Raw genomic sequence first — 115,343 nt, forward strand, 5'->3', positions numbered from 1 at the left:
TCGACCTGCTGATCCAGTCGGGACGCACTATCGACGCCATCGGTCTGGACGGCTGGCGTATCGACGTCGGCTACCCCGAGGACCGCGACGAGGCCGAACGGCGCCTCGAGGAGAAAGTACCGGCCGAAGCCAGCTCCGACTGACCGCCCGGGACTGGCCGCGGCAGGTTCCGACGAGATTATACGATTCCGACGGCGATGCGTTACTACCTCCGAGATGTCTACTGACGATGCCGAACATATCTCTCGGCGCGACAAAATCGACGCACTGTTGGACGTCGCCCGATTCAGCCCGAAGTTCACGACGCTGATCGTCGGCCTCGGGCTGCTCGCCGCGGTTCTCGAAGGGATCGGACTGAGTTTCATCCTGCCGATCATCGAGATCGTCCAGGCCGACGATCCCGTCGCCGAGGCCGACGGGCTGATGGAAGCGTTCGTCGTCGCCTACGACGCCCTCGGCGTCCCGTTTACCCTCGGGTTCGTGGTGGCCGGTGTCGCCGTCGTAATGACGGTGCGGTACACGGCGAGTTTCCTCGTCGGCTGGTTCCGCGAGGCGCTGCGGACCTACTACATTCGTGATCTGCAGGTGCGGGCGTTCGACAACGCCCTCGACGCCGAAGTGAAGTACTTCGACGAAGAGGGCTCCGACGACATCCTCAACGCGATCGTCACCCAGACCTACTACGCGGGGCGGGTGATCCGGCGCGTAATCAAGGTCCTCGAGCAACTCTTTCTCTCGCTCGCGTATCTGACGATCGCGCTGGTGATGGCGCCGACGCTGACGCTGATCGCGATCGCCATCCTCGGCGGACTGACGGTCCTGCTTCGGGGCGTCCTCGAGGGCGGATACGACCTCGGTGACGAGGTCGCCGACGCCAACGAACGCCGACAGGAGGCCGCCCAGGCCGGCACGCAGGGGATCCGCGACGTGCGGATCTTCGGGCTCGCCGGGGAGCTGCGCGGGAACTTCCTCGACGCCGTCGACCAGTACACGACCGCGCGAATCAAACTCCGGCGCAACGAGGCCGCGATCGACAACTTCTACAACCTCGGCGTCGCGGTCTCCGTGTTCTTGCTCATCTACCTCGCGCTCACGTTCGCCGATCTGTCGATCGGCGCGCTCGGCGTCTTCCTCTTTGCGATGATGCAACTCGGTCCCAAGGTCAGCGCACTCAACGAGTACTACTACAAGGTCGAGAACGACCTTCCCCACCTCGTCCGCACCCAGAAGTTTATCCAAGACCTCGAGGACCGCGAGGAGGTCAACGAGCCGACCCGCGAGGTGCCCGACACGGTCAACCACGTCGAGTTCGACGACGTCGAGTTCTCCTACGACGGCGACGAACGGGTGCTCAAGGGGATCGACTTCGAGGTCGAGAAAGGCGAGTTCGTCGCGTTCGTCGGCCAGTCGGGCGCCGGGAAGTCGACGATCGTCTCGCTGCTGGCTCGGCTGTACGAGGTCGACCGCGGCGAGATCCGCGCCAACGGCGTTCCCATCGGTGAGATGGACGTCGACGAGTGGCGCGATCGGATCTCGATCGTCCGCCAGGATCCGTTCATCTTCAACGACACGCTGCGGTACAACCTCACGATCGGCAACCGGGACGTGACCCAGGCCGAGATCGAGCGGGCGTGTTCGATCGCGAAGATCGACGAGTTCCTCGACGATCTCCCGAACGGGTACGACACCGTCCTCGGCGACGACGGCACGCGGCTGTCGGGCGGCCAGAAACAGCGCGTCTCGCTGGCCCGAGCGCTGCTCGAGGACACCGAGCTGTTGATCTTGGACGAGGCGACGAGTGATCTTGACTCGAGTCTCGAACAAGAGGTTCAGGCAGCGATCGAGGGGATGGACCGGGACTACGCGATGCTCGCGATCGCCCACCGACTCTCGACCGTCGAGAACGCGGATCGCATCTACACGGTTTCGGACGGCAAGGTCGTCGAGGCCGGCCAGCACGGGGACCTGATCGACCGGGGCGGACAGTACGCCGACCTGTACGCGATCCAGTCGCGCAAGTGACTCGAATGCGTGCGACCGATCGTTCACACGTCGAGTTCATCGGCCCGCCGGGAGCGGGTAAGTCGGCGGTACACGGACGGCTCACATCGGATTCGCGGTACTACGGCGGGATCTACGAGGACGGGCTCGAGCGGCTGGTTCTGGATCGCTACGACGGCCCGACTCGGCTGGCGTACCGACTGTTGCCGTCGCGTCCCCGCTCGTACGCGGAGACGCTCGTTCTGCAGCACCCGATTCGGAAACGGCTGTTCTCGTCGTTCTTGCTCGAGCAGCCGTCGTTTCCGGACGCGATGGTCGGCGCCCGACGAGCGGTCTCTCGGGAACCCGACCAGGCTGCGTCGCTGCTCAGGGACGCCGCGGAGCGCTACCAGCTCGGCGTCGAGACGGTCCGGTCCGACGAGCGGTTCTGTATGGACGAGGGGTTCGCGATGGGGGCCGTCTCGGTCCGCTGGCGGGGCGGAGACCGGTTCTCCCTCGAGGCGTACTTCGATCGCGTGCCGACGCCGGAGATGCTCGTCTACGTCACCGCGCCGACGGCGGTCTGCCTCCGGCGCCAGCGCAGCCGGGAGAAGTCTCTCTCGGAGCGACACGGCGTCGCGAGGCTGGACGACGCACAGGAGCGACACGAGCGAGCCTGTTCGGAAGTCGTCGAGGCAGCCGAGGCCGACGACTCCATCACCGTCATCAGAGTCTCGAACGAAGGGAGCCTCGAGGATGCCGTCGCAACCATCGATCGGGCACTGCGAAGCGACGGGAGCGGTTGATCGCTCGCTCGCAACCGATACCGACACCGATCGAGTGAGGACCGGCGCTCGAGGGTGAGGGACGTCGGATCCGACGCCGATCGTTCCCAGATCCCCGCGTCCGACGACTCGATAGCCTTTTGACGCAGAGCTAGCAGGTATGCTATAACGTGCGTGCCGAGAACCGATGATGGGCTGTGTATCGACGCGGGGCGGTCTCCGCGTCCCGGTCTCGAGGGGTGAGCGGACGACCGATCGCGGCGTCCGCGGGTCGCCGTGAGCCGTAGCCTCGGCGTGATGGAGGCACTCCGAGCGATCCTTCCGGAGTGGTCTCTCGAGGCGTTCGCCGCGGCGACGCTGTTCGGGGACCTCCTGTTCGTCGCCCCCGCGCTGGTGCTGTTTTACCTCGTCGACGTCGGCTCGTCGATTCGGCGCGGCCGACGGGAGGAGCCGCTGTGTTCCGACCGAACGGCGTCTCTCATCGCGACCGTCTTCGGCGGCCTCGCGCTCGTCGTCCTGCTCGAGTCGGTGTTCGCGCTTCCGCGTCCGCCCGCGGAGTACCACGTGATCGAGCCCAGTGAGTTCGGCTTTCCGAGCGGACACACGATGGCTGCCACGGTCTTCTGGGGCGCGCTGGCGCTGTGGCTCCCGCGCGGCCGGCGGTCGGTTCGAATCGGTATCGCCGGAGCGATCGTTGCCCTCGTCGCCGTCTCCCGGCTCGCACTAGGTGTGCACTACCTCGTCGACGTCGTCGCGTCCGTGGCGTTCGGCGCCGTCTACCTCGCCACGGTCGGCCGGCTCGCGCTGGACCGACCGCTGCGGGCGTTCCTCACGGCGCTCGGAATCGCGCTCGCGGCTGCGGTCGCCACCGGGGTTAACGATCGGGCGCTCCTCGCGCTCGTCGGGACCGCCGTCGGACTGGTCGGCTGGTGGCTCGTCGAACGCCCGGCGATCCGACGACGGGTGTACGGCATATACGACCGTCTCGTCACGGGTTCGACCTGAGAGCTGCCGGAACCGTTCGGTCACCGATGCGCTCGAGGAGTCGTCCGTGCGCTCGGCTTCGGTCTCTTCAGTCGCCAAAGAGCAGGTAGCCGATCGCCATCGACGCCAGCACGCCGCCGATCGACCACTCGAACAGGGTGTAGGACTCGAAGAACAGGTGGATCGCCCAGCCGACGACGAACGCGAGCATCGCGACGTCGACGTCGCGGTAGGCGGCCAGCCCGCGAGCGACGCTGCCGGCGATCAACCCGCCGTAGGCGAGGGCGCCGACGAAGCCGGTCTGGATCATCACTTCGAGGTAGGAGTTGTGCGGCAACGGCGCCGTCTCCCCCTCGAGATAGGGTTCGATGACGAGGTTCGCGGGGCCGCTGCCGTGGCCGAACAGGAGAGGGCCGTCACGGATCGCCCGCAGACTCGCGGTCCAGAGTTCGAATCGACCCGACGTGGAGATGTCGACCACGTCCGCGTACATCGCAGCGAGCAGTCCGAAGACGCCGACGGTGCTCGCCACGGCGGCGACGGGGACGGCGACGCGGCCGCCGGCGACGTAGGCGGCGTAGATCACGAGGACCACCGCCGAGGCGAGCATCGCCGCCCGGGCGTTCGAGAGGAAGACGCCGGCCGCACAGAGGCCGGTGAGCGCCACCGCCAGTGCGGCTCCCAGCGGTCGACGGGCGACGACCGAGCGGTGGAGTTCGACGACCGCGGCGACGAGACCGGCGAACGAGACCAGTCCGAAGGAGTTGGGGTTCGGGAAGAACGACTGGATCGTCGAGCGCTCGGTCTCGATCAGCGGCACCGACGGGGTTCCCGACCACTGGCGGACCTCGAACGCCCACAGGCTGTACTCGCCGACGGCGTACGTTCCCAGGCCGAGTACCACCGCGACCGCCGCCAGCCGGGGGAGAAACCAGAGGAACACCCGTTTCGGAACGAGCCGCGGGACGACGAAAAGGCTCGTTCCCATTACGACCGCCGCCCACAGCGGCCACCGCGACTGCGTGCTCGAGGGATCGTACGCGAGGGTGTGGGCGAGGTAGATCCCGGTCAGTACCGTAAAGCAGCCGACGGCGGCCCACTGGCCCGCCGTGTACCGTCTGGCGTCGGTGACGACGAGGAAAAAGGAGACGGAGAGGACGAACACGATCGCGATCGCGAGCGGGCGACTCGGCCCGAGACCGAACCCCGGCGAGGAGCTCTGGTAGATTACGCCGAGGACGACGAAGGAGACGCCGAGTACCGAGAGCAGTCCCGCCTGGAGCTGGTCGAACTCCTGGTACGCGTTCGTGACGAGCCGACAGCCACAGACCGCGCCGAGCAGGACGGCGAAGGCCGCCAGCTGCCACGCCGCGACGGCGTCCGTCGAGTACGCGAGAATCACCAGAATCAGATGCAGGCCGAACAAACCGTAAATGAACAGGTTCACGAGGTGCTGGGGGTCCCATCCCTGGGCGAACAACGTCCCCGGCTCCCGTTCGACAGCACTCACGTCTCGAGTAATTATCGGCGACAAATAAATAACTGAGCCAGTAACTATATCCCGGCGGTTCGTTCCCCGCGCGGGGCTGCCAAACATTGGACCGCGAACCGTGCCGTTCGCTCGTCGCTTCCGCTCGAGGACCGACGAATCGGCGTACCCGGCTAACCGGTCGGCGGATCCGCACCCACACATAAAAAGTCCGATGTGTTTTTGGGAGTCGGCGGTCTGTTGGCGAACGATGCGCGTTCTCGTTACCGGCGGCGCCGGATTCATCGGAGGGCACCTCGCCGAGTCGTTCGCGAAAGCGGGACACGACGTGACGGTGCTCGACAACCTGGATCCCTACTACGACACCGGGATCAAGGAACGAACCATCGAGCTCGGCCGAGCGGCTGCAGCGGAGGGTGAAGGCGTCTACGCGCTCGTGGAGGGCGACGTTCGGGACGCGACCCTCGTCGACGAACTGGTCGGCGACGCGGACGTCGTCTACCACCAGGCGGCCCAGGCGGGCGTTCGAACGAGCGTCGACAACCCGCGCAAGCCCAACTCGATCAACGTCGACGGTACGTTGAACGTCCTCGATGCGGCCCGCGAGACCGACCTCGAGCGGGTCGTCCTCGCGAGTTCGTCGTCGGTGTACGGCAAACCGGAGTCCCTCCCCTACGACGAGGACCAGTCGACGAGGCCGGTCAGCCCGTACGGCGTCTCGAAGCTGGCCGCCGAACAGTACGCCCGGGTCTACGGCGAGGTGTACGGCCTCCCTACAGTTTCGCTGCGGTACTTCACCGTCTACGGCCCGCGGATGCGCCCCAACATGGCGATCTCGAACTTCGTCTCGCGCTGTCTGAACGGTGAGCCACCCGTCATCTACGGCGACGGCGCCCAGACGCGGGATTTCACGTACATCGACGACGTCGTCGGCGTCAACCGGCAGCTGCTGGACGACGATTCGGCCGACGGCGAGGTCGTAAACGTCGGCAGCACCGACACCGTCGACGTCCGGACGCTCGCGGAACTGGTTCGCGACGAGATCGATCCCTCGCTCGGTCTCGAGTACGGCGAGCGACGGACGGGCGACGCCGAGCACACCCACGCCGACGTCTCGAAGGCCCGCGAGCTGCTGGGGTACGAGCCGTCGACGTCGATCCGGGAGGGCGTCTCGCAGTTCATCGACTGGTACCGCCGGAACCGGGACTGGTACGAGCCGCTGGTGTTGGACTCCTGATCGGGCAGCGAAGCGGGTCGCGCCGCGTGGCCGGGATCGCTCCACGAGACGAAGGCGCACACGTTTTCGAGGAAAAGGTAAAGGGACGGACCGTCCCTTCCTGAGCCATGGCGAAGACGGCCGCAGCGTCCGTCGGCGCTGCACTCATCGTCGCGGGACTCGCCCCGACCACGTGGCTCGTCGATCCCGCCGTGGGTTACGTCATCTCCGGAGCCATCCTGCTGTCGATTTTCGCGCTCGGCGTCCTGTACGGACTCGAGGACGGCCGGCTGACCGGCGCCTCGCTCGAGCGGCCGATCGTCGCGCTCTTCGGCCTCTACTGGGTCGGACTGATCGTTCAGCTCGTTCTCACGGGTTCGACGTCGTTCGTCCCCTACATCCTTCTCATGCCCGTGGTCTGCGTTACGCTATGGTACGTTTGCCCTCCGTTGCTTCTCGCACACCCGAGGCAGTTCGTGGGCGGGCTCGTCGGCGCCGTCACCGCGCTCACCCTGCTCGGAATCGGCCTTCTCGGCCTCGAGACGGTCACCGCGGCGAACTTTCCGTGGACGGGCAACAGCGTCCTCGGTCGGCCAGGCTTTCGCGTCGCGTCGGTGTACGGTAACTCCAACGCCTTCGGGTTCGCGGCCGCGGTCGCGAGCCTCGGCGCGCTGTGGGCGTTCCTCGAGTCGCGGCGCCAACCCTGGGGCGCGGCGTTGCTCGTGACGCTGACGGGGCTCGTCCTGAGCGACGCGACGATGGCGCTGCTGTCGTTCGGGACGGGAACGGCCGTCCTGCTGTTCCTTCGCGCTCCGATAGCCGGACTCGCGTTCGCCGCCGTCGGGGCGGTCGCCGCGTCGGCGTTTCTCCTGACCGATCTCGGTGCGTCCTACCTCGCGCTCGTAATCGAACGCGGCGGCAGCGAACGCCTCGTGTTCTGGGGAGTCGCCCTTTCGCAGGCCGCCGAGAGTCCCCTCATCGGCGCCGGATTCGACGCCGGAGTTCCGACTCACAACTCGTTCGTCGCGATCGTGTTGAACGCGGGATACCCCGTGGGCGGCGTGTACGTCCTCGCGCTCGCCGGCGCGGTCGCATCGGCCCTGGGGAAGGTGCGGGCGCGGAACGATCCGTCGTGGAACGGGTTCGTTCTCGCCGCGTTGACGCTGCTCGCGTTGCAGATGCTGACCGAGTCGTTCACGCTCGGCGGGCTGTCCACGCCGTCGCTGATGCTCGCGACGTTCGTCGGGTTCGCGCTGATCGATCCGTCCGGGGAGACGACGATACCGCTCTCCCGGACGTTCGGCGGGACGCCCGACTCCGGCGGCGTCGATCAGTAGCCTTATTCCGCCCTGCTCGGAACGAACGCCGAGATGGCGCTCGCAGGGAAGATCGCGTCCGGACTCAAGGCCGACTTCGCCTCGCAGATCGTTCGGAACCTCTCGAGCGGCCTCCTGGTCGTCGTCCTCGCCCGTCTGCTGGAGCCCAACGAGTACGGGCTGTTGTACCTCGCGATCTCCGTCTTCGCGATCGCCACGGTGATCGGCCGGCTCGGACTCGGCAAGTCCGCCGCCCGCTACCTCACCGAGTACGAGGAGCGCGACGCCGGCCAGATCCCTCACATCGTCGAGACCGTCGCGCTCGCGCTCGCAGTTACCCTCGGGACCGTGACCGTCGCCCTGATCGCCGCTCGCGAACCGCTCGCGGCGCTTTTAGGCGAGCCCGGACTCGAGGAGCTGTTGCTGGTCGGCGCGCTGTACGTCGCGGGCCACGGGCTCGTCAACTCCGGGCGAAACCTCTGTCAGGGGTTCAAGGAGATCGAGTGGGCCGCGTACATCACGCTCGTCGAGGCGGTCGTCCGTCCTATCGTCGCGATCGGGCTCGTACTCGCCGGCCTCGGGGCGGTCGGCGCGCTCGTCGGCTACGTCGTCAGCTCGCTGCTCGCTGCCGCGCTGTTCGCGGCGGTCGTCTACAGGCTCTACGAGCGCGCGGAGCGGGGCGAGCTCGAGGCGGGGCTTCGCCGCCGAATCGCCGAGTACGCGCTCCCGATCACGCTGACCGAGAACGGAAGCACGATCATCAAGCGCGTCGACGTCGTCCTCATCGGGGCGTTCCTGACGCCGCTTGCGGTCAGCTACTACGTCGTCGCCAAACAGCTCCTGACGTTCGTCAAATCGCCCGCGAACTCGCTCGGCTTCGCGATCTCGCCGCGCTACAGCGAACAGCTCCAGCGGGGGAACCTCGAGACCGCCTCGCGGCTCTACGGCGAGGCGCTGACGGCCACGCTCGTGTTCTACGTCCCCGCGGCCGCCGGGCTGGCGATCGTCGCCGAGCCGACGCTCGCGCTCGTCTTCGGCCCCGAGTACGCCGGGGGTGCGATCGTCCTGCAGCTCCTGACGATCTACCTCGTCGCGCAGGCGGTCTCCTACGTCACCAGCGGCGGGCTCGACTACCTCGGCCGGGCGAAACACCGCGCGTACGCGAAGGGCGCGGCGGCGGTCGCGAACCTCCTGTTGAACCTCGCGCTCATCCCGACGATCGGGATCGCCGGCGCGGCGATCTCGACGGCGGGGACGTACGCGGCCTACGTCGCGGTGAACGTCTACCTCATCCACCTCGAGCTGGACCTCGACTGGCGGGCGATCGGCCGTCGCTGCGCCAAGGTCGGAGCCGTCACGGCCGTCATGTCGGCGGTCGTCCTGCCGTTCGCCACCGTGATCGACGGCGTCGTCTCGCTCGCGGCGGTCGTCGCGCTCGGGACGGCCGTCTGGCTCGGAGCGACGGTCTCGATCGGCCTGGTCGAACGACAGCAGCTCCGTTCGGCGGCGCCGTTCTGACCGCCTCGAGGGCGTCAGGTTCGCGCCAGGACGTCCCGCCACCGGATCGGGATTCGACCGACGTAGGTTAGCTCGGGGTGTTCGTCGAACGGGTTCGCCGCGTCACGGTGGGTCCGCCACCAGCGGTCGTGGACGGCGTTGATCCGGACCGGAATCGCCTCGAGTCCGACCAGTTGCGACGCCACGAGCCGGTGGAACCCACAGGAGTTGAAGATCAGCGCCCCGTCGCGGCCGACGTTGACGGCCACCTGGTCGTACCGGTCGGCGGTTCGTTCCGCCTGAGGGGCGTCACGCTCGAGTTCGATCCCCCGCTCCCGGATCGAGGCGAACAGCTCGTCGAGGTAGGCGCCGTACCCGGACGCCGCGTAGGAGCGGGCCTCGCGCTCGGGGTAGCCGGCCTCGCGCAGCGTCTCGACCGTGAGGTCCGCTCCGGCCAGGCGTCCGTCGTAGTACCCTCGCAGCAGCCGGTACTTCGGGCTCTCGGCCAGCGGCTTCGCCCGCAGGTCCCACTCCCCGGGCTCGATCCGGCCGGCCGAGCGGTACTTTCGCAACACGGTGTACTCGAGGTACGTCCGGATCTCGCGGGGATCGGCCCGACAGATCACGAACGGCGGGACGGTCGGTCCCGTAACCCGTCGCGGGAGGGCGTCTCGCAGCTTCAGCCGTAGCAGGGTCCTGTCGATCATGGGGCGAGCCACGTCGCACGCGGCGGTCACGGCTCGAGTAGCGATCCCAGCCGTATAGCTCTCGGTGGTCGAAACCGGCTCGAGCCCGCATCGAACGCCTCGCGGAAGCGACACGCTGAAGACGCCGAGGGAAATTTCACCGGTATGGCATCCGTCAGTGTAGTGATCCCGACCTACGAACGCCCCGCCTTCCTCGAGGGCGCCGTCGAAACTGCACTGGCCCAGACGTACGACGATCTCGAGGTGATCGTCGTCGACGACGGCTCCGAGACCGCCTACGCCGGGGCTATCGTCGACGACAACCCCGATCGAGTGATCGGAATCGAACACGAGGAAAACCGAGGACTCTCCGCGGCGCGGAACACGGGGATCGAGCAATCCTCAGGGGAGTACGTCGCCTTTCTGGACGACGACGACCGGTGGGACGAGACGAAGATCGAACGGCAGGTCCGACGCCTCGAGGCCGACGACCGGGTCGGCCTCGTCACCTGCCTCTCCGTGTCGGTAACCCCCGACGGGGAGGTTATCCACGTCGAACGCGACGCACCCACCGGCGACCTCTCGGAATCCATGTTGCGGAAGAACCTGCTCGGCTCGCCCTCCCGCGTACTCGTCCGTCGAACTGCACTCGAAGAGATCGACGGATTCGACGAGGACCTGCCGACGAAACAGGACTGGGACCTCTACATCCGGCTCTGTCAGCGCTGGCTCGTCGATGCCGTCGACGACCACCTCTGCTTTCGGACGTCCCACGAGAGCATGTCCAGTTCGCCCGAAGCCGTGACCCGCGATTATCGGGCCGTGCTCGAGAAACACGAGTCGCTGATCCGCGAGCGCGGCTACTGGGAGCCGGCGACGGCGGCGATCGCCGAGCGAGCGGGGCGGGCGTACCTGGATCACGACGAGCTCCGAAGCGCCCGTAGCGCTCTCAAGGCGGCACTCTCCGCGGAGCCGACGAAACGAAGGACGGCCCTATTAGCGCTTTCCTACACCCATCCCACGGTCGTTCGGTCGGCGATCGCCGCGACGCGATACCTGCGCTCGAGGCGCGACCCCAGCGGGTTCGAGTACGGGGAAGCCGTCGGGTCCGGGCCCGCGTAGCGCCGTTCGCACCGAAGCCTTTACCCGTCCGATCGGAAATCCCTCGAGCAATGGTTCGCGTCCTCGCCGTCCTCACGCACGTCAGACCGACGACCTTCTCCTACGAGCTCTCCGAGGCGCTGGCGGCGATCGACGGGATCGAGGTGACGATCGTCGCCTACTACGACGCCGCCGTCGAGGAGACGGCGATGGCGCCGGATTCGGCCGTCGGGTTCGTGCCGCTGAACGCGAGTTCGCGCCTCGATCCGGCCGCAATAGCCCACCTTCGATGGGTCCTGCGGACGAGGTCCTACGATGTCCTCCACACCCACCACAACTTCGTCGGCTCGCTGGCCCGACTGCTCGCCCCTCGCGGAACGAAGATCGTCGATACCGAACACGCCGACCACGAGCGTCACTACTCGCTCCCGCAGGTGCTGGTCAACGCCGCGACGCTCCCGCGCGCCGACCGGGTCGTTGCAAACTCGAGACGGACGCTCGAGTCGCTGTACTGGTTCGAACGACTCGGGCTCGACGGCGAGCAGTGCTCGGTGATCTACAACGGGATCGACGTCGATCGAATCGACCGCGTGCTCGCGGAGCCCCGCAGCTCTCGAGGGACCGAGGGGACGCGGATCACGACGGTCGGCCGGCTGAGCGAGACGAAGAACCAGTCGACGCTGCTCCGGGCGTTCGCGTCGCTCGCCGACGAGCACCCCGACAGCCGGCTGACGATCGTCGGCGACGGCCCCCTTCGCGAGGACCTCGAATCGCTCGCCGAGTCGCTGGGGGTCCGAGCGCGCGTCGAGTTCACGGGGTTCGTCGACCGCGAGGAGGTATACCGGATTCTCGCCGCGAGCGACCTCTACGTCCAGCCCTCGCTGTCGGAGGGCTTCTGCGTCGCCCTCGTCGAGGCGATGGCCTGTCGGCTTCCGGTCGTCGTCAGCGACGTTCCCGTCCTGCACGAGGTCGTCGGCGAGGCGGGCGCCTACGCGACCCCGACCGAACCCGCCGCATTCGCCGACCGCCTGCGACGGCTGCTCGCGGACGACGAGCTGCGGACGGAGTTCGCCGAGCGGGCGTCCGACCGCGCGCGAACCGAGTTCCCGCTCGAGCGAACCGCCGACGCCTACGCCGAGCTGTACCGGGAGCTGCTCGAGTCGTCGTAGGGATCGAACCGGAACCGCTTTTGGTCGAACGCGGGACGATCAGACCGTGACGGGGACGGCAGACGGCACGGCGACGGTGGAGTTCTTCGGCGTCCCGGGAGCGGGAAAGTCGACGATCGCCCGCCGACTGGCCGAGCGGCTGACGGCGACGGGGCGACCGGTCTCGGAGCCGACGTACGAGCTCGCCCACGAGGTCTCGAGCGCGCGACGGTACCTCGCCAAGAGCGGATACGCCGCGACCGGAACGCTCCGCCGACCCCGACGGGCGCTCGCGGCCGCTCGAGCGATCGCCGAAAGCGGCCAGCCCTCCCCTCGAGCGCTGGTGAAGACGGCGTTCAACTGGCTGTACGTGACCGGCGTGCTCGAGTCGCGGACGCCCGGAGAGCTGCAGGTGCTCGATCAGGGACTGGCACAGGCCGCGTGGTCGGTCGGCCTCGGCGCCGAACGGGATCGAACGGCCCCGCTGTGCGAGTTGGCCGTCGACGCGCTCTCGCGGTCGGGACCGGCGCTGGTCGTTATCGTCGACGTCGCGCCCGAGACGATCCGCGAACGGCTCGCGAGTCGCGCGGACGGCGACACGCGGGTCAGTCCGACGGGCGACGGTCACGGCGTCAGCGAGGCGTTCGAGCGAACGGAGCGAATCGAACGCTCGCTCGCGGACGCGGTCGCCGGCAGGCCGTCGGTCGACCTCCTCCGCGTCGACAACGAGTCGCGGGCCGACCTCGAGGACGCCGTCGCGACGGTTCTCGAGCGCCTCGAGAGCGAACGGCACGGAGCCGGAAGTCGTTAGTGAATCGATTTTTTAGCACACTGCGTGAAACTCGCGCTACGTCCCGCTCGAGCGACTTCTCCCGCGACTGAAATCGTGGGATTTCTCCTGTTATCCGCGTAATCCGGTCGGCTGTGGCTGCTCGAAAATAGGCTGTCCAGTATCTGTCGCTCCGAACGGCGGTTACGGGCCGGCAGTCGGCAGGAGTATCGCCAGCAGAAGGCTAGCACCGGCAATAACCCCGAGTCCGAGGAAGGCGCCGTCGAAGTACCCCCACTCCGCGACCGTCCCGACGATCAGCGGTCCCGTTGCCCCGAGTGCGATGTACCCCGTTCGGAGAAGACCGAGGCCGGTCCCCTTGACGCTCGCGGGCAGTTCGTTGACGAGGTACGTCTGGGTGAGCGGTGTCGCCCCGAGGAGCACGCTGGCGACCGTAGTGACCAGGAGGAGTGAGCCGAGGGTCTCGGCGAACGGAAGCGCGAGCAACACGACCGTCGAAACGGCAGCGACGATCAGTAGCATGGGCCGGTAGCCGAACCGATCACCGCCGGCCCCGGCGGCCGGTTGGACCGCGATGCCGACGACGAAGAACCAGCCGAAAAGCGCCGCGGCGGCGGTCGGCGATAGCCCCTTCATTTCGACGAGGTAGATCGGATAGAACCCGGTGAACCCCTGGTAGACGAAAAAAAGCACGAGGTGGACGCTCGTGATCAGCAGGATCAGTCGATCCGCGATCCCGTCGATCACGTCCCGGAACGTCGCCACCGACAGCGAATAGCCGTCCGTTGCCGCCGAGACTCGGCCGGGGACCGCCCAGAAGATCAGCACCGCAACGAGGAAAAACAGCGGAACTGTGATACCGAAGCCTACCCGCCAGGACAGCACCCCCGCGAGGACGCCGGCGACGACGGGGAGGGTAGCGTTGCCGGCCTCGCCGGCTGAAAGCGTCAGGCCGATGGCAGTGCCGTCCCGCCGCTCGTAGATCGCGGAGAGAATCGTGAACCGCGCGGGACCGAACAGCGCGGTCGAAAATCCAAAGATCCCGGTGGCCACGAACAGCATCGTCGGCGTCGTCGCGCCGGCAACGGCGGCGATCGCGATCCCCGAGCAGACGGTACTGATGACCAGCGCGTTCCCCTCGCCTAACAGGTCACCGACGATCCCACCGGGGAACTGTCCGAGCGCGTAGGCCGTCCAGAGCACCGTGACGAGCAACCCGAGAAGTGCCAGGTTGACCTCGAACGTCTCTCGAATAGACGGGAGGAGTGCGGGAAAGATCAATCGGACGCCCAGGGACAGAAACCATCCGCTGGCGACGCCGATCAGAATCCAGCCGCGGCCGCCGCTCCAGAGTTCGTCCGCGACGTCCCGAACGCTTCCGAGCCGGGTTCCGTGCACGCCTTACTACTCGACAATCGTCCGCTCTCTTAGTTGTTTGCTCGTGGACGGGATCGGGCGCTCTCACCCTCGAGGAGCGAACCGCGCCAGCGGTGAGCGAGTGAGGGTGGGAAGGACGTCACTGGTGGCTGATCTCCCGGAGCACGCTCGTCGTCCGTTCGACGGTCGACCGCCAGTCGTACGCCGATCCGAGCCCGCCGTCGCTTCGCGCGCTCGAGCGCGAGAGCTGCGTCTCGATCTCGTCGGCGAACGCCTCGACGTCGCCGACGGGGGCGACCGACCCGCCCTTGCCGATAACCGCCGCGACCTGCTCGAGGTCCGAGCAGACGACGCGAACGTCCGAGGCCATCGCCTCGAGGACGGTTCTGGGGACGCCCTCCGTCCGACTCGGGAGGACGAGCACGTCCGCCGACCGGTAGACGCGGGGCATCTCCTCGTAGGGGAGATGGCCCAGAAACTCGACGCCGTTGCCCAGCCAGTCGCCGGCTCGCTCCTCGAGCCGGTCGCGGAGCGGTCCCTCGCCGCAGAAGTACAGCGTCACGTCAGGGTAGGCCTCGCGCACGCGCTCGACGGCCGCCAGGGCGTCCTGGGGTCGCTTCCCCTCGACCAGCCGGCCGACGAACAGTACGACGGGACCCGACGACTCGAGCAGGTCGCTTTCGGGACCCTCAGGCCGGAACCGTTCGGTGTCGATCCCGTTCGGGACGACCTCGATCGGCGTTCGGACGCCGAACTCGCGGAGCTGGCGCTCGCCGACGTCGGTGTAACAGAACGCGACGTCGGCCTGCTCGAACGTCCACCGGCCGACGGTCTTCAGGTACCACTCGAACACCCGTTCGGGTGCCGTCTGGGAGTACAGCCCGTGGTTCGTGATCGCCAGCGGCGTCTCCCCGAGCCGACGCTTCAGCGCCGCCAGGTTCGTCGAGAAGTACAGGTGCGAGTGGGCGTGGACGACGTCGAACCCGCGGGCGTCGCGCAGGTACCGTGCGACGCCGACCGAGAGGTCGTTGCCCAGCGGGCTGACCGTCGGATCGTAGCGAACGACGGTGTACCCGTCTCGCTCCTCTAAGTGGGGGCGTTCGGGGTCGCGTCGCACCGTCAGGACCGTAACGTCGTGGCCCATCGCGGCCTGATCCCGGCTCATCGCGTGGACGTGGTAGGCGCCGCCGCCGTTGACGTCGGGATAGCTCTTCTGTGCCACTCGAAGGATCCGCATCGGCCGATCCGCGTCGGGTAGTTCGAGCGACATTCCTGAATCCACTCAGTCGTTCTCCGCGAGCCGCGAGAGCCCCTCCTCGAGGCCTACCGTGGGTTCGTAGCCGAGTTCGGTTCGGATCTTCGAAATCGCTGCCTGACTGTGTTCGATGTCGCCGGGTCGAGGATCCCCGTGAACGATCTCCGAGTTCGAGCCGACGACCTCGCGGATCGTCTCGGCGAGTTCCCGAATCGTCACCGACGAGCCGGTGCCGACGTTGAACGACTCGCCGACGGCGTCGGTCGTCGCCGCGAGCAGGTTTGCCTGCACGACGTCCGAGATGTGGACGAAGTCCCGCGTCTGGGCGCCGTCGCCGTCGATCGTGATGGGTTCGTCGGCCCGGGCCTGCTCGAGAAAGATGCTGATGACGGCGCTGTAGTCGCCGCCGACCTGTCTCGGGCCGTAGACGTTGAAGTATCGCAGGCTGACGGTCTCGAGGCCGTATAGCTCGTGGTAGAGCCGCGCGTACTCGTCGGCGGTCGCCTTCTCCAGCCCGTACGGCGAACTCGGTTCCGTCGGGTGGTCCTCGTCGATCGGCGTGTACTCGGGGTGGCCGTAGATCGCCGCACTCGAGGCCAGGACGAGCCGGGCGTCCTCGGCGCGAGCCCGCTCGAGCAGCGTCAGCGTCCCGTCGACGTTGACCGCGTGGCTCTCCACGGGGTCGTCGACCGACCGCTCGACGCTGACGAGGGCCGCCTCGTGGAAGACGAGATCGATCCCGTCGGTCGCCCGCGCCACGGCGTCGTCGTCTCGGAGGTCGCCCTCGACGAGGGTCACGCCCTCCGGAACGCGGTCACGGCGGCCACTCGAGAGGCTATCGAGCACGCGAACGTCGTTCTCGTCGGCGAGCGCGTCGACGAGATGGCTGCCGATAAACCCCGCCCCGCCCGTTACCAGAATCGTCTCTCCCGTCGGCGGCTCCGGTCGTTGACCTGACATCAGCTGCTACTCGACTCTTCGTCACCGCCCTTAGTTAAGCGTTCAGACAACAGCTCGACGACGTCCACCGCGACCGACCAGATCTGGTAGGCGACGAGTTTGATATCCAGCCACAGCGACTGCTGGCGCACGTACTCGAGGTCGTACTCGAGTTTCTTCGCGGGTTCGAACCCCGTCACGTCGTTGATCTGTGCAATACCGGTGAGTCCCGGTTTGACGAACCAGCGCTTCGACCAGTCGATGCCGTCGGCTTCGATCTCCCGGTCGATCTCGGGGCGCTCGGGTCGCGGACCGACGACGCTCATCTCGCCGCTGAGAATCGAAAACAGCTGTGGGATCTCGTCGAGGTGAGTCTTCCGGAGGACTCGACCGACCCCGGTGACGCGGGGATCGACGCCGCCGGCGTCCTCGTCGCTCAACTTGGCACCGTCGCTTTCGGCGTCGGTGACCATACTCCGGAACTTCGAGAGGGTGAACGTCCGCCCCAGCGTCGACGTTCTGACCTGGTTGTAGAGGACGGGACCGGGAGAGTCGAGCTTGACCGCCACCGCGACGAGCAGAATTATCGGCGCCAGTACGAGCAGTCCCACCGTTGCGAAGGTCAGATCGAACGCTCGCTTCGTTAGCCGTCCGTACCACGGCCACGGCTGGGTGTCGACGCGCACCAACGCGTCGCCGACGGATTCGTCCTCGAGGACACGGTCGGCGAGCGAGTCGTGGACGAGCGCGTCGACACCCTGTTCCCGGCACGTCCGCAGGACGCCGAAACACTCCTCGCGGTCGCCGTGAGCGAACGCGAGCACGACGGTGTCGACGTCGCGCTCCCGGACGACTCGCTCGAGTCGCGAAAGCCCGCCGAGGCGCTTGGTTCCGGCGATCAGCTCGAGTCGGTTGAGCTGGGCATCCGTCCGGAGGCCGCCGTCGGTTCTAAGAACCTGTTCGTCGTCGGGACGTCGATCCGGTACCGAGTCGCCGGGATACGACATCTCGATCGACTGCTCGGTCAGTACCGGTGAGAGGAAGCCGAGGGGCGAAACGGGAAGCGAGAGGACCGAGGATTTGATCAGCGTGGGCTCGTCGCCGACGATCAGGACGCGCTCGGGGCGGTCACGACGACGACAGTGTGCGTACCAGGCAGGAAGCGCGAGTGCGAGGATGGTACCGGAGACGAGCGTCGTCGAAACCGCGGGAGCGAGAGGAACGCCAGTGACCGCGAGGGCGATGAGAACGAGGCAGGCGATACCGATCTGTCGCCAGCTCTCAGAAAGCACCGTCGTTACCGAGCGTGGTCGGGAGACGTACAGCGGGGTCAACGCGACGCTGACGACCCCACCGACGAGTGCCGCGGCGAGAAGGCTCTCCCCGAGCGTCGTCGGCACACCGGTGAGGATACCCGCGACGAACCCCGCCGCGAGTGCGAGCAGCAGCGTCCCTGTGGCTGCGGCGCCGCGATATCCCCAGCGTAGTAACATTCAACATATTCTCTCCCTCAGACGCCGTATTAAAGCTTGTGAGACGGTGTAAGGTTAGTATACGACTATTTCAGGATAATCGACTAATAGTAATCCGTTGCTACCTATCAGACGGTTATGACAGATCTAACGGTCGATCGTCGCCGGCTGACGGGACGGCAAGCGATCCAGAATTTTCGGGATCCGGTCGCGGACAGCGGAACGGATAACTAACCGACGGCTATCGCCCTCCCATCAAAGTTCGCCACAACGAACGCGACCTGAGCCGGCGGGTCACGGACAGTTTCGGCGTCCACAACGTCCCGTTTCTCGGTTATGTGACTATTACTAACCAGCTCCTCGAACGAAGGGGACACCATGAATCGACGGAAAATTCTTCTCGGAGCCGGCGCCGCACTCACGACGACGATAGCCGGGTGCGGAAGCGCGGACGGAGAGGAGCCGGACGAACCGGACGACGCCGACGAGATGGACGACACACTCGAGGACGAGAACGACGACGCCGACGACACACCGGCCGACGAGCTTCCCGGGGAGGACGGCGAAGACGATGAGGATGAGGACGAGAACGACGACCCAGTCGAGGACCGGATTCCCGGATTCGAAGGCGACTCGTTTACCGTCGACAGTGACGAGGTCTCGCTCGAGGAGGTGACCCGCGACGGCGAGACGGTTACCGTTCGGATGGAGGCACACACCCTCGACCAGGAGGCGCTCGAGGACGACCTCGAGGACGCCGGTCGGGCGTTCGTCGGGGCCATCGACGACGTCGACGAGTTTACCGGCACCGTCTCGACCGTCGAGTGGGACGTCGAGCACGGCGGGACGGGCCTCGCCGACTTCTACATCGAATCCGAGTGGCTCGAAGCCTACGAAGCGGACGAACTCTCGGAGGACGAACTCCTCGATCGTATCATCGAGACTGGATCGATGGACTAAGCTTCCGAGGAAGCAGAAGCTGAGACTGCGTCGTCCAATGCATACGATATGCATCTCTCTCGCCGCTTCGTTTCAGAGGCCCTCACTGGAATAGCCGGCACGGAGAAGTGCTCACTCCACACTGTGGCACGAGTCGCCGAGACGATACGCTCGGCACACAGCAATTGACCTCCTCCCGAGCCTGAAGACGTCCCCAGAACGCTTCGCGTTCTGGTGTGCGAACGAGACGCGTCGCGTCTCGTTACCGCGGGAATCCCGCCACGGGATTTCAGGCCGGTCGTGACCCTGTAGTTTCAAGACGCATACGTTCCAAGCGGCTTTTGCTGGGGAGCATCGTCCCCAGGAATCGAAAATTTCTGGTGTGCGAAGGACTCGCTGCACGATTCGTTGACGGCTTGGGGTGGTAATTGACGTTGACGGCTTGGAGTGGTAATTGAGGTTGTAGGTCGCGTGCGTGTGGTCTTCATCCGTGTTGTACACTATGGTTCGTCGGCGTCATAGTACTCCGATGAAGCATGGGAAATCCAGTAATGGTGGGACTCGTAGATTGGCTTACTATGCCTACCGCTTGACCTCCGCCTAAAAACGAGGTATGCACTATGGTTTGTAACAGGGGAAGATTTCCTAACTCCGATCGACGAAGTTTGACAGTAGATGAGCTCCGTTATCACTCCCAAAAATGCGCCGGCGAGCGCCGACGGAGCTGTCCCCGAACGAAGGGTTTGAGTGGCGGAACACCGATTCCTACCTCTTCAATTTCGACGGCATCAAACGCGTCGTGACCAGCAAACGCCGCGACCGTGTCTCTCGTCAGTTGACACCCACCGATCGCTCGCTTCCAGGCGGGATTGATTGCGCTCTGAACCTTCCCCTGGAGACCATCGTCGTGGACGTGTTCGAGAAACCGAAACTCACCGCCCGGTCGAAGGACTCGAGCAACTTCGTCGAGGGCAGCACCGACGTCCTGAATCGTACAGAACACGATCCCTGCGATGACAGTGTCGAACGAGTCATCCTCGTAGGGAAGCGACTCAGCTCTGGCTTTTTCGAGCTTGATGTCTAGATCGAGAGGTTCAGCCTTCTTTTTGGCCTGTTTCAGCATGTGCGGATCCGGCTCGATCGCACAAAAGGTCGCATTGGAACGATCTGTTGCGTCCTCGAAATAGGAAAACATGGTTCCAGTGCCCGCTCCAAGATCGAGGACGTCGCCACTAAGATTGCGAACGAGATATCGGCGATGTGGCTCGAGCATCGTCTCCTCGGGCATCGCCGTATCATACACTGCAGCGAAAAGTGGGTGCGTTATCTCATTATCTGACATATGAAGAACATTCACCCGTTGGTGGATATCCGTGGCCGTTGAATGAGCAAGTTCGATACTCGATTCGTGAGATGTGTCATGGGGCGTACAGCGGCTCATTGATCGAGTATCGGAGACGGATGCGTTCGACCGGGCTGGACTCGTTGCGATCGATACGACAGAGGCAGAGCCGTTCACAGGCGATCGGACTGGTCACGAGGAGGAAATTCTCGGCACGAAAGACGGCGAGTACGAACAGACACCACTCTTGAGCTACCCACGACTAAAGTCGTGGGATTCAGCGTGGACTCCCGTTCTGGCCGATTTGGTTCGAGAGACCGAAGGCCTCTCGTCATCACGAGGCGGCTTCGCCGTCTCGAACGACCTCGGCAGGAGAATAGCCTCCATTCACGTTCATCATCCCGCTGTTCAAGCGCACGCCCAAGGGTGCGCCTCCGCCAGACCCAGTTTGGTTCCGACGGAGATGCCGTAAGCCGATGTTTTTCGCGGCGTTGTAATCCGCGTGATTCTCGTACCCGCACTTCAGACATTCGAACTTCTCGCCGTTGCGGTTGTCAGGGTGCGTGAAACCACAGTGAGAGCAACGGCGCGACGTGTTCTCGGGGTCAACCTGCTCCACGTCGATGTCGTATTCTTCGGCTTTGTACTCGACGTACTCGTACAAGCGGTCGAAGGCCCACTTGTGACCCCACGACGCGCCAGTCCGTTTACGAATGTCGGTCAAATCCTCGAACGCGATGACTGTACACTCGTTCTTACGAGCTTCCGAAACGAGGTCATTGGCTATTCGGTGCATCATCAATTTGAACCGACCTTCTTCCTTCCGACCGACGGACTGTATGTTCTCGTGCGCCCAGCGCGTCCCGCATTGTTGGAGCGAGCCACGACGCTTCTCGTACTCGCGCCGCCAGTGGTCGAACTCATCACCCGTCCAGAACGTGCCCGTCGAGGCGACGGCAAGGTTGTTCACGCCGAGGTCAACCCCGAGAACCGTTCTGTTCTCGGTAGCTGCCTGTTCCGACGTGTCAGACTCCACTTCCTTCTTGCAGTGGACGTGAAGAATCCAGTTGCCGTCACTGTAGTGTAGTTCCGCACCCGTCGTTTCATACTCGTCTGAAAACAGGTACTCCGAATGCGGTGTGTCACTATCCTCGTCGGGTAGGAGGTAGTCGGTTTCGATTCGACCGTCTGTGGTAGCGAGGCTTACGTAGTCGTCGTGGAATGTGGCGGTGCGATGATCGTAGACGACGTGTGGGCTGGTGAACTCGGGTTTGGACGCTTTCTTGCCCTGTTTCCATCGTGCGACGACACTTTTGCAGGCTTCCGCTGCTTTGTTCCGAGCGGCTTGCACCAGCCCACCGTTGAAATCGTCGGTTTTCTCTCGCACATTGTCATAGGTTTCGTCGTCCAGCGTGGTTTTGCTGGTGGTAACGTACTCACCTTTGAAAGCGTAGTCTACGACGTACTGGGCGCACCACAGGAAGGTGTCTACGGTATCTTCGAGGAGTACGGCGTCGGCGCTGTCCACGTCGAGTACAACGGGGACGGTACGCCGCACCTCCATATGTTATATGTAGGGAGTGAGATACTTATTGGTTGGGAGTCGGGCTGCTGCTGGAGCGTGGTTTGATTCAGCAGTGACGGATTCATCCCACGGCTAAAGCCGTGGGTTTTCTCCTGTATATCGTATAACGGCGGAGAATACGCTCACGCTGTTGAAGAAGGAGACTGGAATCGGGTGAAGAGCCGCTCTACCCGCGCGGAGGAGTCGTTTACTAAGTGACGACACTGAAGAAAGTATCGGAGATCGCCGAACCTGTTTCTGGTTAATATGATTAGCGGCTGCGGAGGAATCTAACGTATCGTCGCTATACTGGTGTGTCCGAACTCGCGCTACAGGCCTGCCAAACGGCTCGTAGTCTCATCTTTCGGAGGAATCGAGCAGTAAATGGTATACCGCAATACAAAACCGCGGCGAACGCCGATCCCCGTGGATCGATCCCGATGTGCCCCGGCTCGAGGTGGTCTTCGGCTTCGCGGTGCTGATTACGCTGGCGTTCGCGACGATCAGCCTCGTCGCCGCTATCGACGGATGTGTCGTGGGTCTCGCGGTACGACTCGTCGTCGACCACGTTCGCCGGAGACGCGCCGGGCGCACCGAGTCCGAAGGCAAGTAGACGCGACGAATGTCGGCCGATAGAGTCCCGCGAGCGGAACGAGTCGACCGATTCGTCCAGGCGGCGGTCGGCCGCGACGCCCGTTTCGCGTCGGGGCCGTCTCGACGAGCGGACCGCGGTTGCCGTCGAGTGTCACTCGCCGACAGCTACCGATGCCTCACTCCTCCCACGCGCTGGGAGCGATACCGAGGACCTGAACGACGGGCCGGTACAGAAAGACGAGGACGAAGATGATCGCGAGATCGACCCAGAAGCCGACGTCACCGACGAGAGTTCGCACGACCCCGAGCACGAGAAACACCAGCAGGAGCATCGCGAGGTAGTGCGGGACGAGCTCGAGCAACCGGTCCGTGTCCATAGCAGGCGTTCGACGACGGCGACTATAGGCGTACTGGGTGGCCGGCTCCGTCTCGAGACCGCTGGCGGGTCCAGGGCGCTCGGTGCGCGAACGCGGTTGGCTCGAAGTCGATCATTCCGCGTGGCCGATCACAAGTTTATAAAACTTAACTACTATTGTTGTATCTTTCCTTTGAGATAGGCTATTCAGCCTAATAGCGCTATCTTATTTAATAAATATCTAAAGGTTTATTATTTGGTTCAGTACTGTTCTCGAGAACGGAGGAGGCGGCCGCAGTCGGTACCGAAACCCTGCCGATCCTGCTCGATGACTCCCATCGGTTCACAAACTATCAGATACCGGAAACGACGAGCGTTCCGAACCACATCCTCTCTCGGTGATTTCAGGAGAGCCAACGTTCATTATCGGCGAACCGGAACTACGTCAGTAGATGTCACACTACAGGCAGGCCCCTCGAAGCGAGGAGCGACTGCAGCGCCAGCAACGAGTAAATGCCGGCGGCGGAGGGAACCGGCAGCGATGACCCGCGAGAGCACCGAAATCGCCCTTATCGGGACGGACGAGTCGGGAGTACTCGCGGAGCTGACCACCGCGCTCTACGATCGCGACGTCGAACTGCTCGAGCTGGATCAGGCCGTCCGCGACGGCACCTTCCGGGTGAACGCCCGGGTCGATACCGACGGAATGACCGTTTCGCAGTCGGTCCTGCGATCGGAGCTGCAGGCACTCGGCGACGAGTTCGACGCCGACGTTCGGGTACGCTTTCCCTCGAGTTGCGACGACCAGTCGATCGCCGTTCTGGTCACGAAGGAGAGCCACTGCCTGGAGGCGTTACTCGAGGCCTGGGACGACGGCGAACTCGATGCGGATATCGGCGTCGTCATCGGGAACCACGACGATCTGCGTCCCCTCGCCGCGGAGTACGACGTCCCGTTCCACGACGTCGGCGACGAGAACGGCTCGCCCGACGAGGACGAGCTCCTGGAGCTGCTCGCGGAGTACGACACCGACCTCGTCGCGCTGGCCAGGTACATCCAGATCCTCTCCCCGGAGGTCGTCTTCCGGTACGAGGATCGGATCATCAACGTCCACCCGAGTCTCCTGCCGGCGTTTCCAGGCGCTGCGGCCTACCGCCAGGCCCTCGAGAAGGGGGTCCGGATCGCCGGCGTCACCGCCCACTACGTGACCACGGATCTCGATCAGGGACCGATCATCACCCAGCGCGCGTTCAACGTTCCCGCCGACGCGGCCGAGGCCGACCTCAAGGCGCTCGGCCAGCCCCTCGAGGCCGAGGCCCTGCTCGAGGCGATCGAGCTCCACCTTGAGGACGAACTCGTCATCGGTGACGGTCGGGCCATGGTCGAGAAACCGGACCGGGATGCGACTCAGCTCGGCGCACCCGCAGCGCTGGATCGGGCCAACCCCGAGGCCCCGGTCGACGAGCGCGAGTCGCTCGTCGCCGACGACCGCGAGGGGACGGCCGTTGCCGACGACTGACGTCGATTACGTTCTTTCGTTCCGCGATCTGCGTTCGTCGACCTCACTCGAGAGTCGTCCACTTTCGTCCTCGTTCGTACCACGCACGATCATCTATCTTACGTATTGTGTTTGAACACTCACGCTCGCAAGATACTTACTCCGGGTTCTCGCTACTCGTAGTATGGCGTTCGACCAGCCACTCGACAGCATCTCGCCGAGCGTAGCGACGGCCATCGATCGCGAACGCGACCGACAGGAGTCGACGCTCGGCATGATCGCCTCGGAAAATCACGTCTCGGAGGCCGTCCTCGAGGCCCAGGGCAGCGCGCTGACGAACAAGTACGCCGAGGGCTACCCCGGCGGCCGGTACTACGGCGGCTGCCAGCACGTCGACACGGTCGAGGAGGACGCGATCGAGTCGGCGAAAGCACTCTTCGGCGCGGACCACGTCAACGTCCAGCCCCACAGCGGGACCCAGGCGAACATGAGCGTCTACTTCGCCGTCCTCGAGCCCGGCGACAGCATCCTCTCGCTGTCGCTGTCCCACGGCGGCCACCTGAGCCACGGCCACAGCGTCAACTTCTCCGGGCAGCTCTACGACGTCGACCAGTACGAGGTCGATCCCGACACCGGCTACATCGACTACGACGACCTCGAGCGACGGGCCCGGGAGACCGATCCGGAGCTGATCGTCAGCGGCTCGTCGGCCTACCCCCGCGAGTTCGACTACGAGCGAATCGCGGAGATCGCCGACGCCGTCGACGCCCTCCACTTAGCGGACATCGCTCACGTAACCGGACTCGTCGCGGCCGGCGTCCACGCCTCGCCCGTCGAGCACGCGGAGTTCGTCACCGGGAGCACGCACAAGACGATCCGCGCGGGTCGGGGCGGGATCGTCATGTGCGACGAGGAGTTCGCCGAGGACATCGATTCGGCGGTGTTCCCCGGTGCGCAGGGCGGCCCGTTGATGCACAACGTGGCCGGGAAGGCCGTCGGCTTCGCCGAAGCTCGAACCGACGCGTTCGACGAGTACGCCGAACAGGTCGTCGCGAACGCGATGCGATTCGCCGACGTCTTCGTCGAGCGAGGGCTCTCGCTGGTCAGCGACGGCACCGACAAACACCTCCTGTTGGTCGACCTCCGCGAGTCCCATCCCGATCTCACGGGGAAGCAAGCCGAGTCGCTGCTGAGCGACGCCGGCATCATCGTCAACAAGAACACCGTTCCCGGCGAGACCAGATCGCCGATGGTCACCAGCGGGATCCGCGTCGGCACGCCGGCGCTCACCACGCGCGGACTCGAGGAAGCGGAGATGGAGACCGTGGCCGACTGCATCGTCGACGTGCTCGACGTGCCCGACGACGAGGCCGTTACCGACCGCGTCGCCTCGCAGGTCGACGAACTCTGTGCGGCGTATCCGATCTACGAGTAGCACAACGGCCCGCTTTCTCTCCCGAGGATACGGTTCGAGTTCGGACTGTCACGGCGAGGACCGACTCGAGCAGCGTCGGTAGCGTGACCGACGACAGGTCGGTGCGGTCGGTCTGGAGATACCCCTCAAGAACACTCACCGCACGTCGTTCGATTTCTTCCAATCGAAAAGAGGCCGAGCAACCGGAAGAGCGCAGCGAGTCCCCTCAGTCGTCGGATGGATCGGCTGTCTCGGGCTCCGAGCGACCTCCCTCGAGGTCGGTCGAGCCGAGCGAGACGTCGTCCTCCTCGCGGAGGAACAGCGGTCTGCGGGCCCCGAACGCGGACATCATCGAGATCACGGCGAGCAGAGCGATGATCGAGAACGGCCCGCCGGTGATGATCGCGGCCTGCTGGAGCGCGTCGACGCCGCCAGTGACCATCAGCAGGGAGGCCAGCGCCCCGATGAGGAAGCCCCAGATGACGCGGTTGATCGTCGAGGGCTCCTCGACGCCGCCGGTGGTCAGCATGCCGAGTGCGAGCGTCGAGGAGTCGGCCGACGTGATCAGGAACGTCGTCACGAGCACCAGAAAGAGGACGGTCAACACGCCACCCAGCGGGAGCGCCTCGAACAGCGGGTAGCCCGACCCCGCCTCGCCGAGTTCGCTGACGACAGCGAGGATGTCGGCCCGGTCGTTCCCCTGGAGGAAGATCGCCGTTCCGCCCATCGTTGCGAACCAGGGAACCGTGATGCCGGTCGAGGCGATCACGCCCGTCACGGCGACCTGCCGAACCGTTCGGCCTCGTGAGATCCGCGCGATGAAGAGGCCGACGAACGGCGTCCAGGAGAACCACCAGGCCCAGTAGAAGATCGTCCAGTCGCCGACCCACTCGGCGACGCCCGCACCTCCCGTGGCGCCGGATCCGGTGTAGAAGCTCATCGTGATGAACTGGTTGATGTAGGCGCCGAGCGCCTGGGTCCCCATCGACATGATCTGGGTCGTGGGTCCGAGCAGGAACGTCGCGACGGTCACGAGCGCGAACAGCCCCATGTTGAAGTAGGAGAGCCGTCGGATCCCCTTTCGGACCCCGAGCGCGACGGAGATCGTGAACGCGACCGTGAGACTGGTTATCACCACCACGGTACCCGCGTCGCCGACGCTGGCGCCGGTGGTCCACTCGATGCCGACGAGGAACTGGCTTCCGACCAGCCCGAGCGTCGTCGCGACGCCGCCGATCGTGGCGAACACCGCGAGGATGTCGATCGACTTCGCGAACGGGCTGTCGAGGTTCTCGAGGCCGACCCACGGTGCGATCACCGTCGAGATCCGAAGCGGCGCGTCGTACCGATACGCGAAGTACGCGATCGGCAGCGCCATGACGACGTAGGCGGTCCACGCGGAGACGCCCCAGTGGAAGAAGGTGTACTGGATCGCGCTGACCGCGGCGCCGGAGGACTGGGACTCGGCGTCGACGAACGGCGACACTGCGTCGTAGTGGAAGATCGCCTCGGCGGGCCCCCAGAATACGATTCCGGCAGCGATTCCGGCGGAGTACAGCATCGCGAAGTACGCCGGGAAGGCAAACTCCGGCCGTTCGTCGTCGTCGCCGAGTTTGATGTTCCCCCACGGCCCGAAGATGAGGAAGCCGACGAACGCGACGAGGATAAACATCGCGACCAGGTACCACCAGCCGGCGGCGGTCCACAGAACGTCGTTCGCGTCGGCCATCAGGCTCGACGCGGCCTCGGGCCGAATCACGAACGCCAACACCGATACGGCCGCGATGACGAAGCCGACGGTGAAGACGGCGACGTCGAGCTCCTCGGCGAATCGCGCCAGCGGCCCGGTCGACTCAGAGCCGGCCACGCGCTCTCACCCTTCTGTCCCCGGGTCGATCCGGGTTTCGGCCCGCTCGCTCGGTTCGTCGTTCGATGCGTCGTCTCGTTCGCTCGGTACGTTGGCGTATCATGCTTGTTATTACCTCACTCTCACTTGGTTCGACGGGCGCCCGCTACCGTCGCCCGTAGCGTTCGCAAATCGCGGTCGGTGTGAGGGCGTCTCCGCTTACTCGCGGTTGACGTCCTCAACGTCGTACCCCTCCGCTTCGATGCTGTCGATGATCGCGGCGGCGTGTTCGATCCCGCTCGTCTCGATCTGGAAGACGAGGTAGGCCTCGCCCACGTTCAGCGATTCGACCGCGCGGTCGTGGCGGACCGTCTGGATGTTCGCCCCATGGTGGGCGATGATCCCCGAGAGCTCGGTCATCTTCCCCGGCATGTCGTCGATCTTCACGCGCAGGCGCAGGATCTGGCCCCGGCCGGTGAGCGCGTGGATCAACACCGTCTGCAGCATCGTCATGTCGAGATTGCCGCCACACAGCAGCGGCATGACGGTCTCGCCCGCAACGTCAAGGTCGTCGCCCAGCAGCGCCGCGACCGACGCCGCGGCCGCGCCCTCGACGACCTGCTTCGCTCGCTCGAGCAGGAGGAGGATCGCCCGCGCGATCTGGGAGTCGGTGACGGTGACGACCTCGTCGACGTGTTCCTCGATGAGCCCCAGCGTCAGCTCCGATATTCCGCCGGTGGCGATCCCGTCGGCGATCGTGTCGACGTCGTCGAGCGTTACCGGGACGCCCTTGTCGAGGCTCTCGTGGACGGTCTCGGCACCCGTCGCCTGGACGCCGACGACCCGTGTCTCGGGGGAGAGGTGGTCGAACGCCGTGGAGATGCCGCTTATCAACCCGCCGCCGCCGATCGGGACGACGACGGTGTCGACCTCGGGAAGGTCCTCGTGCATCTCGATTCCCAGCGTTCCCTGTCCCGCGACGATCGCGGGATCGTCGTAGGCGTGGACGAACTCGACCTCGTCGTCCTCGCTGGCGTACTCCTTCGCGTGGGCCATCGCCTCCTGGAAGTCCTGGCCGACGAGTTCGACCGTCGCGCCGTAGCTCCGAGTCGCGTCGATCTTCGCCTGGGGCGCGTGTCTCGGCATGACGATCGTCGAGTCCGCGTCACACCTGGTCGCGGCCAGCGCGACGCCCTGTGCGTGGTTGCCGGCGCTCGCGGCGACGAACTCGTCGGCGCCGTCGGCGACGGCCTGGCTGATCCGGTTGTACGCCCCGCGAGTCTTGAACGAGCCGGTCCACTGGAGGTGTTCCATCTTCAGGTAGACCTCCGCGTCGACCAGCTCCTCGAGGGACGTGGAGCGCTCGATCGGCGTGCGCTTGACGACCGTTTCGTCGGTCAGTCGCTCGCGTGCTCGCTCGATGTCCTCGTACTGGATTTCGGGTTCGCGTTTTCGTGATTCGTTCATGGTCTGCTCTCGACGGCCTATCGGATTATTTTATCGCGGCCGGGGTCGAACAGCGGCTCGTCCCGAACCGTCGCGTCGTAGCTCCGTCCCTCGCACTCGATTCGGACCGACGTGCCCGTCTCGGCGTACTCGCTCGGCAGGTAGGTGTACGCGATCGACTCGCCGATGCTGTAGCCGTAGTCGCCGGCCTGGACGTAGCCGACGGCGGTACCGTCTTTGTAGACCGGACGGCCGCTCAACATCACGTCGCTCGAGTCGTCGAGAGTGAGGGGGGCGACCCGGTTGTCGATCCCCTCGTCTTTCGCCTCGACGAGCGCCTCCTTGCCGACGAACTCGGTGTCGAGGTCGACCGCGAACGGGAGCCCGGCCTCGTAGGGGTTGACGTCGGTATCGACGTCGGTCCCCCACAGCCGGAACCCCTTCTCGAGGCGCATCGACTCGACCGCCCCGGCGCCCATCGGTCGGACGCCCAGATCCTGGCCGGCTTCCCAGAGGGTGTCCCACAGCTTCCCCGCGTACTCCGTCGGCGCCCACAGCTCCCAGCCGAGTTCGCCGACGTAGGAGAGCCGCAGGGCGATGACGGGGACGTCGCCGACGTAGATTCGCTTCCCGCTGAAGTAGGAAAAGTCGTCGTTCGAGAGGTCCGCGTCGGTCGCCCGCTGGAGGAGGAGTCGCGCGTTCGGCCCCCAGAGACCGATCGTGCTCCTCGCGGACTCCTCGACCGTGACCGAGACCGACTCGGGGGCGTGGCTCTCGAGCCAGGAGCCGTGGATCCCCGGCGAGTTCCCCCCGCCGGTGGTCACCACGTACTCCTCGTCGTCGAGGCGAGCGACGGTGAGGTCCGCGAGGACGGTCCCGCCCTCGTTCAGCATCGTGGTGTAACGGACCTGGCCGATCGAGAGGTCCATATCGTTGCTACAGACCCGCTGGAGGAACGCGCCGGCGCCGCTGCCCTCGACCACGATCGAGCTGAACGTCGTCATATCGAACATCGACACCTTCTCGCGGGTGTGGAGGTGCTCGGCGCCCTCGATCGGGGAGCGGTTGACCCCCTGCCAGCCGTCCTGGTCGGGGATGCGGTCCTCGTACTTCGAGACGAGGTCGGTGTTGGATTCGTACCACTGGGGAACTTCCCAGCCGCCGCTCTGGTAGAACTCCGCGTCCAGCTCCTGCTGGCGGTGATAGAACGGACTCGTCCGGAGCCCGCGGCGGTCGGCCGGTTGCCAGCGGGGTTCGACGATGCTGTAGACCTGCTGGTAGCGCATCCCGCCCCGGTCCATGAAGTACTGCTTGTTACCCGCGTGGGGCTCGAACCGGTTGACGTGGATCCCGCTCGTGTCGACGGGGCCGGAGGGGAGTCGTGGAACGCCGTTCTCCATCCATTCGGCAAGGATCTTGCCGTAGCCGCCCGAGTGGGTCCACCAGATCGCGAGCCCGGTCCAGAGGTCGTCGACCTGGGCGGTCTCCCCCAGGACGGGCATCCCGTCCGGCGTGTAGACGAAGATTCCGTTCTCGGTGGCGTCGAACTCTCTACCTTTGGTCGCGGGCAGCAGCTCGTCGAACGCCTGCTTCGGCGACTTCTCGCGGTCGGGGTGGGTCGCCTTCGTCCAGTGTTTCTCCGTGAAGCTGTGGACCGACGCCTGGCTCTCCTCGGAGTTCGACCCCATCTCGTCGGGGTCGACCACGAGCTGCTCGTGGTTGTACGAGCCGAGCCCGTACCCCTCGCCGTGGGTCCGGAAGTACAGCGAGTTGTCCTGGTCCCGGCCGACCGGGCGGTCCGGCGGCTGGGCCATCGACTCGGTGATCTCTCGATCGCCCGGGATCTCGAGCCCGGTGACGGCGTCGTCGGCCCGTTCGTTGCCTCGCAGCTCCTCGAGGGGTTCGGTGACGACGTACTGGTGTTCGACCGGGGCGATCGGTAGGTCGACGCCGGCGAGTTGTCCGGTCTGGTAGGCCCAGTTGTTCGTCGCCAGCACGCAACGGTCACACTCGATGCGCCCGCGGTCGGTGACGACCGCCTGTACCTCCCCGCTGTCGACCTCGATGTCGGTCACCTCGGTGTGGCCGAAAAACGACGCCGGCGTCGTCTCGAGGTACCACTGGAGCGCGTCGGTGCCGGCGACCTGGCCGTCGGTCGGCGAGTAGTAGCCGCCGAGGATCTCCTCCTCGTCGACCAGCGGCAGGTAGTCGGTTACCTCCGCGGGCTCGAGCAGCTCCGGCTCGGGGAGCCCGTACGATTTCGCCCACTCGACGCGGCGCTGCAGGAAGTCCATGCGCTCCTCGGAGCGGGCGAGCTCGATTCCACCGGTCTCGTTGTAGACGCCGGCTTCCTTCAGCAGTCGAGTCGTGTAGTGGGCCGTCTTCGTCTGGAGTTTCGACGGGGAGGTCTGGAACATGATCCCCGGCGCGTGGGTCGAGGAGCCGCCGGTCACCGGCAGCGGTCCCTTGTCGAGGACGACGACGTCGTCGGCGCCGAGTTCGGTCAGGTGGTACGCCACGCTGCACCCGACCGCCCCGGCACCGATGATCACCGTCCCGGCGCTCGAGGGCGGGCTGTCTGTGCTCATATACCACACCGTGGTACAGTGGGTATCATAAGTGCATCGGTGAGAGGGCGGACGCGGTCTGCAATCCGGGTACTGCGGGCCCACTCCGTCGACGAAGGGACAGTGTTGATCGACAGTCCACAAACAGTCATCATCCAGACACGTATTGCGTCCCGAGGTTAGTCGCTCGAGGACGCCGTTCGACGACCGTGACTACGGTAGCGAAACCGGAACGTCCGTCTGGATACTCGCGGCCTTCACTGGGTTATAGGGCAACAGTGCGATCGTCACTGGGCCGACGCCGTCGAGAACGGGGGTATGGCGTCTGCTCTCGCCTTCGCGCTCGAACTCGACGTCCCGACGAGTTCGTACCCTTCTTCGTATCTGCATCGACGCGGTTGACGCCGACCTCGATCACGACCGTGCCGTCGCCAATTGTCGAGCCGTCGATCAGCTTGGAGTAGCCGGCGGCTGCGATCACGATCCCGAGGGCGATGTTCGAGGTTTCATGGTCGAGACGGGTTCTGGACCGCAATTCCCGAACTTTCGCTCGCGGTATAAACACCACCAGTATTCCACCTGCACCTACTTTGAGATCGGAGGTCACCGTCGAGGTGACACCTGTTGAGGGGTGTCGCTGCCATACGAAGGGAGGCGTGTCGTTCTTCCACGCCTCCACTCCCATAGCATCGGTCCGAACGAGTGCGGTTCCGGGCCGTTTCGGACCTCGTACCGTATCGAACGGTCCGCTCGAGAGCCGGGAGACGTCACTACGCGTCGATAGCGAGTCGAAAAACCGCTCGAGGCCGAACTACAGCAGCGGTCCGTCCTGAACCGTCGCCGCGTAGCGCTCGCCCTCGTGGAGAATCTCGACCTCGGTCCCGGGCTCGGCGTACTCCGGCGGGAGGTAGGCGTAGGCGACGCAGGCGCCGACGGTGTAGCCGTACTCGGCGCTGTGAACGTACCCTAACGATTCGTCGCCGTCGAGGACGGGCCGATTCTTGAAGACGACCGCGTCCTCGTCTTCGAGGGTCAGGCAGGCCACCTTGTGATCGATCCGTTCGCCCTCGGCGGCCTCGACGACGGCCTCCTTCCCGATGAAGTCCGTCTCGAGGTCGACGGCGAAACTCAGTCCGGCCTCGTAGGGGTTGTGCTCGGTGTGGAGGTCCTCCCCCCACAGCCGGAACCCCTTCTCGATGCGCAGGGAGTCGAGCGCGCCGTTGCCGTACGGCCGGAGGTCGTGGTCCTGGCCGGCCTCCCAGAGGTGTTCCCAGAGCCGTCCGCCGTACTCGCTTGGCGTGTACAGCTCCCAGCCGAGTTCCCCGGCGTAGGAGACTCGAAGCGCCCTCACCGGGACGTTCTTGACGAACAGTTCCTGGGAGGTGAAGTACGGGAAGGCGTCGTCCGAGAGATCGGCTCGGGTTACCTCGCTCAGCACGTCGCGGGCGTTCGGCCCCGTGAGGACGAACGAGGTGAGTTCGGAGGTGACCTCCCGGACCGTGACGCCCTCGGGAGCGTGTTTCTTGACCCAGGCGACGTGGTTCTGCCCGACCTCCCGGCCCGTGGTGAGTACGAGGTAACGGTCCTCGTCGGTCCGGGTGACGGTGATGTCGGCGCGGACGCCGCCCTCCTCGTTGCACATGAGGGTGTAGCGCACCTGTCCGACGTCGATGTCCATATCGTTGGTACAGAGGTACTGGACGAACTCGTCGGCACCCTGGCCGCTGACCTCCATCTTGTTGAACGAGGTCATATCGTGGATGCCGACCTCGTTGCGGACGTGTCGGGACTCGGCGCCCTCGATCGGCGACCAGTACTTCGCCTCCCAGCCGTCCCGCTCGGGGACGTCCTCGCCGTAGCGCGCGAGCAGGTCGGCGTTCGAATCGAACCACTGGGCCTCCTCCCAGCCGGCCTCGGCCCACAGCTCGGCGTCGAGCTCCTGCAGTTTGTGGTAGACCGAGCTGCGGCGGATGTCGCGCTGGTAGTCCGTCCAGGTCCACTTGGGGTGGACGATGTTGTAGACGATCCGGTACTCCTCGCCGCCGATGTCGCGGGCGAAGTCCCAGCTGCCCTCGTGGGGCTGGAACCGGTTGACGTTGCAGTGCGAGAGGTCGATCCGGCCGTCGGAGAGTTTGGGCGCGCCGGTTTCCATCCACTCGGCCAGCGCACGCCCCGCGCCGCCGGCGTGGGTGACCCAGATGGCCGCCGCCGTCCAGAGCCCGTCGTACTTCTGGACGGGCCCCATCACGGGGAGGCCGTTGGGCGACTCCGCGAACATTCCGTTGTACTTGTGCTCGAGTTCCTTCCCCGCGGTCGCGGGCAACAGCTCGTCGCTGGCCTGGCGGGGCGCCTTGTCCGGGCGATCGGGGTGGGTCGCGTTGTTCAGGTGGTAGTCGGAGAACTCGTGGATCGAGCCCTGCTCGCCGCCCTCCTCGTTGCCGCCCAGCTCCTGGGGGTCGGGGACCAGGGGTTCGTGGTTGTACGAGCCGATCCCGTAGGCGTCGCCGTGGGTCCGGAAGTACAGGGCGTTGTCCTGGTCCCGGAGGATCGGCCGATCGGGGTTCGCGAGCAGGCGGTCGGCCTTCTCGCCGGAGACCTCGCGGTAGTTCTCGTAGACCGGGTCCTGGGTAACGTCCTGGTCACCCGAGAGCTCCTCGAGGGACTCGGTGATCGTGTACTGGTGTTCGACCGGCGTCACGGGCAGGTGGACGCCGAGCTGCTCGCCCAGCTGGCGCGCCCAGATGTTCGTCGCGATCACGACCTCGTTGCACTCGATCTCGCCGTGTTCGGTGACGACGGCCTGTACCTCGCCGTCCTCGACCGCGACGTCCTCGGTCCGCGTGTGAGGGACGAACTTCGCGCCCCGATCCATCGACGCCCGCGCCAGCGCGGCGCAGGCCTTGACGCCCGACACCTGGCCGTCGGTCGGCGAGTAGTAGCCGCCCTGGATGACGTCGCTGTCGACCAGCGGCAGCTTCTCCTCGACCTCCTCCGGAGAGAGCAGCTGCGGATCGGGGACCCCCCAGGCCGTCCCGTACTCGACCCGGCGCTGAAGGAAGTCCATCCGCTCGTCGCTCCGGGCGACTTCGATCCCACCCGTCTCGCTGTAGAGCTGGTTCCCGTCCTCGTCCTCGAGCTGAGAGTACAGCTTGCGGCTGTAGTTCGCGAACTTGGTCAACACCTTGTCCTCGGCGGTCTGGAACATGATCCCCGGCGCGTGGCTCGAGGAGCCGCCCGTGGTCGGGAGCGGGCCCTGGTCGACGACGACGACGTCCTCGCGCCCGAACTCGGTCAGGTGGTAGGCCGTGCTGCAGCCGACGATTCCGGCCCCGACGACGACGGTGTCGGCCTCGGCCGGCAGACTGTCGTGTGTATTCATTACTCACCTCGATATGCTGGTGGGGGTCAAATATAGCTGTCGCCGTCCCGGATCGTCCAACGAACGATACGAAAACTGAGAGATAGTGTTTCGGCCGACCGGGCAGTCCCGACGACCGCGCGATGCCGTCGTTCCGTCAAAGACGACCGAGGGCCCGACCGACCGGCCCGTCGGATCCGATTCGCTCGCTCGCGGATTCTCGACTCTCACGTCCGCTTCCCGGGACTCAGCCTCGAGCTATATGAAGGGACGGAGTATTCCCCACTCAGTATTACCCCGACCCGAGTCCAATCGTAGACAAATCATGAGAATCGGGGACTCGGTTGACACTCTCTCGCAAATAGTAGACCGGTACGAGGCGGACGGCGGCGTGATCCGGCAGGTCGACGCGACGATCTCCGGACGGGCGGACGCGACCGGGCCGAGCGTCTCGGTCGACGTCGTCGCTCCGCTGTGTAACGGGACGGCGGCCGAATCGAACTCCGACACGACTCCCGAAACGGCACGCCTGGACGACGACGGGGGGCTCTCCCTCGAGTTCTCCCGCTCGGCGCTGCCCGCGATAGCGGAGTACGCGCCCGACGGCGTCGTCGTGACGAGGGACGACGCCCGCGTGACCGCCGACGGCGACGTCGTCGTGACGTTCGCGATCGGCTTCGAGGATGAGGCGGAGTCGGCTTCAGCCGAGCCGCCAGCGGGTTCGGCGGCCGAATCGGACGCCGGGACGGTACCGACCGAAACCGACGGCTCGCTCGAGACGGGCGACACCCTCGACGAGGAGGGAGTCGACCCGGTATCGACGGACGCTCGACTCGGGGGTGAATCCGAAGCGGAGCCCGCGATCGATCCCGAACTCTCGCGGGCTCTCGAGGACGCGCGCAACGAGGAGCTACCGCCGTACGACGACGCCGAGTACCTGCAGTGTCTGTACGAGTCGTTCGAGACGTTCGCGGCGATGGCCGACGTCCTCGAGATGGACGTCGCCGCCGAGACCGTTCGTCGGTACATGATCGACGCCAGCGTCCACGACCCCGTCTCCTACGACGTGGCCGACGCCGAGGAGACCGGGGAGCGAACGGAACCGGTCGACGAGCCGGACGAGCAGTCCGTTGCGGAGGGATCGGACGCTACCGCGAGCGACGCGGAGCCGGCCCCCGCTCGTCCCGACGGGACCGCGGATCCGGTCGACGAGGTTCCGGAGCGGCCCCTCGTTGCGGACGGAATCGGGCTCCCCGACGACGTCGAAGTCGAGGGGCTGATCGACGCGGTCGAGTCGTCGATGACGCTGTACGACGTCTCTCGAGCGCTCGGCCTCGAGCGCGATCGGACCCGGGAGCTGCTCGAGGGACTCGACCTGATCGATCTCGTGGTTAGACGCGTCTACGCCTCGAGAACGCCGGAGGAGGGACCGTCGCGGGAGGAGATCGCCGAGCGGATCCGCGGCAGCGACCAGCACCGATCCGAGCGGCGCGCCGGGGACACCCGCTCCGGCGATCGCCAGTCGGCCGTCCCGTAGCGTCGCTCGCCGATCGACAGCGATCCGCGACCGTCGACCGAGTTCCTCTCTCGTTCTCACGTACTCCGTTCTCTCCCGGCTCGTGCGCTACGAGCCGGTTTCGACTCCCCCGAGAACCGGGTCGGTTCGAGGCGTCACCCCCACGGGGGTATATATTGGTGTTCAATAGCACGGGTGAACGACTTTCAGTATATCCTGTGTTGGTGGTGCCATATGACACAGTGGGACGACTCACGAGCCGCCGCGGTGAGTGAGAACGTTACGGACGAGTCGAGCGCGCCGTCGGCGAATCAGCTCGCCGGCCCCGATGCATTCGAGGCGGAGAAGACGACGATTTTCGGCGAGTACTGGGTGTACGCCGGCCACGCGAACAGCATCGCCGAGCCGGGGCAGTTCTTCACCCGAACCGTCGGCGACCGACAGCTGATCGTCGTCCGCGGCCACGACGGCGAGATCCAGGCGTTCGACAACGTTTGTGCCCACCGCGGCTCCAAGATGGTCGAGGACACGCCGATGATCGACCCCGGCAGCGGCAACCGGATCCAGTGTCCCTACCACCTCTGGACGTACGATCTCGACGGCGACCTCCGCAGTACGCCCAAAAGTTTCGAGGACGCGAGCCTGAACCCCGACCTCGAGAACGAGGACGTCCAGAAGTTCGACTGCGAGACCAACGGCCTGAACGACGTCCACGTCGACGGCGTCGGCCCGCTGCTGTTCGTGAACCTGCGCGACGAGCCGCCGGCGCTGTCCGAGCAGGTCGGTCCGATGGCGGATCGGCTCGAGTCGCTGTCCCTCGAGGCGGCCGACCACGAGCGTCGAGTCGTCGAGGAGGTCGAGTGCAACTGGAAGACGGTCGCCGGCAGCCTCCTGGACGCGGTTGGCCGCCGGGATCGGCTTCCGGGCGTCGAGTCCGCGGAGACCGACCTCGAGACCGACGACCACTGCTGGTCGCTCAGTTCGACCGACGACGATGAGAGAGCGCAGGTTCACTACTGCTGGCCGAACGTCACGATCGAGGTGGACGGCGACGGCGGGTACGCGACGTGTATCATCGACCCGGTCGACGCCGGCCGGTGTCAGCTGATCGTGGACTACTACGTCCGGGACGGCGACGGCACCGAAGCGGAACGGGAGTTCGTCCGCACGAGCCGCGAGCGCCGGGCCGAAGCGATCGAACTGGCCGAACGCCGCCGCGACGCGGACGGAGCCGGCACCCTCGAGCGGACGCTCGGACCGAACGAACACACCGTCGACGACCTCCACGGGCTCGCACAGGAGTCCAACTCGTGATCGATCCATGAGCACACAGCAACACTCAACGTACGCCGCGAGCTGTCCCGACTGCGACGTCGATCTGCACAGCGAGGACCCGAACGAGATCGTCGAGTTCTACCGCCGCCACTCGAGTGTTACGGGCCACGACGTGGAGTTTACCCGAATCGGACCCGACCTCGCGGACGCGGTGACCGAGGACGACCTCAAGGAGGTCTACACGCTCAAAGACGTCGTGACCCAGCTCGAGGCGGAGTACGAGAACGGGGTTCCGATCGGCGCCGTCGCAGCGGCGATGAGCGAGCAGGGACTGTCGATCGGCGAGACGCTCGAGAAGATCCACGAGATCCGAATGGGTGGCGGACTGTACGAACCGCAAGACGACCACCTCCGTGCGTTCTGATCGGGGAACCCCCGCGGTCGGCGGCATGTCGGCTTCCGGATCGTCCTGCTGTCGACGAACGCCCGTCCTATACTGCGAAGACGACCGTCCGAAGACCTCTTCTTGGCTCCGACTACGATCGTACCCAGTACCGCCGAGAACGGCGGTCGTTCGACCGGTGGGATCCAGAACTCGAGTCGCGACGCCGCCGACGATACGGGCCCGACGAACGAAGGCGACGTCGAAACGACTCGAGGCCGGCAGGGCCCTACCACCGGCGCCTCGAGAACCACCCGTCATATAAATGGGCGCTATATACCTAGTTAACTTCTTTCATGAACTCGATCATCATAGTGAGTATATGACACAGTGGGAGCACGCTCGGACGAAGCCAGTCAGCCCGGATATCACGGAGAAGTCGAACGCGCTGCCGGCGAAGTACTTCACCGAGCCCGAGACCTTCGAGATGGAGAAGGACAAGGTCTTCGGGCGGTACTGGGTGTACGCCGGCCACGCCAGCTGCATCGCCGAGCCGGGACAGTTCTTCACCCGGAACGTCGGCGGTCGCGACCTCGTCGTCGTCCGCGGAACGGACGGCGACGTCGAGGTCTTCGAGAACTTCTCGGCGCGAACCGGCTCGCCGGTGGTCGACGAGACGTCGATGACCGATCCCGGCCGCGTCGACCTCGCCGACTTCGAACACGCCGAGTCGGTCCGCGTCGACAGCATCGGACCGCTTTACTTCGTCAACCTGAGCGACGAGCCGCTGTCGCTGTCCGAGCAGGCCGGCGTGCTGAAGGAGCGACTCGAGTCGCTGCCCCTCGAGGAGTACGAGCACGGCTGTCGGGTCGTCTCGGAGGTCGAGTGCAACTGGAAGGTGTTCGCGGGTAACTACTCCGAGTGCGACCACTGCCAGGCCAACCACCAGGACTGGATCAAGGGGATCGAGCTCACCGACTCCGAGCTCGAGGTCAACGACTACCACTGGGTGCTCCACTACACCCATGACGAGGACGTCGAGGACGAGCTCCGCATCCACGACGAGCGCGAGGCCCAGTTCCACTACTTCTGGCCCAACTTCACGGTCAACATGTACGGCACCGCCGACGGCTACGGCACCTACATCATCGACCCGATCGACACCGGCCGCTTCCGGCTGATCGCGGACTACTACTTCCGTGACGGCGACATCTCGGAGGAGGAACGCGAGTTCGTCCGCACGAGCCGCCAGCTCCAGGAGGAGGACTTCGAGCTCGTCGAACGCCAGTGGGCGGGGCTGAAGACCGGCGCGCTCGCGCAGGCCCAGCTCGGACCGAACGAACACACCGTCCACAAGCTTCACCGCCTGGCCCAGGAAGCGTACGACGCCTGATTCTCGAGCGGACGACCCCACTCACGCCTCGACGGCGTCGACGGCGTCGGCTCGACGGTGGAGCCAGACCGCACAGGCGATCGTCACGAGTCCGGCGACGGCGGCGATCCCGAACGCGACGCGGTACCCCGTCACCGTGTAGACGCGGACGCCGCCGACGAACTCGCCGGTCCAGTAGGCGTCGAGCACCCACCCCATCGCCGTCGGGAAGACGGCGGCGCCGAAGAACGAGGCCCCGTTGATCGCGCCCAGCGAGATCCCGCTCGCCCGGCTCGAGTGACGCTCCTTGATCAGGGGGTAGGTGAGGACGAACGTCCCCAGCAGCGCGCCGGCCACGAAGAAGACGGCTCCGACGACCGCGATCGGCGGGTCGCCGACGATCGCGAGCAGCGCGAGCGCGCCGGTGTAGACGAGCCCGCCGCCGACGATGAACTCGGTTCGGCGCTCGAGGCGGTCGGAGAGCCAGCCGAACGCGGGCGGGCCGACGGCGCTCCCGACGCCGCCGAGCAGCGTACACAGCGACGCCACGGTCACCGAGGTGTCGTACACCTGGACGACGTAGGGGATCCCCCAGAGGCCGAACAGCGTGAGGTTCACCCCGCCCGTACAGAACAGGAGGACGCTGACGACCCACGTCCACCGATCGCGGAGGACGGTGGCGCCGTGGGTCCGGATCTCTCCCAGCGTGAGCCGGGACTGCTCGGGAACTCCCTCGATCGGTTCGAACCCTGCGCGCTCCGGCGAGTCTCGGACGACGAGCGCCGTCACGGCGGCGGCGACCAGTCCGACGGCCGCGAGCGTCGACAGCGAGGTTCGCCAGCCGGTCGCGTCCACCAGCACGGCCAGCGGCGTCGTCGCGAGCACGCCGCCGACGCCGCCGACGGCGAAGCTCAACCCGTTCATCGTGCCGAACTCGTCGACGCGGTACCAGCTGGCACAGAACCGCAGCATGCAGACGAAGATCACGCTGCCGCCGAGTCCGATCACCAGCCGACCGCCCAGCGCAGACGGGTACCCCTCCGCGAGCGCGAACCAGAGCGCGCCGGCGTTCATGGTCACCGCACCGATCGCCGCCGTCCGTCGGATGCCGATCCGATCGACGAGGACGCCCGTCGGCAGCTGCATCAGGGCGTAGACGAGGAAGAAGACGGCGTGGAGCGTGCCGAGCTGCCCGCCGGTCGTCCGAAACGCCGCCATCAGGTCGTCGGCGAGTACGGCCGTCGAGAGCCGGTAGACGTTGACCAGCAGGAAGGAGACGGCCAGAACCCCTCACAGCAGCCAGCGACGATTTCTCGGCGACGACCAGTAGTCCATACGGGAGGTCTCGAGTGCGTCGTCAAAGCGTTTGATATTACGAACGCGAACGGGGGATCCGTCGGGAACCGGTCGGCGAGCGACGACTCGAGTCGTCGTTCCTGCCGCCACCGTCATCGTCCCACCATATGTGGGCAGTCGGACAGGTCGTGTTTCCCGGAGTACCGCTCAGCCGGATGTTTACAGTCATATGGGTGTATATATCTACTCCTCGGCGGGCGGCCGGGTTGTCGTCCGGCGGTCCGAGAATCGCTCGACGGCTCGCTCGAGTGGGGTCGCTCGAGGGAACAGCGAGGGCGCTCGAGCAGGTGCGGCCCTACCCCGACCGAGCCGACTCGACCGCGGCGACGAACTCGGCGGCGGTCTCCCGGACCCGATCCATGTCGCCGTCCGCGATCGCGTCGTCGTCGACGATCGCGCTGCCGACGCCGACGGCGAACGCTCCCGCGTCGAAAAACGACGCGACGTTGTCGACGGAGACGCCGCCGGTCGGCACGACGCGAACGTCTCCAAGCGGACCCTGCAGCGCGCCGACGTGGTCGGGACCGACGGTCGCCGCCGGGAACAGTTTCAAAATGTCGGCGCCGGCCTCGATCGCCGTCACGGCTTCCGTCGGCGTCGTGACGCCGGGGATCGAGACGACGCCGTGACGGTTGCACGTCCGAATCACATCGGGGTTGCAGTCGGGCGCAAGGACGAACGTCGCCCCCGCGTCGACGACCGACGCCGCCGTCGCGGCGTCGCGGACGGTCCCCGCACCGACGACGGCGTCGGTATCGCGCAGTTCGCGGTCGACGGCCGCGACCTTCTCGCGGACGCGAGTTCCGTCCGCGGTCACTTCGATCGCGCCGACCCCGGCGTCGTGGATCGCTCGAGCGACGGGGGCGATCCGATCCTCGTCGATCCCGCGGAGCACCGCGACGACGCCGCTGTCGCCGATTCGTCGTTCGACGGCGTTCGGTTCGGACATACGGACGCTTTCTCGATCGCGGGCTTGAACGTAGCGGTTCGTCACTCGGACGAGGGCTCGACTGCGTTCTACACGACCGGGACGGCCGCCGTGTGCAATCGGCACGTTCCGTCCGCTTGGGGGAGTGATCGAGGAACTGATGTTTCGGGCTCACCGATCGATTCGAAAGCTGTCTGCAACCAGTCACTTCCACCGAGCTATTAGAAAAGGTATAGACTGCTGCTCGGAATAGAAGGGTATGCGTTCGGTTTCTCTCTTGTCCGCTCCGATCCGGAGCGGACCTCGTCAAAACCGCTCCCTGTCGCACACCGCCTGTCCTCGAGAATCCGCTCCGAAGAAGAGGTGTAATAGGTAACTATTGAACTCATCGGTAGCGTTACCCTGAGATCAGCACGAGCAGTTCTACCTATTTTCAAGAATGTACTAGAAACGTACAGCACGATTGGAACGAGCCGTCGACTCGTCTCGGGACCGGGCCAAGTTCGCTTTCGTCGGTCGCGCGAGCCGATGGGTCTGGCCCGCGTGGTTCGTCGATCGGCGAAAACACTCATATCGGATCGCGCGGTATTTTCGGGTATGACACGTCCACTGCGGATCGTCGGCCTCGCCGTTGCCGGCATCGTCGTCCTCTGGCTCGTGCTCGAGCTTATCGCGCTCGTGTTCGGGCTCGTGACGTGGATCGTGAGCACGATCGTCTCGCTGGCGGTGCTCGCGCTCCTCGTCTACGTCGGGTACCTGCTCGTCTCTTCGGTAGCTACCTAATGTCGGACAGCTTCAATAGGTGACTATTTAGCAAAAGCAACCTCTTTTGAACGCTGCAACTACTTTCCCGAGAGAGCGTCCGCAACCGCGACGAGGCGAAGTCGCCGGTAGTCGGCAACCCACGACCCCTCGCGGAACAGCGTCGGGCGGAGTCGGTTTTCGACCTCCCCGACGATCGCGTCACGCTCGGCGTCGGGAACCCCCTCGAAGAACTCGTCGCCGAACATCTCGATCCAGTTCGCGAGACCGTCCGCGCCGTTCTCGAGCTCCGTCGGTCGGTCGAACAGTTCCGCCGAGCGTACCTCGAACCCGTGGGCCTCGAGGCGCGGCGCGTACTCGCCGATCGACGGGAAGTACCAGGGGTGGCCGCCGTCGTACCCCCGGTCGGCGAGTTCGGCCTCGAGCGCGTCGACGATCGCTCGGACGTTGCCCGTTCCGCCCAGCTCCGCGACGAAGCGACCGCCCGGCCGAAGCGCGTCTCGAACGGTCTCGAGGACGGCGTCCTGGTCGTCGATCCAGTGTAAGGCCGCGTTCGAGAGCACGGCGTCGAACGGCTCGTCGGCAGCGAACGTCGTCGCGTCGGCCCGGATAAACGAACAGTCCGGGTGGGCCTCGCGGGCGGTCGCGATCATCTCGGCGGAGCTGTCGAGCCCGACGGCGGCCGCGCCCGCGTCGCTGACCGCCGCCGTCAGCTCCCCCGTCCCGCAGCCGAGGTCGAGCACGCGCTCGCCCGCGGCCGGCTCGAGGAGCTCGAGCAGGTCCCTGCCGTACTCGTAGACGAACGAGTGGTCGTCGTCGTAGGCGGTCGCGTCCCAGTCGTCTCGAGGAGACGTCATCATCGGGGGCTACGGTGTCGGGTTGCCTATCCGTTCGGGTTACGGCCGGAACTCCGTCCACGCTCGCACCCACAGCCGAGGTAGCGGATGGAGGTCAGATCGGGAGCGGAATCGGCGTGAACTCGGCTGCGAGCAGGTACGCCAGCGCGAGGGCGACCTTGCCGGCGACCACCAGCAGCCCGACGAGGGCGTAGGACGCCGTCGCAGCGGTTCTCGAGATCGCGTCGCGGCGCTGGCCGACGACCGTTCCGACCGACAGCAGGATCGGCACGACCAGCCCGGCGATCACGGCGACGCCGACGAACAGCGTCGCGTGAGTGGTCAGCAGGTTCTGTACCGCCGGCTCGGCTGCGGGAGCCTGCTCCGGTAGCAGGAAAACGGTCGCGAGCACCGCCACCAGCGTCGCCGCCAGCAGTCCGGCGGCGCCGAGCGCGTAGTTCTGGATCGTCCTGCCGACGGACCGGTCGGCGACCGCCGTCAGCCCGACGGAGACGGCCAGCCCCGCGCCGAGCCCGCCGAGGATTTGCACCGGAACCAGGAACGTTTTGTCCCACAGCGCGACCCGCTCGGTCGCCCCGGAGCCGTACGCCATCGCCGAGTAGACGAGGACGCCGGCGGCGAAGATCGCGAAGACGCCCCCGAACACGAGGCGGATCGGCTCCGAGGGGCGAGTGTAGTCGGCGAGCGCGTCGAGTCGGTCCAGGAGCCCGATACGGTTGAGGACGCCCCGGATCCCGCCGGTCGTACCGCCCGTCGCAGCCCTGGCGGGTCCGTCCTCGGCTCCGCCGTCGGAGGCGACGTCCCGTCCGCCGTCGGCCGCGAGCGTTCCCTCTTTACCCTCGGCGACGGTCGGGGAGTGCGGTCGGCTCGCCCCGAACGCGACCCAGACGAACATCAGGAACGAGCCCAGACCGAACCCGAGCAACATGTACGACCCGATCGCCATCCACGAGCCGAGGTTCGTCATCGTCAGCGGGATCAACATCGCCCGGAACGGCGTCGCGAGGTGTGACAGCAGGACGGGCGGTCCGATCGCCAGTCCGAGCAGTCCGACGAGGTAGCCGTACTTGGCGATCCGGCCGTGCTCGCTCGCGTTGCTCCTCGCCGAGAGGAGGTCCGCGACGTAGCCGGTCAGGTACGCGCCGCCTGCGATCCCGATCATGGCGATGTAGACGCCGATTCGCCAGTTCCACTCCGTGTACGGAAGTTCGAACGCGATTTCTGTTGCCATCGTGTCTCACCCCCCCATGATTTCGTCCGCGTCGTCTCCGAAGACGATCCGTGCAGCTTCGTCGTTGAATGGCGTCGAGACGTGCTCTTCCTCGAGCTTCTCCGAGAGTTCGTCGGGCGTGCCGAACAGCAACGCGTCGGTCGGACACTCCGAGGAGCAGGCCGGCTCGAGGTCCCGTTCCTGGCGGGGCTCGCAGGTCGTGCACTTGTCCATCAGGCCGTTCCCGCGGGCGCCCAGCGGCGACGCTTCCTCGGCCTCGGGGACCTCGGCGTCGGGGTACTGGGGCGCGCCGAACGGACAGCCGACGCCGCAGTAGTGACAGCCGATGCACATCCCCGCGTCCACCCGGACGGTGCCGTTGTCGCGAAACCGAAGCGCGTCGGTCGGACAGACCTCGACGCAGGGCGCTTCGGCGCAGTTGTAACACTGCATCGGCTTGTTCGTCTCGTCGTCCGTCCCGTGGGCGAGCGCGACCACCTGAATCCGGTCGCTCTCGGGCGGCAGGTCCCACGTTCGCTGACACGCGACCTCGCAGGCGCCGCAGTCGATACAGGACTCCCAGTTCGGGATCACCCGGGCCGTTCCTCCGTCTGATTGGTGTGTGCTCATCGGTTTCACCTATCGCTTGTGGCGGTTCATGCGCTGTTCTTGCCACCGGAGCTGCCGATCCGACAGCTCCGGAATCTCGCCGTCGTCGGCCACCCGGACGCGACACAGCGTCACCTTCGTCTCCTGCATCTGGGTCTCGCGGTCGTAGGCCGGCGCCGTCCCGGCGTTGATCGACTCGCCGATCACGAGCGGCCCCAGCCCCTCGGGGACGTTCTCCAGCATACGCTCCCCCTCGAGGATGCCGCTCCAGTGGTAGGGGGCGAACGCGTGATCGGGGGCGACGCGCTCGGTGACGTTGGCCTGGACGACCATCTCGGCGTGGGGCGTCTCGACGACGATCCACTCGCCGTCCTCGACGCCGAGGTCGCCGCCGACCTCGGGGTGGAGCTCCAGGTACATCATCGGCGACCGCGATGCCGTGCCGAGCGTGCTGCGGGTCTGTGCGGCGGCGCCCTGGTGTTCGACCTGCCGGCCCGACGTGAGGACCAGGTCGTACTCCTCGTGGGCGTCGATGTTGTCCTGCTGGACCCGTTCGTTGTCGAGCTCGACGCGCCAGTGGTCCTCGACGCGCTCGTTACACGGGTAATCCTCGACGAGATCCGCGCGCGGCGTGACCGCGGGCTCGCGGTGGACCGGAATCTGGTCCTCGAGGTTCCAGGCTTTCATCCGGGCTCGGCCGCGACCCCACGGGGCGTCGGGCTGGGGGTTGTCGAACGCCGCGTAGCGCTCGAGGTCGACGTTGTACCCCTCGTCGGCCAGCGCCTCGGCGGTGTCGGCGACCGACTGGGACTCGTCCTCGGCGTACTCCACCGGGAGCGTCGCCGCGGCCGGGGTCTCGGGGTCGGGCAGCACGGTCGAGAACAGCGGGTACTGCGGGACCCCCTCGAGTTCGCCGTCCCACCAGTCGGGCTCGAACGGCTCCCGGAGCTGCTCGTCGGGCTCGACCTCGGGATCGTCCTCGTCGACCGCCGCGTCCCACCAGTTCGCACGGAAGTCCATCCCACCTTCCGCGGGGTGGAGCGACGCGTCGTAGAGGATCGGCGTTCCGGGGTGGTCCTCGTGCCAGGACGGCCACGGCAGGCCGTAGTAGTCGCCGTCGAGTTCGTCGTACAGCTCGTGGTCCTCCTCGAGGTCGGCCCGGAGGTTCTCGACGCTGAAGAGGTCGGCGTGCTCCTGGTGGAGCTTCAGCCGTTCGGGCGTCTGGCCGACGTAACCGATCGAGCGCGTGCCCAGGTTGATCTCCCGGAGGATGTCCTCGGGCTCGTCGTAGTCGAAGTGCTCGCCGAAGCCGAGTCCGTCGGCGAAGTCACACAGCAGCTCCCAGTCCGTCCGGGAGTTGTGTCGCGGGGTGATCGCCTGGTTTCGCCACTGGAGCTGCCGACCGGTGTTGGTGGCGCTGCCGGCCTCCTCCATGTTGGTCGCCGCCGGCAGCATGTAGACGTCGGTGTCGCTGTCGGCGAGCTCGGCGACCTGGTTTGGGTAGACGTCGACGTTGACGATGAACTCCAGCTCGTTGACCGCCTCCCGAACCCGCTTGTACTCGCTGAGCGAGCCGAGGCCGTGTCCCCAGAAGACCGCCGCCCGGAGCGGATCGGGCTGGTAGATCTCCCACTCGTCGTCGAGGACGCCCTCGAACCAGCGGGCCACGGTAAAGCCGTTCTTTTCCATCAGCTCCGTCGAGTGGAACCGATCGACCAGCTCGTCGTAGCTGATCTCCCCGGAGGTGCTCTCGGTTTCGGTCCAGACGTTCGTCCAGTGCTCCCAGGCGTCCGGATCGAGCCCGTAGTAGCCCGGCGTGTTCCCGGAATCGACGCCGAGGTCGGTCGCGCCCTGAACGTTGTCGTGGCCCCGATAGATGGGCGTGCCGCCGCCGGACTGGGCGGCGTGGCCGAGCGTCAGGTTCAGCATGGCGTAGGCCCGAACGTTGCCCGTCGCGTTGTTGTGCTGGGTGCCGCCCATCGCCCACTCGACGCAGCTCACCTCGGCGTCGGCGAGGGTCTCGGCGAGTTCGGCGAGGTCGTCCTCGGACGTCCCGGTAATATCCGAGACGGTCTCGAGGTCGTACTCGGGAAGGACGTCGTCGCGGAACTCCTCCCAGGTTGGCACCATCACGCGGCTCTCGATGAACGCCTCGTCGTGAAGGTCGTTCTCGACGATGTGATAGATCAGGCCGTAGATGAACGCGACGTCGGTCCCCGAGCGGAACTGGTAGTAGTCGTCGGCGGCGGCGGCCGTCTTCGTGTACCGCGGTTCGGCGACGATGTGTCTGCCACCCCGTCGCTGAGCCTCCTGGAAGTGCTGCCAGGCGACGGGGTGGCTCTCGAGCGGGTTGTGCCCGATGATGAGGTTGACGTCGACGTTTCGCATGTCGTTGTTGTTGTTGGTCATCGCGCCGACGCCCCACGTGTTCGCGATTCCGGTCACCGTCGTCGAGTGACAGATCCGCGCCTGGTGGTCGATGTTGTTCGTTCCGTAGAGCGCGGCCAGCTTCCGGATCAGGTACGCACACTCGTTCGTGTGTTTGGCCGAGCCGACCCACATCGTGGCGTGGGGGCCGGTCTCCTCGCGGATGTCGTCGAGTCGCCCGGTGATCTCCTCGAGGATCGCGTCCCACTCCATCCGGGTCCACTCGCCGTCCTCGAGTTTCAGCGGCTCCTTCAGCCGCTTGTCGGAGTTGACCGACTGCGAGAGCGACGCTCCCTTCGAACAGAGCCCGCCTTGGTTGATCGGGTTGTCGTCCCACGTCTCCTGGCCGACGAGCGCGTCGTCCTCGACGGCCATCTGTACGCCGCAGCCGACCGAGCAGTGCGTACAGACCGTCTTGACCAGCTCGTCGGCCGCGTCCGGATCGACGGTGTCGTCGTCCTGTGCCTCCCCCCGCTCGAGGAGCGTTCGCCCCCCGACCGCCGTCGCGAGCGTCCCGGCAGCACCGGCCTTGAGGAACCCCCGACGATCGAGATCGAGCGTCGATCGTGACATACGATGACAAACGGAGAGATCGGTAATAAATATGGCCGGTACCCATACATTCTTTTAATAGTTATTTTTACTGCGTTTATACTCACCGGCAAAACGCAGTTCGCTCGCTACCGCACACTCGTCGGCGAACGGACGCTGTCGCGGCTGACGCTTTCCCTCGCTGTCGGCGTCGAGAGCCTACTTCGGAACGGCGAGATGAAACGCTCGCTGAACGTGGACACAGATATGGTATCGCATAGCATACTTCGAACCATGCGTGTACGATGTACCCTCTGCAGACGGCCCATCCCGGATCGGTCCCTGCAGCGCGTCTGCGAGTGCGGCTGGTGTATGGACCCGAACTGCCGGCGGAACCACGAATCGTTCTGCCCGGTCCACGGCGAGGATCGGTGGCTCGGCGCCGTCGAGATCTAGCGTCAGCGACCCGTACCGTTTTCTTGCGGGCTTGCGTTCGTATGCCATGGCTCGAGGGGCGACACTGACGGGAATCGTCTGCCTACTTCTGGTAAGCGGGCTCGTCGGTCCGCTCGCCGGAACGGCGATGGCTCACTCCGGCGGCGCCGCGGCGGATGGACTCGACGACGCGGCCCACGCCTCACCGTCGGCCGACGACACTGCCGGGTCGGCCGCGGACGATCAGATCGTCGGTACCGAGGTCGATCGACTGATCGAGAGCGTGATGGCCGAACACGACGTCGCGGGTGCGTCTGCTGCGGTCGTCGAGGGCGACGAACTCGTCCACGCCGAGGGGTACGGCGACGCCGACGCCGCGACCGGAACTCCGGTCGACCCGAACGAGACGTCGTTCATGGTCGGCTCGGTCGGCAAGCTGACCGTCTGGACCGCGGTGATGCAAGGCGTCGAGAACGGCGACCTCGAGCTCGACGAACCCGTCGGCACCTACCTCGAGAACTACTCCGTCGAGGGCGAGGACGAGGTCACACTCGAGCACCTCGGAACCCACACGCCGGGGTACGAGGATCGCCTCCAGGGGCTGTTCGTCGAGAGCGACGACGAAGCCGCCGACTGGGAAGCGAAACTCGAGCGGGAGCTGCCAGCCCAGGTCAGACCGCCGGGCGAGACGGTCGCCTACTCGAACCACGGCACCGGGCTCGCGGCGCTGGTCGTCCAGGAGGCCGTCGGCGAGCCGTTCGAGGAGTACGTCGAACGCGAAATCTTCGACCCGCTGGCGATGGAGGGCGCGACGATCGAGCAACCCGTTCCCGACGACCGAGAGCCGGTCTCGCAGGGTCACGCCCCGACCGAGGACGGGTTCGAGACGGACGACCCCGTCGTCGTCGGCGTTCCCCCCGCGGGGTCGATGAGCGCGACGGCGACCGATATGGGGAACTTCGCGATCGCGGCGCTGGAGGACGGCGCGTTCGAGGACGACCGCGTCCTCGAGCCCGAGTCGGCCGAGGCGATGCTCGAGCCGCGAGCGACGAACCACCCCGACGTCGGCGGCGTCGGCTACGGCTACATGCTCGGCGAGCGCGGCGGCGAGGCCCTCGCCTGGCACACCGGCGGCACCGAGTACTTCAACACGCTGTTCGTCCTGTTTCCCGACCACGACGTCGCGCTCTACGTGAGCTTCAATACGGCCGGCAGCGGCGCCGCGCTGGCCGACGTCCTCGACGGGTTCATCGAGCAGCGCTTCGGCGGCGAGGAGGCGGCCCTCGAGCCCGATCCGGCCACCGCCGACCGCGCGGACGCGTACGAGGGCGAGTACCGGAGCACCGGGTTTCAGACGACCCCCGAGAAGATCGTCGGGCTCGCCGACGCCCACCACGTCTCCGTGACCGACGAGGGGTATCTCGAGCTGGGATCGCCTCTGCTCGGCGGCGAGACGCGCTGGGTCGAGCTCGAGCCCGGCGTCTTCGCGCCCGACCCCGACGAGGACGACGCGATGTTGACCTCGAGGCTGGCCATCGAGGACGGGGCCCTCTACACGGACGCGCCCGCGGCTCCGTACGAACAGGTGTCGTGGTACGAAACGGCGACGGTTCAGCTCGGCCTTGCGGTCGTCGCCCTCGGTGCGGTACTCTCGACGCTTCTGGTCTGGCCGATCAGCGCCTATCGGAGCCGGGGGTGGGGACGGATGCGGACTCACCTCACCCGCCCGCGGCTGGCGATCCTTACCGGTACAGGGCTCCTCGTCGCGTTCGTCGTCGGCCTGCTCGCGAACGGGGTGGGCGACCCGAATCAGTTCGTGTACGGCTACACGCCGTGGCTGCGGCTCACCCTCGCGTTCTTGCTCGGGGTTCCGCTCGCGGCCCTGGTCGCGCTGGCGTTGGTCGGCCTCGAGTGGTTCCGGGTGGCCACGGCGCGCGATCTCGAGGCGAGTTCGACGACGCCGCTGGGTCTGGCGTACCTGACCGCACTGACAGTCGCCTTGCTCGTCTTCGCCTGGCAGCTGTGGTACTGGAACCTGCTGACGGCGGTCTGGTTTTGATACTTTCGCCGACACGCCTGCGTGGAGTGCGGCTCGTCATCCGGGATCCGTTGCTGGCGGATCGATGACCGGATGACTACCATACCAAGTTACATATCTATAAGATATATATGGCAAATTTCTGCTGTTGCGGCACACTATCGCAGCAAGGTGGATGTCAGTTCGAGGAAGCAAATAATCGCCTTTCTGACGGCTAGAGATCTGAATTCGTCCGGCTGAAGACGAGCCTCTCGTTCGGTTCCCCAATCGATTACTTCGAGCGGACCGTATCAGTAGAAACTCGACTTTAGCGGCTCTACAACCCGCTCAGACGAGAGAAACTTACTCGCGAGCGACCGTCCTCGTTCCGGAGTTAGTCGGTGTGAGCGAAGTGTAACCTCACATATGGTAAGCTGAAAATGTAGCAAAATATATTAGAGCTATTATCGAAACCGACTCCACGAGAAGTATGTGTTCTGATAGTTCATGTTTCGTCGGCCCTGCGCCGTCGACCGGGACCGTATTCGGTCTAGTCGCGTACTGTATTACAATAGTATGTATGTAATAGAACGGTCGAACGTCTCGGTCCCGGCCGGTCGTTCCCTATTTCGCTTCGCACATCGAAAACAGCGGTCGGATCGGAGTGCGTTTCGGTTTCGTTCGGGCTTTCTTCGGCGCGTTTCGGCGAAGCGGATGCGAGACGGACGCGATACAGTTTTCGCAGCCGTGAAATAGTTAAGTAGCCCGATGCTCTCTACTATTCTATGTTACGAGATACCCCGGAACATGCGCTCGAAACCACCGAGCGTTCGATCGAACTTCTCGAGACGATCGAACGGTTGAAAGGTGCGACGGTATCCGACCTCGCGAGCGAATGCTCGCTCGCTCCGAGTACCGTGTACAAACATCTCGTCACGCTGCAGTCGAACGGGTACCTCAACGAGCGGGAGAACACGTACTACGTCGGCTTCCGGTTTCTCAACCTCGGGGAACACGCTCGAAGTCGAATCGACGGACTCCAGCTTATCGAGGACGCCGTTCAGGAACTGACCGCCGAAACCGACGAGGAGGTCGATTTCACCGTCGAGGATCACGGACGCGTGATGACGGTCCTGGAGTCGTACCACAAGTGGGTCAAGTACGGCGACGATGGCGGCGCCGAACGGTATCGCGCACGGATCGGATCGTACTACCGCATGCACGCGACGGCGACCGGGAAGGCGATCCTTGCTTCCTACCCACGCGAGCGAGTCGATGCGATCGTCGATAGGTGGGGTTTGCCCGCACGAACGGAGCGAACTATCACCGACCGAACCGAGCTGTTCGCCGAACTCGAGCGAATCGCCGAGCGCGGGTACGCGATCGATGACCAGGAGTACGCCGACGGGCTGCGAAGCGTCGGCGTGAGTATCACCGGTCCCGATGACGGCGTCGTTGGCGCGATCAGCGTCTCCGGCCCTAGCTACCGTCTTCAGGGGGACGTCCTTCGAACGACGATTCCCGAGACGATACGAACCGTGCGAGCCGACCTCCAGCGCGAGCTGGCCGAGGCGAACGGGGCATAGGCGCTCTCGAACCGAGTTCGTTTTCGCAGAGCGAAAGCGGTTTGACTCCCGCTTTTGGGGCTCGAGACGGCCTGTTCGACTAGTTTTATGTACTCCTTCGGAATACATACATCCCGTATGGTATTGGCAGCCACGATTGCGGATCGTTCGACAGCACCGGCGTCGAGTCACCGATCGACCGAAAAGCGGCGAGGGGTCCAATGATGCTTCAGGAGTACACGCTCACGTTTCCGATCTGGGTCGAGTTCGGGACCGGATCGACCGAAAATCTCGGCAATCTCGTCGCCTCACAGCACTGGGAGAAACCGCTTATCGTTACCGACCGGGGAATCATCGACGCCGGTCTCCTCGAGGACGTGACGGCGTCGCTGACGGCCGCCGGAATCGACTACGCGACCTACGACGGCGTCGAACCGAACCCGACCACTGGGATGGTCAACGAGGCGACGGCGGCGATCGAGGCCGAGGACTGCGACGCGGTCGTCGCAGTCGGTGGCGGCAGTTCGATCGACGTGGGAAAGGGTGCCTCCTTGCTGGCGACCAACCCCGGTTCGGTCGCCGACTACGAGGTGACCTCCGCGGCGGACGTAAGTGAGGCACCGATCGAGAACCGTCCGCTCCCGCTCGCGACGGTGCCGACGACTGCCGGAACCGGTAGCGAAGTTGATTACTGGGCCGTCATCACCGACGAGGACCGCGAGTTCAAAATGGCTCTCGGTCAGTCGCCCCAGTACCCCGGCGGTCCCTATCTCGGGGCCGAACTCTCGGTCGTCGACCCCGCCCTGACGGAATCCCTACCGCCGAGACAGACGGCGGCGACCGGGTTCGACGCGTTCTCCCACGCTCTCGAGAACCACGTCTCGGCGGCGTGTCCGCCGATCGTCAAGCCGATGACCGAACACGTTCTCGGGCTCGTGCCGGAGGCTCTCCCTCGAGCCTACGAGGACGGCACTCTGGACGCTCGCGAGCGAATGCTGTTCGGTTCACACGTCGCGGGCTTTTGCGAGAACTTCGCCGGATTCGGCGCGATCCACTCGCTGGCCGAGACGACCGGCGGGATGTATCCCTCGATCCCTCACGGGGAGGCGATCGCCGCCTACACGCCCGACGTGATGCGGTACAACATCGAGGCGGTCCCCGAGCGGTACGCCGAGGTCGCCGCGGCGATGGGCGTCGACATTACGGAGTGTTCGACGCAAGAGGCCGCGCTTGCGTCGGTTGATGCCGTCGAACGGCTCATCGATCGCGTCGATTTGCCGTCCAGTCTCCGGGAACTGGGCGTGGCGGAGTCGGACCTTCCGGAGATCGCAACGAAGTCACTCGACACGATCGAGATCCACGACAACCCCCGTCCCGCGGACGCGGACGATCTCCTCGAGATCGCAACCGACGCCTACTGATCGGTCGCGCCCGACGCCCCGTTCTCGGGCCGATAGCGTCGCCTTTAGCGTGTCATTCTCTCCCAAAGAGATAAGAACGACGGCACTAAACCAACTGACGCTAATGGCAGACACGTTCAGCGGACAGCTACGGGAGGCCCACGCGGCCGCCCGAGAAGAGGTACGCGAACTGAGCGACTGGCACGCGTGGATCGACGGTACCGCCGTCGCGGGCGACCGATCGCTCGAGACGATCGATCCCGCGGTGAACGAACCGATCACGACGGTCACACGGTGTGGGGCTGCCGACGTCGAGACCGCCGTCGAAACCGCCCAGCGAACGTTCGACGCTCGGTGGTCCGAGTCGACACCGCGCGAGCGGTCCCGACTGTTGTTCGAGTGGACCGATCGACTCCACGATCACGTCGAGGAGCTCACGCTGATCGAGTGTCTCGACACGGGCAAGCCTCGCTCGCAGGCCCGCGGCGAGGTCGAGGGTGCGATCGATACCCTCGAGTACTACGCCTCGCTGTGTCGGGTCCAGGACGGCCGACAGATCGCGACCGACGACGATCTGCACCTGTACACGCGAACGGAGCCGTACGGCGTCGTCGGCCAGATCGTTCCGTGGAACTTCCCGATCTGGGCGGCCGCCTGGAAGCTCGGCCCCGCGCTCGCGACCGGAAACGCCGTGGTCCTCAAGCCCTCGGCGGACTGTCCGCTCTCGACGGTTCGGATCGCCGAACTTTCCGAGGGTATTTTGCCCGACGGCGTGCTCAACGTCGTCCCCGGCACGGGATCGACGGTCGGCGCTGCAATCACCGACCACAAGGACGTCCGGAAGCTCTCCTTTACCGGAAGCGTCGGTGTCGGGACCGAGGTCATGAAAGCCGCCGCCGACACCCTGACGCCGGTCACTCTGGAACTGGGTGGCAAGTCACCGTTTCTGGTCTTCCCGGACGCCGACCTCGACACGGCGGTCGAGGCGGTCGCGAACGGGATCTTCTACAGCACGGGCGAGATCTGCGACGCGTTCTCCCGCGCGCTGGTCCACGAGGATGTTCACGAGGAGTTCGTCGACCGATTCGTCGAAATGGCCGAGTCGTACGTCCTCGGCGACCCGCTCGAGGAAGCGACGACGATGGGGCCGCTGACCTCGCAGGCACAGTACGAGACGGTCACCGACTACGTCGAGCGCGGCGTCGACGAGGGGGCGACGCTGCTGACCGGTGGTGGGCCGCCGAACAACGAGGCACTCCAGGACGGCTGGTTCTTCGAGCCGACCGTTTTCGGTGACGTCGACAACGACATGACGGTCGCTCAGGAGGAGATCTTCGGCCCGGTCCAGACGATCAACACGTTCGCGACCTACGAGGAAGCGATCGAACTCGCAAACGACACTCAGTTCGGACTGGCGGCCGGGATCGCCACCGAGCGAACCGACCTCGCCCACGGCGCCGCGGCCGATCTCGAGGCCGGCGTCGTCTACGTCAACGAGTACGGCCCGATCCTGCCGGAGGCGCCATACGGCGGATTCAAGGCCTCCGGAATCGGGAAGGATCTCGGGACGGATGTCCTCGAGCACTATCAGCGCACGAAATCGGTCTACGTCAACCTCGACGAACCGAGCTGCTGAGGTCGGTGAGAGCATCCGGTTCGGACGGCTTGGGACCGAACCGAATCTCCGTCGAAAAATATAAGTTATCGGTACCGCTCTATTCGACCCATAGTGTACGATACCATGCAACACATAGGAGCCCGTTCGTCGACAGAGACACCGATGTTCGCTCGCCCGCAGCCATGAACCCCTGGTACCTCTTCGGGCTGGAGGATGCCCGGCTTGGAGAACGCGGGCTTTTCATCATCACCGCGGCGTCGCTTGCGGTACTGGGGGCTGTCGGATTGTGGAACCCACACGGTCTCAACGAAACGATGAACGCGGCTTTCGAGTGGGTGCTGAACTACTTCGGCTGGTGGTTCATGCTGCTCGGAGTCGTCTTGCTGATCTTCTCGACGTTCATGGTGTTCTCGAAGTACGGTCACATTCGGATCGGCGGCCAGGACGCCGAACCCGAGTTCGGACTGTTCTCGTGGCTCGCGATGGTTTTTACCGTCGGATACAGCGGTTCGATCATCATCTGGGGCGTCGGCGAGCCGATCTCGATTGTCGCGGATCCGCCGCCGGACCCGGCGCCGGTCGCGGGAGCGCCGATCGAGTCGCTGGCGCTGGCGTTCATGTATATCCACGAGGTCTTTCCGGGGCTGGCCATGTGGTATCCGCCGTTCGCGCTGGCGTTCGGACTGATCATCTACACGCGGGGCACAGACGAGTACAAGTTCAGCGCGATGCTGAAGGTGGTACTGGGCGACGGCCACCGCGGGCTTTACTGGATCGTCGATCTGGCCGCGCTGATTGCGATCGTCGGCGGCGTCGCCGCGGCGATCGGGTTCTCCGCACAGGTGTTCTCCGCCCTCCTCGGATCGGTGTTCGGACTCCCCGCGACGGCGTTTACGTACGGTCTATTCGGACTTCTCGGACTCGTCTTTCTCGCCGACGTCTGGCTGGGACTCCACAAGGGGATCCAGAACGCGGCGCGGGCGACGATCGTCCTGATGCTCGTCGCGTTTGCGTTTCTCTTCGTCGTCGGTCCGACGCTGTTTATCGTTAACATTGGACTCGATGCGGCCGGCGTCTGGCTCGACAACATGTTTCGGCTCTCGCTGTACACCGCGCCGACCGCCGACGGCAACTGGGCCCAGAGCTGGACCAGCTTCTGGTGGGCGTGGTGGGCCGCTTGGGGCCTGTTCGTCGGGAGCTTCGTGGCTCGCGTCTCGAAGGGCCGCACGATCCGAGAGACGTTCGTCAGTTTGGTGTTCATTCCGGCCGGGCTCCTCTGGGTCCAACACTCGATTATCGGCGGCTGGGTCCTCGCACCCGGCTACATCGAGCCCGTGACGGAGGCACTGAACGACGGCGGTATTCCGACGGCCATCGCGACCGCCGTGACGATCACGCCGTACGGCGCGGTGGTGGGCGTACTGTTCATCCTCGTCATCGCGGGGTACGTGCTCACCTCGCTGGACTCGGCGGTGTACATCCTCTCGTCGATCACGCTCGGCGACGAAACGCCCAACGCCCGCAACCGCGCGTGGTGGGGCGTGTTGCTCTCGTTCCTCGGGGTGATGACGCTCGAGCTACCCGTCTTCGACGCGATGCAAGCGTTCCCGACGGTCCTCGCGCTCCCGTTCACGCTGTTTTTGATCGCGCTCGCGTACGCGAGTTACGTCGCCGCGAAGGAGTACTACTACGGAGAACTGGACCACGAGCGGGGAGAGGCGTTCATCACGAACTACGATCCGGAGGTATCGGACGGTGACGACGACTGAATGGCCGCCAAAACGGACTGATCGACCGCTACAGACCCGAGGTACGGTAGCAAGCGGATGGCCGGCGTGTTTTCGGAACCGAAACGACTAAATTCCGACCAAGATTCGACCGTAGTAAGTGATGAGAACCACTCACCTCAGAGATATAAGACGGCTTTCAGACACAACAAAAATATTATTATTGACAATAATATTGTATATAATTGGAACTATACTACCATTCTAGAGGGTTTGCTAGCATAACATCCCCTCGTGATATAGCCCAACGAAGCCAACGTTAGTAGTTCGACCGAAGCTCATATCTTTCGCTTTCGACTCTTATCGGGATTTCGTTCGAATCCGAGTAGAGATTTCCCATCAAAACTCTTAGTACTTATCTGTGAAATGGCTGTTCTCAGTAGAAACAATATCAATAGCGGAAGAGTGGTTGATGATCTGAATAATTAGGCAACTGATATTCGATGTTAGCAGTCCTTATTCTGTCATTTAAGAATTAGGTCCGAGCTTTCCGTGGATGTACTCGCGGACCGCCGCGCCGCGAGCGTCGACTCAAAGAGGACCGCCGATCGCCGCGGCGACGACCAGCAGCGCGGGAATCGTCGCCGTCGCCAGCGCCACGAGGTGGGGCGCAGGCGTCTCGTCGACGGTGGTCCACGCGTTCGCCGCAGCCGCGACCGTAAACGTCGCGCTGGCGCCGAGGAAGAGGACGATCGACCAGAAGATGCTCTCGTTGTACCGGGCGCGGACCGCCGGCCGATCGAGCGTGTAGTGGAACGCGAACAGGTCGGTCCACTGGGAGTTGTGGAACGCGTAGAGTTCGGTCTCGTACGCCGGCGCGATGTGGTGGATATCGGGGAGCAGTCCCCAGAGCCCGCCGATCGCGACGAGCCACAGCGGCAGCCACGTCGGCAGTCGGTACCGGAGGGCCAGCGGCGTGACGAGCAGGAGGACGAGCGCTGCGCCGACCAGAAAGTGGACGATTGCGGGAGCCATTGGTACGGACCGGCGGGGACCCGGTCGAAAGATCGGATTCGACGGTCTCGCGCTTCAGTAACCGGTGAGTACACGGACTCGGACGGATGGCGGCCCACGAGTACCGAGGGATTTCCGGGGTGTCGGCTCGGGAGCGATCTGCAGAGACGGCTCCTCGAGCGCCGTACCGAGCGAGTTCCCGATCAGTGTGGGACTACCGGGAATCCGGCGTCAGAGCGCCCGGCTTCGGTAACTCGGTGTTGTCCCGAGCCGACCGGAATTCAGCGGGCTTATGCGTGTGCTCCGGCGAAGTGGTGGACGTTTCCATTATGCGCTGGCGGTATCGAACGACGGTCCTCGCGCTCTGTCTGCTCGCCTTCTTCGTGACGTACTTCGCACGGATGGCGATCAGTCCGGTAATCCCGTTTATCGCCGCGGACTTCGACGTCACGAACACCCAGATCGGGTTCGCCCTCTCTGGGATGTGGCTCGCCTACGGGGTCTCGCAGTTCCCCAGCGGCGTCCTCGGCGATCGGTACGGCGAGAAGCCGGTGATCCTCGTCGCCGTCGGGGGCACGGCGCTGGCCAGCCTCCTGCTCGCGTTCGCGCCCGCGTTTCCGGCGTTCGTCCTGTTCGCCGTGATCCTCGGGCTGGTCGCGGGACTGCACTACGCCGTCGCGACGACGCTGTTGTCGCGGACGTACGACGAACTCGGCCGCGCGGTCGGCATCCACTCGATCGGCGGCCCGCTCGCGGGCCTGGTCGCCCCCGTCGCTGCCGCTTGGGTCGGCACCCGCTACGGCTGGCGCCCGGCCGTCGCGCTCGCGTTGCTCGTCGGCCTCCCCGTGTTCGCCCTCTTCGCCCTGCGGGTGCGTTCGACCGAGCCGCGCCGGCCCGACCAGCCGATGCGCGACCGGTTCGAGCTCGCGACGCTCCGCGAGCTGGTGACGCGGCCGGCCATCGCCTTCACGCTCGGCATCGCCATGCTCGGCACCTTCATCGTCCAGGGGTTGCTCACCTTTCTCCCGACCTTCCTGATCGACTACCACGCCTACTCCGCGACGCTGGCCGGCGTCGCCTTCTCGGCGTTTTTCGTCGTTCGAACCGTCGGCCAGTCGATCCTCGGCGAGTTCTCGGATCGGTACGGGCGCGACCTCGCGATCGGGATCGCGATGCTCGCGGGGACCGTCGGCGTCCTCGGCATGGTCGTCGGCCCGGGGCTCGTCACGGTCGGGATCGCCGTGTTGCTGGCCGGGCTGGGCTCGAGTTTCTTCGCCGCGCTCGACCCGCGCTTTCTCGATCAGTTCGGCGACACCGAACGCGGCGCGGGCTTCGGGCTCGTGCGTACGGTCTACACCGTCGTCGGCTCCGCCGGTTCGGTCGGCGTCGGCCTGCTCGCGGACCTGTTCGGCTGGGGCGTTTCCTTCCTGGTTCTCGCCGGCCTGTTCGGGCTAACGTTTACCGCGCTCGCGGCGAACTGGGCGCTCGAGCTGGGCTACTGAGTTCGGGCTGGCCGGGGATCGTTGCCGAAATCGACGGAATCTCGAGCGACTCGGAGGGGCTGTGTCGACTCGAGCGCGACCTCTTCCGGGAGCTACGCGGAGTTAGTCTGAGGTGTGGCTCCGTTGAAATCCTTCAGGGATGACATTGAGAAGAGTTACTCTTTCCACCGGGTTTCGCGGATCCGACTGAAAACTAGCTCCTTAGCGAATCGCAAGACGTGAAGAGGGTTTCAACAGAGCCTCTGAGGTGTATTATCAACCTTCCTCGCGAAGTGCCTTTGGTCGAGCATCTTCGGCCTCTGTGCCGTCGGAGCATTCGCGCTTCGCGGGATGCTCCTCGACGTGTGGATGATGTCCCCGCCGGCACCCTCGGCTTTATCCTCCGGACGGACGGCTATCTCCCCGTGCCGATCGCGCTTCAGTACCGGGACAGCGAGTAGCGTCGACCCCGACCGAACACTTGCGGTGGCGTCTCCGTGCTCGGAGATCGAAGCCGCGTATCGCGGATTGAATACCGTCGTCTTTACGCGGTCCTTCGCTCGATCGCACCCTTACACACTATAATCATCACTATATTGTGGACGCCCTTACTACTATTCCGCTCTATAGGGCTTTTCATAAATGAACGGTGTTTTGTAAGGAAAGTCCACAGCAAGATACGTAATGACTAACTACGATGGCGGAGGGAGAGCCGGGACGGGCCGCCGAACGTTTCTCGCGGGAACGGCCGCGGCCGGCGCCGGCGCGCTCTCGACGGGCGTCGCTGCGGGTGCCGAGGACGGAGAAGAAACCGAGGCCAAGGGCGAAGCCGACCCGGACGAGATCCCCGACCCGGCCACGGCCTCCGAGGGCCACGGGCCACGTACGGGTCGACCGCCCGCGCGTGGCGACCGCGGAATGGTCGCCACGCCGCACTGGCTCGCAACCGCCGCGGGGAACGACGCCCTTCGAAACGGCGGCAGTGCCGTCGACGCGGCGATCGCCGCGAACGCGGTCCTCTCGGTAGCGTATCCGCATATGTCGGGGCTAGGCGGTGACGCCTTCTGGCTGATCCACGACGGCGAGGACGTCCGCGCGCTCAACGCGAGCGGACCCGCCGGGGCGAACGCGACCCGCGAGCGGTTCGCCGAGTACGATGAGCTACCCGATCGCGGACCGGAGTCGGCGCTGACCGTCCCCGGTGCCGTCGACGGCTGGCGCCGCGCTCACGAGTCCTACGGCGACCTCGCCTGGGAGGCGCTGTTCGCGGACGCGATCCACCACGCTCGAGAGGGCGTTCCGGTCGGCCACTCGCTGGCCGACTGGCTCGAGATCGACGAGCCGATCCTGCGGGAGTTCCCCGAGACGGCCGAGATCTTCCTACCCGACGGCGAGCGCCCGGACGAGGGCGACCGACTCGTTCAGTCGGCTCTCGCCGAGTCGCTCGAAACCCTCGCCACCGAAGGTGCCCGAGACGGGTTCTACGAGGGCCCGCTCGCCGAGGAGCTGTCCTCGCCCGAGGGCTCTCCGCTGACGCCCGCGGACTTCGCCGAGTTCGAGGCCGAGTGGGTCGATCCGATCTCGACGACCTACCGCGGCTACACCGCCTACAACTTTCCGCCGAACACGCAGGGCTTTGCCGCCTTGCAGGTGCTCAACCTGCTCGAGGGGTTCGACGTCGAGTCCTGGGGCGACGACACGGCCGACTACTACCATCACATGGCCGAGGCGGTCAAGGTCGCCTTCGCCGACCGCGACGAGTGGCTCACGGACCCCGACTACGTCGACATCCCGCTCGAGACGCTGCTCTCGAGGGAGTATGCCGATGAACGCCGCGAGCTGATCGACGGCGGAAGCGCGATGGAGATGGCCGACGTCGAGCCCGGCATCGAGTTCGGCGACGCCGATCGCGAGGTTCCGGGCGGCGACACGGTCTACCTGACGGCCGTCGACGACGACGGGCTGGCGGTGTCGCTCATTCAGTCGGTCTACTACGACTTCGGGAGCGCCGTGGTCGGCGGCGACAGCGGGATCATCCTCCAGAACCGCGGCTCCTTTTTCTCGCTCGAAGACGATCACCCGAACCGCCTCGAGCCGGGCAAGCGCACGTTCCACACCCTGATCCCGGCGATGCTCTGTGCGGACGGCGAACCGTACCTGTGCTACGGGACGATGGGTGGCGAGGGTCAGCCACAGACCCAGGCCGCGATGGTCACACGATTGGTCGACTTCGACTACGACGTCCAGCAGGCGATCGAGACGCCGCGCTGGTTGATGGGTCCCACCTGGGGAACCGACGCCCGCGATCTCTCGCTCGAGGGCCGCATCGACGACGACGTCGTCGAGGAGCTCGCCGAACGCGGCCAGCCGACGACGGTACTCGACGACTGGGACGACAACATGGGACACGCCCAGGCGATCCGAATCGACCCCGAGACGGGATACCTCGAGGGCGGCGCCGACCCGCGCGGCGACGGCTCCGCACAGGGGTTCTGAGTCCGTCCGACGGCGAGATGGGCGTGCTACCCGTTCGTTTGGGACCCCTGCCCGCCCGGCGGTTCGAGGCGTAGCGATTCGCCGTGCCACTCGATCTCGAGCTTTCCGCGTGAGAGGTACGGCGAGAGGGAGTCTGCCGACAGCAGTCCGCAATAGCTCCCGTCGCTGACGACGGGAAGGTGTCTGACGCCCGCGGCTTGCATCGTCTCCGTCGCCGCTTTCAGCGTCGCCGTCGGTTCGATCGTCGTCACCGGCGTCGACATGATCTCCCCGACGGTCGGCCGCTCGGCCGTTTCCGCGACCATCGCGACGATATCCGATTCGGTGACGATGCCGGTGACGACCTCGTCGAGACTGACTACAAGAGCCGGAACTGCGGGACAGCGAAGGTGTTGTGCCGCCTCCGACACAGCCAGATCGGGCGACACGGTCGGCGGGGCCTGTACCCCGAGGCTGTTGACTGTCATCTCGATCATAACTGGCTAGCGTTAGCATACATCAGTACATAGCATTACTGGACATATGATCCCAATACGCTAGAATTGCTAGTAGTATTAACCCACTATTCGGTCGATTTGTGTGGCTGTGAACAGCCTGGATTCAGTGGTGACCAGCGACACCTCGCTTGCCGATCGTGCGTGGTAGCGACTACCCGGACGACTAGCCGTCTGAGAACCTGTCCCGCACGCTGACGTCACTGCACCCTCGAGACTCGAGATCACGGACTCGAGGCCCAGTCCGATGTGTTTCGAACGCGGACGTCGTCGACGGGTCGAAACGCCCCACGACGCGGATTCGGCAGCTCCTACCGACTCCGATAGGGGTATCCCAGGGAGTCATCCGGCGGCCAGCACTCGAGTTCCTCGGAGAGCCCGAACAGGCGGTCCGTGCGCTCCCCGTCCGCCAGCGAGACCGACTCCTCCCAGTTCGAATCGATGATTCCCTCCTCGGCGAGTTTCGGCAGGTGCGTGCGTCGGAGTCGATACCGGGCGCGTTCGATCTTCCGACCGTCGAGGTCCTCGGGCGGGATCTGGTGTCGTCGGGCGGCCACGCTCCGTGAGAGACTCTCGAGTGTCACCGTTCGGTCCCGTTCGACCAGTTCGTGCAGGACGAGCTGGCGGTCGGCGCTGGCGAGCACCGCGAGTGCCTCCGTTCGGTCCATCTCTGGGGCGAACTCCGCAGTCGGGTCCAAAAATAGCTCGGTCAAATTACGTTGGGAGAGTTCGAGACAGCAGCTCGTGGCTCGCTCGCCGGCTCTCGAGGTCGATTGCAACAATGACATCCTCCCCGGCGTGAACGCCGGGGTTTCCTCGCGCTGGGAGTCTCGGCTACGCCGAGTTGGTTCGAGAGAGCAAGCTCTCTCGTCATCACGAGACGACAAAGTCGTCTCGAACGACCACGGAGGCAACTTGCGGGTTCGTGTGCTCCTCGTTGGGACGGGGAGAGCGTGGTGACTCCAACCAGTCGTGGCTGTCCCACTTGAGGCACACGGGCCGTGCCATCGGCCTTGCTACCGTTTCGTGCCGTCTCAGGAACGTCTCACTTGCCGCGAGGTCCGCGTGGCCCTCGAAGCCGCAGTGACAGGTCAGCGTGTCCTGATGCCGCGTCGTGTCCTCGGTCGAACCGCAGTTCGGACACGTCTGCGAGGTCCACGCTTCCGTTCGCACTTCGACGGTGATGCCGAACTCCTCGGCGGTATCGGCGAGCCGCCCAACGAACCGCCGGAAGGTCCAGAAGTTGTGCAGCTTGGCGTTCGTCCGAACCGACCAGTGCGTTTCGAGGATGTCCGTGAGGTCGCCGACATACACCGTCGAGACACCTTCGTCGTACAGCCGTTCGATCAAGTCGCGTACAAGCGCGTCCATCGCATGGTTGCGCCGTCGCGTCCGGCGTCGGTACAGCGATTCGATTTGCTTCGAGCTGTACCGGCCGTCCTCGAGTTTCGACTGAAGTTCGGCAATCCGTTGCGTGGTTTCGCGGAACCGTTTGAACAGGTTACGTCCCTCGTACAGATACTGCTCGCCGGTTGTGGTCGTACAGGCGACGATGTTGTTTGCGCCAATATCCAGAGCGGCGGTTTCGTCCGCCAGTGGTTGTGCCAGTCGAGAATTGCTGATTGTGACTGGCTGAAAGGCCCTGAATGTCTCGCTCACGTCGTCGTAATATAGTTCCAACCGACCCTGCTTGTCGTACTCGTTCCAGTTGGGTTCACCCCGGACCTCGAGCCGGAGTCGTTCTCGATATCCAAGACCGTACTCCTTTTTCAGGTCTTGGCCGACAAGAATTTCGAGTCGGGAGTATTCGCCCCACTTGACCGAGTACGAGGTGTTCCGGATGTACGTCCGAAGATCGCGGCCCTCGTCTTGGTTGCCCCAGAAGCCGGGCTTGCTGTTGGCTTCGCCCTTCTCTCGGAGTGCAAAGAACGAGCGCCACGCTTCGCGGTTCTTGCGTTCGATCTGTTGAACTGTCGAAGCACCGAGCGTACCGCCGTACCGACCGCGGTACTCGTCGATCTCCCAAACGTCGCCGTCTGGATCTTCGAAGTTGGTTCGGCGCTGGTAATTGATCTCGTTCCAGAGGGCGGCTGAAGCGTCCAAGAGTCGGCGAAGCAACTCCTCGTCTGCGTCGGACTTCGGAACTACTTCGAACTCGTTGGTTCGCTTCATTCGCCGTAACACTCAACACGTCCTTACGTCTATTAAGTCTTATGCGTCCAAACATAGACCTCTCCCACGCAACGCATGGTCGTGTGAAAGACTTTGCCGAAGAACGAGATATTACGCTCACCGAGGCATACGAACAACTCTTGAACGCTGGACTCGACGCCGTGGAGACTCCAGATAGGGAATAACCGGTGGTTTGTGTAGCCGAGTGACGCGATTCACGCCCGTCCCCAGAACGCTCCGCGTTCTGGTGTGCGAACGAGACGCAAAGCGTCTCGTCAACGCCGTAAACGGCGGGACTCTCTCGCTGTTTAAAGGTAGGCTCCGGAAGCGACTGAGCGCCGGGACCGCAGTGGTGATGACGCGAGCGCTCGGAGCCGAGTATCGGCACGAATTTTCTGCTGCCATATAACCATTAGTAAAATCTCTCGAGCTACGAAAGTAGCCAATAGAACAAAACCCTAGAAGTTCCATTATAAAAACATGGTGGGGACATTCACCGTCGACCTGCGGGATGGACGGAGCGTTCCGTTCGACGAAATCGTGGTGCTGGAGCGGAAGAACGGCACGTGGATCCGCTGTATCAGGGACGAGCCCAGCCCCCGCGAGCAGCTTCCGGAGACGACGAAGTACTACCGCCTCGAGACCGACGTCGAGCGCATCGTTATCGAGCCCGACGCCTCGCTCTCGTCGGAGGCAGAGGCGGACGCGCCGGACGGAGCGGTCGCCCTGCTCGAGGAGGCCGACGAGGAACTCGCCGACGACGAGACGGTTCGGCGGCTGCTCGAGTAGGGACGATGAGGCCGACCCCTCGGCGTGCAACCGTCCGCTCGCCCGGCGGCTGACCGTCGCCGGTACGGATAGCCCGTCGACCTACTCTTCTCCGCGGGCGGCGTCGGTCGACTCTCCGACCACCTCGAACTCGTTCGATCCGCAGCGACAGCCGTCCCTCGAGCCGATCGGCTGTACCGCTCCGTCGGCTGCAATCCTGGCAGCGTAGACCGATCCGCACTCCGTACAGACCGCCATTCTTCGTTCCTCCTCACCCATGCGCTATCACACGACACAGGATGCGATTATATTATTGACAGTTCGGACGATTCCTCGTTCGGGTGAGTCCGACGTCCCTCGCGGTCGCATTCGACTCCATCGTCCGTTTTCGAGTTCGCCGATAGACTCTTCGGCAGCGACTCACCACCGGCTCGACAGTTCGTTCTCCCACTCGAGTCACGCGTGTGACGGCCGAGCAGTGCCAGCGGCGGTCGAGCAGAGTCCGACGAGAACCGCGGCGAAGGTGAGGGCGATCGCGATCGTGAAACTCCCGGTGTAGGCGACGCTCGCGGTGCCGAGCGGGGGCATCGCCAGCGCGGTTACGCCGATCGCGATGTTGAACACGCCGACGATGGCGGTGTCCTTCTCGGGGGAGTAGATCGTCATCACCAGCGGGATGTACAGCGTCGCGGAGCCGCCGAGTCCGAGTCCGATCAGGAAGATCGCGATCAGGAGCATCGAGTCGGCCGAGGCGAACAGCAGGCCGATGCCGGCGGCCGCGGCGGTGAGCGAGGCGAGGAAGGCCCGCCGGGAGCCGACGACGTCGGCGAGGTAGCCGCTGCCGATCCGCGAGATGATGCTCACGCCGCCGATCAGTCCGAACGCGGCCGACGCGCCCGCCTCGGTAAGTCCACGGGAGGCGAACAGATCGACGGCGTAGGCGGCGAGCAGCTGGTACCACGCAAAGGACAGCGCGATTCCGACGAACAGCAGCTGGAACGTTCGCGTTCCGCCGAGCCGAGCGAGCCACTCGAGGAGTTCGCCCGCGGTCGCGGTCGACTGCTCGGCCCATCGCGGGCGTCGACAGACCAGTCCGGCCAGCAGGAACGCGACCGCGGTCACCGACATCACGAGGAGAAATCCCGGGCGGACGCCGAGCTCCGCGAGGACGAGCTGCCAGATCGGCGGAAGAACGGTCAGACCGAGCCCGTTGCCGACGAAGATCAGCCCCGTCGCGGCGCCGCGGCGGCGATCGAACCAGCGCGGGACGACCGACGCGAGGAGGACGAACGCCGTCCCCAGCGCGAGTCCGAGGAACGCGAAGACGACCGCCAGCCCGGCGATCGACTCCACGAGGTACAGCGCGGGTGCCAGCAGCCCCGTCACGAGCGAACAGGCGAGCAGCACGAGCCGAGAGTCCAGGCGGGTGCCGAAGACGCCGACGAGCCCGGAGCCGATGAAGAAGGTAAACAGCATGACGGCGAACACGCCCGACAGTGCGAGCGGCGAGACCCCGAAGGCGTCGCTGAACGGCGCGCGGAAGATGCCGTACGACAGCGGCGTGCCGAAGGTAAAGACCATCGCGACGGCGCCGACGATCGCCACCAGCCAGCTGCGGCGGCCGTCGGGACGTTCCTGGTCGTCGGTGCGCACGGCACCGTCTCGAGCGCGCTCGGTCGAAAGGATTCTGATCTCCGGGGGGATTGCCGAGATCGGCTCGAGTCGGCGAGTCGGACTCCCGTTCTGCGTTCGCGGTGGACGAACGAGGGAGGTCGGACCGCGACCCCGCTCGAGTCGCCGCGGAGACGGTACACCGCGAAGCTACTTGTCCCTGTACGGTGCAGTCTCGAGCCGACGGACGGCCCTCCGCTAGCACCCATGTTCGACCACCAGTCGCGATTCGCGGTTCGGACGCCACGACGGGAGTCGACGACCGAACGAGCGAGGAGGGGCGACCGATGACGCCGCTCGAGCCGATGCTGGCGGTCATTTTCGGGTTGTCCGCGACGTACCTACTGGCCTGGTGGCACTGGTGGGACGTCCTCGTCGACGAGGGGATCGAACTCGAGTACGCCGAGTGACGGGTTCTCGAGGTCGGCGTCCGACTCCGCTGCGTGTCTTCGCTGTGCGGTCGACCACTACCGCATGAGGGTCGGTCCCACGGGTTTATCGGCTCCGACGAAGAGTTCGTATCCGGGTTGACAACAATGCACGAACTGACGCTGGATACGGCGAAGGAGATCGTCGACGCGGCCGAACGGCGGGCGGCGGAGATCGACGTCCCGATGTGTGTCGCGGTGGCCGACGAGGGCGGAAACCTCGTCGCGTTCCACCGCATGGACGGCGCGCTGCTCGCAAGCATCGACATCGCGCGGAACAAAGCCTACTCGTCGGTGGCGATGCGGATGGAGACACAGACCATCCAGGAGGTGTCACAGCCGGGCGAGTCGCTGTACGGGCTTGGGACCACGAACGACGGTCGGATCGTCACCTTCGGCGGCGGGCTTCCGCTCGAGGACGACGACGGGACCGTCGTCGGCGGCGTCGGCGTCTCCGGCGGGAGCGCGGACGAGGACGTCGACGTCGCGGAAGCCGGCGTCGACGCGTTCGAACGCAGCTAGCGTGGTCCGATGCTCGTTGCGACGTAACGGAAGCGTCCCCGCGATGCGCCTTACGGGGCAGCGATGAGCGACGGAATCGTCGCCGTCGTGAGCGGTACCACCGCCCCCGAGCGCGTGCTCTTCGAGGCCGCGCGCCGGGCGGACGACTCCGGCGCGACCGTCCACGTCCTCTACGTGCTCGGCCTCGAGTGGTACGCGAGCGCGGAGCTCTGGCTGGCCGAACGACTGCGGATTCCGACCGGTACCGACACGATACGAGCGATCTGTGAACGCAAGGCCGACCGACTCACCGCGCCCGCACTCGAGCGTTACGAGGCTGCCGGACGGATCGGCCACCCGATCGACGAGATCGTCGAGTACGCTACGGAGGTCGAAGCCGACACCGTCGTCGTCGACGGCGACCTGCAGTCGGGGACCGGTGCCTGGCGCCGAGTGTCGGACCCGCTCGAGGCGTTTCGCGAGCGGGAGCTGTCGGTCGTTCCGGTGTACTGAAGGCGTGGTGTAGCGGAACGCTACCGGGGGTTACTCGAGCGCAGTCAGTGACGAGTCCCGGGGCTCCGGTAGCGGACTATAGTAGCCACTGAAAGTCAGTGCGCACCCGATCGCACGGCGGCTGTGTGATCGGTGTGCAAACAGTTTCAGTTGTTACTATAGCTCAGTTGAACCACTCGACGTACTCCTCGCAGGCGCCACACGACGCGTGAGTCACCCACGCGTCGCCGTGATCGTGTTCGGCCGGCGCGACGCGGGAGAGCTGGAGGTTCGTGGATCCGCACTCGGGACACTGCGGGGGGATCGCTTCGTTCATTATAACACATGAATAACTACTCGATATTAAAACTTATCAGTTATTCCCTGTTTTGAATCGCGTTTGACGTACCCATTCCGAGCACACGCTCAGGGAGCAGACTACACTGGTCTCTCAAGCAACGGGACACCCGGTTCATACCGGCTGCCGACCGATTCCCGCAGGGCAGGAACGACTGATAGTACTATCGTCGCTCGAGCGGGACGGTCACGTATGAGGTATCTCATCGCAACCGACGGCTCCGAGGTCAGCGACACCGCGGTCGAGCGCGCGGCCCGCGACGCGAGCGCGCTGGGCGCGACCCTCGAGATCGTTCACGTGCTGACGCCCGAAACGGAGCTCGTGGACGGAGCGCTCGTGTTGCCCGGCGAGGACCGGGCCGTCGAGTACGGCGAGCGGACGCTCCGCCAGGCGACGGAGCTGGCGACCGAAACCGTCGGCGACGGGGCCAACCTCGAGATCGCGACCGAGCTGCTGGCGGGGCGACCCGCGGCGGCGATCGCCGACCACGCCGCCGAGGCCGACGTCGACGGGATCTACGTCGGCCATCGCGGGCTCTCGACGGAACACGAACGGGTCGTCGGCAGCGTCGCCAAGGCGGTCGTCGACAAGTCGACCGTTCCCGTGACGATCGTCAAGTAGCGAGGATCCACCCCTCGCTCTCGTCGCCGACGGAATCGGATCGTCCGTCCTCGAGCAACCCCGCGGCGCGACGAGGCTCTCGATTTCATCCCGGTCGGCCCAACGAGGCGGGGCCGCCGTCGTCGGCTCCTGCTGTTCCCGATTGGCAATTTCTCTCGCCCTTCGCTCGGTGCGAAGTGCTCATATTAAATATGCTGGGGAGAATTGAGAACGGATCTGAACCTTCACTCCAGATCTTGGTGTGTTTGCACCATTAGAAGGATTTATTACTGGACAACCTGTACATCAACCACGGTGGTGATGCCAACGAATACCATCCAATTCGGCAGTCGATGTGCCTGTGGCAACCGAGGTCGTGACTTGATCCTCTGAGATCAGATGCCGGAGACGCCTCGTCCGCTGCCTCCTGTCATGCTTCCACTTTTGCGACCCGGTTTTTCGTTCGTTCGAACCAACCACTTCCGGAGTTCATTAGGTATTCGAGTAGTGTTTTCCGTGTTGCCGACGAGCCACCGGCTTTTCAGGCCGGTTCTCCGAGAGGGCCGTTCGGGCCTTCGAACGCCGGCCAGACCGACCACGCGGCCGACGGGCCGGCAGGACTGAAACTACATTCCTCTCGAAATAGCGTCTATCGTCGATCGTTGATGGCGGTAGCCGACCGCTACAGTCCTGGGTAGCCTCGGATAAACGGCTGCACCGGGTAATTACCCATATCCTCCGCGGGAGACCGTGACACGATGATGGGGCATACGGGGAGTGGGTCATCGCTGATCGAGAACCCCTTCGTAGCGGGGTCCACGGCCGAACGGCTGTACGAACTGCTCGCCCGGACGAACGGGGCACGAACGGCCGCCGAGCTGGCGGCGCGAGCCGACCGCGACCGCGGCGCGGTTCGGGAGACTCTCGAGTCGTTCGTCGCACTCGGCATCGTCACCAAACGGAGGGGGTCGTCCCCGACCTACGAACGAAACGACAGGCGGTTTCCCCGGACCGAGGACGGGGCGGCGGTGCTCGCCCGGGAACGTTCGCTCGAGGAGCTCGAGGCGCGGATGGACGTGCTGGTCGATCGAGTGTGGCGTTACCAGCGCCGCTACGATGCCGAGACGCCCCTCGGTGTCGACGGGCGAACCGTCGACATCACGCCGGCAACGCTGGCGGACTGGGAGACGGCTCGGGCGGAGCTGCAACGGTGTGAGCGCGCGCGGCGGCTCCGACTACGTGAGATGGTGTCCGGGGTGGAGCCCGAAGAACAGCGCTGACGGGTTCTTGGCTCGAGGTGGCCGGGCCTCGAGGGCTCTCGCTCGAAACCCGACGGGCTCGCGGTCACCTCGCGGGCGCTTCCTCGACGGGCCGGAGGAGAACCGAGAACGTCGCGCCCTCCCCGGGCTCGGAGTCGACCTCGAGGGTGCCGTCGTGGCGCTCGGCGATGCGCTGACAGAGCGCCAGGCCGATCCCGGTCCCCTCGTGGTCGGCCTGGGTGTGGAGGCGATCGAACACCTCGAAGATCCGCTCCTGATCTTCGGGATCGATCCCGATTCCCTCGTCGCGAACCGCGACCTCCCACCGATCGCCGACCCGTTCGGCGGAGACGTGGACGCGAGGCGGCTCGTCGCCGCTGTACTCGAGGGCATTCGAGACGAGGTTCTGAAACAGCTGGCGCAGTTGGCTTCGGTCGCCTGCGACGCGGGGCAGTTCCTCGGCGGTGATCTCGGCGTCGGTTTCCTCGATCCGAACGCCCAGATCGGTCAGCGCGTCCTCGAGGACGGCGTCGAGGTCGACGGGCTCGAACGGGTCGCCCCGCGTCTCCACCCGGGAGTACTCCAGGAGGTCGTCGACCATCACCTGCAGTCGGTCGGCGCCGTCGACGGCGAACTCGATGAACTCCTCGGCGTCCTCGTCGAGGTCGTCGCCGTAGCGGTCCTCGAGCAGCCGGAGGTAGCTCGAGATCATCCGAAGAGGCTCCTGGAGGTCGTGGCTCGCGGCGGAGGCGAACTGCTCTAAGCGCTCGTTGGAGGCCTCGAGCTCCCGGACGGTCGCCTCGAGTTCCTGCTGTGTCTCCCGCAGCTCGTCGTTGCGCTCCTCGAGTCGGTCCTGAACCCGCTCGAGGGCGTCGTTTCGTCGCTCGATCTCCCGCTCCCGGGAGATCGCGCGGGACTCGTGAATCCCGATTCCGAGGCCGGCGACCGAGCCGATCGCCAGCGCGACGGCTCGCGTCCCGAACGTGAACTCGGTCGGGACCCCGGGGTGGAGCGCCCGGAGGACGAGGAAGGCGAGCATAACGCCGACGCCGGCGAGACTCCACATCGCGATCCGCCGGTAGAGGTCGGGTTCGATCTTGGACTCCGAGAGCCAGCTTCCGACGTACAGAAACAGCGCGCCCGTCAGTCCGAGCAACACGAAGTCGATGAGGGCCTCGACGCTCGAGCCGCCGCCGGCGACCTTGAGCAGCGACTGGGCGGCCGCGACCGCGATGATGAGCACACCGAGCACGTGAACGTACCGCGACCGACGAACCATCTCCCTCGAGTACCCCATGCGTTGCTATGAGGGTTGCTGCGGGAGACCGTATTAGTAAGCGGTCGTTCAATCCCTAGACGAGTTTGAACGGTACTGAATTCGGACACATTCGCCTTCGAGACGGTCGTTCGGGAGCCCACATCCGGCGGTTCGCGGCGGAGTCGAGTTTCAGCGGCGCGAGCGAACGTAGTCGAGCCCGGGGCAGCCGTCGAGATACCAGAGCGTGAGCCCGGCGGCGAACAGCGGGATCTCGAGCAGGAAGAAGATCCCCGGATGGGTGAAGGGAGTGACGACGAACTCGACGATCGCCGGCGGCTCGAACAGTCGCTCGTGGTAGGTAAACGTCGGGTGGGAGAGAAACGGCCAGAACAGGAACTCGGTGTCGTTGGGGTAGCCGAGGTAGGCTCGCGGCGGGATATCCGCGACGAGGTGAGCGAGGTGTGCGAGGACGAACGCCGTCGCCGTCTCGAGGCGATCGAGGGCGATCGCCGCGGCGTAGACGACGAGGATCACGATACCGGTCGCGAGCAGGGAGTGGGCGAGGAATCGGCCGTGGGGAAACACGCCGAGCCAGCCGAGCGGTTTGTCGATCAGATCGGCGAACTGCGAGCCGAAGATCGCCGCGAGCGCGGGCTCGGGACGGGGAGCTCGCCCGAACCGACCGCGCGAGTACAGCGAGTAGACGATGTACGCGATGCCGAAGTGTCCCCAGGGCCACACGGATTAGCCTCGCCTATCCATGCGTATACCTTTATCTAAATCGACTGAGGGGAATCGGGTAGCCCTCGAGTGCGGTGGCTCCTCGAGGGAGCCGAACCCGTTGGGCGGATCCCGCCGCTCGAGCCCGGTGCGGCCGTCTGGTTAGCGATCGGATGGGTCGTGATGAAAACGCTTTTACAGTTGACCGGCCAGTGCTCAGAGGATGGAACCGCTCGTCTTCCCCATCCTCGCCGTACTCGTCCTCCTGCAGATTCCGATCTCGATTTTCGTCCACTTCGACGCGAAACGTCGCAAGCTGAAACATCCCGACACCTACGAGTTCGGCGTTCTCGTTCCGCTCTGTGGACTGGTGGTTACGGTAGTCTACCTCTACAACCGACGGCGGCGGTCCGGGAAGGCCCTCGGTTGAGGCATCTCGGCGCGGCGGGAGCCGTCAGACGACGGGTTTCGTGGGGCAGCGGATCTCTCTGCGGGCTTTTTCGAATTCCGGTGTTCGATCCAATATAAAACGTTATGCACTCGAGAACCCTCTCTGGAGGAGAGATGTACTGGCACGAGATCGGGGATCGACGGGGGACGGCATGGAGCTGAAGCGCCGCGAGTTCGCCGCCATCACGGGCGTCTCGCTGTCGGGGGTGTTGGCCGGCTGTGCCGACACCGAGGAGGAAGAGGAGGGAGACGACTCCGGGTCGGAGACCGACGAGGCCGATGACTCGGCGGCCGACGGAGCCGAGGACGGGGGGAGCGACGATTCGGAGGCCGACGAGACCGAAAGCGACGACGCCGGGGACGAGAACGGGGATGACGACTCCGAAGACACAGCCGAGGACGACGGGGCCGATCAGGACGCAACCGAGGGCGACGAGGAGCCGGCCGACAGCGAGTCGGGAGAGGCAAACGAATCCGACGAAGACGACGACGGCGACGACGAGGCGGTCTACGAGGACGAGGCGATCGACGGGGAAGTCGTGCTGTCGGAGGCGGCCGAACGCCACCTCGAGGTCGAGCGACACACGTTCACCTGGGGCGACGAGCCCCCCAGCGAGCTGTGTCAGGTGCACACGATGCTCGCGAACGCGAGCGGAGCGGAGCTCGCCGTTAGCATGACCGCTCGCGTGTACGACGCCGACGGGAACGAGCTCTCCTCGACCACCAAGGCCGCTACCGAGGGGCCGGAGCCGGGCGCCGACGACGCAGTCTACTCCTTCGAGCTGAACAACTGCGCGGAGACCGCGGCGTACGAACTCGAGGTCACGGATGTCGAGGCAACCGGGGAAACGGAGGAGGTCGAGGAGGCGCCGGATCGACACCTGCTGCGCGTCCTCGTCCAGGACGGGGTCGGCGAACCCATCGAGGACGCGACGGTCAGCGCCGAGGAGCGCGGTCTGGGTGGCTGGGGCGAGACGCAGACCGTCGACGACCACGGCCAGGCCGAGTTCGAGTTCCAGGCGGGCGAGTACGTCGTGACCGTCGAGGCGGAGGGGTACCCGACGCTCGAGGAGTCGATCGAACTTACCGGGAGCGTGGAGTACACGGCGACGCTTCGGGCGGGCGACTGAGTCCCGTTTCGCTTCGCTCGGGCGCAGCGGCCGCGACTCGGCGTCGGGGACGCGTTCAGTTCCGGCGGACTGTCGTGCGAGTGGAACGCTCGAGCAGGGCTTTTGCCGTCGCGGCGGATACTATGACACATGCCAACAGCCCTCGAGCAACTCCGACGGCGGTACGAGACGACCGACAAGAAGTGCCCGGCGTGTGGCTACGTCGACACGGGGCGGAACTGGGAGAGCCGAACCGACGGGAAGCGAGTCGTGTACCGCCACGTTTGTCCGAGCTGCGATGCGAGCCGCGAGCACACCTTCCGGCTGACCTGATCGGGGCTTCGAGCGGCTCTCGGGCTCGAGTCCGTTCCTGTGTTCGGGTTCTCGAGTCCGAGCCGACGACGTTCCCGTCGCTCGGGTCCGAACGGGGCGACTACCGCGATTCAGGCGCTGAATACGCGCGGTAACGATTTAGACCCCTTTGTGGAACCCCGGGCCATGTCCCGTCCGTCCTCGCCCGACGATTCGTCCGCCCGTCGCTCCGACCCGGTCGACCCGAACGCCGCGGACCCTCTCCAACCGGAGCCGACGCGTCGACGGTACCTCGCGGTGACCGCGGGCGTCGGTCTCTCCGGGACCGTCGCCGGCTGTGCCTCCCTCGGTTCGGAGGACTCGCGGCCGGAGCCCGAGACTCCGCCGTCGGCCGACGAGTCCGAACCGGTCGAGCGGGAGTCGGCGCCGACCGAAACGGAAGGGGAGGAGGAGCCGAAGTCCGACGAGGCCGAGGTCGACGCCGACGCGGTCGACGACCTTCCGCTGTTCGACGCGCACACGCACGTCATCCCGACGGCGGCGCGGGGCCACGAGCCGCTGTCGGCCGACGAACTCGTCGCCTGGATGGACGAGCGGGGCGTGGATCGAGCGGTCGTCCTCCCGTTTGACTCCCCCGAGGGGTATCCGGTGCAGGCGCCGAGCTGGTGGGTGCTCGAGGCGGTCGCGGCCCACCCCGATCGGTTGGTTCCGTTCTGTTCGATCGATCCGCGGACGCTGGTCTACGGCGACGAGATCGTCGCGGAGGTCCTCGAGGGCTACCTCGAGCGCGGCGCCCGCGGCTTCGGCGAGCTGAAGGTCGGGATGGCGATCGACGACGAGCGCCTCGAGGGCATCTACGAGCTGTGTGCCGACTACGAGTTGCCGATCCTCTTTCACACCGATCGTCAGTCGCTGACCGACGACGTCGGGCTGCCGGGACTCGAGGGCGTGCTCGCCTCGTATCCGGAGGTCGACTTCGTCGCACACGCCCACGGCTGGTGGGCGCACATGGCCGCGGACGTGGAGTCGGGGGATCTCGGCGGGATCCCCGAGGGGTCGATCGACACGCGTGGACGCGTCTGGGAGCTGCTCGCGGAGTACGACAACGTCTACGGCGATCTCTCGACACGCGCGGGGTGGAACGCGCTGACGCGAGATCCGGCGGTCGGGCAGACGTTTCTCGAGACTCACCACGATCGGCTCGTGTTCGGGACCGACTACCTCTACCCCGGCCAGGCGGTCCCCCAGTTCGAGCTGTTCGAGCGGTTCGACCTCGAGCTCGAGGCGTGGGCGGATCTCCGGTACCGAACGCTCGAGGGATTGTTGCGGTAAGTCGGACGCGGGGACGGAACGGCCCGGGTACGCCCGGCGGGAGCCAAACCCTTCAAATAGTCATGATACATGTTTCGGATTGAATGAATAGTGTGCCAAGAAACCACTCCGGTTTTGTGATCGACTCTACGTTCGCCGACCTCGACGACGAGTTCTTTCGGGCGTTGGTCGCCAACACGTCGGAGGGGCTGTTGACGATCGATACGGACAGCACGATCGTCTTCGCGAACGCGGCGATCGAGGGAATTCTCGGATACTCACCGGACGAGCTGGTGGGGAGTTCCAAACTCGAGATCATTCCCGAGCGATTGCGCCCGGTACACGAACGGCAGTTCCAGCGGCACATCGAAACCGGCGAGAAAAATATCGACTGGGACGGCGTCGAACTGCCCGCGTTACACAAAGACGGTCACGAGGTTCCCGTAACGATCAGCTTCCAGAAACACGAGTTCGACGGGGAACAGCTGTTACCGGCGTGTTTCGTGACATCTCCGATCTGAAGGAGCAGGAACGGCAGCTCGAACGGCAGAACCAACGGCTGGAGAAGTTCGCCGGCGTGCTCTCACACGACATTCGGAACCCCCTGAACATCGCGCAGGCGTACACCGAGTCCCTCGCGACCGACGTCCAGCGTCAGGAGGTGACGGAGGTGTCGGACGCGCTCGAGCGGATGGAGCATATCGTCGACGACATGCTGACGCTGGTCGAAGCCGACCGATCGCTCGATGCGCTCGAGAGCGCCTCCCTCCACCGGCTCGCGACGGCGTCCTGGCGGTGGGTGGACACGGGGGACGCCGAACTGGTCGTCGAGAACGCGGAGCGAACGATCCGGGCGGATCGCAGCCAGGTCACGTCGCTGTTCGAGAACCTGTTCAACAACGCGGTCGCCCACGGCGGCTCCGACGTTACCGTTCGAGTGGGGTTTCTCGAGGCGACCGACGGGTTCTACGTCGAAGACGACGGGAGCGGGATCCCCGATCAGCATCGGGACGACGTCTTCGAGCACGGGTACACGACGAGCGCCGACGGGACGGGGCTGGGACTCTCCATCGTAGAAGCGATCGCCGAGGCACACGGCTGGACCGTCTCCGCGGGCGGAAGCGACGACGGTGGCGCCCGGTTCGAGTTTCGCTTCTGACCACCCGTCTGCGGCCCTGGAGTCGTCCGACGGCTCCACCCGGAGGGGCCGACGGCGTTCCCCGTCCCGGTTAATAATTTCTTGACCCGGGGTTAGTATTACAGCGAACAGCTAACTGACTTCCTTCCACGACTGAAGTCGTGGGGTTCCCGCCACAGACGGGAGCCCACAACCGTGGAGGTTCGCAGGTCCCCTCCATCCGAGGTCCGGGAGGGACCTGCGTTCAGAGCCGAGCCAGTACGGCTCCCGGTCGAGATAGCGGGCTTCATCTACCACCACTACCGCCGTGGCGTGCATATCCTTACCCCGACCTCGGTATCCTCTCCCGGTCCGGACCGGAATACCAATCACAGGTACGTGTTTGCACGTCAAATCTCTGTCGGATTCATCCCACGACTAAAGTCGTGGGCTTTTTTTTTTTTCGAACCGCTGTAACGACCCGAGGAATCTCGAGTATGAACGCCGTCGGAGTCGTCGATGTCGGCAGCACGAACCTCAGTTACGCCGCGGCGACGCCGGCCGGCGAGTTCCTGACGGCCGTGGAGTCCGAGCCGACGCGGCCCGACGAGTTGTGCACACAGCTCGGACGAGTAGTCGAGACGCTGACAGCGGCAGCTTCTCTCGACGCGGTTTCGATCGTCGTCCCGGGACTGGTCGACGCCGATCGGGGCAGCGTTCGGCGGTTCGACACCGCCGACGGCGACGTGATCGAGCGCCTCGAGATCGCGACGCCGCTACGGGAACGCTGCGGGCTTCCGGTGTTCCTCGAGAACGACTGCACCGCGTCGGTGCTGGGGGAGTGGCGGTTCGGAGCGCGCGACGAGCAGGCGTGCGTGATCCAGCTCACCGTCGGTACGGGGATCGGCGGCGGGGTCGTCGAACGCGGTCGGTTGCTCCGGGGCGAGACGGGCGGCGCGGGCGAGTTCGGGCTCATCCCGGTCGCTCCCGACAGCATTCTCGAGAGCGCCGGCGTCACCGGTGCCTGGGAGGCGTTCTGCTCGGGTCGGGGGATCCCGTCGTACGTCCGCCACCGGTATCGCGTCGACGAGGTGTGGGCGGACGACGCAGTCGGCAAGTTCCGCGAGACGCTCGCGGCCGGCGACGAGTTCGGCGCGCCGGCCGTCTTCGAGGCGGCCGCCGCGGGCGATCCGTTCGTCCAGGCGTGTCTGGATCGGGTCAGTCGGTACAACGCCGTCGGGATCGCCGCCCTCTGTAACGCATACGAGCCCGGCCTCGTAACGGTCGGGGGCAGCGTCGCACTCAACAACGCCGACCGATTCCTCGAGGGCGTCGATCGCTACCTCGAGGAGTACCTGTTCGTCGACCGACCGACGATCCGGAAGAGCCCCCTGGGCGAGGAGCTCGGACTGTACGGCGCGTTGAGCGTCGCGCTCGATCGGGCGGAACAGTAGTCGGCTCACGAGCCCGTTTCAGCGGAACCAGTCGGTGTACTCGTCGCAGCCGTCGCACTCGAGGCGAGTCGCCCATTCCTCGCTTCGACCGTGGTCGTCCGGAGACACCTGCCTGACGCGGACGTTCGGCGATCGACACACCGGCCTCTGCGACGGGATCTGCTGGCTCGTTCCGACTGCTCGTACGACGTCTGCTGTGGTGGGTATTACTACACATGACAGTTCGATGTCTCGTACTTTCCGCTCGAGTCGACGTCGGGCCGACCGGTCCGCTCGCTACCAGCCACGCTGGGGAACAGTCACCGCGGCGGCGAGTGAGGATTATGTCACTGGCTACCGAACATCGAGGTGGTGGTCAACCGTGCCATACGCCCCACTCCACGAGGCGGACGAGGACCTCGAGTGCCCCGACTGTCGCCGGGAGATCCCCGAGCGGTCGACGGTGTGTCCGTACTGCGAGATCTCCTTGCACTGACCGCCGTTTTTCGCGCCGGTCCCGTTCGCAGTTCGGCGGCCGACCGCCGCGGCGGGACCGGGCTTCTCGCGGCGGGGAACCGCCCGATCGGCTCGAGCGGGCTCGGCGTAGGCACCGACTCACCGCAGACGGGGTTCGACTAACGGAGTGTTTATCGGCTTCGTTCGCGGTAGTCAGGAGTTACCTCACCAGCGGCGGCTGGTGTACCGGCGGACAGCCAGCCATTATCCCTCCGAAGAGTGAGTTATATATCTGAACAACTAGTGCAAAATATACCCTATTCGTTCTCATATCTATCTAATTCGTCCCAATACACCGTTACTTCGACAGAAAACACTAAGTTCTCCTGTTCTCTCGTCAGGTGTATGGCACGCGACGCCGCGACCCTGAACGAAGACGCCCCGAACGATGCCCCCGCCCTCCCCAACTACGTAACGATCGTCGGACACGGCGCTCCCGCGAGCTTCGAGATCACCGTCGACGGGACGATCGAGGCCGCGGACGGCGCCGGAACGGCCGTCGTCTCGGAACACGCCGCCGAAGGCGCGATCGAGGCCGGCACCACCCGGTTCCGGTTCTCCGGCGATATGGCCAACGCACGCGTCCTCGATCGCACCGGGTCCCAGTCGCCGACGATCCACGTCGAGTACGGGGCCCACTGAATGGCTGCCAGCGACAGCGATCCCGACGCGGCCGGAGCGCCCAGCATCGAACGCGAGTACGGTCCCGACACCACGCCGACCGTCGCCGTCCTCGAGGCGATCGCCGCCCTCGAGGGGGCCGACGCGACCGCCCTCGGCGACGAGTTCGGGCTCGTCCTCTACGACCACCTCGATCCGCAGGCGCTCGACGCGCTGTTTACGAGCGAGTCCGCAGCCGCGAGCGTGACTGTCGAGTTCGAGGCCGACGCGACCTACACCGCGACGGTCACGTCCGATCGCGTGACGGTCGCGCGCGACGTGTAACGCCCCGGCGGCCGGCGGTCGACTCGCTCACGCCCCGTCGTGCAGTCGACGTCTGTTTTTGTGGGACGATTCGCGTAACTCGAGCGGTCGCTCCTCGTCGACGTTTTCGTAGCGCCCGCGGTGTTTCGACTCGCCCGACAGCGACGGGCACGTCCGTCGAGCGCTCGAGGAACCGACCCGTCCGTCACGCCAGTCAGCGGCGGACGCCGGCAGTTCCGCTCCATACAGAGATATTTTATGTAGACTTGATTGACCAATTTTATATAGTAAGCCCATAGTTGTTATAGAAGCGAAAATGACAGATGAAAACCCATCAGCTCGGTCGGCGTCACCACGAGGCACAGTCACGCGACGGTCCCTGCTGCTTGGGGTAGCGGCGACGACGGTGGGCGGCGGCCTCGTCGGCACGCGGTCGGGACGCGCTGCCGAATCAGCGGCGATCGCCGAGGAGACGCGAACGCTGCGTTCGGGAACGAAGTACGAAACGCCGGCGTACGTCCGCGACGCGCCGGACGACGGTGAGACCGTGGTCGTCCTCGGCGGCGTCCACGGCAGCGAGATCGCCGGGGTCGACGCCGCCCACAGCGTTCGCGAGTGGACGTTCGATCGGGGCACGCTCGTCGTGATCCCGGAAGCCAACGCTCCCGCGGTCAGAGACGAAACCTACAGCGGCCCCGACGGCGACCTCAACCAGCAGTTCCCGTCGGGTCGCTCGCCGACGACGCCGATCGCCGAGGCGATCTGGTCGTTCATCACCGAGATGGACCCGGCGGCCGTGATCGACATGCACAGCTCGATGGGAATCTGGGGCTCCTCGCGCGGCCCCAGCGGGTTCGGCCAGGCGATCTTCCCGACCGAGGCCGGCAACGCCCGGACGGTCGCCACCCGGACGAACGGCTCGCTCAACGAGCGCGAGATTCGGCCCTCGAGCCGGTACGACGGTGCCTACGAGTTCACGCGGGGTAACACGCTCGACGGCTCCCAGCCGCGGCTGATTCACAAGGTCTCGGCCGACCTCGGGACCGCGGGCTACCTGACCGAGGTCACCCGCCACGACACCGCCCTCGAGACGCGAACCGAGTGGTCCGAGGCGGTCGCCGCGACGCTGCTCGCACACCACGGAATCGACGTCGAACGCGAGTGAGCGCGAGCCGCCGTTTGCTTGCGAGTTCACGGGGAGCCAACCTACTTTGGAGGAATCGTTTTGATCGTCTCGGCGGTAGAGTGTACTGGCGGAATACCGCCTCCCCACCCCTACCCGGGTCGTCGCCGCGCTGCCGGCCACCCCACTCGGCACCGCGGCGCGACCACCACCACACCCTTTCAGAACGTTACACTCGTAGCGGCGGCTTTTTGCGGTGACCTACGAACGGTTTGCTCTCGCCCTCGAGGACGGCGTGGCGCTCTCGTAGCCGACGATCGCTAGCGCAGCGGCTCGTCCGCGTCGTCCCACTCGCGTTTGAGCCGGCGGAGTTCGGCGATCTCGCCGGCGTACCCCGGCAGGATCACGCCCCGCTCGCACCACAGCTTCCAGGCCAGCAGGAGCTCCGGATCGTCCGCGGCCGCCAGCCGATCGGCCAGATCTCGGTCCGGGGTCATAGCTCGTTTAGGGACGCCCCGAACTAGTGTCCTTCGCCGTTTCAGGGCTCGAGACAGTCCGTCCCGGATCGTTTTCGTCACACGGTCGGCGGGGCCGGGTTCCTCGAGCCACGCGTTCGGGGCGACCGCGACGCGAGGCCGTCGGACACTCCCGCGGTGCGCTCGGCCGCAGCCATTATCCTGGAGAAAACAAATCAGATTATATGAACGATTGGCTGTACTGGGTGTTCGCGGCGATCGGAGTCGGGTACGGACTGGTGTTTTTCGTCCTCGCTCGCGAGGCGCTTCGGATGGTCGTCGATCCGGCGGTTCTCGTCCCGCAGCTCTGGTTCATGGGCATCGTCGTCAACCTCCTCGGACTGCTGCTCGTCCTGTTGCTCATCGGCGGGACGAACCGACTACTCATCAAGCGCCTCGAGCTCCACAAGATGGGGTAGCGGTCGAAGCAGCCGCTTCTCACACGGTGCGCTCGACGATCGGGAGCGTCTCGAGTCGGGCCCGAAACCGGTGACGACCGTTCGACCCGGCGCGTAGCCTGCCGATCGTGCGGATCGGCAGAACTCGCCCGCAAGCCACCCACTTATCCAACTGTACGCTAGTGTTTGGCTGTCCGAGCGACCGAACGGTCGCTTTGGACCACCACCACCTACCGTGACGGAGGGCGCTTCGCCCTCTTTCGGGTGGGCCGATTGTGGATCTCGACGGATGAGCCGTGCGGTCGGACGGTCCCCGCGTCCGTCGACGGAAACGAGCGTCTCGATACTCGAGCAGCGGAGCGCTCGCCTCGAGTTCGGTTCGACGAACGGCTCGGACTCCTTCGGCCGTGCTCCGGCGGCCGATTAGCAGTCGTCTTCGGCCGCGATCCCGACCTCGTAGTCGGGGTTCGGAACCTCGGGCGCCTCGGCGGGAAGCGGACCGAAGCCGTCGGGCGTCTCGCGCGGGTCGGCCGCCTGCTCGTAGGCGTAGGCCGCCCCGATGAGCGTCGGCTCGTCGAACTCGAAGCCCAGCATCTCCACGCCGACCGGGAGCTGCTCATCTTCGGTGTAGCCGGCCGGAACCACGATCGCCGGGAGCTGCGAGTAGGCGCTCAGCGAGCAGTTCGAACCGGGCTGGCTCTCGCCGATCTCGGCGGGCGGGTGCGACAGCGTCGGGTAGACCAGCACGTCGACGCCTCGCTCGAGCATCAGTCCCTCGACCGCGTCGCGGAGTTCGACCTTTCCGGCCACCGAGAGGGTGTACTCGTCGGTCTCGCGGGCGTTCGGATCGTCCTCCTCGTCCGACGTCCGAAGGGAGTCCGCCTTCGCACAGGAGTACAGATCGGACTCGACGATCTCCGCGAGCGTCTCGTACTCGTTGTCCACGCCCTCGAGGTAGGCGTCGAGGTCCTCCTTGAACACCGAGGGTTCGTTCGCGGCCTCCAGGAGGTCGTCGTAGTCGGGAATCTCCTCGATCTCGACGATCTCGGCGCCCTGTCGTTCCATCTCGTCGAGAGCCGACTCGACGAGGCTCGTCACCTGCTCGGCCTCGGCTTCGGCCCGTGCGACGGGGTCCCCGTCGCTACACGAACAGTCCTGTTCCTCTTCGGCGTCCTCCTCGTCGATGTCGGGTCCGAAGAAGTCCCTCAGAACGCCGACGCACAGCCCGTCCAGTGCGTCCTCGTCGAGGTAGTCGGTGTAGCTGTCGCCGGCGATCCGGTCGGCGTTCGCGGGGATTTCGTTTGCGCCGCGAGACGTGAGTGGGTCCGCGGGGTCGTAGCCCACCATGGCGTCGAGCATCGCCGCCATATCCGCGACCGTTCGCGCCATCGGCCCCGCGGTGTCGCGCTCGAGGCTCAGCGGGACGATCCCGTCCCTGCTGATCAGCCCCATCGTCGGGCGAAGGCCCGCGAGACTTCCGAACGCCGTCGGGTTTCGCACCGACCCGCAGGTGTCGGTCCCGGTGCCGAGGACGGCGAGGTTCGCGGCGATCGCCGCGCCGGTTCCGGAACTCGACCCGCTCGGATTGCGGCCGAGGGCGTAGGGGTTTCGGGTCTGTCCGCCCAGGGAGCTGTCGGCGGTGATCCCTCGAGCGAACTCGTCCAAGTTCGCCTTCGCGACGACGACACAGCCCGCCTCGCGGAGCTGCTGTACGATGAACGCGTCGTCCTCGGGCCGGGAGTGTTCCATCGAGAGCGAGCCGTTCGTCGTCGGCATATCGGCGGTGTCGTTGTTGTCCTTCAGGATCAGGGGAACGCCGTGAAGCGGCCCGACCGGTCCCGACGCCGCGTACTGCTCGTCGAGTTCGGCGGCTCGCTCCACCGCGTGCTCGTTGACCGAAATGATCGAGTTGATCGCCCCGTCGTACACCTCGATCCGCTCGAGGTAGTCCTCGACGATATCGCGGGCCGTGGCCTCGCCGCTCTCGATCGCGTCGCGGACGTCCGCGACGGTCGCTTCGACCGGATCGAACCCCTCGTCACTCGTACTTGCGCTGGCGGACGACGCCCCGACGCCGACGAGTCCCGCGGCGCCGATCCCCTTCATCACTGTCCGTCTGTCCATCCGTCCGAGCAGCGACTCCGTTCCGTCGTTCGTCTCTCGAGTTCCGTTCGTCTCTCCTCTCTCGCTTGTCTTCGACATTTGCAACCGTCGAGTAGGATAAGTTGTACAAATAGTTTCCCAGAGATGTATGAATATTCATCCGTTCGGTTTTACCCCGTTAGAGGACCCTTAGCTATTCCGGAAACTAAACCTACCTTCTACGTCTCCCTACACATCTTCCAGACGCTTTCAGTAAGATCCGTCGGCTATTCGGCTCGAGAATTCGGCTTTCGGTTCCTCGTTGCTCGAGTTCGGCTCGAGGGCGACTCGAGCGAACGAATCGACCAGCGACAGACTCCACAGCGACGGCGGCAGGTCGCTGCTGGCCGAGCGCGCGACCGTCCACGAACCTGTCGGTCGGGTCGTCCCTGTCGAACACCGCGAGAACCTCGGGGCGGGCGGGGCGATCAAAACCGGGTATCTGGCCGCACACACCGACGGCGCCGACATCACGGTCACCGTCGACGGCGACGGCCAGATGGACCTCTCGCAGATGACCCGGCTGCTAGATCCGATCGTCGAGGACGAGGCCGACTACGCGAAGGGGAATCGATTACTGAACGCGGAGTACCGTGCGGAGATGCCCCAGTTTCGGCTCGTCGGGAACTGGATGCTGACGGTGTTGACGAAGATTGCCTCGGGGTACTGGAAGACGATGGACCCCCAGAACGGGTACACCGCAATCTCGCTCGAGGCGCTCGAGGCCGTCTCGCTCGAGGAGGTCGCGGAGTACTACGGCTACTGTAACGATCTGCTGATCAAACTCAACGTCGAAGGGATGCGCGTCGCCGACGTCGCGATGCCCGCCGTCTACGGCGAGGAGGAATCGAGCATCGAGTACTCGGAGTACGTCCCGAAGGTCTCGACCATGCTGCTTCGAGGCTTTCTCGGGCGGTTACAGACGAAGTACCTGATCCGGGACTTTCACCCCCTCGCGCTGTTTTACTACCTGGGCGCCGGCAGCGTCGGCGTCGGGCTGCTGGCGGGCCTGCGCTCGCTGTACGCGCGGGCGACGGACACGGAGTCCGGCGGCGCCCTCGAGAGTTTCCAGGTGGTGCTGCTTGGCTGTTTCTCGCTGCTGTCCGCGATGGTGCTGGACCTGCGCGAGAACGAGGAGCTGGAAACGCAACTCGAGGAGTGAGTCGGTCGTCGCTGAGGCGCGATCGGTCGCGGACCCGTTCAGACGTGGTTTCGGTATCGCCGTGACCGCTGTTGCGATTCGCAGCTGGTGACTCAATCGTATCGGTAGGTCTCCGTAGGGAAGCTCGCGGTCGGAGCAATACGCCGTCGTCTGGTTCCAGAGTGCCCAACGCTTCGAAATGATCGTAAGCGTTCTCGACGGTTTCCGGATAGCTACAGAAGCGCCGCTTTCCTTACAGATCTTATCGACGGCTTCCTCTGCGGAGGAGCTACTCCCGGACGGACGCCAGTCGCTCGTTTCAACCCGAGTAATAAGGGGCGATAGATAGTAGTACTTCAGTTGAATAGTACAACGTAGAATGGCAAGTAGTACACGGGATCCGGAGATCGTCCGCATCTCGCAGAAGGGACAGGCGACGATTCCGAAATCGTTGCGCGAGAAGTACGGAATCGACACACCCGGAGAGGTGTTCATCTACGAGGAAGACGAGCGCATCGTCGTCGAGCCCGTCCCGTCGCTCGAGGAACTGAACGGAATCCACGCACCCGACGACCGCGAACCGGGTGAGGTGATCGAAGACGTCCGGGAGATAAAACGCAACGAACGCCGGCGCGAGCAGGAGCTCGCCGACCGTCTCCGGCCCGAGGACGCCGACGACGAATGACCGAGCGGTACGTCTTCGACACCGAGGCGATCATCGCGTATCTCTACGACGAGCCGGGCGGAGACGTCGTTGGCGAGTACCTTACCGACGTCCGGAACGGTGCTACAGACGGGCTGCTGGCCGAAACGAACGCGGCCGAAGTGTTGTCTCTCGTCGCTCGGTTCGAAGGGATCGACGACAAACCGACCGCGGACTCGCTTCGGACCGCCGACCGCGATCTCCGTGCGCTCGAGCGATGGGGACTCCGGCTCGAGTCCGCCGACTGGCGGGTCGCCGCAGAGGTGAAAGCAGACGGCCACATTTCGCTGGCGGACGCCCACGCGGTCGCGCTCGCCGCCGAGACGGACGCCACTCTCGTCGTCGGTGCCGACGACGACTTCGACGAACTGCCGGTCGGCGTCGACGTAATCGGGTTCCGTGAGAAGGGCGTCTAGACAGGGTACGGTGAGTTCGAGACTGACGCCCTCGTCCGTGGATCACTCGAGTCGCTCGAGCAGCCGTGAGGTTCCGGACGGTTTCGAACGCCGACTCGGGTCAGGGCGTCCTCGCTGATCCGAGCGAGGGTGACGGTCCACTCGAGGCGGCTCGAGTGCGGAAAGAGCGGTCCGTATCGATCGCCGACTCGAGCGGTTACAGCAGTTTGATCTGTTTTCGAGACTCCGCGATCAGCTCCTCTTCGGTTAGCTCGCCGTCTGCGTATGCGCGCAGTTTGTCACCGCTGAGCTGAGCCGACGCAAGCGGCCGTCCGGACGCGTGTGCGACCGTGGTGTCGACCGTCTCGACCTGGTCGAAGAATCCCTCGGCGTCCTCGATTCCCTCCTCGAGTTCGGCCAGGAGTTCGTCGAGGTCGTCGCGTAGTTGCGCCAGGTCCATGACCGTCGCGGCGAGCTTGACGGTCAACGTTTGACCGCGGCGCTGGAACTCCTCGATGGAGATGACTACGCCGCTGTCGAGTTCGACCTCCTCGGGGACGAAGTCGGGAACGCCGTTCGGGCCGCCCTGCCCCTGGCCCTGACCGGGGTGGTCGTCGTTTCGGTTGCCCTGGCCGCCGCTGTTTCCGGGATTGTTGTCGGCCGCGCCACGCCCCGCGCTGGTCTCCGACTGAAGCTCGCCGACACAGCCGGCGACGAGCGTCGTGAGCGCACCAGTACCGCCAAGAAGGACTTTTCGTCTGTCCATATCTGAAAATAACCCTCATCCATCCATTAATGCATTTCTACATCTACATCATTTAGCGGTATAAACTATAAGATATCGTGAATTATAGTCAGATAATAGAGAGAGTCGATCCCGTGTGAGAACGGGAGCCTTCTACTGCCTCGAGGGCGCGGTTCGGGTATGGACGAGACGACGCGACGGACGGCCGTCCTCGGTATCGGCAGCGTACTGTTGCTCAGCGGCTGTTCGGACGCCGCCGATTCCGACGAGGACGAGGTAAACGGGACCGAGGGTGACGGCGGGAACGACGCGTCGGGAGACGAACCGGAGGACAACGAGAGCGATAGCGACGAGGTCGTCGGCGACGACGGGGATACTGCCGAGGCGGACGCCGACGACGAGGACGAGACGACCGAAGACGATCGGATGTCGACCGACGAGTTCGTCACAGCGGTTGCGGCGGTCTACGACGGCGAGGTGGCCGCCTACGACGAGGACGAGACACACGGGACTCTGACGCTCGTCGGCGACGCCGACGCCTCACAACTCGAGCTCGCGCGGGACGTACAGGACGTGCTGGCGGTCTACAGCTCCTACGTGGAACGGGGCGACGCGCCCACCGAGCAGCTCGCGGGCGCGGTCGAAACCGACGACGGCCGGGCGATCGGCAGCGTCACGGTCCGGACCGAGTGGATCGAGGCGTACAACCGCGGCGACATCTCCGAGGGAGAGCTGCGGGACCGCGTCCTCGGGACGGTCGAGACCTGAGCCAGGTACCGGACTCACCCGCCAGGAACGGTAGGTTCAATTATTGGCCTTGTGAATGTGCCGTGTGACCATCCCTGCACGAACGCTCCCGAGCGGCGACGAACTGCCCGCGCTCGGCCTGGGCACGTACGGTCTCGACGACGAACAGACGGCCACCAGCGTTCGGACGGCGCTCGAGGCTGGCTACACCCACATCGACACCGCCGAGGGGTACCACAACGAGGCGGTCATCGGCGACGTGCTCGCGGAGTACGACCGCGAGGACGTGTTTCTCACGTCGAAGGTCCTCCCGAAGAACCTCGACTACGAGTCGCTGATTCGGGCGTGTGAGGCGTCGCTGGAGCGACTCGGGACCGACTACCTCGATCTCTACCTGATCCACTGGCCCAACCCCGCGATCTCGCTCCGGGAGTCGCTGCAGGCGATGGCCCGACTCCACGATCGCGGGCTCGTTCGCAACGTGGGCGTCTCGAACTTCAGCGCGTATCAGCTGAGCTGTGCCCACCACATCGCGGACGTTCCGATCGCGGTCAACCAGATCGAGTTCCACCCGTGGTTCCAGCGGCCCGACCTCGTCGACTACTGCCGGGAGTCGGACACCGTCATCGAGGCGGCGGCCCCGTTCGGGCGGACGGACGTGTTCGACGACGCGGTCGTCCGCGAACTCGCCGAGACGTACGAGAAGAGCCCCGCCCAGGTGACGCTTCGGTGGCTGCTCGACCGCGGCACGGTCGCGCTGCCGCGGTCGGCGACCCCCGAGCACGTGCGGGCCAACGCCGATCTCGACTGGTCGCTGGACGAGGCCGACCGCCGACGGCTGGACGAGCGCGATCGCGACCGACCGGTGTACGACACCCCGACGCGTGACTGGACGCGCGAGGTGTACGGGATCGAGCGCTGAGGCGGGTCGCTGCATGTCGTCTGTGAGGTCGATCGGTCAGCCGATCCCGATCATTCGTAACACGAGGTCGGCGTCGGCTCAGTCGTCGACGGGCGGCGGGTTGATGGCGACGACGGCCTCGCCGGCGATCACCGTGTTCTCGTCCCCGTCGACCGCGGTCGTCTCGAGTCGGTACCGGTTCTCGCCCAGCGCCTCGACGATCTCGCAGGTGGCGGTCACCGTCCCCCCGACCTCGACCGGGTCGCGGAACTCCAGGTCCTGGGAGAGGTAGATCACGACGCCGGGGAACCGGGCCAGCGCCGCCGAGATCGTGCCCGCGACCAGCCCGCCGTGGGCGATCCGGCCGCCGAACATCGTCTCCTCGGCGTACCCCTCCTCGAGATGCAAGGGGTTCAGATCGCCGCTCGCGTCGGCGAACGCGGAGACGTCAGCCTCCGCGATCGGCTTGGTGAAGCGAACGCGATCCCCCACCTCGAGGTCGGGGTAGCGCTCGACCGATCGCTCGAGCGTCCAGTCGTCGGCAGCGCTCTCGGGTTCGCTTTCGACGGGGTCGGTGGCCGGTGAGCTACTCATCTCGGCCGAAATCGGGGCCGCCGACACTTGAGGGATCGGCCTTCTATGGCGAACGTTATCGAGAGACACGCTCGAGTGCGTTCGGCCGCAAGACGATCCTCGAGCGGTCGTGAGGACGGCGTTCACCGCGGCGTCCTCGAGTTCGGGCGGACCCAGAAGGGAGGCCTCGGCTCGACCGTTGCCGTGAGACGGCTCTGGATGGTATGCGCGTTCGCGTTGGCGAACCCGATCCCGAACTGCAGTTTGCCGCCACGGAGCTGGTGTCCGGCTCCAACTCCGATACTGCCGTCGACGCCGATTCCCGTGTGGGCCGTCGGTCCGCCGGAGCACGGACGCCCGAGTCAGGCCTGCTCACGAGGTGGTCTTTGCTTGAGTAAACGGATGCTCTCCTGAAAGCAACGTATAACTCTTCTCCTCTCTTTCGATGATTGAACTAGTTACGTACTGATACAATTATTCGTCCGGTACGCTGGATGGTCTCGCGTTCGAGACAGAGTGACCTATCATGAGCGACACACCACGCCGGACGCTGCTGCAACGGATCGGAATCGCCGGGCTGACCACCGCCGCGCTCGGGACGGGAACGGCGGCCGGACGGGGATCGGACGGCGCTTCCTCGAGTACGCCCGACCAGGCGAACGCACGGACGCGCGGCCGTACGGATCTGCTCGGCCACACGCTGCCCGAGGGCGAGAAGCCCCGCTACACGTTCGGCACGACCAGTCCCGACGGGATGTGGGGCGGGGTAAGCAGCTTCCCCAGTAGTAACAGCGGAAGCGACAGCAACGTCGTCGCGACGCTGTACGACCTCTCCGATCTCGAGCACCCGACGGTCGCCCACGAGCTCGAGTGGCCGGTCGAGAGCTACCGTTCGAACCACATGCGGTTCGACGGCACCCGCGACGGACTGTACTACGTCACCCACGAGCGCGACGACGACGAGCTGGAACCGCTGGGGATGTCGGTCGTCGACTTCGGCTGGGGCGAGGGCACTCCCGAGGAGCCCGAGGTCCTGGCGACGCTCGAGACGCCCAACACCGGCTCGCACACCAACGCCGAACACCCCGAGGAGACGGTCGTCTACATGATCGACAAGGCTGACAGCGAGCCGGGCGTGATCCCCGTCGACGTCGACGACCCGCGCGAGCCGGAACGGCGGGAGGCGGTCGGCCCCGACGGCTACTGTCACGCCCTCGAGGTCGACCCGATCCGGGACGTCCTTCACTGTGCGTACATCGGCGGCGACTTCGTGGGCTACGTCATCCTCGACATCTCCGAGGACCCGTTGCATCCCGAGGAGATCGGTCGGTTCGACTACGACGACCATCCCGACTACACCGAGGTCGGCGAGCCGGGGTTCGAGGACTGCCACCAGGCCCACTTCGATCCCGACCGCGACATCGCGATCGTCGGCGACGAGCTGTTCGGGGAGCTGCCCGGCGGGAAACACGTCTTCGACATCGGCTGGGGCGAGGGATCGCTCGAGGACCCACGGCCGATCAGTCACTTCTACTCGCCCGATGCTCGCGAGCAGGACGTCGGCGTCTGGACGACGCACTTCCACGACATCCTCCGGGACGGCGACGAGACGCTGCTGGTCGACGGCGGCTACTCGCAGGGGTTCTGGGTCGCCAACATCACCGACCCCTGCAACCCCGTGGCGACCGAGCGCTTCGCGACCGACTGCGAACTCGAGCGGGCCGACACGCGCCACTCGCCGGGGACGGCCCCGTACAACTGGTCGGCGGTGTGGAACGACGAACGGGAGTTCGCCTTCTCGAGTGACACCCTCACCGGCGCGTACACGTTCTCGGTCGACGCCCGCCTCGCCCGCGGGGAGGACGGCGGCGGTCCGGACTCACACTACGACCTCGAAGAGATCCTCGAGCGGTACAGCTGAACTGTCGATCGTCGTTTAATCGATCACCGGAGCCGGCATCGTTCGATACGCGTGCGGGGCCGACCGAGAGCCAGCTGTGGCGTCCGATAGTTCCGGACACCCCGCTCGAGCAATCGGTTGCTCACCGTTCGTATCGTATTCCCGCTACGGCCGCGCTAAGCCCCTTCTCCACGCGAAAGCTCACCCTCACGAACGGAGTCGTCAGACCGAACGAAGTAGGGTGGAGAAGTTCACATCGACCACAGTTCTTCGATTCGCGTTTCGATTGCAGCAAGGACCGTCGAATAGACTTCAAGCGGGTGCAGAGAAGGCACGGAGAGATCGGTTACCTCATCAGCAGTTGGTGGTTGGTGAAAGTGCAAGCGAGTGTTGTGCGAATTTGGATGGCGGTTCCATCGACACTCCCACCGAGTCCCGTCGAGGGGTTTTTCGACGTAGTGTACCGAGAAATCTCCGGTTGTGAACCACCGGATATCGAGTCGAGCAGCGGTGATCGACTCCGGATACTGGCTTTCGTCGAGTACTGCACGGAGGAGTCGCGGTTCGTGGCTGTTCGGATCGAACGTGGTTTCGGTGACCAACGAATCCGACCCGAGCTGTCGCTCGAGCAACTGAAGAGTCTGTCGGTCGGGTGGTCCAACCGAGTCCCCGGGCTCGTCATCCGGTGGGGAACTCATTACGCTGGAATGAGGTGGCCGTCGTTCTGCGAGAGCTGGCGGGCAAGCTCGTAGAGCCGCAGATCTCGACGCACACCCTGCCAGTCGCTCACCGCGACCATCCGTTCGTGGCGCGTCTCGTGATCGCCTCGATCGAACACGGCCACGTCCGTCGGATGTGTGACTCCGAACTGCTCCTGGAACGTCGCGTGCCGTTCCTCGAGTTCCTGGACCCGGTCGATGATGTCGTCGGTGGATAGCTCCTCCGCAATTCGGCTCGCGTCCTGCCACTCGAGGTATGCCTCGTTCCGTTCGTACTGCGGGGGACGGCTGTCGGTGTTCGCTCGGACGATTCCCATCTCGGACAACCGATCCAGGTGCTTTTTCGCGGCGTTTGGAGAGCAGTCCGCCAACTCTGCAATCTCCGTGTGTGGGGTCGGTGAGGTAACGCCAAGCGCGACCTCGTAGACTCGACCGAACGTATCGGTCCCCGCCTGCCACCGTTGCCGATCGGGCTCCGGCGCCGGGTCGAACTCGGTCATAGGGATCTGTACACGGCCGCGTTCAATATATCTTTGTATATTTCACATATTTGGTGGCAGCTGTGGTTCAGGCCATGTAGCGGAGATAGTGTGAAAGGCCATTCACCCGTACCAGGTGATCCTCGGGCTTGACCTCGAGCGATACAGCTGAGTCATCGATCGTCGTGCGTTCGGTGCCCTCCGAGGGGGCGACCGATAGCTAGCGGTGTCGACTCCCCACAGTCGGGATAGCTACGTCCGTTATCCGTCTCCGTGGTGAAATCAGTGCCATGATGGATCCGCCAGACCGGCCACCGGATCGACGCGTCGTGCTCTACCTCCGCCAGCACGCGTCCGCGGCGCTCGTCGAGGAGCTGTGCGGGCTCGTCGAGCGGGTCCGACGCCTCGAGGCCGACGGCGTCGCCGTGACCGTCGCGACCTGGGGACCCGTGACGCCCGCCCTCGAGCGACTCGGCGACACCGGGCCGTCGGTCTCGCTCACGGTCGATTCGTTCCAGGCGTGGGCCGATCGTGACGGGTACACGCTTCGGCCGGCGTTCAGCCGCTGTGAGACCACGTCGTTGCTCGAGTGCCGGCCGTGCACCGAACTCCGGGTGCCGACGGCGTGTCTGGCCGTCTCCGTCGACGGCGAGCTGCGCTGTGTCGTGCCCTGTTCGGACGGGGAGCGAACTTACGGCGTCGAGGCCTGTCTCGACGCGCTCGAGGCCGGACGGGGCGATCCCTTCGAGACGCCGGAGCCACGCGAGCCACCGCGCGAGGACGCGACGGTACCCCTCGAGTAGGCGTCGCTACCGACAGCTGTGATCGTCCCGCCGTCTCTTCGAGCGGCTACTCATGCTGTCGAGAGAGCCGTGCTGAAGACAGCGCAGACAGCACCCCGACCAATGAAGAAGGACGACTCCTCCACACCAGGTCGCTACGCCAATAACAACTGATCCGGGGAGCAACACTCGTTTCCGAGAAAGGCTTAATGCACTATCCATAGAACATGGATTGTGATGTCCACTGAAAATCGCGTCTCGACTCCACCCGATCCGGAAGAGACGTTCAACGATCTACTCACGTATGCTGAACTCCTGACGACCCCACAGCTCGCTCGGTTGTATATTTATACTCTACAGCACGGTCCAGTCACAATCGACACGATCAAAGACGAACTCGAGATGGCTCACTCGACGACCTACAAGTACATCGGGCAACTCGAGGAAATGAAGATCGTTTCTCGAGACGAAGATGAGACGCCAACAACGGTTATCGCAACACCGCTCACGCTCGAAATCGATGGCGCTCACGGCGAGTTCCGTGCGACACCGGCCGTAATCGATGCGATTGGACGACAGCTCGAGAACGACGATATTCGCGTCTTTGTCGATCGACAAGGCGTCGCCAAACTCGCCGCAGCCGTTCATTACACTCGCCGCATTATCGAGGGCGAGCTCTCCCAGCGAACTGCTGCGAACAAACTCGAGGTTCACCCAGTCGAGGGGATGACCGTCTTCGCTGCGCTCCAGGACGTCCTCGAGGATGCAACGGCGTACGATCCGTCCCTCGACCTCGCCGAGTGATGACCGAGGAGTCGATTCCGAGCGACAGCGTCGTCATCATCGACAGCAGCGTGCTGTTCGCGATGGGTGGCCCTTCGAACGAGAAATATCAGGCTTTCGAGCGTCACGTCCAGCGCCAGAATCTGACGGTATACGTGCCTCAGCAGGTAGCTGCGGAATTGGGCGAAAGTCCGGATGCCTACGCCTACCAGCGTGATCGGTTGAAGGCTGCACAGGACGCTGGGTGGTTGCACCCTGGCGAAATCGATTTCACTCTGGCGACGGTCTCCGACGTCGTCGACAAAACCAGGCGCCGGATGCTCGCCCTCTCTGCGGACGATGTCACGGAAGACGATATCGAGAAAACGGATACCATCCTCGCGGGAGTAGCCTACCAGTACGTCGTACGCAAAGAGACCCATGTCACACTACTCGTGAGTGATACGATCGCTGAACGGGCCATCGAAGATGCCCTCTCTGCAGTTGGCGTTGGTGATCGAACGACAGTAGTCGAGGGCCGGACGCTACTACGATCTCTCATGGATTGATCTTACTCGTGAGAGAGTGCAGTGACTTCCTCCCCACCCTACTCGCCCATCGCTGACGCGGTTCGCTCCTTGAGGACACATACGCTCCATGCGTCACTTGCGTAGGTGCGCTCGGCTTGGGTGGTCTCACGGCGGTGTCACCACCGCTCCCATCCCGAGGCGAGTCATCACTGCTTGGCTGTGACCATGACCTAACTGAGAGTCTGCTACACACACTCATTCCCAAAGGGCGAGATCCTCTCGCTAGTAAAGAAAACAGTTCTCGAGACCGTCTGCTTAATAAATCTAGTTCCGAAAGGCGAAACAGACAAGTCATTACCGCAGTAATCATTATGTAGCGTATGACCTTCTACGACCGGGCCGACGAACTCACCGCACTAAACACCGCCTTCAAATCGTCCGGTCATGCCTTCTATGTCGTATATGGCAGGCGTCGAGTTGGGAAAACAGCGCTGCTCAAAGAATTCTGTTCTGGACACGATCACATATACTTCCTCGCAGCCCAGGAGGCCGAACACCGCCAGCGGGAGAAGTTCGTCGAACAAGTCGCAGATGCGTTCGACGATCGCGTCCCTCGGATTGATGGCTGGGACGAGGCCTTCGAATACCTTGGCGAGAAACTCACGACAGATACCGTCGCGGTGGTCATCGACGAATTTCCCTATTTGGTCGAGGAAAACGACTCGCTCCCATCATACCTGCAGTCGTTTGTCGACGAACACCTCCAAGACACAGACTCGATGCTCGTCCTCTGTGGCTCGAGCGTGAGCACGATGGAGTCAGAAGTGCTTGGTCACGAAAGTCCACTGTACGGTCGGCGAACGGGGCAGCTCGATCTGCAGCCGTTCTCGTTCCAGCAGGCCAGCGAAGCCATCGGATACGATATCGAAGATGCAGTTCGATCGTATTCGGTGACCGGCGGGACGCCGATGTATCTCACGCTCTTTGACTACGACGACTCGCTCGCTACAAACATCCAAACACGAATCCTTTCGCCAACGGCCGTCCTCTACAACGAACCGGAGTTTCTCTTGCGAACGGAACTGCGCAATCCTGCTCGATACATGAGCATCCTCGAGGCCGTCGCGCTTGGTCATACAACACCAAATGAGATTTCCGGAGCAACAGGGATCGATTCGGGGCCCCTCTCGAAGTATCTCCAGACGCTCCGTCGGCTCCGGCTCATCGACCGCAAAATCCCCGTGACGGCGTCTGCGAAGAAATCGAAGCGCTCGCGCTATCACGTCGCCGACGAGTTCCTTCGATTCTGGTTTCGCTTCGTCGAGCCAAATCGCTCGAGTATCGAAGAAGCACCGCAAGTCGTCTTCGAGGGAACGATCGAACCGAACCTTTCGACCCATACTGCACGGACATTTGAAGAGATCTGCCAGGAAGCGATCTGGGAGGAGATTCGGCAGGAGAACCTCGAACCATACTCGGCGGTTGGACCATGGTGGTATGGGGAAACCGAGATCGATATCGTTGGCCTCGCTCCTGATGCTGATCGAATGCTCCTTGCCGAGTGCAAATGGACCACTGAGCCAGTTGGTCACGCACTCGTAGACGACCTTCGATCGAAGACGGAGAACGTCCGATGGGGTTCGCCTGACCGAGACGAACAGTTTGCACTCTTCTCAAAAAGTGGTTTTGTCGATGGACTCGGGACGGATCTCAGCAGTAATTGGACACTCTTCGACCTAGAGGACCTCCGTACACTCTTTCGGCGGGAGTGAGGGCTCACGGTGTTTCCTCGATGATTTCGATGCGTTCGATCTAGCCCATAGATACAGAACGTCCCACTTCGATAATGTAGCCGCGCGTGAGGAGACCGTCCATGCCTGGTCCTCGTTACTCGTTAACCTCGCTCCGGTCCATCCGGTGCCAGTCGATGCACTCTCGGCCGCTCTCGCCGTCGACACGGCCATCGCGGACGAAGTCCCGGGTACGAGCGCTGGGACCCTCGCTCGAGCGGGAGCGCGTCAGTCGTCGACGCGATACCGCCGTCGAACCTCGCTGAGTTCGGGCTGGATCTCCGTCGGACTGCCGGCTGCGGCCATCGCACTCTCGGTGTCTTTCAGTCCGGAGCCGGTGACGACGGCCAGGACCGACTCGTCGTCGTCGATGATCCCCTCGGCGAGTGCGCTTTGAATCCCGGCGATCGGCGTCGCTCCAGCGGGTTCGGCGTAGAGGCCTTCGGTGCTGCCGAGCGTCTGCTCCGCGTGCAGGATCTCCGCGTCGCTGACGACGACCGAGGTCCCCCCGCTCTCGTGGAGCGCCCTGGTCGCCTTTACCGTGTTGCGCGGCCGGCCGACGGCGATACTGTCGGCCACCGTCGCCGCGACGTCGTCGCTCGAGTCGTGGGCGTGGAAGGCGTCGTGAATGGCGCGTGCGCCCTCGGCCTGGACGCCGAGCAGCTTCGGAGTGTCGTCGACGTAGCCCAGGTCGTAGAACTCGCGAAAGCCCTTCCAGCCGCCGGCGATCGTACAGCCGTCGCCCATCGAGAAGACGAGCCAGTCGGGGACGTCTGCTTGTGTCTGTTCGGCGAGTTCGTGGCCGACCGTCCGTTTCCCTTCGACCTGGAAGGGGTTGATCGCCGCGTTGCGGTTGTACCAGCCGTACTCGTCGGTCACCTCCATACTGAGGTCGTAGGCCTCGTCGTAGCTTCCCCGGACGGCGAGGACGTCGGCGCCGTAGACGAGCGGCTGGGCCAGTTTCTCCTTCGGGGTGTCGTTCGGCACGAAGAGTCGACAGTCGAGCCCGCCGCGGGCGGCGTAGCCGGCGAGCGACGCCGCGGCGTTGCCCGTCGACGCACAGGTCACGACCTCCCGGCCGGCGTGGGCGGCCTTCGTGACCGAGACGCTGGTCGCCCGGTCTTTGAGCACGCCCGTCGGGTTGCGGCCGTCGTCTTTGATTCGCGTGTCGACGCCCAGCGCCTCGCTCAGTCGTGGCGCGTCGTGGAGTGCCGTACCGCCTTCCTGTAACGTCACGGGCTCCGCGTCGTCGGCGACGGGCAGGAACGCCCGGTACTTCCACTGGTTCTCGATCCGGCCGTCGAGCGGTTCGTCGAAGCGTTCCTGGATGACGTCGTAGTCGTAGGTGACCTCGAGAATCCCCCCGACGCCGGGATGGTTCGCACAGGTGTAGCGGAGTTGGTCGGGGTCGTACGTCTCGCCACAGCGGGTACACTCGAGCGCTCGGACGTGTTTCATGGGTGGAAAACGGGCGACTGGAGTGAGAAGGTTTTCCTCCGGTGGACGGTTCTCTGTTGTCGGCCCGGACAATGGGTGGCCGACGTGGCTCGAGTGTTCGCACTCGGTCTGGTCGACTCCGCCGTCAGCTGGTGGTGTGGTCTCCCGTCGGGTCGGCTGCAATCGGACTCCCGCACCGCTCGCTGCGCGTGTGGCCGGTGACGGACCGCCGTTCGCGTCCCTAGCGACGAGCGGGCGTCGTGCGACGGCGATTCGTGGGCGAACGAGAGCCGGCGTGTCGGCTCCCTCGAGCGTAGCCGGGTTTCTGGAGTGGGGTTGGGCTCGCTCTCGAGACGAGTCCTCGAGCGAACGCGCCGAACGCCTCGAGCGGGAGTCGTGTTCGGTTCCGTCACTAGAGCCGAGAGGTTCGGTCGATCTCCTCAGTTGTCCTGAACGATTGATCAGCCAGAACCGCGTCCAGCGAGGGAGGTTTCGGCCGAAAAGGACTTTTTCGATGACTCTCTCGAAACACTAGTTATTTGTGCTTCGCCAGCTATTTACTCCTCGTCTAAGAACATTGGTTCGACCTGACTATCGTTGGAATCGTCTCTATCCCTGAGCACAAATGAGCCCCCCAAACAGCATCCCCGAGGAAGAACTGAGCACCGAAACGCCGACTACCGACCGATCGCGGAGGGTCCAGGCGTGAGCGAGTACCAGTACGAGGAGCCAGTCGAGACGACCGCGAGCGTCTGCGTCGTCGGCCTGGGCTACGTGGGCCTCCCGCTGGCCGCGGCGTTCGACGCCGCGGGCAACGACGTCACCGGGTTCGACATCGACCCCGACAAGGTCGCGACCCTCGAGTCCGGCGTCGACCCCACCGGCGACGTCGGCGACGAGGCCATCGCCGAGGGCGGGATCGAGTACACTACCGACAGCGCCGACATCGCGAACGCGGAGTTCGTCATCGTGGCGGTGCCGACCCCCGTCGACGCCAACGAGAAGCCGAACCTCGGGATCGTCGAGGGCGCCGCGAAGACGGTCGGCGAGAACATGACCGAAGGGACGACCGTCGTCCTCGAGTCGACGGTCTACCCGGGCGCGACCCGGGAGGTGTTCGTCCCGGCGCTCGAGGAGGCCTCGGGGATGACCGCCGGCGAGGAGTTCGACGTGGGTTACTCGCCCGAGCGGATGGTGCCCGGCGACACCGAACACGGCCTGGCGAACGTTGTCAAGATCGTGAGCGCGTTAACCGACGAGGGCCGCGACGAACTGGTCGAGCTGTACGGCACCGTCGTCGACGCGGGGTTGCATGAGGCGCCGACGATCGAGACCGCCGAGGCCGCCAAATGCGTCGAGAACACCCAGCGCGACGTCAACATCGCCCTGATGAACGAGCTCGCGATGGTATGTGACGAGCTGGACCTCGATACCGAGGCGGTGCTCGAGGCCGCGGGCACGAAGTGGAACTTCCACGAGTACGAGCCCGGCCTGGTCGGGGGCCACTGCATCCCCGTCGATCCGTTCTATCTGTTGTATCGGAGCGAACGCGAGGGCGTCGACCCCGAGCTCATCCGGACGAGCCGCGAGGTCAACGAGTCGGTCTCCGACCACCTCGCCGACATGACGATCCGGGCGTTAAACGAGAGCGAGAAGGTCCCGAAGAACAGCCGCGTGCTCGTCGCCGGGCTGGCGTACAAGCCCGACGTCGACGACATCCGCACCTCGAAGATCGGCCAGGTCATCGAGGAGCTGCGTGGGTACGGGATCGAGGTCGTCGGCTTCGACCCCCACGCCGACCCCGAGGCGACCCGGGAGGCGTTCGACGTCGAGATCCAGGACGCCTTCGACGTCACCGAGTTCGACGGGCTCGTCATCGGCACGCCACACAGTGAGTTCCAGTCGCTGTCGCCCGCGACGCTGGCCGACCAGATGGCCGATCGGCCGGTGCTGATCGACATCGACGGCACGTTCGAGGATCAGTCGGAGCTGTTCACCTACCGGAGGTTGTAACATGTACCGCGACCACTCGATCGGCGTCGTCATCCCGGCGTACAACGAGGAAGGGTTCATCGGCGACGTGATTCGGGGGATGCCCGACTACGTCGACCGCATGTTCGTCATCGACGACTGTTCAACTGATGGGACGTGGGACGAGATGCTCGAGGCCGCGCGCGAGGACGCCGGCGTCAGCGAGTCGTTCGTCGAGGCCAGCGGGCAGGAGCTCGACTACGCGCGCGAGGCCCGCACCGACGGCGGCGGGATGCTCGCCGAGCGCGCGATCGTCCACGATCCCGTCGGACGGGTGGTGCCGATCGAACACCGCGAGAACCTCGGCGCGGGCGGGGCGATCAAGACGGGGTATCTCGCCGCTCGAGACGCGGGCGTGGATATCACCGCGACCGTCGACGGCGACGGCCAGATGGACCTCGAGCAGATGACGCGGCTGCTGGATCCGATCGTCGAGGACAAAGCGGACTACGCGAAGGCTAATCGGTTGTTGTACAAGGAATTTCGGTCCGATATGCCGCCGTTCCGGTTCTTCGGGAACTCGATTTTGACCTTTTTGACGAAGATCGCTAGCGGGTACTGGAAGACGATGGATCCCCAGAACGGGTACACGGCGATCTCGAGTTACGCGCTCGAGAACGCCGGGCTCGAGGATCTGTACGAGTACTACGGCTACTGTAACGATCTGCTGATCAAGTTGAACGCGAAGGGGATGCGCGTCGCCGACGTCGCGATGCCCGCGCTGTACGGCGACGAGGAGTCCTCGATCTCGTATCCGAGCTACATCTGGAACGTCTCGGGGATGTTGCTTCGAGGGTTCCTCTGGCGGCTAAAAACGAAGTACCTCGTGCTGGACTTTCATCCGCTCGCGCTGTTTTACTTCTTCGGCGCTGGAACCGCCGGCCTGGGAGTTCTGGCTGGCCTCTGGGCGCTGTACACTGCCCTATTCCTCGGCGAGTCGCTGTTCATGCGCGGCACGGTAAGTATGATGCTGTTCACGATGGGTAGCATGTTCCTGATGTTTGCCATGCTGTTCGATATGCAGGTTAACGAGGCTCAGGAGACGCAGATTCGGGAGTAGACGCAGCGAACGAGCCGCAAATCAGTTTTCGAATTCCGCAGGCGCTCAAATAGCGGCCGGTGTCAGTCCGCCGAACTACTGCTGGCGACGGGCGGTTCCTGCCGTTCGACATTTTCGTCTACGAGTTCCCGGTAGACGTCCGTTGTCTGTCGTACGGTGTCCCGCCAGGAGTAGCCGTTCAGAATCTTCTCACGACCTCTCTCACCCAGTTCCTCTCGCCTTTCGGGGTTCATGTCGAGGAACTCGTCGAGCGCGTCAGCGAGCTCTGCGGGCGACTCTGACGGAACGAGCTGGCCGACGTCCTCAACAAGCGGGCGGAGCTGTTTGAGATCCGTCGTCACGACGGGCGTCTCGCAGGCGAGTGCCTCGAGGACCGTCCGGGGCATCCCCTCGGCGAGACTCGGCAGCGCGAACAGGTCTGCCTCGCCGACGACTGCGGGGATCGCCTCGTTCGGAATCTCACCCAGGAACTCGACTCGATCGCGGATTCCCTTCTCGCGCGCGAGTGCCTCGAGTTCCTCGCGCTGCGGACCGTCGCCGACAAGGACGAGCTCCCGTTCCGGATACGAGTCGGCGACGCGAGCGAACGCGTCGATCAGGTAATGGGCTCCCTTTCCGGGCTGGAGCCGGCCGACGAACGCGACGTACGGGTCCTCGGTGCTGTTATCGACGCTATCCGGTACGAAACCACCGTCGGCTGCCGTCGGCGCGAACTGCTCGCAGTCGATCCCGTTGTGGATCACGTCGATATCGGTGTTGACCCCGCGGTCGAGCAGTTCGTTCCGATCTCGCTCATGATAACAGAGGATTCTGTCTGCAGACTCGAAGGCGAGTCGGCCGACTGTCGGGAGGTACGTGAGCTGAACCCACTTCGAGACGCTCTGGGACATGATACCGTGGTTCGTCAGGACGGTCGGCTTATCACGGAGTTTAGAGGCCAGCGCGGCGACGACACTCGAGAAGTAGAGATGCGAGTGAATATGAACGACGTCGTACTGTTCCGCCTCCGTGACGAGATCCGAGACGATGCCCGGCGTGATCGTGTTGTTCATCGGCCGGGCGACCTGTCTATAGCGTTTTACCTTGTAGCCATCGCGGGTCTCACAGCCCGGGAGCGACGAATCGCCGTTATCTGACGTGTAAACGGTGACGTCGTGTCCATCCTCGGCCTGTAGTCGAGAGAGATGGTGTGCATGGAGCCCTATCCCACCCATCTTCTCTGGATAGAGACTTGGGACGACACGCATTACATTCATTATGTCTGGTTCCTCATCGAGTAGGGACATACATTTTTCGAATGTGGATTTCTCTTGTGAATAATACAGAACTCACCTTGCAATAGCCGGGTCTGTGTAGAGCACTGAGGACGAACCTTTCGTGTGGCTCAGTGCAAAAAACTCAATACAAAAGTCGATTACCTACAGTAAATCAACGTCATCGAGCTCTGGATCGTAGCCTCCACCGAGTGCCGGTCGGTTTTCGGCGTTGATCTGGCCCGAGCTCAGCGTGATATCCGGACGACGAATGCTGACGCTGCCGTTGTCGTTTGCCGTAGTCACGTCTTCGACGGTGAAATTCTCGATGAGCACACCGGATGGGTCCGTGTCACTGGTGTATGTAGCTCGGATCGCTGGTGCATCGACGGGCGGCCCACAGAAGAGGTCGAGACCGGTGATCTGGCCCCCGTCGGCGTCGCTGTTGATTCTGAAGATGTCGTTCTGGGCGTCACTGCCGTCGATCTCGATTCGTTCAGCAAGCGGTTCGCCACCCTGGAACCAGAGGCCGGCACCGGGATAGATCTGGTCGGAAGCCGCATCCAAAAGGACCTTACAGTCTCGAGCCTCGTCGGCGGCGCCGATTCGGAGGGTGCCGTTTCCGCAGTTGACCGCCGTCCCGTGGACGATGAGGTTCTCGCCGTCACTGTTACTCACGTAGAATCCGTTGTCGACGTACTCCTCGACATAACACTGCTGCCAGATGTTGATCCCCTCGTGTGGTGGGTCGGCACTGAACCCGATCGAGTGTCCGACTGACGGCTCGTCGGAGTCGGCGATTTCACCATCGGGGAAGCTGAGGTTGCGAACCATCGAGAGCATCTCCGGATCGCGCGTGTTGATCAGACAGGTGTACCGGCCGCCGCCCTGTGGACCGTGTCGCCAGCGCGAGCCGACAAGCTCGACGTTGTCGATCAGACAGCGACCGACGTGTGCCGTAATGAATCCGGTGTCTCGCTCCGATTGGTCGGCAATGTCGAGGTCGAAATCCTGGAGGACAACGTGTTGGGGCGGGTTATCGTCAGCCCAGGTACCGAGTTCGAACGCGACATTGACGCTATGGTTTCGGACCTGGAGAGTCGCTCGTGGCTCTCCTCTGATTTCAAGGTACTCGATCGGATCGGAGAGAACGAACTCGGTGTTCCAGTTGTATGTCCCCGCCGGCAGGACGAACTCGTGGTTGACCTCGTTTTGGGCAGTAATATACGCGAGGAGTTCCGCGGCCAAGTCTCCGCTCTCGTCGATCGAAGGTTCTTCGACGACGTCGACGGTCGTGACGTCGAGCGAGCGGTTCTCGAGGGAGGACGTCAGTCCACTACCTGCCAGCGTCGTTTGAATCTGATCGATGCAGTACCGGTAGCTCTCAGTGAGCGACTCACCGGTATAGATGCCGTGTGTAACCGAGACTAACTCACTCTCGAGTGGGTAGTCGGTCGCTGCTCGCCCCCGGGTGTAGCTCTCGCCATCGCTGTCACACAGCACCCAACAGACGTCATCAGCCTCGAGTTCGACATCGAAGACGAACGTGTCTCCGGGGTTGAAGCCCTCGATTGACTGTTGCCGAAGAACGTTTCCGGAATCGTCCGTCAGATATGCCGCCGTAACGTCCGTTTCTCCGGAGAGGCGACACTGCAGACCACGGATGGGCTCCGTTGCCTGAATGCGGACACCGGACCAGTCCGTGAACCCGGATTGAGCTTCCTCGTCGCTTCCGAGACTGAGTGTATCCACGTTCGCGTTCGCCTGTACCGTTTGAATTTGATCGATACAGTACCGATAGCTAGTGGTGAGAGACTCACCGGTGTAGATCCCGTGTGTCGCCGAGAGATAGTCGCTCTCGAGTGGGTAGTCGACGGCTGTGCGGCCCCGAGTATAAGCGTCACCATCCCCGTCACACAGAATCCAGTAGACCTCGTCAACACCGAGCCCGGTATCGAACATAAACGTCTCACCCGGCTCTAAATCAGCAACTGATTGCTGAGAGAGGATGTTTCCGGAGTCGTCCGTGAGATAAGCAGTGGTGACGTCGGTTTCGGTAGAGAGCCGACACTGCAGCCCGTGAGCTACTTCCGCGACTTCGACACGAACGCCGGACCAACTCGTAAACCCTGACTGGCCCTCCGCATCGTTCCCCAGACTCAGTGTATCGACGTCGTCGTGCCCCTGAAGTGTCTCTATTTGGTCGATACAGTACCGATAACTAGTGGTGTGCGATTCCCCGGTGTAGATCCCGTGTGTTGCGACGAAATTGTTGCTCTCGATTGGATAGTCGGCTTGAGCTCGTCCTCGAGTGTAGCTCTCACCGTCACTATCACAGAGGACCCAGTACGCTTCACCAGCGGCTAGTACATCATCGAATACGAACGTTCCGCCAGACTCTACGTCAGCAACTGACTGTTGAGAGAGAACGTTTCCGGAGTCGTCGGTGAGATAGGCCGTGGTGACGTCGGTCTCGTCGGAGAGTCGACATTGAAGGCCATGAACCGCTTCCGTGAGTTCGACGCGAACACCGGACCAGCTCGTGAACCCGGACTGGGCCTCGTCGTCCGAACCCAGATTGAGGAGATCCGTTGTACCCGGCGAGTCTGGCGTCACAAAGTTCGTCTGTTGCGGGACGATTCGATCGACACAGTACCGATAGCTCTCGGTTTGCTGACTGCCACCGTAGATCCCGTGTGTGATATCCAGGGCGGTACCTTCGATAGGGTAGTCGGCTGCCGCTCGGCCACGAACGTAGCTCCGACCGCGAGCGTCGAAGACGATTCGGTAGGCCTCGCCTGGCTCAAGCGAACTCTCGAACGCGAACGTATCGCCTCCGTCAAGTGTCGCGACCGTTTGTCGTTCAAGAACGCTACCACCGTCCGTCGTCAGATATGCCGTCGTGACATCCTCGGTCTCTGTCGAAAGTCGACACTCAAGTCCGTGGATGGATTCAGTAACCTGGACACGAACGCCGGACCAGTCGTCTAAGCTGTCCCAGGATTGCCCCTCATCGTCAGTTCCGAGGTTCAGAGCCTGGCCGGTTGGTTCGTCTACGTCCGGAATCTGAATCTGATCGATACAGTAGCGATAGCCCCCGGTTTCCATATCCCCACCGTAAATTCCGTTTGTCGCTATGAGTGAGTCGCTCTCCAGTGGATAGTCTGCTCCAGCACGACCACGAACGTAGCTGTCTCCGTCTGCGTCACACAGCACCCAGTAGGCCTCGTCAGCGACAAGCCCGGTATCGAACGAGAAGCTCTCTCCGCTTCCGAGATTGGTGATCGACTGCTGGTCGATAACGTCCCCAGAGTCGTCAGCCAGATACGCCTCGGTGACACCGCTGGTGGCTGCAGACAACCGACAGTCGAACTCCGTGACGTCCGTGGTCGCTTGAATGCGAACCCCGGATGGCTGATCTAAGCCGCTCCACGACTGTGACTCCTCGTCGCTTCCCAAGTCAAGTGTCTCACCACCGAACGCCGGACTGATCCGATCGACACAGTAACGATAATTACTCGTTGTTAACCCATCGCCGGTGAACACCCCGGTCATCGCGACCAGTGAGTCGCTCTCGATCGGATAGTCAACCGCCGCTCGACCCCGCCCATACTCATACCCCCGGGCATCACAGAGGATCCAGTAGGTCTCGTCGGCCTCGAGTTCGGTCTCGAGCGTAAACGTCTCTCCGGGACTGAGCGTCGCGATCGACTGTCGCTCGAGGATGTTACCTGACCCGTCAGTCAGGTACGCTGTAAGAGCGCCTGTCGTCCAAGCAGAGAGACGACACTCGAGTCCATTGATGGCCTCGGTCGTCTCGAACTCGAAACCGGATCGATTGTTCAGGTTCTGCTGATGGTCGTCGTCCGCGAGATCGAGTACTGCTGGGGTCATCTTTGCATCCCCGTATTCCTCGTCGCGTTGCTCACGCTACCCGTTCCGTGCCCGTTGTGTTGGGTTTCCGGTCGTCGTCCCATGTTGTCTTGTATTAGTGTATTGCTGCTAGATTGATTTCTGAAACTATACTATTGTAGCCTTCAGTTATTGAGTTGATCGTCGTTCGGATAGACTATATTACCTGAAGATAGAATGACCCATAATATAAAGCATTTATCCTCTACGGAACATAGAAGACTATTTATTCTATTATTTCAACAGTGTGAATGAGAGTAAGGCTGCAGGGCAAGTAGTGGACGGCATCCCATACCGTCCGGACTCATTATGAATATTGGCGTAGCCTGATTGCTTTCGCGAGACAAGTTTTGCACAAATGCTTCCGCTCTTGCTGGCAAAAAACTTATACTACACACTTCCATCTATAAAACAGAGATGACGAGAATTGGGGACTGTATTTCGGTTATCGTCGGTTCTTCTGAAGCGCTTTGCTCCGAGCAGAGTTGGTTTGCTCGAACAATGACATCTTTTTGGAGGCAAAGCCGCGGTATAACCAGATCTGGTGGCTCTATATCTCTATCCAAGGCTAATTCGTCTGATAACGCACTCATTTGTGGTTTTCGATGACGATAGCACATGGTGTGGTTTCTATCGACGGATCACTGAAGAAGGGGATATTCGAGGAATGGCTTCCTGGGACTCAATTACTGCGGTACACGACCGACGACGTTGCAGTTGCAACTTCTCAAAGGAACGATCAGCCGACAACTGCCGGAACTGACTCGGTCCGGTGCTGGCTCATCGGCGAGGTCTACGGTCGCAGTGTCACCGGACGCGACGGTTCGGAGGCCTACAGGGCCAGACCCGACCACCTCACCTCCGCAGAGTTCTGTCTGTCCCTCTATGAACAGTCGGGCTTCGAGTTCCTCGAGGAACTCAACGGGAACTATACGTTGTTACTCTACGATGAGACTCGCCAACGTTTTGCCATCTGTACCGATCGGTTCGGGACGGTCCCCATCTACTGGACGCAGACCGACGACGGTGCCATTGTTTTCTCGACGAACATCCAGTACCTTCCGTTCCATCCGGCAGTCGATACCGCGTATCATCCGGCCTATCTTCACGAGTATCTCGCGTTCCGATGTACGTTCGGCGTCAAAACACCGCTCGAGGGAGTCGAGAAGTTCGAACCGGGAACGATCACCTCAGTCGTGCTCGACGAGCGTTCGATCCGGACCGACCAGTACTGGCGTCCCCACTACCAGCCGCGTGCGGAGCCCTTCGAGTGGTTTGTCGAGGAGTTCGCCGCTCGGTTCCAGACGGTGATCAACGACTGGGTACGAGACGACCACAAGTACGGCGTGTTGTTGTCGGGGGGACGGGATTCGCGGCTCATCCTGGCGGCTCTCGACGATGCGACCGCGTTCCATATGAACGACTGGATCAATCGTGAGGCCCGGACTGCGATTCAGATCGCCCTCCAGGCCGGTGCTGAGTTCCATCTGCTTGAACGCGGCGCGGCCTACCGGATCCAGGCACTCAAGCGCAACCGGTGGGCCGATTCGTTCAACGGCTGGTTCAGTCAGCCCTATACGAGTGGGTTTGAAGCTGAGATCACTGAGCGCGTGGATGGTCTGTTCTCGGGGCTGTACAGCGACTCGTTGTTCAGCGGCTACAGCGTCCCATCGCCGAGGGTGTCACTTGGACCGCTGGGTTCGATGGCGGTCCCGATCGAGCGTTCGATCGATACGATCGGCGAGTACATCGACCTGCTGCTCGAGCGGGCCCACGACAACCTCGACATGCCGACCGATCTCCGGACGATCCTCGAGTCGAACATCTACCGTGACGGTGACCGAATCATCCACCACGGGGTCACCTACGAGTCGCTCGAGGACCTGGTCTACTACGGGAGCTGTTACCCGCTCTCGAACGACGACGATATGCGGGTTCACAGCGATCTTCGGCGGATGCTCCCGTACCGGTCGCCGTTTCTCGACAACCGGTTGTTGGACCTCTCGCTGTCGATGCCGCCCCGATACCGGCTCCAGCGAGATCTCGTTGGCCAGGCGGTCGCTCGGCTTGACCCATCTCTCGCGGCGATCCCTCATGCCAGTACCGGAGTGGCACTCTCGCGGCCGTTTCCGATCCAGTATATCGGCGAACACCTCTTAGAGCTCTGGCAGAAGCATCTGTCCACCCGATCGCCACCGGAACCGTATATGACCGACGGTCCGTGGCTGGACGATGTTGAACTGCTTCGCTCGTTCGAGTTCCCGACCGAAGTGCTCAGCAAGTACGGGCGGTTGGCCGACGCCTCTCCTGGCCCGGACGCGAACGCGATCCACGAGCTGTACCGGGATCACTGCAACGGAGAGAACTATATCGGTGAACTCTACACGCTGTTGACGGTGTTGACGATGCCGGTGACCGAACAGCTTCTTGATGGTGAAGCGAACTCAAACCCCACCGGGGTTCGTCGTCCGCGGACAGTAGTAGACGAGGATGACTGAGAAGCGTCTACGACCGGTATCGGTGGTAGCCGGTCTCCCCGTTGGACATCACGATCCATAGTCGGTCTCTACTTCGAAATGGTAGTTCCCGCTGTCACTACACCGCTTTCTCAGTTCTGAGCAGGCTCCGCTGGCAGGCCCGACAGCCGGGATCTGCCACTCGTCTGTCGGAGGATCCGCTGGCTGCTGCCACGGGACGCTGGGAGCAGCAAGGCCACACTGAGGACAGGTCGCGACGCTGAGGTATGACCGAGAGCGAGAATTCCCTCAACAGGAACCTGTATTGAGGACGCTCTGAGCTAACCGAGGCACAGAGTGATTTCAATCTTATTGAATAGATTTATTAATCAAAGGAAACATATACAAGTATGAACAGACGGCTTTTCACGAAAGTCACAGGTGTCTCGGTAGTCGGGGTCCTTGCCGGTTGTACATCTCCCGACGACGATGAGTCGGATGATACTGACGACGGGGCAACAACCGAGGCCGACGATGAGCCAGCCGACGGCAACGGTGACGAACCGGTCGATGACGAACCCGAAGAGACGGACGACGTCGGTGATGAGGATCCTGCCGATGACGATACCGATGAGGAAGCGGATGACGACGCCGATGATGAGGACCCAACTGACGACGATACGGGCGAGGAAGCGGGTGAAGACGCTGATGATGAGGAACCAGTCGACGACGATACCGATGAGGAAGCAGACGAGGAGACCGACGACGAGGAACCTGCGGATGAAGACGCTGATGAGGAATCTGAAGACGGGGAGGCCGACGAGACGGATGAGGACGACACCGATGACGACCCGTCAGAGCCGGACGAACTGGATGCAGAGCTCGTGCTCGATGACGAGCTAGAGGATCTGCTCGAGGTCGACCACGAGTTCGTTTGGGAGTCCTCCGAGGGCTCACACCTCTGTAACATCAACGTCGAGATGGACAATACGTCGGCAACTGCCGAACTCTACTACGAGGGGGTTGGGATGATCACCGATGCCGATGAAAATCATCTCTCTAGTGACGCTGCACGGTTCAGCCTTGATCCGGAGAGCAGTTCCGAGCACAGTTTCTCGCTCGATCAGTGTGCTGAGACGGCTGCATATCGTGTCGAGTTCGAAGCCGACCAGATCGTCGAGGAGTGAGTCAGGGAGGACAGACCGGCCGATAACCCGCGTATAGGACCTTCTTTTGGGAAGGCTACAGTGTTCCCGGTCGACGACGTTCCGAGTTGGTGAGATGTGTGTCTTGGTACCTCACATATAGTTCTTACTCACTGTATGAATTGTACTAATTTTATATACTATAGTCAATTTTTCTTGGATGGTTACAATGCAAGACAGATCGGCAACAAAGAACTCACAGCAACGAGCAACTACCAGCCGACGAGCGCTTGTCGTCGGCGGCTCGGCGACGGTACTCGGGTCGTTTACGCTCGGGACCGTCAGTGCTGGGGAGTCGGTCACCGAGGAGGTTCGAACGCTGCGTTCGGGAACGCGCTACGAGACGCCGGCCTATATCCGTGAGGCGCCGACGGCGGGTGAGACCGTGGTCGTCCTTGGTGGTGTGCACGGCAGCGAACGGGCTGGAATCGACGCTGCACACACAGTCCGCGAGTGGGAGTTCGATCAGGGAACGCTCGTCGTGATTCCCGAGGCCAACGCACCCGCGGTTCGTAACAGTACGTATAGCGGTCCCGATGGTGATCTTAACCAGCAGTTCCCGTCGGGTCGGTCGCCGACAACGTCAATCGCCGAGGCGATCTGGGAGTTCATCACCGAAATGGATCCTGCGGCCGTCATCGACATGCATAGTTCGATGGGTATCTGGGGATCGTCTCGTGGACCCAGCGGGTTCGGCCAAGCGATCTTTCCGTCCGCTGCGGGCGGGTCTCGAGAGATCGCAGGTCGGGTCAATCGCTCGCTGAACGATGAGTTGATCCACGCCTCCGAGGAGTACGACAGCGCCTACGAGTTCACAGTAGGGAATACGCTTGGCGGCGAGCATCCCCGTCTCATCCACAAGGTCGCGGCTGATCTCGGTCGAGCCGGCTATCTGACGGAGGTGACTCGCCACGGCACCGATCTCGCGACTCGGACCAGGTGGTCCGAAGCAATCGCGGCAGACCTGCTTGGACACCACGGTATCGTGGCCGAGTACACGCCGGACTAACGCTCTCTCGTACACGGACTTGAGGGCTATACTCTTGCGGTGACAACGATGGCTTACAAAAAATCGCACTTCGGTTTCTCCGGTCTGGGCTCTGGGAAGTCATCGTCACTCGCCGAGTTCGAAGGTGTGATTGACGTCGTGACTGCGGACCTGCAGACCCGGGGCTCTCCTCTGAGTTCGGGGTACTCAAGCGAGTAGTCGGCTGCCGCCCGGCCACGGGTGTAGCTGTCACCGTCGCCACCATACAGTACCCAACAGACGTCACCGCCCTCTAGTTCGATGTCGAAGACGAACATCTAGCCGGACTGAGCTTCCTCGTCGCTCTCGAGGCCGAGTGTATCCATGTTCACGTTCGCTTGCACCGTTTGAATTTGGTCGAGACAGCACCAGTAGTTGTCCGAGAGGGACGTTCCGTCGTAGAACCCACGGTTGGCGAGGAATCCAGTGACATCGAACAGCAGGGCCGCGACGTGGTCAGACAGGCGCTCGACTACGCCGCTTTTCGGTTCCTCACTACGGACAGGCGTGACTGCGACAACGAGTGGTCTCGCCTGACAAAGGACGAATCCAGCAAGGTAGCGATGGCACTGGGGGTGCCATCGCGAGATTTCATGTGACAGGTTTCTCCATCATCAGCGTGTGAACAGCCGTGATAATGGATATCAACGAAGTCGAGACAGATGATCCTCGGACCGGGACCGAAGACCATTGCTGCCTGGTGGCAGAGAAGGCGATTGACAGTAGCTTCGAGTTCAGCAGTCGGGACGGTGTGAAGTTTGGCAAGCCTGTAGTTCCTGGAGTCGAAGATTGCAGCTTCGACTCTGAGAATCGGGTTCTCAGAGCAGAGATCAAGCGCTAAGGTCTCGGAGTCAGAGGACGTAAGACACAGTGTCTGGATGGTAGAGGAACTTCATACACCTGTCTAGATGCTTCCCGAGAATCTAACCTCATCAACTCTAACTAACTTCTGATTCGATGGGAACTACTAATATTAATGCAAGTAGATCAGCCAGTTCTAAATTCATCAGACTGACAACGATTGAGTTGTATTTCAATTAGTATTTAGCACAGAAACTCCACCGCAGTCAAATCTCAAAGAAACATCAGGTGAGATAAAAAAGAACTTCTGGTAAGATATTACCGTTAAATTTGATTATCTGGAGAGTATTGGTCATGCTAACTCAGGAAAATATTGATATTCCATATCAGATAGTTCTACATAGGAGACTACGATTTCGAAACACATAGGTTTCGAGCTAATAATCCACAATTAATGGATCTAATAAAATCTGGTGCTAAAATACTTTCTGCAAGGTCTTTATCGTCTGGGATTAAGTTTCTCGGGTTAGCTTATTTTGCTCGAACTGTCGGTGCAACAGAACTCGGAGTCTTTTTCATGTTCCAGGCTGTCCTTTCCTTCCTTGTAATACCGTCTAATTTAGGAATTCGTCTAGCTGTTGAGAAAAGGATAAGTGAAGGAACTAATAAATCAAAATATCTCACAACTGGATTTTTAATAAAAATCGCTTTGCTAACCGTTGTCTCTATTTTTCTGATATTCGCGTCTGACTACTTACTAATGTATCTTGGCGAAGATTTGACATTGCTGTTAGTGATTGCTCTCGTAGTTCGAGAATTGAGTGGCCTGTTCATCGCAACAATTCGCGGAGAACTTCGTGTGGGTGATACAGCTATCATACAGTTAGCATATGCAGTCTCTTGGGTCGGAGCAGGTGCTATTCTTACTACAGTAGGTTATGGCCTTTACGGTCTTGTATATTCACTAATCTTTGGATATCTAGTGAAACTTATTTGGTCCTTCTATAGAAAAAGAACCGCATTTGGCAAACCCAGTGTCACACTTGGTTGGTCTCTGATCGGTTACGGAATCTATAGTATTATTCCCTCTATTGATGGAGAAGTCCATAATTGGATGGATATCTTTTTGATTAGCATATTTATGACACCAGCAGCGGTCGCTGCCTATGAATTTGCGTGGCGTGTTTCACAGGCCTTCAAAGTATTAATTAGCGCAATAAGCGAAACAATATTTCCACAGATCAGTGCTTGGAATGCGAAAGATTCAGTCAGAAGTCTTGAAAGGCTAATACCACGTGCTATCACGCCTGGCCTGATATTCGTTTTCCCTGCTGCAGGAGGTGCCTGGCTTCTCAGTGAAGAGATTCTTCAGTTCGCTTTCGGACCAGAATACACTGTTGCTGCCGCAGCACTCGTTATTCTTATGATTGGGAAAGCACCGCGAATGATCCGTGCTGTCATCGGGAAATGCCTTTTGGGAATTGACCGAGCCGACCGCGTCACAATCGCGTCAATAGTAGATATTGTTGGAAATATAGCTCTGAATCTGCTTTTGATCCCAACCTATGGACTTGCTGGTGCTGCACTCGGTACTACGCTATCTCTCACACTTGGTCTCCTAGTAAGATGGTGGTTCCTTTCCCAGGAACTTACTGTGACCGTTGATTGGAAGACGGCCACTTGGTGTTTAGGCGCAACTGTTGTTATGACAATAGTTCTATGGGCTCTCTTAACAGTTATAGAAATCAGTAGCGCTCTGTTATTAATGATGGTCATTTCATTTGGTGCTGTTATTTATTTCTTTGTTCTAGCCCTCAATAATGAGTTACGTACCGAGGTACAATCAGTCGTAAGAACATTTTCGTAATAGTACATTGAACCCTCGTCGTCAATAATCAAAACACCCATATTATAGTAGCCAAAGAGTTTCTAGCAAAGAATAATGGCTCGACAGAAATTACTGATCCTACCTCCTTCTATTATCACAACAGTAGCTACTGTTGCTTATTTTCTAAATCTAAATCACATTATTATACCAATGACGATGGTCTCTTGCGTGATTTTGACCCTGGGGCTCTACCTATACAGTAAAGCTAAAGAAGGTGTTATTATTGCCATTTTGAGCTTTATTGTTTCTACAGTCTCAATTTATTACCATGCAATAGCGTATTCGACAATAGGAATTGATCAGAGTCGGTTTGCTTACTCAGTTCGTAGTATCGTAGAATCGGGTACGACCGACTATATTCATTCTGGGTTTTATAACGACATACCACTATTCTATATACTACCGTCAATATATAACCTTATTTCTGGTGGGGAATACATTAGCCCCCTTATAATATATGCTGCTGCTGCCGGTCTCGTGCCTATGTTTATATATTTGTTCTCTTCCCGCTTAAGACTGAACGAACACCAATCAATAGCAGCGACGGGATTAGGATCGCTACTTCCCATGTATCGTTATTTTGCGTTTGAACCTAATCCAAACTACCATCTTTTTTTGATTACGCTGGTTATTATTTTCTCCTTATCAATGTTTCTAGATAATAACGATCAAAGACCACTTCTTCTAGTCGTTTTAGCGATGGTTGCTATTATTTACTCCCATAAGCTAGCTACCATCATAATATCAATCATCGTATTTTTCATAATGACAACATCTATTCTGGGGGAATATAATATAATACAGAGCGATCCTCAGGGTCGACGACAGAGATATGATTTCTGGGCAATCTTAATGGTTTTGGGAGGGGTATTGGTACTTTTCCAGTGGATTTATGTCGGTGATTATCTCTATTCTGCCTTCTCTAGAGTATTTGAACAGTCAGAAAGCATATCTGTCGTGCCAACGGCAGCAGAGAGCGTCTCAGATCCACTCATTTGGCATAGTCATGTGATTGTTCTTTTGGGACTGGCTGGAGTTGGTTGGGTTTATTCAATAAAACATACCAAATTGTCTGAACAACGTGTCTTACTGCTTTCTTATGCTGCCGTTGCTTCATTTTTATATATTGTAGCAACAGTCGGTGGAATATTACCACAACAACGAGCATTATTGATGGGCGAGCCAATCTTGGCTCCGCTTTCTGTCGTCGCTATATCGTTGGTGAACAGAAAATCAATTATTATCCTTGTAGCTGTTGGTGTAGTATTATCTTTTTCCCTTGCACCTATTGCCATTGCTGATAATCCTAATCAGCATAAATACTACCTCGATGAGGACGAATATATGGGTCAAGAATTCATGATAGAGAATTCAGAGAGTCCTGTCTATACTGATAGAATTTCTACTGCCAAAGCAATGGAAATAGATATAGAAAATGAGTTCAATCAATTCGATATTAATTTACTAAATAAGAACATAAGTGAAGAATCATACGAGTATATTTACCTTCGTAGCGCGCAAGAGCAATTTCTCATAAGAGGGAGTGAGTTAGACGATTCCACTTGGCAACTAAACTATGACTTGGAAAAGTACTTAAGTAACAATAGAAATAAAATTTATAGTAATAGTGGCTCAGATGTCTATAATTAAAGCACTATTATCTCACAGTACTTATCGGTACTATTATTCAATTATAGTGCCACCCTATATCTGTGTCACAGTTCCCGATCATTGTCGAATTTGTAGGTAACCCTGCGTCCGGGAAGTCAACGATCGCTCGTAAACTAGAAGAGCAACTTACTGCCAAAGGGGTCAAAGTTAGAAATAGAACTCATTCACTGACGCATCAGACAGATTCGGATTACAAACGATACTCAATGATGGTTGGACTAGCGCTATTGTGTATTCTTCGGCATCCGGTTCATTCTTCACAGATAGCACGAATGATATTCAAGACTCAGCAGCGGTCATTAGCTGATTTTCTAACGCTAACCCTCTATTGCTTATATTTACGTACAATCTATCAAAGATCTGCGTCCGCCTCTGGAGTTGAAATATTCGATCAAGGCTTGTTTCAGTCTTTATGGTCAATTTTGCTT

The 115,343-nt window shown here is 63.5% G+C and carries 100 protein-coding genes (2 of these 100 only partly in view); 62 read left to right on the top strand and 38 right to left on the bottom strand.

Going from position 1 to position 115,343, the window contains the following annotated elements; translation table 11 throughout:
- From aglF to ACFEMD_RS05540, 4 genes are all read left to right on the top strand, one after another.
- A protein-coding gene (gene aglF, locus ACFEMD_RS05525) for a UTP--glucose-1-phosphate uridylyltransferase AglF (protein ID WP_394739960.1) crosses the window boundary here: on the top strand, positions 1-143 show its 3' end. Its footprint begins 595 nt before the window's first position; only the last 143 of its 738 coding nucleotides appear in the window; its start codon lies off the left edge, out of view; the stop codon is at positions 141-143.
- Between the two features lie 73 nt (positions 144-216).
- A complete protein-coding gene (locus ACFEMD_RS05530) occupies positions 217-2,022 on the top strand; it encodes an ABC transporter ATP-binding protein (protein WP_394739961.1) in 1,806 nt (601 codons plus the stop codon).
- Positions 2,023-2,027: 5 nt separating this feature from the next.
- Positions 2,028-2,786 (top strand): P-loop NTPase family protein, encoded by a 759-nt coding sequence (locus tag ACFEMD_RS05535; RefSeq protein ID WP_394739962.1) that lies wholly within the window; start codon positions 2,028-2,030, stop codon positions 2,784-2,786.
- A gap of 255 nt (positions 2,787-3,041) precedes the next feature.
- On the top strand, positions 3,042-3,770 hold the full coding sequence (locus ACFEMD_RS05540) for a phosphatase PAP2 family protein (protein WP_394739963.1): 729 nt from the start codon (positions 3,042-3,044) through the stop codon (positions 3,768-3,770).
- 67 nt (positions 3,771-3,837) lie between these two features.
- Here ACFEMD_RS05540 and ACFEMD_RS05545 read toward each other — a convergent pair whose 3' ends face one another.
- The gene (locus tag ACFEMD_RS05545) at positions 3,838-5,259 is read right to left on the bottom strand and encodes an O-antigen ligase family protein (protein WP_394739964.1); all 1,422 of its coding nucleotides are present in this window, start codon (positions 5,257-5,259) and stop codon (positions 3,838-3,840) included.
- A 229-nt stretch (positions 5,260-5,488) separates the two neighbouring features.
- On the opposite strand from ACFEMD_RS05545, the gene ACFEMD_RS05550 reads away from it, so the two are divergent.
- From ACFEMD_RS05550 to ACFEMD_RS05560, 3 genes are all read left to right on the top strand, one after another.
- Entirely contained in the window at positions 5,489-6,475 is a 987-nt protein-coding gene (locus ACFEMD_RS05550; RefSeq protein WP_394739965.1) for a GDP-mannose 4,6-dehydratase, read from the top strand.
- Between the two features lie 107 nt (positions 6,476-6,582).
- The gene (locus ACFEMD_RS05555; protein WP_394739966.1) at positions 6,583-7,791 is read left to right on the top strand and encodes a hypothetical protein; all 1,209 of its coding nucleotides are present in this window, start codon (positions 6,583-6,585) and stop codon (positions 7,789-7,791) included.
- A gap of 33 nt (positions 7,792-7,824) precedes the next feature.
- Positions 7,825-9,288 carry a flippase gene (locus tag ACFEMD_RS05560; protein ID WP_394739967.1) on the top strand — a complete coding sequence of 488 codons (1,464 nt, stop codon included), beginning with the start codon at positions 7,825-7,827 and terminating at the stop codon, positions 9,286-9,288.
- 14 nt (positions 9,289-9,302) lie between these two features.
- Here ACFEMD_RS05560 and ACFEMD_RS05565 read toward each other — a convergent pair whose 3' ends face one another.
- On the bottom strand, positions 9,303-9,974 hold the full coding sequence (locus ACFEMD_RS05565) for a hypothetical protein (protein ID WP_394739968.1): 672 nt from the start codon (positions 9,972-9,974) through the stop codon (positions 9,303-9,305).
- Positions 9,975-10,118: 144 nt separating this feature from the next.
- Here ACFEMD_RS05565 and ACFEMD_RS05570 point away from each other — a divergent pair, with 144 nt between their 5' ends.
- From ACFEMD_RS05570 to ACFEMD_RS05580, 3 genes are read left to right on the top strand one after another with little or no spacing between them, the layout of a single operon-like run.
- Positions 10,119-11,075, top strand: coding sequence for a glycosyltransferase family 2 protein (locus ACFEMD_RS05570; RefSeq protein WP_394739969.1), 957 nt, complete (start codon positions 10,119-10,121; stop codon positions 11,073-11,075).
- A gap of 50 nt (positions 11,076-11,125) precedes the next feature.
- Positions 11,126-12,223, top strand: coding sequence for a glycosyltransferase (locus tag ACFEMD_RS05575; protein ID WP_394739970.1), 1,098 nt, complete (start codon positions 11,126-11,128; stop codon positions 12,221-12,223).
- A gap of 46 nt (positions 12,224-12,269) precedes the next feature.
- Positions 12,270-13,013, top strand: a complete 744-nt coding sequence (locus tag ACFEMD_RS05580) for an AAA family ATPase (protein ID WP_394739971.1) — start codon at positions 12,270-12,272, stop codon at positions 13,011-13,013.
- A 162-nt stretch (positions 13,014-13,175) separates the two neighbouring features.
- Here ACFEMD_RS05580 and ACFEMD_RS05585 read toward each other — a convergent pair whose 3' ends face one another.
- From ACFEMD_RS05585 to ACFEMD_RS05600, 4 genes are all read right to left on the bottom strand, one after another.
- Complete coding sequence (locus ACFEMD_RS05585; RefSeq protein ID WP_394739972.1) at positions 13,176-14,390, bottom strand: MFS transporter; 1,215 nt, start codon at positions 14,388-14,390, stop codon at positions 13,176-13,178.
- Positions 14,391-14,508: 118 nt separating this feature from the next.
- The gene (locus tag ACFEMD_RS05590; RefSeq protein WP_394740498.1) at positions 14,509-15,606 is read right to left on the bottom strand and encodes a glycosyltransferase family 4 protein; all 1,098 of its coding nucleotides are present in this window, start codon (positions 15,604-15,606) and stop codon (positions 14,509-14,511) included.
- Positions 15,607-15,651: 45 nt separating this feature from the next.
- The gene (locus ACFEMD_RS05595; RefSeq protein ID WP_394739973.1) at positions 15,652-16,584 is read right to left on the bottom strand and encodes an SDR family oxidoreductase; all 933 of its coding nucleotides are present in this window, start codon (positions 16,582-16,584) and stop codon (positions 15,652-15,654) included.
- Complete coding sequence (locus ACFEMD_RS05600; RefSeq protein ID WP_394739974.1) at positions 16,584-18,056, bottom strand: sugar transferase; 1,473 nt, start codon at positions 18,054-18,056, stop codon at positions 16,584-16,586. The genes ACFEMD_RS05595 and ACFEMD_RS05600 overlap by 1 nt, the downstream gene beginning before the upstream one ends.
- Before the next feature lie 357 nt (positions 18,057-18,413).
- Between ACFEMD_RS05600 and ACFEMD_RS05605 the strand changes: the two genes are divergently transcribed.
- Entirely contained in the window at positions 18,414-18,995 is a 582-nt protein-coding gene (locus ACFEMD_RS05605) for a hypothetical protein (RefSeq protein WP_394739975.1), read from the top strand.
- Between the two features lie 667 nt (positions 18,996-19,662).
- On the opposite strand, the gene ACFEMD_RS05610 is transcribed toward ACFEMD_RS05605, so the two are convergent.
- Together ACFEMD_RS05610 and ACFEMD_RS05620 are read right to left on the bottom strand one after the other, a co-directional pair.
- Positions 19,663-20,316, bottom strand: a complete 654-nt coding sequence (locus ACFEMD_RS05610) for a class I SAM-dependent methyltransferase (RefSeq protein WP_394739976.1) — start codon at positions 20,314-20,316, stop codon at positions 19,663-19,665.
- 334 nt (positions 20,317-20,650) lie between these two features.
- Complete coding sequence (locus ACFEMD_RS05620) at positions 20,651-21,880, bottom strand: RNA-guided endonuclease InsQ/TnpB family protein (RefSeq protein WP_394739977.1); 1,230 nt, start codon at positions 21,878-21,880, stop codon at positions 20,651-20,653.
- A 442-nt stretch (positions 21,881-22,322) separates the two neighbouring features.
- Here ACFEMD_RS05620 and ACFEMD_RS05625 point away from each other — a divergent pair, with 442 nt between their 5' ends.
- Positions 22,323-22,493, top strand: a complete 171-nt coding sequence (locus tag ACFEMD_RS05625; protein WP_394739978.1) for a hypothetical protein — start codon at positions 22,323-22,325, stop codon at positions 22,491-22,493.
- Positions 22,494-22,650: 157 nt separating this feature from the next.
- On the opposite strand, the gene ACFEMD_RS05630 is transcribed toward ACFEMD_RS05625, so the two are convergent.
- Positions 22,651-22,851, bottom strand: coding sequence for a hypothetical protein (locus ACFEMD_RS05630; RefSeq protein ID WP_394739979.1), 201 nt, complete (start codon positions 22,849-22,851; stop codon positions 22,651-22,653).
- Between the two features lie 519 nt (positions 22,852-23,370).
- On the opposite strand from ACFEMD_RS05630, the gene ACFEMD_RS05635 reads away from it, so the two are divergent.
- Both ACFEMD_RS05635 and ACFEMD_RS05640 read left to right on the top strand, forming a co-directional pair.
- Entirely contained in the window at positions 23,371-24,348 is a 978-nt protein-coding gene (locus ACFEMD_RS05635; protein WP_394739980.1) for a formyltetrahydrofolate deformylase, read from the top strand.
- A gap of 163 nt (positions 24,349-24,511) precedes the next feature.
- Positions 24,512-25,762 carry a serine hydroxymethyltransferase gene (locus ACFEMD_RS05640; RefSeq protein WP_394739981.1) on the top strand — a complete coding sequence of 417 codons (1,251 nt, stop codon included), beginning with the start codon at positions 24,512-24,514 and terminating at the stop codon, positions 25,760-25,762.
- A gap of 205 nt (positions 25,763-25,967) precedes the next feature.
- Here the strand turns inward: ACFEMD_RS05640 and ACFEMD_RS05645 are convergent, their stop codons facing one another.
- From ACFEMD_RS05645 to ACFEMD_RS05665, 5 genes are all read right to left on the bottom strand, one after another.
- Entirely contained in the window at positions 25,968-27,608 is a 1,641-nt protein-coding gene (locus ACFEMD_RS05645) for a BCCT family transporter (RefSeq protein ID WP_394739983.1), read from the bottom strand.
- A 198-nt stretch (positions 27,609-27,806) separates the two neighbouring features.
- Complete coding sequence (gene ilvA / locus ACFEMD_RS05650; RefSeq protein WP_394739984.1) at positions 27,807-29,054, bottom strand: threonine ammonia-lyase; 1,248 nt, start codon at positions 29,052-29,054, stop codon at positions 27,807-27,809.
- Between the two features lie 17 nt (positions 29,055-29,071).
- A complete protein-coding gene (locus tag ACFEMD_RS05655; RefSeq protein WP_394739985.1) occupies positions 29,072-31,621 on the bottom strand; it encodes a GcvT family protein in 2,550 nt (849 codons plus the stop codon).
- A 244-nt stretch (positions 31,622-31,865) separates the two neighbouring features.
- Positions 31,866-32,285, bottom strand: coding sequence for a hypothetical protein (locus tag ACFEMD_RS05660; RefSeq protein WP_394739986.1), 420 nt, complete (start codon positions 32,283-32,285; stop codon positions 31,866-31,868).
- Between the two features lie 126 nt (positions 32,286-32,411).
- Positions 32,412-34,979 carry a GcvT family protein gene (locus ACFEMD_RS05665; protein ID WP_394739988.1) on the bottom strand — a complete coding sequence of 856 codons (2,568 nt, stop codon included), beginning with the start codon at positions 34,977-34,979 and terminating at the stop codon, positions 32,412-32,414.
- A 304-nt stretch (positions 34,980-35,283) separates the two neighbouring features.
- Between ACFEMD_RS05665 and ACFEMD_RS05670 the strand changes: the two genes are divergently transcribed.
- The 4 genes from ACFEMD_RS05670 (at position 35,284) to ACFEMD_RS05685 (ending at position 39,524) form a co-directional block, all read left to right on the top strand.
- On the top strand, positions 35,284-36,495 hold the full coding sequence (locus ACFEMD_RS05670) for an HAD family hydrolase (RefSeq protein WP_394739989.1): 1,212 nt from the start codon (positions 35,284-35,286) through the stop codon (positions 36,493-36,495).
- Positions 36,496-36,708: 213 nt separating this feature from the next.
- Positions 36,709-37,788 (top strand): aromatic ring-hydroxylating oxygenase subunit alpha, encoded by a 1,080-nt coding sequence (locus ACFEMD_RS05675; RefSeq protein ID WP_394739990.1) that lies wholly within the window; start codon positions 36,709-36,711, stop codon positions 37,786-37,788.
- A 7-nt stretch (positions 37,789-37,795) separates the two neighbouring features.
- Positions 37,796-38,173 carry a hypothetical protein gene (locus tag ACFEMD_RS05680; RefSeq protein WP_394739991.1) on the top strand — a complete coding sequence of 126 codons (378 nt, stop codon included), beginning with the start codon at positions 37,796-37,798 and terminating at the stop codon, positions 38,171-38,173.
- A 340-nt stretch (positions 38,174-38,513) separates the two neighbouring features.
- Complete coding sequence (locus ACFEMD_RS05685) at positions 38,514-39,524, top strand: aromatic ring-hydroxylating oxygenase subunit alpha (RefSeq protein WP_394739992.1); 1,011 nt, start codon at positions 38,514-38,516, stop codon at positions 39,522-39,524.
- A 21-nt stretch (positions 39,525-39,545) separates the two neighbouring features.
- On the opposite strand, the gene ACFEMD_RS05690 is transcribed toward ACFEMD_RS05685, so the two are convergent.
- Positions 39,546-40,787, bottom strand: coding sequence for an MFS transporter (locus tag ACFEMD_RS05690; RefSeq protein ID WP_394740499.1), 1,242 nt, complete (start codon positions 40,785-40,787; stop codon positions 39,546-39,548).
- A 367-nt stretch (positions 40,788-41,154) separates the two neighbouring features.
- Positions 41,155-41,808, bottom strand: a complete 654-nt coding sequence (locus tag ACFEMD_RS05695) for a bifunctional 4-hydroxy-2-oxoglutarate aldolase/2-dehydro-3-deoxy-phosphogluconate aldolase (RefSeq protein ID WP_394739993.1) — start codon at positions 41,806-41,808, stop codon at positions 41,155-41,157.
- Between the two features lie 576 nt (positions 41,809-42,384).
- Here ACFEMD_RS05695 and ACFEMD_RS05700 point away from each other — a divergent pair.
- Positions 42,385-42,570 carry a hypothetical protein gene (locus tag ACFEMD_RS05700; RefSeq protein ID WP_394739994.1) on the top strand — a complete coding sequence of 62 codons (186 nt, stop codon included), beginning with the start codon at positions 42,385-42,387 and terminating at the stop codon, positions 42,568-42,570.
- Positions 42,571-42,629: 59 nt separating this feature from the next.
- On the opposite strand, the gene ACFEMD_RS05705 is transcribed toward ACFEMD_RS05700, so the two are convergent.
- From ACFEMD_RS05705 to ACFEMD_RS05720, 4 genes are all read right to left on the bottom strand, one after another.
- Positions 42,630-43,406 (bottom strand): class I SAM-dependent methyltransferase, encoded by a 777-nt coding sequence (locus ACFEMD_RS05705; protein ID WP_394739995.1) that lies wholly within the window; start codon positions 43,404-43,406, stop codon positions 42,630-42,632.
- Between the two features lie 94 nt (positions 43,407-43,500).
- Entirely contained in the window at positions 43,501-44,637 is a 1,137-nt protein-coding gene (locus ACFEMD_RS05710) for a dehydrogenase (protein WP_394739996.1), read from the bottom strand.
- Between the two features lie 6 nt (positions 44,638-44,643).
- Positions 44,644-45,246 (bottom strand): 4Fe-4S dicluster domain-containing protein, encoded by a 603-nt coding sequence (locus tag ACFEMD_RS05715; RefSeq protein ID WP_394739997.1) that lies wholly within the window; start codon positions 45,244-45,246, stop codon positions 44,644-44,646.
- 9 nt (positions 45,247-45,255) lie between these two features.
- Entirely contained in the window at positions 45,256-48,225 is a 2,970-nt protein-coding gene (locus ACFEMD_RS05720; RefSeq protein ID WP_394739998.1) for a molybdopterin-dependent oxidoreductase, read from the bottom strand.
- Positions 48,226-48,228: 3 nt separating this feature from the next.
- Between ACFEMD_RS05720 and ACFEMD_RS05725 the strand changes: the two genes are divergently transcribed.
- The 6 genes from ACFEMD_RS05725 to ACFEMD_RS05750 all read left to right on the top strand — a co-directional run bounded on the left by ACFEMD_RS05725 (position 48,229) and on the right by ACFEMD_RS05750 (position 56,987).
- Positions 48,229-48,639, top strand: a complete 411-nt coding sequence (locus tag ACFEMD_RS05725) for a hypothetical protein (protein WP_394739999.1) — start codon at positions 48,229-48,231, stop codon at positions 48,637-48,639.
- Between the two features lie 46 nt (positions 48,640-48,685).
- A complete protein-coding gene (locus ACFEMD_RS05730) occupies positions 48,686-50,677 on the top strand; it encodes a serine hydrolase domain-containing protein (RefSeq protein ID WP_394740000.1) in 1,992 nt (663 codons plus the stop codon).
- Between the two features lie 743 nt (positions 50,678-51,420).
- Entirely contained in the window at positions 51,421-52,221 is an 801-nt protein-coding gene (locus tag ACFEMD_RS05735) for an IclR family transcriptional regulator (RefSeq protein ID WP_394740001.1), read from the top strand.
- Between the two features lie 200 nt (positions 52,222-52,421).
- Positions 52,422-53,621 carry an iron-containing alcohol dehydrogenase gene (locus tag ACFEMD_RS05740; protein WP_394740002.1) on the top strand — a complete coding sequence of 400 codons (1,200 nt, stop codon included), beginning with the start codon at positions 52,422-52,424 and terminating at the stop codon, positions 53,619-53,621.
- A gap of 103 nt (positions 53,622-53,724) precedes the next feature.
- On the top strand, positions 53,725-55,236 hold the full coding sequence (locus ACFEMD_RS05745; RefSeq protein ID WP_394740003.1) for an aldehyde dehydrogenase family protein: 1,512 nt from the start codon (positions 53,725-53,727) through the stop codon (positions 55,234-55,236).
- Positions 55,237-55,400: 164 nt separating this feature from the next.
- Positions 55,401-56,987 (top strand): BCCT family transporter, encoded by a 1,587-nt coding sequence (locus ACFEMD_RS05750; protein WP_394740004.1) that lies wholly within the window; start codon positions 55,401-55,403, stop codon positions 56,985-56,987.
- Between the two features lie 549 nt (positions 56,988-57,536).
- Here the strand turns inward: ACFEMD_RS05750 and ACFEMD_RS05755 are convergent.
- A complete protein-coding gene (locus tag ACFEMD_RS05755) occupies positions 57,537-57,980 on the bottom strand; it encodes a hypothetical protein (protein WP_394740005.1) in 444 nt (147 codons plus the stop codon).
- 308 nt (positions 57,981-58,288) lie between these two features.
- Here ACFEMD_RS05755 and ACFEMD_RS05760 point away from each other — a divergent pair, with 308 nt between their 5' ends.
- Together ACFEMD_RS05760 and ggt are read left to right on the top strand one after the other, a co-directional pair.
- Positions 58,289-59,461 carry an MFS transporter gene (locus tag ACFEMD_RS05760; RefSeq protein ID WP_394740500.1) on the top strand — a complete coding sequence of 391 codons (1,173 nt, stop codon included), beginning with the start codon at positions 58,289-58,291 and terminating at the stop codon, positions 59,459-59,461.
- Between the two features lie 663 nt (positions 59,462-60,124).
- Positions 60,125-61,936 (top strand): gamma-glutamyltransferase, encoded by a 1,812-nt coding sequence (gene ggt / locus ACFEMD_RS05765; RefSeq protein ID WP_394740006.1) that lies wholly within the window; start codon positions 60,125-60,127, stop codon positions 61,934-61,936.
- Positions 61,937-61,962: 26 nt separating this feature from the next.
- On the opposite strand, the gene ACFEMD_RS05770 is transcribed toward ggt, so the two are convergent.
- From ACFEMD_RS05770 to ACFEMD_RS05780, 3 genes are all read right to left on the bottom strand, one after another.
- On the bottom strand, positions 61,963-62,412 hold the full coding sequence (locus ACFEMD_RS05770; RefSeq protein ID WP_394740008.1) for a CBS domain-containing protein: 450 nt from the start codon (positions 62,410-62,412) through the stop codon (positions 61,963-61,965).
- Positions 62,413-62,741: 329 nt separating this feature from the next.
- On the bottom strand, positions 62,742-63,098 hold the full coding sequence (locus ACFEMD_RS05775) for a DUF7344 domain-containing protein (RefSeq protein WP_394740009.1): 357 nt from the start codon (positions 63,096-63,098) through the stop codon (positions 62,742-62,744).
- A 205-nt stretch (positions 63,099-63,303) separates the two neighbouring features.
- A complete protein-coding gene (locus ACFEMD_RS05780) occupies positions 63,304-64,602 on the bottom strand; it encodes an RNA-guided endonuclease InsQ/TnpB family protein (RefSeq protein ID WP_394740010.1) in 1,299 nt (432 codons plus the stop codon).
- 480 nt (positions 64,603-65,082) lie between these two features.
- On the opposite strand from ACFEMD_RS05780, the gene ACFEMD_RS05785 reads away from it, so the two are divergent.
- Positions 65,083-65,391 carry a hypothetical protein gene (locus ACFEMD_RS05785; RefSeq protein ID WP_394740011.1) on the top strand — a complete coding sequence of 103 codons (309 nt, stop codon included), beginning with the start codon at positions 65,083-65,085 and terminating at the stop codon, positions 65,389-65,391.
- Between the two features lie 81 nt (positions 65,392-65,472).
- Here ACFEMD_RS05785 and ACFEMD_RS05790 read toward each other — a convergent pair whose 3' ends face one another.
- Positions 65,473-65,649, bottom strand: a complete 177-nt coding sequence (locus tag ACFEMD_RS05790; protein ID WP_394740012.1) for a hypothetical protein — start codon at positions 65,647-65,649, stop codon at positions 65,473-65,475.
- Between the two features lie 177 nt (positions 65,650-65,826).
- Positions 65,827-67,023: an MFS transporter gene (locus tag ACFEMD_RS05795; protein WP_394740013.1), complete on the bottom strand. Its 1,197-nt coding sequence runs from the start codon at positions 67,021-67,023 to the stop codon at positions 65,827-65,829.
- A 305-nt stretch (positions 67,024-67,328) separates the two neighbouring features.
- Between ACFEMD_RS05795 and ACFEMD_RS05800 the strand changes: the two genes are divergently transcribed.
- The 3 genes from ACFEMD_RS05800 to ACFEMD_RS05810 all read left to right on the top strand — a co-directional run bounded on the left by ACFEMD_RS05800 (position 67,329) and on the right by ACFEMD_RS05810 (position 68,483).
- The gene (locus tag ACFEMD_RS05800; RefSeq protein WP_394740014.1) at positions 67,329-67,451 is read left to right on the top strand and encodes a hypothetical protein; all 123 of its coding nucleotides are present in this window, start codon (positions 67,329-67,331) and stop codon (positions 67,449-67,451) included.
- Between the two features lie 126 nt (positions 67,452-67,577).
- Positions 67,578-67,991 carry a GlcG/HbpS family heme-binding protein gene (locus ACFEMD_RS05805; protein WP_394740016.1) on the top strand — a complete coding sequence of 138 codons (414 nt, stop codon included), beginning with the start codon at positions 67,578-67,580 and terminating at the stop codon, positions 67,989-67,991.
- A 63-nt stretch (positions 67,992-68,054) separates the two neighbouring features.
- Positions 68,055-68,483, top strand: a complete 429-nt coding sequence (locus ACFEMD_RS05810; RefSeq protein WP_394740017.1) for a universal stress protein — start codon at positions 68,055-68,057, stop codon at positions 68,481-68,483.
- Between the two features lie 163 nt (positions 68,484-68,646).
- On the opposite strand, the gene ACFEMD_RS05815 is transcribed toward ACFEMD_RS05810, so the two are convergent.
- Entirely contained in the window at positions 68,647-68,799 is a 153-nt protein-coding gene (locus ACFEMD_RS05815) for a hypothetical protein (RefSeq protein ID WP_005558730.1), read from the bottom strand.
- Between the two features lie 213 nt (positions 68,800-69,012).
- Here ACFEMD_RS05815 and ACFEMD_RS05820 point away from each other — a divergent pair, with 213 nt between their 5' ends.
- Both ACFEMD_RS05820 and ACFEMD_RS05825 read left to right on the top strand, forming a co-directional pair.
- Positions 69,013-69,441, top strand: a complete 429-nt coding sequence (locus ACFEMD_RS05820) for a universal stress protein (RefSeq protein WP_394740018.1) — start codon at positions 69,013-69,015, stop codon at positions 69,439-69,441.
- 737 nt (positions 69,442-70,178) lie between these two features.
- Positions 70,179-70,700, top strand: a complete 522-nt coding sequence (locus ACFEMD_RS05825) for a DUF7342 family protein (RefSeq protein WP_394740019.1) — start codon at positions 70,179-70,181, stop codon at positions 70,698-70,700.
- A 64-nt stretch (positions 70,701-70,764) separates the two neighbouring features.
- Here ACFEMD_RS05825 and ACFEMD_RS05830 read toward each other — a convergent pair whose 3' ends face one another.
- Positions 70,765-71,958 (bottom strand): sensor histidine kinase, encoded by a 1,194-nt coding sequence (locus tag ACFEMD_RS05830; RefSeq protein WP_394740020.1) that lies wholly within the window; start codon positions 71,956-71,958, stop codon positions 70,765-70,767.
- A gap of 168 nt (positions 71,959-72,126) precedes the next feature.
- Complete coding sequence (locus tag ACFEMD_RS05835; RefSeq protein ID WP_394740021.1) at positions 72,127-72,678, bottom strand: metal-dependent hydrolase; 552 nt, start codon at positions 72,676-72,678, stop codon at positions 72,127-72,129.
- Positions 72,679-72,880: 202 nt separating this feature from the next.
- Between ACFEMD_RS05835 and ACFEMD_RS05840 the strand changes: the two genes are divergently transcribed.
- From ACFEMD_RS05840 to ACFEMD_RS05885, 10 genes are all read left to right on the top strand, one after another.
- Positions 72,881-73,087 carry a hypothetical protein gene (locus ACFEMD_RS05840; protein ID WP_394740023.1) on the top strand — a complete coding sequence of 69 codons (207 nt, stop codon included), beginning with the start codon at positions 72,881-72,883 and terminating at the stop codon, positions 73,085-73,087.
- A 172-nt stretch (positions 73,088-73,259) separates the two neighbouring features.
- Positions 73,260-74,237: a carboxypeptidase-like regulatory domain-containing protein gene (locus ACFEMD_RS05845; RefSeq protein ID WP_394740024.1), complete on the top strand. Its 978-nt coding sequence runs from the start codon at positions 73,260-73,262 to the stop codon at positions 74,235-74,237.
- Between the two features lie 129 nt (positions 74,238-74,366).
- Entirely contained in the window at positions 74,367-74,549 is a 183-nt protein-coding gene (locus ACFEMD_RS05850; RefSeq protein WP_394740025.1) for an HVO_0649 family zinc finger protein, read from the top strand.
- A 165-nt stretch (positions 74,550-74,714) separates the two neighbouring features.
- Complete coding sequence (locus ACFEMD_RS05855) at positions 74,715-75,860, top strand: amidohydrolase family protein (protein WP_394740026.1); 1,146 nt, start codon at positions 74,715-74,717, stop codon at positions 75,858-75,860.
- Between the two features lie 116 nt (positions 75,861-75,976).
- Entirely contained in the window at positions 75,977-76,360 is a 384-nt protein-coding gene (locus tag ACFEMD_RS05860) for a PAS domain S-box protein (RefSeq protein WP_394740027.1), read from the top strand.
- A complete protein-coding gene (locus ACFEMD_RS05865; RefSeq protein WP_394740028.1) occupies positions 76,336-76,998 on the top strand; it encodes a sensor histidine kinase in 663 nt (220 codons plus the stop codon). The genes ACFEMD_RS05860 and ACFEMD_RS05865 overlap by 25 nt, the downstream gene beginning before the upstream one ends.
- A 455-nt stretch (positions 76,999-77,453) precedes the next feature.
- Positions 77,454-78,410, top strand: a complete 957-nt coding sequence (locus ACFEMD_RS05870) for an ROK family protein (protein WP_394740029.1) — start codon at positions 77,454-77,456, stop codon at positions 78,408-78,410.
- A gap of 840 nt (positions 78,411-79,250) precedes the next feature.
- On the top strand, positions 79,251-79,547 hold the full coding sequence (locus ACFEMD_RS05875; protein WP_394740031.1) for a hypothetical protein: 297 nt from the start codon (positions 79,251-79,253) through the stop codon (positions 79,545-79,547).
- Positions 79,548-79,850 carry a HalOD1 output domain-containing protein gene (locus tag ACFEMD_RS05880; protein WP_394740032.1) on the top strand — a complete coding sequence of 101 codons (303 nt, stop codon included), beginning with the start codon at positions 79,548-79,550 and terminating at the stop codon, positions 79,848-79,850.
- A 385-nt stretch (positions 79,851-80,235) separates the two neighbouring features.
- Positions 80,236-80,994 (top strand): thioredoxin, encoded by a 759-nt coding sequence (locus ACFEMD_RS05885; RefSeq protein WP_394740033.1) that lies wholly within the window; start codon positions 80,236-80,238, stop codon positions 80,992-80,994.
- Between the two features lie 278 nt (positions 80,995-81,272).
- On the opposite strand, the gene ACFEMD_RS05890 is transcribed toward ACFEMD_RS05885, so the two are convergent.
- Positions 81,273-81,449 (bottom strand): hypothetical protein, encoded by a 177-nt coding sequence (locus ACFEMD_RS05890; protein WP_005558688.1) that lies wholly within the window; start codon positions 81,447-81,449, stop codon positions 81,273-81,275.
- A gap of 203 nt (positions 81,450-81,652) precedes the next feature.
- On the opposite strand from ACFEMD_RS05890, the gene ACFEMD_RS05895 reads away from it, so the two are divergent.
- Entirely contained in the window at positions 81,653-81,886 is a 234-nt protein-coding gene (locus tag ACFEMD_RS05895; protein ID WP_394740034.1) for a hypothetical protein, read from the top strand.
- Positions 81,887-82,288: 402 nt separating this feature from the next.
- Here ACFEMD_RS05895 and ACFEMD_RS05900 read toward each other — a convergent pair whose 3' ends face one another.
- Positions 82,289-84,067 (bottom strand): amidase, encoded by a 1,779-nt coding sequence (locus ACFEMD_RS05900; RefSeq protein ID WP_394740035.1) that lies wholly within the window; start codon positions 84,065-84,067, stop codon positions 82,289-82,291.
- A gap of 202 nt (positions 84,068-84,269) precedes the next feature.
- Between ACFEMD_RS05900 and ACFEMD_RS05905 the strand changes: the two genes are divergently transcribed.
- The 3 genes from ACFEMD_RS05905 (at position 84,270) to ACFEMD_RS05915 (ending at position 86,267) form a co-directional block, all read left to right on the top strand.
- Positions 84,270-85,169, top strand: a complete 900-nt coding sequence (locus tag ACFEMD_RS05905) for a glycosyltransferase family 2 protein (RefSeq protein ID WP_394740036.1) — start codon at positions 84,270-84,272, stop codon at positions 85,167-85,169.
- 358 nt (positions 85,170-85,527) lie between these two features.
- Positions 85,528-85,833, top strand: coding sequence for an AbrB/MazE/SpoVT family DNA-binding domain-containing protein (locus ACFEMD_RS05910; RefSeq protein ID WP_394740037.1), 306 nt, complete (start codon positions 85,528-85,530; stop codon positions 85,831-85,833).
- Positions 85,830-86,267, top strand: coding sequence for a PIN domain-containing protein (locus tag ACFEMD_RS05915; protein ID WP_394740038.1), 438 nt, complete (start codon positions 85,830-85,832; stop codon positions 86,265-86,267). The genes ACFEMD_RS05910 and ACFEMD_RS05915 overlap by 4 nt, the downstream gene beginning before the upstream one ends.
- Positions 86,268-86,463: 196 nt before the next feature.
- Here the strand turns inward: ACFEMD_RS05915 and ACFEMD_RS05920 are convergent, their stop codons facing one another.
- Positions 86,464-87,012, bottom strand: coding sequence for a hypothetical protein (locus ACFEMD_RS05920; protein ID WP_394740040.1), 549 nt, complete (start codon positions 87,010-87,012; stop codon positions 86,464-86,466).
- A gap of 159 nt (positions 87,013-87,171) precedes the next feature.
- Here ACFEMD_RS05920 and ACFEMD_RS05925 point away from each other — a divergent pair, with 159 nt between their 5' ends.
- Entirely contained in the window at positions 87,172-87,759 is a 588-nt protein-coding gene (locus ACFEMD_RS05925; RefSeq protein WP_394740041.1) for a hypothetical protein, read from the top strand.
- A gap of 64 nt (positions 87,760-87,823) precedes the next feature.
- A complete protein-coding gene (locus tag ACFEMD_RS05930; protein WP_394740042.1) occupies positions 87,824-88,660 on the top strand; it encodes an aldo/keto reductase in 837 nt (278 codons plus the stop codon).
- 78 nt (positions 88,661-88,738) lie between these two features.
- Here the strand turns inward: ACFEMD_RS05930 and ACFEMD_RS05935 are convergent, their stop codons facing one another.
- On the bottom strand, positions 88,739-89,233 hold the full coding sequence (locus tag ACFEMD_RS05935; protein WP_394740043.1) for a MaoC family dehydratase: 495 nt from the start codon (positions 89,231-89,233) through the stop codon (positions 88,739-88,741).
- A gap of 505 nt (positions 89,234-89,738) precedes the next feature.
- On the opposite strand from ACFEMD_RS05935, the gene ACFEMD_RS05940 reads away from it, so the two are divergent.
- Positions 89,739-91,133: an LVIVD repeat-containing protein gene (locus tag ACFEMD_RS05940; RefSeq protein ID WP_394740045.1), complete on the top strand. Its 1,395-nt coding sequence runs from the start codon at positions 89,739-89,741 to the stop codon at positions 91,131-91,133.
- 230 nt (positions 91,134-91,363) lie between these two features.
- Here the strand turns inward: ACFEMD_RS05940 and ACFEMD_RS05945 are convergent, their stop codons facing one another.
- Together ACFEMD_RS05945 and ACFEMD_RS05950 are read right to left on the bottom strand one after the other, a co-directional pair.
- Positions 91,364-91,810 (bottom strand): hypothetical protein, encoded by a 447-nt coding sequence (locus tag ACFEMD_RS05945; protein ID WP_394740046.1) that lies wholly within the window; start codon positions 91,808-91,810, stop codon positions 91,364-91,366.
- A complete protein-coding gene (locus tag ACFEMD_RS05950) occupies positions 91,810-92,331 on the bottom strand; it encodes a DUF7342 family protein (RefSeq protein ID WP_394740047.1) in 522 nt (173 codons plus the stop codon). Before ACFEMD_RS05950 ends, ACFEMD_RS05945 begins: the two co-directional genes overlap by 1 nt.
- A gap of 269 nt (positions 92,332-92,600) precedes the next feature.
- On the opposite strand from ACFEMD_RS05950, the gene ACFEMD_RS05955 reads away from it, so the two are divergent.
- The 4 genes from ACFEMD_RS05955 (at position 92,601) to ACFEMD_RS05970 (ending at position 96,156) form a co-directional block, all read left to right on the top strand.
- Entirely contained in the window at positions 92,601-93,113 is a 513-nt protein-coding gene (locus ACFEMD_RS05955; RefSeq protein ID WP_394740048.1) for an HTH domain-containing protein, read from the top strand.
- 216 nt (positions 93,114-93,329) lie between these two features.
- On the top strand, positions 93,330-93,896 hold the full coding sequence (locus ACFEMD_RS05960; protein ID WP_394740049.1) for a DUF7437 domain-containing protein: 567 nt from the start codon (positions 93,330-93,332) through the stop codon (positions 93,894-93,896).
- On the top strand, positions 93,896-94,423 hold the full coding sequence (locus ACFEMD_RS05965) for a hypothetical protein (RefSeq protein WP_394740050.1): 528 nt from the start codon (positions 93,896-93,898) through the stop codon (positions 94,421-94,423). Before ACFEMD_RS05960 ends, ACFEMD_RS05965 begins: the two co-directional genes overlap by 1 nt.
- A gap of 341 nt (positions 94,424-94,764) precedes the next feature.
- Positions 94,765-96,156 (top strand): ATP-binding protein, encoded by a 1,392-nt coding sequence (locus tag ACFEMD_RS05970; RefSeq protein ID WP_394740051.1) that lies wholly within the window; start codon positions 94,765-94,767, stop codon positions 96,154-96,156.
- A gap of 246 nt (positions 96,157-96,402) precedes the next feature.
- Here the strand turns inward: ACFEMD_RS05970 and thrC are convergent, their stop codons facing one another.
- Complete coding sequence (thrC, locus tag ACFEMD_RS05975; RefSeq protein ID WP_394740052.1) at positions 96,403-97,632, bottom strand: threonine synthase; 1,230 nt, start codon at positions 97,630-97,632, stop codon at positions 96,403-96,405.
- 684 nt (positions 97,633-98,316) lie between these two features.
- Between thrC and ACFEMD_RS05980 the strand changes: the two genes are divergently transcribed.
- Together ACFEMD_RS05980 and ACFEMD_RS05985 are read left to right on the top strand one after the other, a co-directional pair.
- On the top strand, positions 98,317-99,624 hold the full coding sequence (locus tag ACFEMD_RS05980; RefSeq protein WP_394740053.1) for a nucleotide sugar dehydrogenase: 1,308 nt from the start codon (positions 98,317-98,319) through the stop codon (positions 99,622-99,624).
- Between the two features lies 1 nt (position 99,625).
- Positions 99,626-100,702, top strand: a complete 1,077-nt coding sequence (locus ACFEMD_RS05985) for a glycosyltransferase family 2 protein (RefSeq protein WP_394740054.1) — start codon at positions 99,626-99,628, stop codon at positions 100,700-100,702.
- Positions 100,703-100,764: 62 nt separating this feature from the next.
- Here the strand turns inward: ACFEMD_RS05985 and ACFEMD_RS05990 are convergent, their stop codons facing one another.
- Positions 100,765-101,988, bottom strand: a complete 1,224-nt coding sequence (locus tag ACFEMD_RS05990; protein WP_394740055.1) for a glycosyltransferase family 4 protein — start codon at positions 101,986-101,988, stop codon at positions 100,765-100,767.
- Positions 101,989-102,120: 132 nt separating this feature from the next.
- Entirely contained in the window at positions 102,121-105,414 is a 3,294-nt protein-coding gene (locus tag ACFEMD_RS05995) for a hypothetical protein (protein ID WP_394740056.1), read from the bottom strand.
- 1,058 nt (positions 105,415-106,472) lie between these two features.
- Between ACFEMD_RS05995 and ACFEMD_RS06000 the strand changes: the two genes are divergently transcribed.
- The 6 genes from ACFEMD_RS06000 to ACFEMD_RS06025 form a co-directional block, all read left to right on the top strand.
- Positions 106,473-108,365, top strand: coding sequence for an asparagine synthase-related protein (locus ACFEMD_RS06000; RefSeq protein ID WP_394740057.1), 1,893 nt, complete (start codon positions 106,473-106,475; stop codon positions 108,363-108,365).
- Between the two features lie 368 nt (positions 108,366-108,733).
- Positions 108,734-109,510: a hypothetical protein gene (locus ACFEMD_RS06005; RefSeq protein WP_394740059.1), complete on the top strand. Its 777-nt coding sequence runs from the start codon at positions 108,734-108,736 to the stop codon at positions 109,508-109,510.
- A gap of 187 nt (positions 109,511-109,697) precedes the next feature.
- Entirely contained in the window at positions 109,698-110,537 is an 840-nt protein-coding gene (locus tag ACFEMD_RS06010; RefSeq protein WP_394740060.1) for a succinylglutamate desuccinylase/aspartoacylase domain-containing protein, read from the top strand.
- 1,273 nt (positions 110,538-111,810) lie between these two features.
- Positions 111,811-113,223: a flippase gene (locus ACFEMD_RS06015; RefSeq protein ID WP_394740061.1), complete on the top strand. Its 1,413-nt coding sequence runs from the start codon at positions 111,811-111,813 to the stop codon at positions 113,221-113,223.
- Positions 113,224-113,298: 75 nt separating this feature from the next.
- The gene (locus ACFEMD_RS06020; protein ID WP_394740063.1) at positions 113,299-114,894 is read left to right on the top strand and encodes a hypothetical protein; all 1,596 of its coding nucleotides are present in this window, start codon (positions 113,299-113,301) and stop codon (positions 114,892-114,894) included.
- Positions 114,895-114,956: 62 nt separating this feature from the next.
- Positions 114,957-115,343: the 5' portion of a hypothetical protein gene (locus tag ACFEMD_RS06025; protein ID WP_394740064.1), read on the top strand. The gene runs 345 nt beyond the window's last position; the window shows 387 of its 732 coding nt (coding positions 1-387); the start codon lies at positions 114,957-114,959; its stop codon lies off the right edge, out of view.

The organism is Natronococcus roseus (genome assembly GCF_043677095.1).
Lineage (GTDB): Archaea > Halobacteriota > Halobacteria > Halobacteriales > Natrialbaceae > Natronococcus > Natronococcus roseus.

What these genes read in the sequence shown, in the direction of transcription:
- ACFEMD_RS05530 (WP_394739961.1), top strand. Translation starts at nt 217, where the DNA reads ATGTCTACTGACGATGCCGAACATATCTCTCGGCGCGACAAAATCGAC.
- ACFEMD_RS05535 (WP_394739962.1), top strand. Translation starts at nt 2,028, where the DNA reads ATGCGTGCGACCGATCGTTCACACGTCGAGTTCATCGGCCCGCCGGGA.
- ACFEMD_RS05550 (WP_394739965.1), top strand. Translation starts at nt 5,489, where the DNA reads ATGCGCGTTCTCGTTACCGGCGGCGCCGGATTCATCGGAGGGCACCTC.
- ACFEMD_RS05555 (WP_394739966.1), top strand. Translation starts at nt 6,583, where the DNA reads ATGGCGAAGACGGCCGCAGCGTCCGTCGGCGCTGCACTCATCGTCGCG.
- ACFEMD_RS05560 (WP_394739967.1), top strand. Translation starts at nt 7,825, where the DNA reads ATGGCGCTCGCAGGGAAGATCGCGTCCGGACTCAAGGCCGACTTCGCC.
- ACFEMD_RS05565 (WP_394739968.1), bottom strand. Translation starts at nt 9,974, where the DNA reads ATGATCGACAGGACCCTGCTACGGCTGAAGCTGCGAGACGCCCTCCCG.
- ACFEMD_RS05570 (WP_394739969.1), top strand. Translation starts at nt 10,119, where the DNA reads ATGGCATCCGTCAGTGTAGTGATCCCGACCTACGAACGCCCCGCCTTC.
- ACFEMD_RS05575 (WP_394739970.1), top strand. Translation starts at nt 11,126, where the DNA reads ATGGTTCGCGTCCTCGCCGTCCTCACGCACGTCAGACCGACGACCTTC.
- ACFEMD_RS05590 (WP_394740498.1), bottom strand. Translation starts at nt 15,606, where the DNA reads ATGCGGATCCTTCGAGTGGCACAGAAGAGCTATCCCGACGTCAACGGC.
- ACFEMD_RS05595 (WP_394739973.1), bottom strand. Translation starts at nt 16,584, where the DNA reads ATGTCAGGTCAACGACCGGAGCCGCCGACGGGAGAGACGATTCTGGTA.
- ACFEMD_RS05600 (WP_394739974.1), bottom strand. Translation starts at nt 18,056, where the DNA reads ATGTTACTACGCTGGGGATATCGCGGCGCCGCAGCCACAGGGACGCTG.
- ACFEMD_RS05605 (WP_394739975.1), top strand. Translation starts at nt 18,414, where the DNA reads ATGAATCGACGGAAAATTCTTCTCGGAGCCGGCGCCGCACTCACGACG.
- ACFEMD_RS05610 (WP_394739976.1), bottom strand. Translation starts at nt 20,316, where the DNA reads ATGTCAGATAATGAGATAACGCACCCACTTTTCGCTGCAGTGTATGAT.
- ACFEMD_RS05620 (WP_394739977.1), bottom strand. Translation starts at nt 21,880, where the DNA reads ATGGAGGTGCGGCGTACCGTCCCCGTTGTACTCGACGTGGACAGCGCC.
- ACFEMD_RS05630 (WP_394739979.1), bottom strand. Translation starts at nt 22,851, where the DNA reads ATGGACACGGACCGGTTGCTCGAGCTCGTCCCGCACTACCTCGCGATG.
- ACFEMD_RS05635 (WP_394739980.1), top strand. Translation starts at nt 23,371, where the DNA reads ATGACCCGCGAGAGCACCGAAATCGCCCTTATCGGGACGGACGAGTCG.
- ACFEMD_RS05640 (WP_394739981.1), top strand. Translation starts at nt 24,512, where the DNA reads ATGGCGTTCGACCAGCCACTCGACAGCATCTCGCCGAGCGTAGCGACG.
- ilvA (WP_394739984.1), bottom strand. Translation starts at nt 29,054, where the DNA reads ATGAACGAATCACGAAAACGCGAACCCGAAATCCAGTACGAGGACATC.
- ACFEMD_RS05655 (WP_394739985.1), bottom strand. Translation starts at nt 31,621, where the DNA reads ATGAGCACAGACAGCCCGCCCTCGAGCGCCGGGACGGTGATCATCGGT.
- ACFEMD_RS05660 (WP_394739986.1), bottom strand. Translation starts at nt 32,285, where the DNA reads ATGGGAGTGGAGGCGTGGAAGAACGACACGCCTCCCTTCGTATGGCAG.
- ACFEMD_RS05665 (WP_394739988.1), bottom strand. Translation starts at nt 34,979, where the DNA reads ATGAATACACACGACAGTCTGCCGGCCGAGGCCGACACCGTCGTCGTC.
- ACFEMD_RS05670 (WP_394739989.1), top strand. Translation starts at nt 35,284, where the DNA reads ATGAGAATCGGGGACTCGGTTGACACTCTCTCGCAAATAGTAGACCGG.
- ACFEMD_RS05675 (WP_394739990.1), top strand. Translation starts at nt 36,709, where the DNA reads ATGACACAGTGGGACGACTCACGAGCCGCCGCGGTGAGTGAGAACGTT.
- ACFEMD_RS05680 (WP_394739991.1), top strand. Translation starts at nt 37,796, where the DNA reads ATGAGCACACAGCAACACTCAACGTACGCCGCGAGCTGTCCCGACTGC.
- ACFEMD_RS05685 (WP_394739992.1), top strand. Translation starts at nt 38,514, where the DNA reads ATGACACAGTGGGAGCACGCTCGGACGAAGCCAGTCAGCCCGGATATC.
- ACFEMD_RS05695 (WP_394739993.1), bottom strand. Translation starts at nt 41,808, where the DNA reads ATGTCCGAACCGAACGCCGTCGAACGACGAATCGGCGACAGCGGCGTC.
- ACFEMD_RS05700 (WP_394739994.1), top strand. Translation starts at nt 42,385, where the DNA reads ATGACACGTCCACTGCGGATCGTCGGCCTCGCCGTTGCCGGCATCGTC.
- ACFEMD_RS05705 (WP_394739995.1), bottom strand. Translation starts at nt 43,406, where the DNA reads ATGACGTCTCCTCGAGACGACTGGGACGCGACCGCCTACGACGACGAC.
- ACFEMD_RS05710 (WP_394739996.1), bottom strand. Translation starts at nt 44,637, where the DNA reads ATGGCAACAGAAATCGCGTTCGAACTTCCGTACACGGAGTGGAACTGG.
- ACFEMD_RS05715 (WP_394739997.1), bottom strand. Translation starts at nt 45,246, where the DNA reads ATGAGCACACACCAATCAGACGGAGGAACGGCCCGGGTGATCCCGAAC.
- ACFEMD_RS05720 (WP_394739998.1), bottom strand. Translation starts at nt 48,225, where the DNA reads ATGTCACGATCGACGCTCGATCTCGATCGTCGGGGGTTCCTCAAGGCC.
- ACFEMD_RS05725 (WP_394739999.1), top strand. Translation starts at nt 48,229, where the DNA reads ATGACAAACGGAGAGATCGGTAATAAATATGGCCGGTACCCATACATT.
- ACFEMD_RS05730 (WP_394740000.1), top strand. Translation starts at nt 48,686, where the DNA reads ATGGCTCGAGGGGCGACACTGACGGGAATCGTCTGCCTACTTCTGGTA.
- ACFEMD_RS05735 (WP_394740001.1), top strand. Translation starts at nt 51,421, where the DNA reads ATGTTACGAGATACCCCGGAACATGCGCTCGAAACCACCGAGCGTTCG.
- ACFEMD_RS05740 (WP_394740002.1), top strand. Translation starts at nt 52,422, where the DNA reads ATGATGCTTCAGGAGTACACGCTCACGTTTCCGATCTGGGTCGAGTTC.
- ACFEMD_RS05745 (WP_394740003.1), top strand. Translation starts at nt 53,725, where the DNA reads ATGGCAGACACGTTCAGCGGACAGCTACGGGAGGCCCACGCGGCCGCC.
- ACFEMD_RS05750 (WP_394740004.1), top strand. Translation starts at nt 55,401, where the DNA reads ATGAACCCCTGGTACCTCTTCGGGCTGGAGGATGCCCGGCTTGGAGAA.
- ACFEMD_RS05755 (WP_394740005.1), bottom strand. Translation starts at nt 57,980, where the DNA reads ATGGCTCCCGCAATCGTCCACTTTCTGGTCGGCGCAGCGCTCGTCCTC.
- ACFEMD_RS05760 (WP_394740500.1), top strand. Translation starts at nt 58,289, where the DNA reads ATGCGCTGGCGGTATCGAACGACGGTCCTCGCGCTCTGTCTGCTCGCC.
- ggt (WP_394740006.1), top strand. Translation starts at nt 60,125, where the DNA reads ATGACTAACTACGATGGCGGAGGGAGAGCCGGGACGGGCCGCCGAACG.
- ACFEMD_RS05770 (WP_394740008.1), bottom strand. Translation starts at nt 62,412, where the DNA reads ATGATCGAGATGACAGTCAACAGCCTCGGGGTACAGGCCCCGCCGACC.
- ACFEMD_RS05775 (WP_394740009.1), bottom strand. Translation starts at nt 63,098, where the DNA reads ATGGACCGAACGGAGGCACTCGCGGTGCTCGCCAGCGCCGACCGCCAG.
- ACFEMD_RS05780 (WP_394740010.1), bottom strand. Translation starts at nt 64,602, where the DNA reads ATGAAGCGAACCAACGAGTTCGAAGTAGTTCCGAAGTCCGACGCAGAC.
- ACFEMD_RS05785 (WP_394740011.1), top strand. Translation starts at nt 65,083, where the DNA reads ATGGTGGGGACATTCACCGTCGACCTGCGGGATGGACGGAGCGTTCCG.
- ACFEMD_RS05790 (WP_394740012.1), bottom strand. Translation starts at nt 65,649, where the DNA reads ATGGGTGAGGAGGAACGAAGAATGGCGGTCTGTACGGAGTGCGGATCG.
- ACFEMD_RS05800 (WP_394740014.1), top strand. Translation starts at nt 67,329, where the DNA reads ATGACGCCGCTCGAGCCGATGCTGGCGGTCATTTTCGGGTTGTCCGCG.
- ACFEMD_RS05805 (WP_394740016.1), top strand. Translation starts at nt 67,578, where the DNA reads ATGCACGAACTGACGCTGGATACGGCGAAGGAGATCGTCGACGCGGCC.
- ACFEMD_RS05810 (WP_394740017.1), top strand. Translation starts at nt 68,055, where the DNA reads ATGAGCGACGGAATCGTCGCCGTCGTGAGCGGTACCACCGCCCCCGAG.
- ACFEMD_RS05815 (WP_005558730.1), bottom strand. Translation starts at nt 68,799, where the DNA reads ATGAACGAAGCGATCCCCCCGCAGTGTCCCGAGTGCGGATCCACGAAC.
- ACFEMD_RS05820 (WP_394740018.1), top strand. Translation starts at nt 69,013, where the DNA reads ATGAGGTATCTCATCGCAACCGACGGCTCCGAGGTCAGCGACACCGCG.
- ACFEMD_RS05825 (WP_394740019.1), top strand. Translation starts at nt 70,179, where the DNA reads ATGATGGGGCATACGGGGAGTGGGTCATCGCTGATCGAGAACCCCTTC.
- ACFEMD_RS05830 (WP_394740020.1), bottom strand. Translation starts at nt 71,958, where the DNA reads ATGGTTCGTCGGTCGCGGTACGTTCACGTGCTCGGTGTGCTCATCATC.
- ACFEMD_RS05840 (WP_394740023.1), top strand. Translation starts at nt 72,881, where the DNA reads ATGGAACCGCTCGTCTTCCCCATCCTCGCCGTACTCGTCCTCCTGCAG.
- ACFEMD_RS05845 (WP_394740024.1), top strand. Translation starts at nt 73,260, where the DNA reads ATGGAGCTGAAGCGCCGCGAGTTCGCCGCCATCACGGGCGTCTCGCTG.
- ACFEMD_RS05850 (WP_394740025.1), top strand. Translation starts at nt 74,367, where the DNA reads ATGCCAACAGCCCTCGAGCAACTCCGACGGCGGTACGAGACGACCGAC.
- ACFEMD_RS05855 (WP_394740026.1), top strand. Translation starts at nt 74,715, where the DNA reads ATGTCCCGTCCGTCCTCGCCCGACGATTCGTCCGCCCGTCGCTCCGAC.
- ACFEMD_RS05870 (WP_394740029.1), top strand. Translation starts at nt 77,454, where the DNA reads ATGAACGCCGTCGGAGTCGTCGATGTCGGCAGCACGAACCTCAGTTAC.
- ACFEMD_RS05875 (WP_394740031.1), top strand. Translation starts at nt 79,251, where the DNA reads ATGGCACGCGACGCCGCGACCCTGAACGAAGACGCCCCGAACGATGCC.
- ACFEMD_RS05880 (WP_394740032.1), top strand. Translation starts at nt 79,548, where the DNA reads ATGGCTGCCAGCGACAGCGATCCCGACGCGGCCGGAGCGCCCAGCATC.
- ACFEMD_RS05890 (WP_005558688.1), bottom strand. Translation starts at nt 81,449, where the DNA reads ATGACCCCGGACCGAGATCTGGCCGATCGGCTGGCGGCCGCGGACGAT.
- ACFEMD_RS05895 (WP_394740034.1), top strand. Translation starts at nt 81,653, where the DNA reads ATGAACGATTGGCTGTACTGGGTGTTCGCGGCGATCGGAGTCGGGTAC.
- ACFEMD_RS05900 (WP_394740035.1), bottom strand. Translation starts at nt 84,067, where the DNA reads ATGTCGAAGACAAGCGAGAGAGGAGAGACGAACGGAACTCGAGAGACG.
- ACFEMD_RS05910 (WP_394740037.1), top strand. Translation starts at nt 85,528, where the DNA reads ATGGCAAGTAGTACACGGGATCCGGAGATCGTCCGCATCTCGCAGAAG.
- ACFEMD_RS05915 (WP_394740038.1), top strand. Translation starts at nt 85,830, where the DNA reads ATGACCGAGCGGTACGTCTTCGACACCGAGGCGATCATCGCGTATCTC.
- ACFEMD_RS05920 (WP_394740040.1), bottom strand. Translation starts at nt 87,012, where the DNA reads ATGGACAGACGAAAAGTCCTTCTTGGCGGTACTGGTGCGCTCACGACG.
- ACFEMD_RS05925 (WP_394740041.1), top strand. Translation starts at nt 87,172, where the DNA reads ATGGACGAGACGACGCGACGGACGGCCGTCCTCGGTATCGGCAGCGTA.
- ACFEMD_RS05935 (WP_394740043.1), bottom strand. Translation starts at nt 89,233, where the DNA reads ATGAGTAGCTCACCGGCCACCGACCCCGTCGAAAGCGAACCCGAGAGC.
- ACFEMD_RS05940 (WP_394740045.1), top strand. Translation starts at nt 89,739, where the DNA reads ATGAGCGACACACCACGCCGGACGCTGCTGCAACGGATCGGAATCGCC.
- ACFEMD_RS05945 (WP_394740046.1), bottom strand. Translation starts at nt 91,810, where the DNA reads ATGAGTTCCCCACCGGATGACGAGCCCGGGGACTCGGTTGGACCACCC.
- ACFEMD_RS05950 (WP_394740047.1), bottom strand. Translation starts at nt 92,331, where the DNA reads ATGACCGAGTTCGACCCGGCGCCGGAGCCCGATCGGCAACGGTGGCAG.
- ACFEMD_RS05955 (WP_394740048.1), top strand. Translation starts at nt 92,601, where the DNA reads ATGATGGATCCGCCAGACCGGCCACCGGATCGACGCGTCGTGCTCTAC.
- ACFEMD_RS05960 (WP_394740049.1), top strand. Translation starts at nt 93,330, where the DNA reads ATGTCCACTGAAAATCGCGTCTCGACTCCACCCGATCCGGAAGAGACG.
- ACFEMD_RS05965 (WP_394740050.1), top strand. Translation starts at nt 93,896, where the DNA reads ATGACCGAGGAGTCGATTCCGAGCGACAGCGTCGTCATCATCGACAGC.
- ACFEMD_RS05970 (WP_394740051.1), top strand. Translation starts at nt 94,765, where the DNA reads ATGACCTTCTACGACCGGGCCGACGAACTCACCGCACTAAACACCGCC.
- thrC (WP_394740052.1), bottom strand. Translation starts at nt 97,632, where the DNA reads ATGAAACACGTCCGAGCGCTCGAGTGTACCCGCTGTGGCGAGACGTAC.
- ACFEMD_RS05985 (WP_394740054.1), top strand. Translation starts at nt 99,626, where the DNA reads ATGTACCGCGACCACTCGATCGGCGTCGTCATCCCGGCGTACAACGAG.
- ACFEMD_RS05990 (WP_394740055.1), bottom strand. Translation starts at nt 101,988, where the DNA reads ATGTCCCTACTCGATGAGGAACCAGACATAATGAATGTAATGCGTGTC.
- ACFEMD_RS06000 (WP_394740057.1), top strand. Translation starts at nt 106,473, where the DNA reads ATGACGATAGCACATGGTGTGGTTTCTATCGACGGATCACTGAAGAAG.
- ACFEMD_RS06005 (WP_394740059.1), top strand. Translation starts at nt 108,734, where the DNA reads ATGAACAGACGGCTTTTCACGAAAGTCACAGGTGTCTCGGTAGTCGGG.
- ACFEMD_RS06010 (WP_394740060.1), top strand. Translation starts at nt 109,698, where the DNA reads ATGCAAGACAGATCGGCAACAAAGAACTCACAGCAACGAGCAACTACC.
- ACFEMD_RS06015 (WP_394740061.1), top strand. Translation starts at nt 111,811, where the DNA reads ATGGATCTAATAAAATCTGGTGCTAAAATACTTTCTGCAAGGTCTTTA.
- ACFEMD_RS06020 (WP_394740063.1), top strand. Translation starts at nt 113,299, where the DNA reads ATGGCTCGACAGAAATTACTGATCCTACCTCCTTCTATTATCACAACA.